The organism is Vibrio sp. R10-SG-ISO4, assembly GCF_059834135.1.
On record NZ_JCBDHJ010000008.1, the window covers coordinates 346,030 to 429,364 of the forward strand.

Here is an 83,335-nt window from a genome sequence, read left to right on the forward strand (position 1 = left end):
ATACCTTCCCATCCAGCCTTAACGTAATCCTCGCGTAAGCCGGCTAAACCTAAAGCCATAGGTTTTGACGATTGAATATATAGGCGAAATAACCTCGTGAAATAGACAAATCTTTTCTATGCTTCCTGTGTCAATTCAAGCAATTCCTACACAACGTCAGGCTGTGTTTTTGATTTAGATCAAATAGGGTTTTCAGTGCCCCTGCCAACATAGATGTGGTTTAGGAACAAATACACAAGAGCAAGAAAGGGATAAGCAATGAAAGATCAAAGCACTCAAGGGGCTGGTCAATGCCCGGTAATGCACGGTAGCCATACCGATGCCAGTTCATCCAATGTCGCGTGGTGGCCAAAGGCGTTGAACCTAGACATCTTGCATCAACATGACAGCAAAACGAATCCTCTCGGCGCGGATTTCAACTATCGAGAAGAGCTCAAAAAACTCGACGTAGAAGCGCTTAAACAAGATTTAAAAGCGTTGATGACCAACAGCCAAGAGTGGTGGCCTGCAGACTGGGGACACTATGGTGGCTTGATGATTCGTATGGCGTGGCACTCAGCAGGTAGCTACCGTACCGAGGACGGTCGCGGGGGCGGTTCGACCGGTAACCAGCGCTTTGCACCACTCAACTCTTGGCCAGATAACGCCAACCTAGACAAAGCACGTCGGTTACTTTGGCCAATCAAACGCAAATACGGCAACAAAATCAGCTGGGCGGATTTAATGATTCTTGCCGGTAATATGGCGTATGAATCAATGGGCTTTAAGACCTTTGGTTTTGCCTTTGGTCGTGAAGACATTTGGCACCCAGAAAAAGACATCTATTGGGGTAGCGAGCAAGAGTGGCTAGCGCCATCTGGCTCAGAGAATAGCCGTTACTCCGGTGAGCGTGATCTTGAAAACCCATTGGCTGCGGTAATGATGGGCCTTATTTACGTTAACCCAGAAGGGGTCGACGGTAACCCAGATCCACTCAAAACCGCTCAAGATATGCGCGTGACGTTTGCGCGTATGGCGATGAACGATGAAGAGACAGTGGCACTGACGGCAGGTGGACACACCGTCGGTAAGGCGCACGGTAACGGTGACGCGGGCGAGCTTGGTCCAGATCCAGAAGCCGCAGGTCTTGAAGAGCAAGGCATGGGCTGGATGAACCATAAGTCGCGTGGCATTGGTCGCAACACAGTGACCAGTGGTATCGAAGGTGCCTGGACAACTAACCCAACCCAATGGGACGACGGCTACTTTGATTTGCTGTTTAAGTATGAGTGGCAGCTCACCAAGAGCCCAGCTGGTGCGTGGCAATGGGAGCCGGTGGATATCGCAGAAGAAGATAAGCCGGTTGATGTGGAAGACTCATCAAAACGTTACAATCCAATGATGACAGACGCTGACATGGCGCTGAAAGTGGATCCTGAGTACCGTAAGATTTCTGAACGTTTCCACAAAGATCCTGCCTATTTCGATGAAGTATTTGCTAGAGCATGGTTCAAGTTAACCCACCGCGATCTTGGTCCGAAAGCACGTTACTTTGGCCCTGATGTTCCAGCGGAAGATTTAATTTGGCAAGACCCAATCCCAGCAGGGAAATCCGACTACGATGTTGCGGGTTTGAAAGCGGCGATCGAAGCAAGCAACCTGAGCGTCAGTGAATTGGTGACAACGGCTTGGGATAGCGCTCGTACCTTCCGTGGTTCGGATAACCGTGGCGGTGCAAACGGTGCGCGTATCCGTCTTGCTCCACAAAATAACTGGGAAGGCAACGAGCCTGAGCGTTTAGCCAAGGTACTGGCTGTGCTAGAACCGCTTGCTGCGCAGTTTGGCGCTAGTGTTGCGGATACCATCGTACTTGCCGGTAATGTCGGTGTTGAAAAAGCGATTAAAGCGGCTGGGTTCAATGTACCTGTTCCATTTGCACCGGGTCGAGGTGATGCGACCGATGCGATGACAGATGTAGAGTCTTTCGACGTGCTGGAGCCTTTAGCGGATGGTTTCCGTAACTGGCAGAAGAAACATTATGTGGTGAACCCAGAAGAAATGCTGCTCGACCGTGCTCAGCTGATGGGCCTAACGGCGCCAGAAATGACAGTACTGCTTGGCGGTCTGCGCGTTATTGGCACTAATCACGCTGGTACTGAGCATGGTGTGTTTACTGACCGTGTCGGAGCACTGACCAACGACTTCTTCGTTAATCTAACGGATATGGCCTACAGTTGGGAACCGAAAGGTCGTAACCTGTACCACATCAATGACCGTAAGACAGGCGAAACTAAGTGGACAGCTACACGCGTTGACTTAGTCTTTGGTTCTAACTCTATCCTGCGCGCTTACGCTGAGGTGTACGCACAAGACGATAACCAAGAGAAATTGGTTAAGGATTTCGTCGCGGCGTGGACCAAAGTTATGAACGCGGATCGTTTTGATTTAGCGTAACTCTTGTTACCTAGTCTAGGTTTCACAAACCGCTCTTCGGAGCGGTTTTTTGTGGCGGATTTTTTGTGAGAGGTTGAGGGGGTAGTGAATAGTGTGATCAAAGAGGTTTCCAATCATGAGCAAAATGGGTCACAGTGGTGCCATGTGAGTGACTCGAACCGATAAGGAACAGGCATGACTAACCAACCCCCGCTGATGTTAAACAAGGCGACCACGGGATTGCTGATCATCGATGTGCAAGGTGAGTTGGCGCGTCTTGTACAAGAGAGTGATGCGCTGTTAGCGCATTGTCTCGCGTTAGTCGAAGCAGCGAAAACGCTGGCGCTGCCTATTGTCTGGGTTGAGCAAAACCCAGATAAATTGGGCAAGACGACGCCTGAGCTTCAAGCAGCCTTAACCCCGCATCAACCATTGGCAAAATGGACATTTGACGCCAGTGCTGAGCCGGCGGTGGTGGAGGCTCTCAATCAAAGCGCTCGAACCCAGTGGTTAGTGTGTGGTATAGAGGCGCATATTTGCGTCTATCAAACTGTGTTTGGGCTTAAACGCTTGGGATGGGAGCCTCATCTTGTGGTGGACGCAACATCATCGCGAACGATGAGCAACAAGCAGTTGGCGTTAGAGAGAATAGCGCGAAGCGGTATAGCGCTGACGAGCGTGGAAATGGCGCTCTATGAACTGGTGAAAGATTGCCGAGACCCTGACTTTAAAGCGCTATTAAATCTGGTGAAATCACTCTCCACCCGGCAATCTCCAACATAACAAAACGGCCTCGTAATAAGGCCGTTGGACAATGAATAGCGAGTGGCTTGCGATTAAGCTTCTTGCTTTTGCAGCTCTTGCTGTTTCTCTTCTTCAACCAATGCATCAACGATAACCGCACACGCTGCGTCACCTGTGATGTTAAGCGCAGTACGAATCATGTCAAAAATACGGTCTAGAGCGAACAGCAGTGGTAGACCTTCGATTGGAATACCCGCCGCAAGCAGGACAGCAACCACAAGGAATGATGGACCCGGTACGCCCGCTTGGCCCACTGCACCCAAAGTCGACGTGACGATGATCGCAATGTATGCACCCATCGATAGGTCAATATTGAACAGTTGTGCGAAGAAGATGGCTACCAAGCCGTAGTAAATGGCGTTACCAGACATGTTGATGGTCGCACCTAGCGGCAGTACGAATGATGCCGTTGAGTTTTTCACACCCAGCTCGTGCTCCACGGTGTCCATGGTGACGGGTAGTGTCGCCATTGAAGAGGCAGTCGACAGTGCTACCGCTTGTGGCTTCTTCATTGCAACTAGGAACTTCTTCGCAGATGTCTTCGTGAAGATGTGAACCATCAGCGGGTAGGCAATGAAACCGAAGATAAGAATCGCGGCAACGTAGACAACGAATAGTTTGAATACCACCATGAGTGCGCCAAATCCAAACGTACCGACTGCTTCAGCCATCAGGCCAAATACACCGATAGGAGCGATGATCATCACTTTGTTGATCATCCAAACCATCGCGTCAACAATGCAGTTTACGCCGTTGATGATAGGTTCGCGGCGTTCTTTCGCTTGCTTCGAAATCGCAATACCAAAGAACAGACAGAACACAAGGATCTGAAGGATGTTCGCATCATTGAGTGATTGGAAAACGTTGGTTGGGATCATACCAGTGACGGTTGCCCAGAAAGTTGGAAGTTCACCCTTTGAAGCATACTCAGCTGAGAACATGCCTTCAACACCAGAGACATCAACGCCTAGACCCGGTTTGAAGACTTCACCCATTACCAAAGCGAGGGCAACGGCAGCGGCAGAGGTCAGGCCGAAGTAGGCCAGTGTAGTGATGCCCACTTTACCCGCATTTGAGCTGTTGCCCAGACCCGCAGCCCCTGAGATCAATGCCACAGCGACCAATGGGATCACGAGCATCTTGATTAGGTTGATAAAGATGGCACCAAGAGGCGCAAATACTGTCGCACCATCACCCATCATGGCACCAACGGCAGTACCAACGATCATTGCAATCACGACTTGCACGCCGATGTTGCTTAGCAAACTCTTTTCTTTTAACACTTCCATAACCTCTGTGCTAATAAATTATAAAATCCTAGAATTACCCTCTAAGTGAAAACTTATCTTTGGATAATAATATCGTGAGGTTTTTTACACGTAATTTTTACAATTGGCAATAGTAGGAGGGAGTGATCGGAGGAATAAAATACAAATTTATTGATAAACGACAAGTTTTTACAACAAAGCAAACGTTTGCTTGTTTCGGTTTAATGGTAAATATAATGACTTGGCGAATAACTTGGGCTGGAATGATTGATTGGAGGGGTTGTTTGTTTTGTTAATGAAATGTTCGGTTTCTCACAAAAGTGAGAAACCGACTTCATAGAAAGTAAAACGGAAAGGGGTTAGCGCTGTGTGGCCGCTTTCATCTCGCGAGTGAAAGTGGCGAGTTCCGTTAACATTTTTTCACAATCTTCGCGGTTTGTTTCGATGATTTTTACCACGGCCGACCCTGAGATCGCGCCTGCTGCACCGGCATCGAGCGCTTGTTTGACCTGACTAGGCTGCGAAATACCGAAACCGAGTAACGCCGGTGGCGCATCGAACTGGCGCAGTTTATCCAGCATATGATCAACGGGCATATTCGCTTTGGTTTCTGCACCGGTGACCCCAGCACGTGAGAGCAAATAGGTATAACCACCACCCAGTCTAGCCACCTGCTTCAACGTTTCGTCACTGGCGGTCGGCGGGGCGATGAAAATCGGGTGTACACCAAATTTCTCCGCGGCGGCGACAAACTCGGCACTTTCATTGGTGGGAACGTCGGCGATCAATACCGAATCAATGCCTACTTGGGCACAGCGTTGGTAAAAATGCTCAATACCGCGTGCGTAGACGAGGTTGGCATACATCAACAGACCGATCGGTAGCTCAGGGTATTGCGCGCGAATTTTGCCGATTTGCTCAAAACAGATATCGGGTGTCGCACCGGCATCAAGGGCACGAATGTTGGCCCCTTGAATGGTCGGGCCATCGGCCAGCGGATCTGAAAACGGAAAGCCAAGCTCTAGCGCATCCGCACCTGATTCGACAAGGGTCTGCATTATGCGCAGGGATTGGTCTGGGTTTGGATCACAGACTGTGACGAAGGGGACAAATGCGCCTTGGTTACGTTCAGCGAGTCGCGCAAACATGTTTTGATAACGGCTCATTAGATCACTCCTTTTTCTTCTAATAGGGCGTGCACAGTGAAAATGTCTTTATCCCCACGACCGGATAGGTTGACGACCAACAACTGTTCTTTTTCTGGATTTTCTCGCGCCATTCGCAGCGCATGAGCGAGGGCATGCGAGGACTCGAGCGCAGGAATGATACCTTCATGGCGAGCGAGTTCTTGGAAAGCTTCGAGGGCTTCGTCGTCAGTGACGTTGTCGTACTCCGCTCGGCCAATCGCATTGAGGTGCGCGTGCTGAGGACCAACCGATGGGAAATCCAAGCCAGCCGATACTGAGTAGGACTCTTCGACTTGTCCGTGCTCGTCTTGCATCAGAGGCGCTTTCATACCAAAGAAAATACCGGTTTTACCGTGTTTGAGCGGTGCGCCGTGTTGGTCGGTATCGATGCCTTTGCCTGCGGGTTCCACACCGATGAGGCGAACGCTCTCTTCTTCAATAAAATCTGCAAACATGCCGATGGCGTTTGAACCGCCGCCTACACAGGCAATCACGGCATCAGGCAAGCGCCCTTCGCGGGCAAGAACCTGGTTCTTGGTCTCTTCGCCAATAATGCGCTGGAATTCACGTACAATGGTCGGGAAGGGGTGCGGGCCTGCCGCCGTACCCAAGAGGTAATGCGCGGTCTCGTAAGAGCCCGACCAGTCACGCAGCGCTTCATTACACGCATCTTTCAATGTCGATGAACCAGAATGGACGGGAATCACCTCTGCGCCCATCAATTTCATGCGAAACACGTTTGGGCTTTGACGTTCGACATCTTTTGCCCCCATGTAGACGCGACATTTAAGGCCAAGCAGTGCGCAGGCCAACGCGGTGGCGACCCCATGTTGACCCGCGCCTGTTTCGGCGATGATCTCGTCTTTACCCATGCGTTTAGCGAGCAGAGCTTGACCTAACACTTGGTTGGTTTTATGCGCGCCGCCGTGAAGTAAATCTTCACGTTTCAGGTACAGCTTTGTCTTGGTGCCTTTGGTGAGGTTGCGCGTTAAGGTGAGTGCGGTTGGGCGTCCTGCATACTCTTGCAGCAGAGACATAAACTCGCTGCGAAAGTCATCATCCTGCTGCGCGTCAATAAAGGCTTGCTCAAGTTGTTCAAGTGCAGGGACTAGGATTTGAGGGACATATTGACCGCCATATTCACCAAAGTAGGCGTCGAGTTTTGCCATGATGTAATTCCTATCTATGTTGTCGCGATTGCTCGCGCAATCAGTAATGTCTAATGGCTGCAAACGCTTGTTGCAGCTTCTCTTGATCTTTTTTACCCGGCTCGCTTTCTACCCCTGAATTGAGATCCAATCCGAGGCAGCCCTGTGAAGCCGCTTTTTGGGCATTAAATGGGGTGATTCCACCTGCGAGCATGATGCGCTCGGGGTTGTCAATCAGTGACCAGTTGAACACCAGACCGGTGCCGCCTGTCTGGCTGCCCACTTTGGTGTCCAACAGATGACGATCCACTCCCTGTGCGATAAGCGTCGGGAGCGAATCTTTAATGCCGTACGCTTTCCAAATCTCAACCCCTTCAGGTAGTGCGGCTTTCAGCTCGCGCACGTAGTTCTCATCTTCATCGCCGTGTAGCTGCACCGCGCTTAAACCGAGGGATTGTACGCGCTCAGTGACGCTATCAAGCGGCTGGTTTTGAAACACGCCGACATAGCGCAAAGGCGCGCCGCTCATGGTTAAGCGCGCGGTTTCAAGGTCGACATAACGTGGAGACGCGTCGACAAAAATCAGCCCGCCAAACACGGCGCCAGCGTGGTACGCTTTTGCGGCATCATCAGGGTGAGTGAGACCACACACCTTGTTTTCACCTAGGGTGACTTTGCGCACCGCTAGCTCAAGATCTTCTTCAGCCATTAAGGAGCTGCCAATCAAAAAGCCATCGGCGTAGTGGGCTAGATCTCGGACTTGCTGGTGGGTATAAATGCCTGATTCCGAGATGATAATGGCGTCTGGCGCAAGTTCGCGCAGCGTCGGCGCCAGTGCTTTCGTGCGACTAAGATCGGTGCTCAGGTCGCGCAAGTTACGGTTATTGATGCCAATGACACGGGCGCCCAAGTGAACGGCGCGGTGCAACTCTTCTTCGTTGCTCACCTCGGTCAAAACGCCCATATTGAGGCTATGAGCCGCCGACTCCAAGGTTTTGTATTGCTCATCATTAAGTACCGAGAGCATCAGCAGAACCGCATCCGCGCTGTAATGGCGAGCTAAGTAGACTTGGTAGCTGTCGACCATAAAGTCTTTACACAACACGGGTTGTCTCACTTGGCGGCGCACTTGAGGCAGAAAATCGAAGCTGCCTTGGAAGTATTTCTCATCGGTCAGTACCGAGATAGCATTGGCATGCTTGTCGTAGACAGAGGCGATGTAGTCCAGATTGAAATCATCGCGGATCAGCCCTTTCGATGGTGAGGCCTTTTTGCATTCGGTAATGAACACCGTTTGTTCACTGCTTAACGCGCCATAAAAGCTACGGTCAGAAGGCTCGAGTGCTGACTGAAATGTGCTCAGAGGCTCGGCGACTTTGCGCTCTGCGACCCACTGGTACTTATCACGTACGATCTTAGCCAGCACTTCCGCCATTTGTGCTTCTTGCTGTGAGACGTGTTCGGAGAGTTGCTCCGTTGAAGGTGTGTTGACGTCAGTCATGGTCTCTATTCCTTAAGCATGGGCGGCAAGACGTTGAACAAGCTCAAACGCTTTACCGGAATTCATTGCCTCGATGGCTTGTTGAGTGTTGGCTTTGAGATCGTCGTGGCCAAATAAGCGCATCAACAACGCAACGTTTGCCGCGACCGCCCCGAGTTGCGCCTCTGTGCCTTTCCCGGTGAGCATGTCGGTAATGATGGCTTGGTTGTCTTGTGGTGAGCCACCTTTGATCGCCTCTAGCGGGTGTTCACCTAAGCCAAAATCCGAAGGAGTGAGGGTGTATTCGATGATTTGCCCCTCTTTGATCTCAGCCACCGTTGTCGGGCCATGAATGGCTACTTCATCCAAGCCACTACCGTGCACCACGGCCGCGCGCTTCATTCCCATTTGTAACATGGTTTCAGCGATAGGACGAACCAGTTCTTCACTGTATACCCCCATCAATTCGATGTTAGGGCGGGCAGGGTTAATCAGTGGGCCTAAAATGTTAAAGATGGTGCGAGTTTTCATCGTTTGGCGCACCGGCATCGCATGACGAACGCCGCCGTGATATTGCGGCGCGAACAGAAAGGCGACGCCAAGTTCATCCACCGCTTTACGGGTCTCTTCTGCGCTCATCGCGAGATTTATTCCAAACGAGTCGAGTAAATCTGATGAGCCAGATTTGCTCGATACGCTGCGGTTGCCGTGTTTGGCCACTTTTAGCCCACACGCGGCGGCGACGAATGCTGCGGTGGTCGATATATTGATGGTGTCGTGACCGTCGCCACCGGTGCCGACAATGTCGGCAAAATCGTAATCTGGACGTGGGAACGGATTGGCGTTCGCCAACAGAGCTTTGGCCGCACCAGCAATCTCATCGGGTGTTTCCCCTTTGATTTTCAGTGCCGTTAGCGCTGCGGCCATTAAGATCGGATCCAGTTCGCCACGGATAATGACATCGAACAGCTGTTGGCTTTCAGCTTGCGTCAGTGAGATTTGGTCATACAGTTTGTTGATGATGGCTTCCATTGTGCTTCTCCAATTCTTATCCGTGTTGTTTCTCAAGTGCCCAGTCAATCGCGTTGGCAAGCAGTGTGGCGCCATAAGTCGTCATAATCGACTCTGGGTGGAACTGGAATCCACACACTTTATCCTCTTCTTGAACCACTGACATCACTAAGCCATCCACTTCTGCCGTGACCGTTAACGTCTCAGGCACCTTAGTGGCCACTAAAGAGTGGTAACGAGCGATGGCGAGCGGTGACGGTAAGTTTGCGTAGGTCGCGTGCTTTTGATGTGACATCATGGAGACCTTGCCATGAACGATGTCTCCCGCACCTTCCACCACGCCACCATAGGCTTCAACTATCGCTTGGTGGCCAAGGCAGATGCCGATCATCGGTACTTGGCCTTTTAGGCGTGTAATCAGTTCTGGCATTGAGCCAGCTTCGGACGGCGCCCCCGGACCCGGTGACAGCAACACCACTGGGTTGTCGAGTTGATGAACGGCTTGCTCAATCACCTCGGCCGCAATGTGGTTGCGATAAATTTTGACGGAGTGACCTAGTGAGCGAAATTGGTCGACCAAGTTGTAGGTAAAGGAGTCGAAGTTATCAATAAATACGATGTTCGCCATGAGATTACTCCTTATGAGCCGCTTGAATAGCGGCAATCACCGCCTGTGCTTTGCCACGGGTTTCGTCGGCTTCGGCTTGTGGGTCAGAATCAAACACCACACCAGCCCCCGCTTGGACTTGTGCAATACCATTCTCAACGTAGGCCGAGCGAATAACGATACAGGTATCGAGCGTCCCTTCGCCAGTTAGGTAGCCGACGGCACCGCCATAGCTGCCGCGCCTGGCGCCTTCGACATCGCGAATCAATTGCATAGCGCGAATTTTAGGCGCGCCAGTGAGGGTGCCCATGTTCATGCACGCTTGGTAGGCATGCAGCGCATCAAGGTCGCTGCGCAGTTGGCCCACCACGCGTGACACGAGGTGCATCACGTGGCTGTAACGGTCCACTTTGAGGAGATCGGCGACGTGGCGTGTCCCCGCTGCACTGATGCGAGCGACATCGTTGCGCGCCAGATCCACCAACATCATGTGCTCGGCGTTCTCCTTTTTGTCTGTGCGCAGCTCCAGTTCAATTCGGCTATCGAGGTCAAAATCAATCTCGCCGTTTGCACGCTTACCGCGACGGCGGGTGCCGGCAATAGGGTAAATCTCGACCTGGTTGGTGTGGGTTTCGTATTTCAATGCACTTTCAGGTGAGGCGCCAAACAAAGTGAAGAGTTCATCTTGCATGTAGAACATGTAAGGGCTTGGGTTGCTCTCTTTGAGTGCTTTGTACGCCGCCAGTGGAGAAGGGCAGGGTAAGGTAAATCGTCGCGACGGCACCACTTGAAACACATCACCCTTAACGACGTACTCTTTAAGATCGCGTACCGTCTGACAGAAATCATCATCGCTGACGCTTGGTACAGCATCGACTTGAGCCAATTTTTTTGCCTCAGGCAAAGGTTTTAGTGCTTGGCACTGGCTTTTGATCGCCTCAAGACGAGCGCGCAGTGTCGGCGCTTCACTCTCATTGGCAAATAGGGTCGCTTGAAGTTCGCAGCTTTCGCGTTGGTGGTCGACAACCAACAGAGTTTCAGCCACATAGAAGACGTAGTCAGGACATTGGTTGGCTTGGGTTGCATCACCGAGTGGCTCAAAATTGGCGACCAAGTCATAGGCAAATAAACCGCCAAGAAACAGCGCGTGCTGATCGTGCGCTTTGAGATCGAAGCTATGTTGGATCAAACGTAACGCATCGAACGACGATGCTTCGCGCAGACGAGAGTCCTCATCGAGTGTGTCGCACGGCGCCTCAAAATGCAGCGTCAGCGTGGTTGGGGTCGCTTGGTGTTGAATCGTGTCACGAATATTGTGGCGAAGATGGTTAAGTAGGTGCTCGCCGTTGGCTGTGAGAGCAGTGAAGGTAACACTGTGGCCCATACAGACGATGCGCACTGCCGAGTCAACAATCAGCAAGCTTTTCAGGTTTTGCTTCGAGTCGATTTCTGCCGATTCAAGCAGCAGGCTATCTGTTTTGTTCTCACACAAGGTGTGGAAAAGCTGCGTCGGGTCTTTGGCATACGGCGCACTGTCTTGAATGATATCAAGTTGACCTAGCTTTTTAATTTCAATGGCCTTGTTCACAAGACCTCCTTATTCATTCTTATATCCTGGTGCCATAGTGGCATAAAGCATCGGTTTACCCAATCGAGATTTGGCGAAAAATGCCTACTCTTTAAACACTTAAACCAGAATTGTAAACAACAAAAAGCCCGCGTTGGAGCGGGCTATGACACGATGAAGAATCGATTACTTACGTGCAACTGCCCACTTAGCCTGTAGCCAAGTGCGCCACCACACCATAAGGTGTGTTGCAAACGTGGTTGGCAAACAAAAAATCGTATCCACCAGAACGCGAATCGCATCGGTAGCGATCACTTTCACATTCTGATTTAGGTTAATTTCTTGTAACATAGTGTGCCTTGACTAAAAAATAGTGCGCCTTAACGTTTTGCCGGTTAGTGAGCTAACTCAACGACTCTGAATTTATGTACTAGTTAACTAGTGCAAAGATAAAAAGTCAACCAAAAAAATGAAAATATGAGAATTGATTTACACAGCCATACCACTGCCTCAGACGGTCGACTCAGCGTCACTGAACTGATCGACCGAGCGCTAGGCTTTAACATTAACGTATTGGCGGTCACTGACCACGATACGGTTGAAGCGCTCGCACCTGCCCGCGCCTACATCAAAGAGCAAGCGCTACCCATTACCTTAATCAATGGAATCGAGATCTCTACCGTATGGCAGAACAAAGACATTCATATTGTCGGGTTGAATATTGATCCTGATGCCTCGTCACTAACCCAGTTGATTGAGCAGCAACAGCAGCACCGTGTCGGTCGAGCGCAGCTCATTGCGCAGCGTTTAGAAAAAGCGACCCGCGAAGGCATATTTGAAGACGTGAGTGCCATCGCGGGCGACGCGCCCATCACTCGCGCGCATTTTGCCAAGTGGTTAGTGGATAATGGTTTTGCGAAGACGATGCAACAGGTGTTTAAAAAATATCTAACACGCGGTAATCCCGGCTACGTGCCGCCCAGTTGGTGCTCAATGTCTGAGGCGGTAGAGGCCATTCACGCCGCGGGTGGTCAAGCGGTACTCGCTCACCCCGGTCGCTATGACTTAACCGCCAAATGGCTAAAACGTTTGTTGGCGGCATTTGTGGAAGCCAACGGTGATGCGATGGAAGTGGCTCAGCCACAACAAAGCCAACAAGAAAGACGCAATTTGGCCGATTATGCTATACAATACAAACTATTAGCTTCCCAAGGCAGCGACTTCCATTATCCTTCTCCTTGGATGGAACTGGGGCGCAATCTATGGCTGCCTTCTGGCGTCGAACCAGTATGGAAAGAGTGGGGCTTATCGCTCACTGATGACCTTACTGGCCAAGACTAAACATGATGTGTTATAGAGTCGCGAGGCTCGATATTGAGGATTATTATGAGCCAGTTTTTTTATGTTCACCCAGAAAACCCGCAAGCACGCTTGATTACCCAAGCGGTCGCCATCATTCGTAACGGCGGGGTTGTGGTTTACCCTACCGATTCTGGTTATGCGCTTGGCTGCCAACTTGAAAACAAACAGGCACTTGAGCGTATATGTCAAATTCGTCGTTTGGACGAGAAGCACAACTTTACACTACTGTGTCGAGATCTCTCTGAGTTGTCACTCTATGCTCGAGTGGATAACACCGCCTTTCGCTTGTTGAAAAACAATACGCCAGGTCCGTACACCTTTATCTTCAAAGGCACGAAAGAAGTCCCACGCCGTTTGATGAACGCAAAGCGAAAAACCATCGGTATCCGTGTCCCTGATAACCGCATTGCTCTGGATTTACTCGAAGCGTTAGGCGAGCCTTTGATGTCGACCTCGCTTATCTTGCCGGGCAACCAGCACACTGAGTCAGACCCGGAAGACATTCGTGATAAGTTAGAGCATGCAGTGGATGTGATCCTCAACGGTGGATACCTAGGCGAACAGCCCACCACAGTGGTCGATTTTAGTGATGGTGACCCAGTCATCGCGCGCATTGGCACAGGAGATCCGCAGCCGTTTGAGTGATCAAAAAAACGTGATCTTTGGCAAGGATTTTGAGATAATATGCGGCCGCGATTTTTGGGTCGCACTTTTTTATTTCGACGTCTGTGAAGACGACACATAGGTAAATCAATGAACGAAAAATTACAGAAAGTTTTAGCACGAGCTGGTCACGGATCGCGACGCGAGTTAGAAGCTTTAATCAAAGCTGGCCGCGTGAGCGTCAATGGCGTTGTCGCTAAACTTGGTGAGCGACTAGAAGATGAGAACGCCATCGTTCGTATCGACGGCCACACTGTCAACGCTAAAGCGCAAGAAGAAGTGATTTGTCGCGTACTAGCGTACTACAAGCCGGAAGGCGAATTGTGTACTCGTCATGACCCTGAAGGTCGTCGCACTGTATTTGACCGTTTGCCTAAGATCCGTGGTTCTCGTTGGATCTCAGTAGGGCGTCTGGATGCCAACACCTCGGGTCTGCTGTTGTTTACCACCGATGGTGAGCTCGCCAACCGTCTGATGCACCCAAGCCGTCAAGTGGAACGTGAGTACCTTGTACGAGTCTTCGGTGAAGTGAACGAAGACAAAGTGAAAAACTTGGTTCGTGGTGTTCAACTCGAAGACGGTTTAGCCCGTTTTGAGGATGTGGTTTACGCGGGTGGTGAAGGTATGAACCACACCTTCTATGTGGTGATCAACGAAGGTCGAAACCGCGAAGTTCGTCGTTTGTGGGAGTCTCAGGACTGTACCGTTAGCCGCCTGAAACGTGTGCGCTATGGTGATATCTTCCTCGACAAAAAACTGCCTCGTGGCGGTTGGATGGAACTGGATCTCAAAGAAGTGAACTACCTGCGTGAATTGGTGGAGCTTCGTCCTGAAAAAGAAACCATGTTGGATGAGAACAAAGCCAACACCTCACGTAAACGTGAGCGCTCACGCAGCCAGAAGATTCGTCGTGCCGTGAAACGTCATGAAGAGCGCGTCAACAGTGGCGGTGGTCGTAGCAACAACCCTGCACGCCGTAAGCCACGCAAAGGCGCAACCGAGCAGTCACCTCGTAAAAATACCCGTCAGCGTTGATACCACAGGTGTTAATGTGTAGGTATCACTGATACATCTATTGATTGATGCCATTGTTCAATTTGTGAAAGCAGCCGAGTTAGGCTGCTTTTTTTTCATCAATTTATGACTAACCTTAACTTTAGAGTGAAAACTGATACTTATCTCAATTGTGATGGGTGAAGAGAGACAAAGAATCGTATAGTGTGTTCGATCTATTTTAGGTCGGTGAGCTATGACGCTTTACACTATCCTTAAACAGAACGGAAATAGAGCCGCGGCTTGTCAGGGATCTTAGACGTATGGCATTGATTAAAAAAAATATTTGGTTAGCGTTTTATTTTATTCTGGCTCTATGGTCAGTGATAAGCGCGATCGCTGCCTATATGTCGTACCAAGACTCCTATGAAGATATTACTCAATCGCAAGTTAATCTCACTCGTTTGACCGCGCACGCATTCAAGTCATCCCTCACCCAGTACCAAACCATCATAGATATTGTCGGCAGTGAATTATCACGATTGGATTTTGAGCACGATCTCGACCATATCAATGCTGTGCTCTATGATACCACCAGGATTGAAAAAACCATTTTAGCGCTGGCGCTGTTTGATGTAGAGGGCTATCCGCTGACGAGTTCGCCGCGGATGGTGGATGGGCACACCAACTATCTGCGCGATAATCCTGAAACCAAATTGACCTTCGAGAAAACCCTTGCAAGTGACGAAGCGGTGATCGGGCGTACCTATTTTCATAAAGACATTAGCGAGCTTATTATCCCTTTTCGCAAAGCCATTCGTGACGAAAAAGGTGTGCCTAAGTTTGTCTTGTCCATCTCTATCTCACTTAAAGGTGGTTTTGAGTACTTCTTGACCAATAAAACTGAGATGGAAAGCCACAGCTTTGATACCTTCTTATTTCGTGAAAATGATCGTTACTTCCAGATTGCGCCAATGGAGCGCATTTACGATCCGCAAGTGTATCTATATCAAGTACCACAAGAGGAGATGGATCGCAGCATACAACGTTTAGAAGTTATGACGGGGATGACTTTTGAAGAGATAAAACAAAGCAACAACGTTCATATTAACGAATTGACCGCTCCATCAAGGCAATCATACGCTGCCAGCACTTATATCAACAAATACGATCTTTGGATAACTACTGAAGTGAAAAAGAGCGTAATAATGGCGCGATTTGTTGAGAAATTGCCTAATCTTATCGCTCTCTATATGGTGGCAGTGAGTGTGATGTTTTTCCTATTTCGTAATATCGCGCTCAGTGAACAGCGCAAGCAACAAGAGCTTGCTCACCAAGCGAACCATGACTATTTAACCGGTATTGCCAATCGGTACAGTCTCGAGCGTTATTTATCGGGGTTGGATAAGCACGCTCGCTACAGCCTGCTGTGTATCAATGTCGACAGTTTTAAATTGGTCAATGACAACTTTGGTAACCCGGCAGGGGATGCGGTGCTGAAAAACATCGCCAATCGTTTAGTGGCCAGTGTCGGTGAAAAGCACGCGGTGTTTCGCTCTGGTAGTGACGAATTTGTTGTAGTGGCGCATACGTTAGACAGAGAAGCGCTCGATGCCACCATTGATCTTTGCCGAAGCTGTTTTACCCAGGCGTTCCTCTATCGTGACTACGAGATTGTGTTAAGTTGCAGCATCAGCGTCGCCTCATCCGGTCAAGACGATGTCGATGCAGAAGCGGTCAAGCGCAACGCTGAACTGGCGATGTCACACGCTAAACAGACACGCAACGGGATTGTGTTTTACCAGCCGCGCTTTCTCACAGAGCACCTGGATAAGAGTAAAATCGAACTCGAACTCAAACGAGCGATTGAGCGCGATGAGATTTATATGATGTATCAGCCGCAATTTACCTCAAGTAAAACGCTTAAAGGGGTCGAGGCGTTAGTGCGTTGGGAGCACCCTGAACTGGGTTTTGTGCCACCGGATAAATTCATCCCTGTGGCTGAAAACTGTGGCTATATGAACGAGCTCGGTGAGTTTATCGTGCGCCGCACGTTAGCCGAGCTCTCTGAGCTGTTTGAGGCTTTGCAGGTGGAGCTTGATGTCGCGATCAATGTTTCCGTTAAGCAGTTTCAAAGCATGCAATTTATTCCAATGTTGGAACAGGCGATTGAGGAGCGACGCTTTAACAAACACCGGTTGATTGTTGAGATCACGGAGAGCGTCTTAGCCGACGATTTTGAGCGCATTTGTGCCTTGCTCAATGCCCTAAAAGCCGAGCAGATTCGTGTCTCATTGGATGATTTTGGTACCGGTTACTCTTCGCTGAGTGTTCTTAAACACTTCCCCATTGACGAAGTCAAAATCGATAAGAGTTTTGTCTCAGATATGTTGGTGAGCGAGTCCTCTTATTCTATGCTGGCTGGCGTGTTAGGCATGGTGCAAAAATTGGGGATGGAAACGGTCGCTGAAGGGATTGAATCAGAAGAGGAAGCGGGGGTGTTGAGGCGTCTCGGTTGTGATGTCTTCCAAGGGTATCACTTTGCCCGCCCGATGAAATTAGAGGCACTTCGCCGCTTTATCCTCGACAACCGATAAGCTACTTCGCAGCACATCTAAAACACAACGGCAGCTTGTGCTGCCGTTGTGACTGATGGTTTAGAGCGTTTGAGTCAACTGATAATAACGACCTTGTTGTTCGAGCAATGAGGCGTGGCTGCCATATTCGACCACTTGACCTTGCTCGACCAGACAAATGGCGTCCATCTTATCCAAATGAACCAGTCTGTGGGTGATAAACAGGACGGTTTTGCCGACAAAGTGCTGCTCAAACAACGTCATGATCTGTTGTTCAGTTTGTTTGTCTAGCCCTTCCGTTGGTTCATCAAGCAGCAGAATCGGCGCATCATGCAGCAGCGCGCGGGCAATTCCGATGCGACGCTTTTCGCCGCCGGAGAGTTGTCTTCCGCCGTCCCCAAGCCAAATATCTAATCCTTGAATGTCGAGCAGTGCAGCAAGGCCAACTTTATCCAGTGTCGCGCTGAGCTCGGCATCATCGGCCTCTGGCTTAGCCATCAATAAGTTATCACGCAGAGAGCCGTTCAGTATGTCGACCCGTTGGCTCACCACACTAATAGCAGCTCGCAGCTGTGATTCACTCCACGCCGCTATTGGGCGCCCAGCGAGGCGTATCTCACCTTGATTGACATCCCAGTAGCGGTTGAGTAACTGAATCAAGGTCGATTTACCACTGCCGGTTTGGCCGACAATAGCGACACGATGTTGAGAAGGTATGGCAAGGGTAACGTCTTTAAGCACCGTTTGATGGCTATCAGGATAAGAGAAGGAGACCTGCTCATACTCGATGGAAAATTCGTTTTCATGTGCCACATCTTGGTCAGGAAAGACCACATCCGGCGTAGACAAAATAATGTCATTGAGACGTCTTGCGGAAGTGAGCGTTTGGCCTAAATGCTGGAAAGCCGCCGCAATCGGCATTAGGAGCTCAACGCTGGCCATGGTGGCAAAGACCACCAACGCAATTTTAGGATCAGGCGACAAGCCGCCCACGCCGTCCGCCGCCAACCACAGCATTAAGACTAACGTCCAGCCATTGACCAGCAGTAACAGCGCTTGCGCTAACCCGGAAACATGAGCGTTGAGGCGCTGATTGGTAAGCAGTTTGTATTGGGCGTTGAGGATCGCGTCTCGGTAGCGCCGATTGGCGCCAAATAACGTCAGTTCGCTGTAGCCTTGCAGCCAGTCGAGCGTAGTAACGCGCAGATCCGCTTTATGTTGTGTCAAATCACGGCCATTGCGTTTGCCTAACTTATAGAACAAAACAGGCCAGGTGAACAAGACCACCAATAGAATGGCGCCTAGCGTTAACCCTAACTGCTGATCAAACCAAGCGACCAGCGCAGTGAGACCAAGGATACCGAGGGTACCAACGATCATTGGGCTGACTAAACGTAGGTAAACGTGATCCATCGCATCAATATCAGACACTAGGCGGTTGAGCAGATCGGCATCGCGCAAGTTTGACACTCGGCCCGGAATGAGCGGTGCGAGCTTGCTGAAGAAGAAAATACGCAGATCGGTGAGCAGTTTAAATGTGGCGTTGTGGCTGACCACGCGCTCACCCCAGCGTCCTGCGGTGCGTCCCATGGCAAATCCACGCACAAACGCCCCGGGTAACATGTAGTTGAAGGTTTCCCGTGCAATAGTCAATCCGGCCACGGCGGCGGCAGACAAAAACCAACCGGACAGTGTTAATAGGCCGATGGAGGCAAACAGAGTAAGCAGCGCCAGTAGCATACCGAGCGACAAGCCAAACCAATGCTTTTTATACAATTTGAGGTAGGGGGCTAATTCACGCATCCAGGTTCCCCTTATCGGTGTTTGTCATAGACATACTGGCGTCCAACATCTGCGCAAAGCGTCCTGGTTGATGGGCTAAGCTGGCGAAGTCCCCACATTGAATCAACTGACCTTTGTCCATCACTAAAATCTGATCCACATTCTTTAAGGGCGTGAGTTGGTGAGTGACCATCAAACAGGTTTTGTCTTTGATTTTTGCATCCAGACCTTGCATAACAAGACGCTCGCTACGTGCATCTAAGCTGGCGGTTGGCTCATCGAGGAGCCAAAATGCGCCGTCTTGAATCATAGCTCGCGCCAGGGCTAAGCGCTGCGCTTGACCGACGGACAAGCCACCGCTTCGGTCTGTCACGACATACTCTAACCCGTGATGTTCGACAAATTCTCGGCTGAAGGATTCATCAAGCGCGCTATCCAGCGCTTGTTGGCTCGGCTTGTTGACCCCAAGCGTGAGGTTGTCATAAATGCTGCCGTGCAGCAGCAGTGGGTTTTGTCCTACCCAACTAATCTGCTCGCGCCAGTGCGCCAAATCCAACTCACAGCGCTCAACGCCATTAATGGTTAAGCTGCCTTGGTAAGGGAGGAAGCCGAGTAGGGCGTTAATCAGGCTTGTTTTCCCCGCACCGCTAGGGCCGACGAGTGCGCAGGTTTCCCCTGCTTTTACTTCGAAACTGACAGGGCCGAGTAGCGCTGTACCTTGTGGAGAATAAACGCTTAACTCTGTGGCCTTAATGGTTATCTTGGCCGGTTCAGTCAACTTGCGATCGCCCGATTTTACCGAAGTGACATCGGTATTCAGAAACGCCACGATGCTTTCTGCAGCGCCAACGGCTTGTTGCTTGCCATGATAAAAAGTCCCTAAGTCACGCAGCGGTTGGTAAAACTCCGGGGCGAGAATTAACACAAATAGGCCAGAAAATAGGGTGACGCCCGCGCCGTAGTCACCGAAATTGAGCTCACCAATAAACGCGAAGCCGAAATACACCGCAGTGAGGGCGATAGAGATAGAGGTGAAAAACTCCAATACAGCCGAGGATAGAAACGCAATTTTCAACACGTCCATCGTGCGGGTACGAAACACTTCAGATGCGCCGCGCAGCGTGTCGGTTTCTGCGCGCGTGCGATCAAACAGTCGAATGGTGGTCATCGATTGTAAGCGGTCATAAAAATGGCCAGACAGACGTTGCAGCGCCTTGAAGTTTTTGCGGCTGGCATCCGCCGCTTTGATGCCCACTAAGGCCATAAACAGAGGCACAAGGGGGGCGGTGATCAGAAATATCAGCCCGGCTGCCCAGTTGACAGGGAAGACCACTACTAAGATAACAAGCGGTATCAACACGGAAAGGGCCATTTGCGGTAAGTAGCGAGCGAAAAAGTCGTGCATATCTTCGACTTGTTCCAGTAACAGCGTTGCCCACGCCCCAGCAGGCTTCCCTTTGATATACGCTGGGCCGAGTTCGTCGAGCTTGTCGAGAATCAATTGACGAATATAAACGCGAATCTGTTCGCCGCAGCGAAAGCCGGCGATCTCTCGTCCCCAAGCGCACAGCGCACGCACAACGACAGTGGCGGCGAGCCCTGCGAAATGGGGCATAAGTTCGGTTTTATCGACGTGTTCGATAATAAGAGCATGCAATATGTGAGCGAGGAGTGATGCACCAATCAGCAAAAATACGCTTGAGAGCACACCAAGGCCAACGGCAATCATCAACCAGCGCTTGGCTTGGCGACTTTGCTGCTTTAGCCATTGATTCAAGCTACGCTGTTTCTTTTTATCCATGGTAAAGGCTTAATGAGAATTATTATTTTGATTTAAGCCGCGCATTATACAAAAGAAAACCTCGCGGGAATACCGCGAGGTTTTAGGGATTTGAGATAAGCGCCAAAAAGCGCCACAAGCGATTGGCCGTTAGGCTGATTGCGTATCCGCGAGTCCATCCAGGTATCGCTCTGCATCTAACGCTGCCATACAGCCCGTTCCCGCAGAGGTGATCGCTTGACGGTAATTGTGATCCATAACATCACCTGCTGCAAAAATGCCAGGGATGCTGGTTTGGGTCGCGTTCCCCTCTAGACCCGATTTCACCACGATGTAGCCATCTTTCATTTCAAGCTGATCAGCGAAAATGGCGGTATTGGGTTGGTGACCGATGGCGATAAATGCCCCCATTACGTCGATTTGCTCAACCGCATCGGATTGGGTGTCCTTGATGCGTACGCCTGTTACGCCCATGTCATCGCCAACGACTTCTTCAAGAGTACGGTCGGTGTGCAGCACAATATGGCCGCTTGCCACTTTATCCATCAAGCGTTTGATGAGGATCTTTTCCGCTCGGAACGTATCGCGGCGGTGAATCAAATGCACTTCAGAGGCGATGTTGGATAGGTACAGCGCTTCTTCAACCGCGGTGTTACCACCGCCCACGACCGCGACTTTCTGGTTACGATAGAAGAAACCGTCACAGGTCGCACAGGCGGAAACACCGCGCCCTTTAAACGCTTCTTCTGACTCCAGACCAAGGTATTTTGCCGACGCGCCAGTAGAGATAATAAGAGCATCACAGGTGTAGTGACGGCTGTCGCCTTTGAGCGTAAATGGACGCTGACTGAAATCCACTTCATTGATGTGATCAAACACAATCTCGGTTTCAAAGCGTTCTGCATGCTCTTTCATTCGCTCCATTAAACCGGGTCCGGTGAGACCTTCAGGATCGCCAGGCCAGTTTTCCACTTCCGTTGTGGTGGTCAACTGACCGCCTTGCTGCATGCCGGTAACCAGTACTGGGTTAAGGTTGGCTCGTGCGGCGTAAACCGCTGCCGTGTAGCCAGCAGGGCCAGAACCGAGAATGAGTAATTTACAGTGTTTTACGTCGCTCATTTGTGCTCCATCGCGGTGACGCTTATTGATTTTTAACTTCTCGATTATATGGGGCTAAGCACGGCGTTAACAAGGTCTGTCACTGGAATAAATGGTTATAGATTAGATCAACAAGGGTGGAGTGTGGGCGCAAAAACAGTCACTAACTCTTTGATTACAAGCATCCTCTCCAATTTGACTAGTGAACCGTGCTGGTTTTCTCATCTTCCTTTGTTATCAAATGGTTTACTTCACTAACTATTAATCATTAATTGGATAAACATGTTGTATTGTCAATATTGTTGGATGTAAATGCCAAATAAATTTGATTTAACGGGATATGTGCGCAAATAATAAATGTAAAATATATGTTATAAAAATTGCAGTGTATCTTCATTTAGGAGTCGATGATGCTACATAACCATGAAACAACCCTACAATTAACTCAGCTTAGTGAGAAGGCGATTCAACAACTAGCGCCTTCCTTTTCCCATCTTCCGCACACTGAGCACGCCGATGGTCAGTATCGTCTGCGTCGCTACTCCGTGGTAGCTTTTCGTGATGGACAAGTGGTTGATCTGGATAAGCATGAGTTTATGCAAACCAACGATATCAACCGTTTTCAAGGGGATGTAGTGCGTCAATTCGAACCCATTGAAGCCTCGACCTTGCAAAGTGATGGCATGAGAGAGATCTGTGAGGTGTTTGTCGAATCGAACGGTTTGGCCAATGGTCAGGAGATCGAAATTCATCAAATCCGTATTTCTGCGGTTTACGACGAAACCCAAGTGGCGCCAGAGGGCGTCCACCAAGATGGCTTTGACCATATTGCGATGGTCGGGATGGGCCGCCACAATATCGAAGGGGGTGACATCATGCTCTACAACAGCTTCAATGAAGCGCCGTTTTTTAGAAAAACCTTACAAAGCGGTGAAGTGGCGATGCTGGCTGACAACAAACTTTGGCACAATGCGACGCCGATTCGCACCGTGATAGAAGGAGAAGAAGGGCATATGGATGTGTTTGTGTTGACGGCAAAGGATGCGGTAAATGAACTTCACTCCTAATTTAGTCCGCTCACAATTTGGTGCCTTAAATCAGATCCACAACCAATTGCCAGTCATCTTTCTCGATGGTCCGGGCGGCTCACAAGTGCCATTTTCGGTTCTGGAAGCGATGCAGGGTTACCTTGGTCAATACAACGCCAATTTGGGTGGACACTATTTCTCCAGTCAGCACACGACCTCGTTGATGGCCAAAGCGAGGGAGGCCGCCGCTGCGCTACTCAACGCGCCTTCGGCTGACAATATTGTCTTTGGGCCTAACATGACCTCGCTCACTTTTCAGCTTAGCCGGGCCATCAGCCGTGACTGGCAAATCGGTGATGAAGTGATTGTGTCAGCGCTGGATCACTATTCGAACGTCTCTAGTTGGCAGCAAGCGGCGCAAGATAAAGGCGCGGTGGTTCATCAAGCACGCGTCAATCAAGACGATTGCAGCTTAGATATTGACCACCTGCTCACGTTACTTTCACCGCAAACTAAACTGGTGGCGCTGACTTTGGCGTCGAACACCACCGGTTCTATTGTGGATGTCAAACGTGTCGTTGAGGCAGCGCAACAAGTAGGCGCTATGGTGTACGTTGACGCAGTGCATTACACGCCGCATCACTTGGTGGATGTGATGGCACTCGGTTGTGACTTTCTTGCCTGTTCCTCCTATAAGTTTTTTGGTCCTCATGTCGGCATAGCGTATGTGGCGCCAAAATGGTTGCAGGCACTCACGCCTTACAAGGTGGAGCCCGCAACAGACTTAGGCCCTGGTCGCTTTGAGACGGGTACGCAAAACTTTGAAGGCTTGGCTGGGCTGATTGCCGCGGTACACTATCTTGCTCAGTGGGGCGAACAAGGCGATTCGTTACGTGACAAATTGGTGGTTTCATTTCGTCAATACAATCAGCATGAAACGGCGCTCAACGAGCGTTTTCTCTCTCGTTTGGATGAGCTACAAGGTGTCACCTTGTGGGGGCGGACTCATGCGAGCAGTGAGCTGCGCACGCCGACCTTTGCCTTAACCTTTGATGAGTTTACGCCAGAAGAGGTCGCGAAACGTTTGGGTGAGCGCAACATTTGTGTTTGGAGCGGCCATTTTTATGCACTGGGTCTGGTGAAGCAATTAGGGCTTGAAGCCAGTGGTGGTGTATTGCGTGTCGGTTTTATGCACTACAACACGCTACAAGAAGTGGATCTGTTTTTTGACGAGCTAAAACGCATTCTCAATCCATAGCACATCGCCACACTATCCTAACGTACAAAAAGCGCCAAATGGCGCTTTTTGTACGTTAGGAAAAAGACTATGCGATCCACTCATCATTAAGTCTGCTAATGCGGTTGGGGCAGTGATTATGCACTCACTTCCACTTCGTAAGAGGTGAATTTACGAATATTGATCACACCTGTGTCAAAAATCATGTATTGACCTTTGATGCCTTGTAGAACGCCACTCACGACAGGTTCTTTGTCAAAGTTGTGCGAGGTGATCTTAGTCGGGTGCTCTGTCACGGGGTAGTGAATCGGAGTTATCTGGCTCGGTAGCACCTCAATCGCGTCGTCACCAAATTGTTGTTTGATCTCGGCGATCTTCTCTTCAACCAGCGGCAGTAGCTCGGCAAACTTCTCTTCCAGCGCTATTGGGGCACCGTCTTCTTTAAGCAGGGTTCGCCAGTTGGTTTTATCAGCAATGTGTTTGGCCAATTCCACTTCAATCAGACCAGAAATATGGCGAGTTTTCACTTTAAATATGGGAAGACCTTGCGTGGCCCCTTGGTCAATCCAGCGGGTTGGGAGCTGGGTGTGTCTGGTAATACCCACCTTGAGACTAGAGGTATTGGACAGATACACATAGTGATCGACCATGCAGTTCTCTTCGCCCCACTGCGGCTCACGGCAGGTGCCTTGATCATAATGGCAGGTTTCTGGCTTCATGATGCACATATCACAACTGGCCAGTTTTTTCATACAGACAAAGCAGTGACCTTGTGAGTAACTTTTTTTGGTTTTCTTGCCACACGAACAGCAAAAGATGTTTCCAGTGTGCGTTAGGGTCAGCGTTTGACCGATGAGTGGGTTGAGTGCGACAGATGACTCACCGACAGGCAGTGAGTATTGGACTTGCTCTCCCAGCGATGCCGTCATTTTGCTGAGGGTGCCTTTTACGATTAGTGACATGACATTACTCTGTTTTATTTTTTATCCGCATGGCTTACGCCAAATACGTGTTCGGCCTGAGTGTAACAGAAAACAGGATGGGATTCTTGCTACCATTTTTCGCGACATTGGCCGAGATTCTCGGGCGAATGTGTGACATTGAGTCAAGGATAATGTCGCATTGTGGTAGAGTCTGTCTCATACTTTATTGACTCTTTTCGTTATAGCTATGGGTGTAGATTGAAAGCGATCCATAAAACGGTATTTGGCCTTGTGGTGCTGACCTTAGTGGTGGTGTTGCTGTATGGGATATATGGTGACCGACGAGTGTTAGCCGTGACGCCCGATGCGTATTCGTTTTATCCGACCAGTGATCAAGGCCAAGGCGGACGGTCTCAAGCATCGTTGGCGACAGAGTATCAGCGCAGCGTACTCCAATGCAAAATTCGCTCATCGGAGAAATACCGTTGGCCCTATTGTGGCGTCGCTATTCATATTGATAGCCAGCCTGATGTCGGGCTTGACCTGACCCATTATCACACCATCAAACTTGCTGTTTCACTCACAAATCAAGAGGGTGAAAGTGTGCCAATGCGCTTTTATTTGCGCAATTTTAATCCAGCCTATTCAACCATCGAAGATGAGTATACTCACAAATACAACGGGCTTGAGTTTCTGCCACCTGCTTCTGCGCAAGAGATGACATTACCCAAAGCCAATTTACAAGTGATGACGTGGTGGCTGGCGGATTTGGATATTCCTATTGAACATGCCGCGCCTGAGTTTACCAATGTGAATCGAATTGAGTTTGCCACCGGGTCAGGCATGGACGAGGGCGACTACACTCTGGTGATTGAGCGCATTGAATTCATCGGGGAGTATGTCTCTGGCGAAACCTTGATGGCGCTATTGTTGGCCTGTTGGGTGGGCTTAGCACTGTCTTACAGCATGTACGAAATTAAGCGAAGTCGCCTTGCCATTCAACGAGTCAAAGCGCGCCAACATCACTTACACGCGATGAACCAATCGTTGCGCGCTAAGAACATCGAGTTTGCCGAGCTTGCGCATCGCGATCCCCTTACCGGCGCGATGAATCGCCACGCGATCCGAGATTGGCTCAACAAGCATTATGATGATCTGCCGATAGGCGGCAAAGTGTTGTCGATTCTCTATTTGGATATTGACCATTTTAAACAGGTCAATGATGAGCATGGCCATGCCATTGGCGATGACATTTTAAAAGAGTTTACTATGGTGCTGCTGACGTCGCTCCAAGCAGAGCAGCGTTTGGTTCGTTGGGGCGGCGAAGAGTTTGTGGTGTTCTGTCCGGGGATGAATGTGCTCGACACCTACGAACTTGGCGAGCGGCTACGACGTAAAGTTGAGGCGCACATTTGGGTGCACGGTGATCCGCTCACCACCAGTATTGGTGTGGCAACACTGGGCGAAGAGCGCACCAATGAGATGTTGATTCGTGCGGATGAAGCGCTCTATAAAGCCAAGCGCAGTGGGCGGAATCGTGTTGAACTGAGTGAGTAGTGGCGTTATTGCGCTGATTCTGCGTCGCTGCCCGCTGCATCTAGATACTCGAACAGCGGTTCGTCTAAGTCGTCACTCTCTACCTGTTGTTCGACGGGCTCGGCGCTGGCCATAATTGGCTCTTTGGGGCCAAGAAATTTAGGCTTGGCGTTAGTGATGTAAAGGTCCAACACCGCTTTTGCCCGCGCAAACACTTCTCTTAAACGCACCTTAGATCCCGATTGATCCGATGGGCCTGCGACGGCATAACAGCGGGCGTTGATTTGGTGATAGTTGGCAATGAACAGCGCGCGTTCACAGTGAAATTTCTGGGTGATGATTAAGAAGTTATCGGTATCGAAAATCTCTTTGGCTCGCACCACAGAGTCAAGGGTTCGAAAACCGGCGTAATCGAGAAAAATGTGGTTTTCTGGAACGTTGGCGCGCAAAAGATCGCGTTTCATCGTCCAGGGCTCGTTATATGAACGGTGGGCATTGTCACCGCTGAGCAAAAAGTTTGACACCTTACCTTGATCATAAAGGGCGATCGCGGCGTCAATACGGTTGATGTAGTATGTGTTGAGTATTTTACCGAGGTATTTGCTCGTCCCGAGGACCACGGCCACATCAAATTGGTCAATTTGCTCCGCGCTGGTAAACAACTGCTGGCGAGTTTGCATCGACACCCAACGATCAATCGCGACTAATGTGATGGCGAGCGCAAGCGTGGCCAATAGCAGCCATTTCACCAGTGATTTGATAATCCCCAGTGTGTGTTCGGTGGTTGAGCGGCGGTGAAACAGTTTACGCACTAAATTTGTCGATTCCTTTGAGCCCATAATCCTATGATGATGAAACAGAGTATCACGATGGAAAACATCATCCCAGGTTGGAGGTTTCTCAGTGTCATATTGAGGTAAGGCGTTGCTTTTACGATGATTAAGCCGTAACCAAACGCATTAATCAAGATAAACACTCCGGTGCGGATTAAGAAATGGTAAGGGCGTAACCAACGTCTCAAAAGCGCGTTAATATCACCCCCGCCCATGACGAGCAAACAGGCGATGAGTGCAGTGGATATTTCACTGATGTAGGGCAAAAGCCCGCGACCCAATGGGTCAAGATAGTTAAATACAATCATCATAAATAAAAGCGCCCCTGCTGAGCAGAGGCGTTGAGACGGGTTAGAATGCAGTACGTTTGTAGCGGCGGTACACCGGCTGCCAGAAACTGTTATCAATCGCTTCTTCTAGCGCTTCGTCAGTAATCTCAAGGGCGACCCCTTGTTCAATGGCTTTTTTGCCCACGGCGAAGGCAATCTTCTTCGATACAGAATGAATCGCTTCGAGCGGCGGCAGCAGCGCCCCTTGACCATTAATCGCCAGCGGAGAGCAAGTCGCCAATGCGCGGCTTGATTCCATCAGCATTTCGTCTGTCACTCGCTTAGCTTGTACGGCAAGGACACCCAAGCCGATGCCTGGGAAGATATAGCTGTTGTTGCACTGTGCGATCGGGTAGGTTTTGCCGTCCAACACCACCGGCGCAAACGGGCTACCTGTTGCAACCAGTGCTTCACCATTTGTCCAGCGAAGGATGTCGTTTGGCGTTGCTTCCACGCGGCTTGTTGGGTTCGACAGTGGGAACACAATCGGGCGAGGGCAGTGCGCGTGCATCTCTTTGATCACTTCTTCACTGAACAGCCCTGGCGCGCCTGAAACGCCGACCAGCACAGTTGGTTTGGCGTTGCGGATCACATCAAGCAGCGAGAAGCCAGTCCCTTCAGATTGCCACGCTTTGGTGTTGCTGTGTTTTTGTACCAAACGCTGTTGGAAATCGAGTAGATTTGGCATGCCTTCTTGAAGTAGGCCCCAACGGTCGACCATGTAGACTTGAGAGCGCGCTTGCTCATCAGAAATCCCTTCAGAGACCATTTGCGCGATGATCGCTTCAGCAATGCCGCAGCCAGCCGAACCTGCGCCCAAGAAGGTGACGCGTTGCTCAGAGAGTTTGCTGCCAGCTGCCTGACACGCGGCCAACAACGAGCCCACAGTGACGGCAGCAGTGCCTTGAATGTCATCGTTAAAGCAACACACACGGTTTTTGTATCGCTCAAGCAGTGGCATTGCGTTCTTCTGCGCGAAATCTTCAAACTGAATCAACGCGTCAGGCCAGCGGCGGGCAACGGCTTGCATGAATTCTTCAACAAATGCGTCATACTCAGCACCAGTAATGCGCGGATGACGCCAGCCCATATACATAGGGTCAGCGAGGCGTTGCGGGTTGTTTGTACCCACATCCAATACGATCGGAAGTGTGTAGGCAGGGCTGATACCGCCACACGCAGTGTAGAGCGCCAATTTACCAATTGGAATGCCCATGCCGCCAATGCCTTGGTCGCCCAAGCCGAGGATACGTTCGCCATCGGTCACCACGATCACTTTGACGTTGTGGTTCGATGCATTGTTGAGGATATCATCAATGCGATCTCGATTGGCGTAAGAGACGAACAAGCCTCGTCCGCGACGGTAAATATTGGAAAAATTCTCACATGCTGCCCCAACGGTTGGGGTGTAGATGATCGGCATCATCTCTGAGACATGATTTTGCACCAAGCGGTAGAAGAGCGTTTCATTAGTGTCTTGAATGTTGCGCAAGTAAATGTGCTTATCCATGTCACTTTCGAAGCTTTTGTACTGTTGGTAAGCGCGTTCAACCTGTTCTTGAATGGTTTCCGTGGTTTCGGGAAGTAAACCTTCTAAGTTAAAAGAACTGCGTTCTTCTGCGGTGAACGCACTGCCTTTGTTGAGCAGAGGAGTGCTAAGAAGTGCTGGCCCTGCAAAAGGGATATAGAGTGGGCGTTTATCGTTATTCATCACATGCCTATAAGTAGGGTGTTGGCCAATGGACCTTTGGAACTAGGAACCTGAAAATGATAGGGATTCGCAAACCTAAAGTAAACCGAATATTAAACGCACGCACAGAGGGTGTGAGGTTGGGCTTTACCTCGATGCTCGTTATACTCACCCCTTTTATTATCAGCGCTCATCAACTATGTCATCGATACCCATTGATCACTTAAAAACCGAGTTTCTCAAACGCATCCAGCACACGGATTTGGTGGTGGAAGCGCAAACTGGATCGGGAAAATCGACCCGTTTGCCTCTGTGGCTCAGTGAACTAGGTCGAGTGCTAGTTGTCGAGCCAAGGCGCATTGCCTGTACCTCGTTAGCGCAGTTTCTTTCAACCACTACCGAGAGTGAGCTTGGTAAAGAGATAGGCTATGCCATTAAGCTAGACAACCGCTACGACGACAAGACAAAAGTGGTGTTTGTCACTCCGGGCGTCGCACTGCGTTGGTACAGTGAGAACCAACTGGCCGATTTCGATTACATTGTGGTGGATGAATACCATGAGCGTCGCTGGGATACCGATTTACTGGTTGCCTTGCTTCGCCGCCCAAGAACGCAAAAACTGGTGGTGACGTCAGCCACGCTGGATGGTGAAAAGCTTGCGCGTTACCTCAGCGCCGAACGTTTATCGGCAGAGGGTCGAGTGTATGAGGTCTCCCTTTGTCATCGTGCTACTCACTCGCAACAGTTGCCAGATGGACGTCGGTTGGACGAGCGAGTGTTCGAGGAGGTAGCTGCGATGCGCGATCTCGATGGTGACATTCTGGTGTTTCTACCCGGGCGTAAAGAGATCGCACAATGTGCCAGCCGACTTGCGCAATTAGAGCAGATTATCGTTGCGCCCTTGCATGCGTCTGTTACTGATCATCAACGAGATGTCGCCTTGACGGTACAAGCCAAGAAAAAGATCGTGCTGGCGACCAATGTGGCGGAAACGTCGTTGACCATTGATAACATCGGGCTCGTCATCGACAGCGGACTTGAGCGCAGAACCGAGCAACGCAATGGTAAAACGACCTTGAGTTTAAAAGCGATCTCAAAAGCGAGTGCCAAGCAGCGAGCGGGGCGAGCAGGGCGCGTGATGGAGGGCGTCTGTGTGCGTTTGTATGGTGAGCATGCAGCGCTGATTGAGCACACACCACCAGAAATGCAGCGTGAAGCCCTGACCGAAGCCATGTTAGCGGCGGCGGTGTGCGGCAAGCCTCTGTCACAGTTGGATTTTTTAGAGCCACTACCAGAACGTTCGTTGAATCAAGCGGCGTCACTTCTTCGTGCGATGCAAGCGTTGGATGAGAATGGCGTGGCGACGGAGCACGGTAAGCGACTCTATCCTTTGCCCATTGACGCGCTCTATGCCGACCTTGTCTCACGTATGCCTAAAAAAGCACTCAAAGAGGCGATGATTGATATGACCGCAGTGCTCGCCACGCCGGCTTCACTGTACAAACTGACTGCGGATGAGGAGCGTCTGAGCAAGTTGGATCAGCAAGAGCCGCTAGGCTGTGATGGCGCCTTGGCCATTGGGTTAGTGCGTGGCAAGCGATATACCGGAGTAGAAGTCGACGCCGCTGCTCTTGATGAAGCTCAGCGGTTATCCATGCAAATGCGTGAGCTGTTTGAATTACCTCAACTTGAGGTGGCTTCTCGCTATCAACACAGCGAGCTGATTGCGGAAATCGCACGCTTGCACCCAGAGCTCGCGTTTGTGCGTCGTTTAAAACGGCCAGACGCATTCGCTAATGGTGAATTGGAGGTACAACTGCCTCGCCAGCACCGCCTGAAAGCGCAGACGCAGGCAGCACTGGTCTTAGATACGCACAGCTTACCGGGGCGAGGCGTCAAACAAACGCTGAATCTGGCAACGTTTATTCTGCCGTTGCCGTTAGACACCTTTGCGACTTTAAATCTTGGTGAGTGGCGAGAGGGTGAAGTAGTGGAGGGTGATCAAACCCAAGTCACCCTTGAGCTGGTGTATGCGGGAAGAGTCGTGGCTGCTCGACTTGAAGAAGCGACAGGGGCACTGGCGATGACGCCGCTCATGGACGCGGTGTATGCACAGCGAGTGTTGCCAGGGTTTGCTCACAAGATGACCAAAGCGATCAAGCATTACGTACTCTACCAACAGTTGGCGGGTGAGGTGGCGCCAGCGGTGACATTTGACTCTTGGTTCCGAGAACAGCTGGCGTTACTTGAACTGTCGAGTGTCGAAGAGCTCGCCCTATTTAGTGAAGACGACTTCGCGTTCGAAGGTATTCCGTATTGGGAGTATGAAGAGTTTGCTCAGGCGTATCCGTTTGAATGTTACCTCGGTGATTTAAACCTGCGTGTCGAATACTACCCGACAAGAAAATGTGTTGAGGTGATTTATGACTCGGGATTGAGGAAAGGCGACCCAAAACGTTGGGAGTTGCCAAAGTGGCAAGGGTGGCGCGTTCAATATCGCAAAGCAAGTCGAGTCGTCGACATTCGCTAGGATAAATTTCGCTGCTGAAAATATTTCTAGCCAATATCCAGCTTGTCTCGCTCTTGTACAGCAATTGTTACCGTATTGCTTTTTATATAGCCGTTTTAAACGAAATAGAGCTATAAAAGACCAATCTTCTATATCCTATTGCTATATGCAACCGAATCATTGATATTGAGTGGAACGTGTTGCCATGTGTACGGGGGATGATATGGAACATCAAAATAGCGCAAGAGTAGAATTTGACTACACGTCGTTCTTAAGTGCCTCATGCAGTAAAAAGTGGACATTTCTCGAAGCGATGAGCACTTTTGCCCCGATCTTTAGCCTTGCATGGAAAGACACCATCAAAGAGACGGTATCGGTTGAGGATAGGCTGTGGGACAACGCGCTAAAATCACTCTCGGCAAATCGCAGTGATGAATCCAATATTGTTATCCTGTTGGAACTCGCAAAGCTCGAAGGGATATCTGAACTCAAGTTGGTGATGCCCTACGAATTGGAGCCGTCTCAGATCGAGCGAGTGTGTCGCCAGTCGCATGCTAAAATCGAATCTAATCAACAAGATGAGCTGATTATTACTTTGTAGATCAGGCGCACGCAGCCATGATGAAATTTGCGCTATAGTGAAAACACTGAGTGAATACTTTCATGGAGCGTAAGTAGTAACAATGAAACGCCATCTCACATCTTCTCTTCTCGCTAGCCTTGTCGCTTTGCCGATGAGTGTATGGGCGGAATCTTCACCGTCAGCGCCTTCTTCAAACTGGCACAAGCACTATGATTACTTGGGTGCCTACCTCAGTGCTGGCTCAATGGATCAATCTGACGCCGATAGCAAAGTGACCGATGTCACCGTCGCTGGCCGCTGGGCTGTCGGGGAACACTGGTTTACTCAGCTCGATTACTCCGCGCGTTTTTTGCACCCAGACGACATCACCACCAACCTTTATACCCTTCTGCCAGGCGTCGGCTATCGTATTGCGGCCAGTGACAAACTTGATCTGTTTGCAATGGGTAAGTTTGGCTACCTCTGGGCTTCGCAAACCGATGATGCGACGGATGATAAATTTTACAGCGATCATACAGGCGTATGGGGCGCAAGTGTTGGTGCTCAATATGCGCTATCGACACATTGGAAATTGGAAGGGCAGGCGCAGTTGACGCGCAGCAACATAGTTGACGAGCAGAGCTATTCCATTAGTGCGCATTATCGCATCAGTCAACGTTTCGTTCTGGGCGGCTTTTACACTTATCGCGATAGTGATTATGATACTGCAAGCCAAGCCGGTAGCGCGCAAACTAACGAAGCGGGCGTGTCACTGCGATTTCTGCTCTAGCTTAGGCGAGTATCCCGCAAAATAAATCGCTTATCGAGACGCGAGCATTTGGCAAACTAGCTGACCGATAAACCCCACAAACAAAAATAGCCAGCGTATCCGCTGGCTATTGTCTATCAACTTATGAATACCGAATTAAAGTACGGCAGCGATTCCCTGACAAAGTGGCAGCATGTTTGAACGTGTCATGCCTGCAACGCTGATGCGGCCAGAGCCGACGATGTAGATAGCAAACTCATCTTTTAGGCGCGCGACTTGCTCTTTACTTAGGCCAGAGAAAGAGAACATGCCGTTTTGACGTTCAATGAAGCTGAAGTCAGCATCGACGCCTTGCTCTTTCAACGTCGCAACAAACAGTTCACGCATCGCTTGAATACGGTCGCGCATCTCTTTCACTTCCGCTTCCCACTCGGCACGAAGCTCGGCGTTGCCAAGAATGTGCGTGACGACAGCACTGCCGTGTGCAGGTGGGTTCGAATAGATCGAACGGATGATGGCTTTGACTTGAGAAAACGCAGTTTCAGCGATTTGCTCGGTTTGTGCAACTAAGGTGAAAGCACCCACACGCTCGTTGTACAGACCAAAGTTTTTAGAGAACGAGCTCGCGACCAAAATTTCTTTGTTGTATTGAGCGAAAATACGTAGACCTTCCGCATCTTCTTCCACGCCTTTAGCAAAACCTTGGTAGGCAAAGTCAAACAGAGGGAGAAGTTGTTTTTCAGCAACCAGCTTTGCAAGAGTTTCCCACTCTTCCAATGTTGGATCGATGCCGGTTGGGTTGTGGCAGCAGCCGTGCAGCAGGACAACATCACCCGCAGATGCTTTTTCAAGATCGGCGAGCATTGCTGCGAAATCTTTGTCTTTAGTTTCGGCGTTGTAGTAGCTGTATTGCGCGGTTTCGATGCCTGCGGCGGTAAATACGCCGTTGTGGTTTGCCCAAGTAGGGTTACTGATCCAGATCTTCACATCGCCCAATTGACGCTTAATGAATTCGCCAGCTACACGTAGCGCGCCTGTACCACCAGGGGCTTGCGCTGTTTTAGCCAGTTTGTTCACGACAATGTCCGACTGCTCGCCAAACAGCAGCTTTTGTACGGCAAGACCGTACTCTGCTGTGCCTTCAATCGTTAGGTATGACTTGGTTTTTTCAGTTTCGACCAGTGCAGCTTCCGCTTTTTTTACCGTGGCAAGAACAGGGGTTTCGCCTTGTTCATTTTTGTAGATACCGACGCCAAGGTTAATTTTTTCAGCGCGTGGATCTTTTTTAAACTCTTCAGTGAGTCCAAGAATAGGATCTGCCGGAGCAGCTACAACTTTTTCAAACATAATCGTCATCCATGTTAGTCGAAGGGAGGCGTTAATAAACTTGGTTATTTATACCTTTCTCCTAACAGCCATACAACCGACAATTCAGGGAAAAATGAAGAAAAGTTATATTTGGTCAATTTTTAACATCAACGCGCCTTTTTCTTGGGTTAAGTCCTCCCCTGAAGGGGAAAAGCGGGGCGCAATTTTTATGAGAAAGCGAAAAAAACCTCCGCGTGAGACGGAGGTTTTTGGTACTAAATCGAGAGGCCGAACGTTTAGAAGTTCGCCGAGCGTGGTGTACGTGGGAATGGGATTACGTCACGAACGTTGCCCATACCTGTTACGTAAGAGACGAGACGCTCGAAGCCTAGACCAAAGCCTGCATGTGGCACGGTGCCGTAACGACGTAGATCGCGGTACCAGCTCATGTGCTCAGGATCGATGCCGACTTCGCGCATACGTGCATCTAGGATGTCTAGACGCTCTTCACGCTGAGAACCACCGATGATTTCGCCGATGCCAGGTGCCAGTACGTCCATTGCTGCAACGGTTTTACCGTCATCGTTCGCGCGCATGTAGAACGCTTTGATGTCTTTCGGGTAGTTCTTCACGATAACCGGTGCTTTGAAGTGTTCTTCAGCAAGGAAGCGCTCGTGCTCAGAAGACATGTCGATGCCCCATTCAACTGGGAACTCGAACTCACGACCAGAATCAAGCAGGATCTGGATCGCGTCTGTGTAGTCCACTTGTGCGAAGTCAGAAGAGACAAACTGCTCTAGACGAGTGATGGCCTCTTTGTCGATGCGCTGTGCGAAGAACTCAAGGTCATCACGACACTCTGCAAGAACGGCGTTAAAGACGTACTTCAGCATGTCTTCCGCCAGTTTAGCAACGTCGTCTAGCTCGGCAAACGCCACTTCAGGCTCAACCATCCAGAACTCCGCTAGGTGGCGGCTGGTGTTTGAGTTTTCCGCGCGGAAAGTCGGACCAAAGGTGTACACCTTGCTTAGTGCACAGGCGTATGCTTCCGCGTTAAGCTGGCCAGATACGGTTAGGAAGGTCTCTTTACCAAAGAAGTCTTCGTTGTAGTCCACTTTACCTTCGTCAGTGCGCGGCAGGTTTTCCATGTCTAGCGTAGAAACACGGAACATCTCACCAGCACCTTCTGCATCAGAAGCGGTGATGAGTGGCGCCGATACCCAGAAGTAGCCTTGCTCGTGGTAGAAGCGGTGAATCGCTTGAGATAGACAGTTACGTACACGTGCCACTGCCCCCATCACGTTGGTACGCGGACGTAGGTGCGCCACTTCACGTAAGTACTCGATAGAGTGGCGAGTTTTCGCCATAGGGTAGGTTTCTGCGTCTTCGACCCAGCCGACCACTTTTACGTTTGTAGCGGCAAGCTCAAAGTCTTGGCCTTTCGCAGGAGACTCAACAATCTTACCCGTTACTTCAACAGAGCAGCCCGTGGTGAGCTTAAGTACTTCGTCGTCGTAATTATTAAGATTATTAGGGACCACGGCCTGAATCGGGTCGAAACAAGAGCCGTCATAAATGGCAAGGAAAGAGATTCCAGCTTTGGAATCACGACGTGAACGGATCCAGCCTCGTACAGTGACTTCACTGTCTACCGCTAGCTGACCTTTCAAAACGTCTGATACAGGCGCGTAAGTCATGTTTTCAATATTCTCCATTGAGTAAAAATTCAACCCAATGTTTGCAAAACCGTCATTGGACAATGCGTGAGCAAAACATTGGGTTGGGTAGAATTCTAACTATTCAATGGGACATATTACCTTTCAATTAATATGCTTCAACCATTAATGTCGATAAGTTGGCGAAAAACCGTTCATATCCACTCATTTCGGTTGAGAAAGAGAAAACTGATTAAGAAGATCCTCTAGTTGTTCGGATAACTGTTCAAGATTCATACTAATGTCTCGTGTTTGTGCCGCCGAATCCGAGGTTGCCCGGGCGTGTTGAGTGATGACGTCGACTTTCTGCTGAACTTCTTGCGTCAAGTGCGAGGTATTGCTGCTCTGACTTTGAATGCTGGTGGCGTGGGAGAGGGCTTGCTGCATCTCTGACACCACTTCGGACATGGCGACGGATAACTGCTCCACCTCACTTGATCGTTGATGGGCGGTGTCGCACACCGTATCGACGGATGCGAGCGACGTTTGGCTATCGCTTTGAAAATCCGCAATGATCTTTTCGATACTGCCGGTCGCCTCTGCGGTGCGACTGGCCAACTGCCTGACTTCATCCGCAACTACCGCAAAGCCACGTCCTTGTTCGCCAGCACGGGCCGCTTCAATGGCCGCATTCAGCGCCAATAAGTTGGTTTGCTCTGCGATGCCTTTGATAACTTCTAAAATCGATGAGACTTCGACGGTTTGCTGATTCAAATCGACCAAATTACCTTTGACTTGCTCAATGTCGGCAACAAGATGTTTGATTTCGTCACTGGCGTTGTGCGCCCTTGTGGCACTGTGCTCGGCAATCGTGGTGGTGTGCTTGATCAGTTCAGAGGCGTTCACTGTCGCTTGTTCGACATCGAGTTGCTGCGCTTGCATCTGCTCAATATTGGCTTGAACTTCGTCGGTCTCTTGCTGCTGGTTACCAGCGGCATCGTCGGTAATTTGCGCCACGTGCGTTAACTGATTGGCTGAGTGCGCCACCTGATGGGAAGTCGCTTGCACTTGACTCAGGCTGCTGGTCACTGTGTCCATAAATGAGTTGATGGCTTTGGCCAGTTGGCCAATTTCATCACCTTGCTTGGAGACGACGCGCTGAGTAAGGTTTTTGGAATCACTGACGCTTTGCATAAAGCGCGAGGTCTTTTGGATGGGCTGAACAATGGTTTTGCGGATGATACCCATAGTGACGAGAAAACCGACGAACCCAAAGCCGGACATGATCGCTAAGGCGATCAGTGTACGCTGGCTGACCATCTGATTAACGTGTGACAGATTGTACTCAAGGCGGATAGCACCGAGCACTTCGCCTTCTGGTGCCATATGACAGGCCACGCAGTTCGTGCCTCGATAGTTCTCACTCGATTTCATTGGCATGGCGACCACAATCCCTGAGCCCCATTCTGCTTGAATGGGCTCAATCACCAATTCGCCGCTGAGCGCTCGTTGGTCAATGTCATCGACGGGGCTTTGATTGTCGTTGCCTGGGCCGTAGAGCTTGCTGACGAGATCTGAGCGCAACACACGTACTTGTTCAATGCCATCTTGAGCTAACGCCTTCTGACGCAAGGTTTCTTTTTGCGCCATTGTGCCTGTCAACATCATCATATTGAGGCTATCGAAGTAGTTGCTGGCTTTATCATGGAGCTGCTCACTGAGTACCGAATTTAATAGCTCACGTTGCTGAAGATATTGGTAGCTTGTCGAGGCAAGCAACACCAAACCAAAAACGGAGAGTAGGGTAATCAAGAGTTTTGTTGTTATGGTTAGACGCATGATCGTTTCTTGGTATGAGTTGGAACTGACATCACTATGATCTTGGATAGATACCTCTATAGAAAGTAGGTTTATTTGAGACTGTGATGTAACACATGTTAGTAGTGTGTAAATGTGATGTGTAACTGTTGTAATCAAAAACTTGACGATGTGACGTTTTTCCGCCGTTCTACAGATAAGAGGTGTGGAAGGGAAAGCGTTTGCTTGGTCATTCAACGGATTTCGCGCTTGTCTCGACTATACTAATTCCTTAGTATTGCCACTCTTTAAAAACCCGAGAGTCAAAATGAAAACTGAACTATACAAAGAATTCATGTTCGAAGCCGCGCATCACTTGCCCCATGTGCCAGAAGGACACAAATGTGGTCGCCTTCATGGTCATTCTTTCTTAGTTCGCCTGTATGTCGAGGGTGAGGTGGATCCTCACACTGGTTGGGTTGTCGACTTTGCGGCAATCAAAGCGGCGTTTAAACCGATTTATGACCGCCTTGACCACTACTACCTTAATGACATCAAGGGATTGGAAAACCCAACCAGTGAAGTATTGGCGAAATGGATCTGGAACGAGCTCAAACCGTCACTGCCATTATTAAGCAAGGTTGAAATTAAAGAGACCTGCACGGCCGGTTGTATTTACAAAGGCGAGTAATCGACACAGCGTAGTGGCCGGTAAAGAATTCTGTGTAAAAAGCGAAGGATAGATGACTTCGCTTTTTTTGTGTGCTCGTCCATCGACGTTGGGTTCATCGCGTTGCGCAACTGCGCTGGCCAATAATTCATCACTCAACGTAGCAGGCGTTGCAATCACGAGAATGATGTTTAAGATGGGCTGGGCCCAAACTGGGCGCGGCAGCAGAGGATAGGCTGTTTTTCTGGCACGGATTGCTGCATCGCCTTGGATAGTTCAATGATTGTTAAAATTACTACGCCTATTATCGAGCCGACGGAAGGGTCGCCACACTGTGCTGTCACGCCTGTTCACTCGCTCTATTCTCATTCTGCTTCTTTATCGTCACTTTTCTCCCTATATCACGACGTCAAACACCATTATTCCTATTGTTTCTGACCGTTAGCCACCGCGCTAGGTAGCGCACATTTACTCCACACGCACTAACACAGAAAACAACGTTATGAATACAAAACTCTTGGGAAGCTCCCTTATTATCTCGGGTACGGCACTGGGTGCCGGCATGCTTGCTATACCTATGGTATTGGCGCAATTTGGTCTTTGGTCTGGCACCTTACTGATGATCGTGATCTGCGCGGGTACCACTTACGCCGCATTGTTATTGCTTGAAGCAACGTTAAAATCCGGTGGCGGGCTTGGCCTAAACTCCATCGCGCGCAACACGTTAGGAAAAAGTGGTCAATGGATCACCAACGCGCTTTTATACGCGCTACTCATCTGTTTGTTGATGGCCTACATCTTAGGCGCGGCGGATTTGGTCAGTCAGTTGATGGCGGCAATGGGCTTGGCTATCACCCCCACTCAAGGCCAGATTGGCTTTACTGTCATCGCTGGTGGAGTGATCGCCGCCGGAACCGGCATTATTGATAAACTTAACCGCGGCTTATTCTTGGTCATGATCGCGTGTCTTGCGACCACACTGGCGTTTTTGCTGCCAGATTTTCATTTTGATCACTTAAGTCGAGTGCTCAATGACAACCATTGGCAACTGTTCAAAACCAGCGCCGTACTCTTTACCAGTTTTGGTTTTATGGTCGTGATCCCTTCTTTGGTTGCTTACAATTCGCAGGCGACGGACCGCGAACTGAGAAACATGGTCATCATCGGTTCGGTGATACCGCTTTTCTGCTATTTGTGTTGGCTGTTTGCCGTGGTCGGGAACCTGAACCCTACTCAGTTGGGTGAGTTGAAAGGGGTGGGCGATTTGATCGCGGCTTTCGAACATCATTCCCGCTGGATTGGCACCTTGCTGTCACTCTTTACCGGGTTGGCATTGCTGACATCGTTTTTTGGTGTTGCTATGGCGCTGTATAACCAGAATCGCGATATGTTCCACCAAAACCGCGTCGTGACCTATGTGTTGACGTTCATCTTGCCACTTCTGGGATCGCTGTTTGCGGCGGATAAATTCTTAGCGGTGTTGGGCTATGCCGGAATTATCTTGGTGTTTTTAGCGGTGTTTGTACCGCTTGCCATGGTGTATGCACTGCGACTGGCCGATACTCAACCACAGCGTTACACCGTAGGAGGTGGGCCGTTGATGCTGGTGCTGTCATTGCTGTTTGGTAGTGCACTGCTCGCTTCACAAGTGCTGCTGTGATACTGGTTTTCGAGCTGAATTAACCCAACGAAAAAGGGAGCGCTGATATTCAGCGCTCCCTTTTTATTCAAACCTGAACCAGTGTAACCGACTCAAAGGTAAGCGATGGCATCACCGGATTAGCAGATCACTTTAACGGCCAAACCACCTTGCGAGGTTTCACGATATTTGGCGTTCATGTCTTTCCCCGTCTCCAGCATGGTTTCGATCACTTTATCCAGTGATACTGTTGGTGCTGACGAGCGGCGAAGTGCCATGCGAGTCGAGTTAATCGACTTGACTGCGGCAATGCCATTGCGCTCGATACAAGGTACTTGAACTTGACCTGCAACAGGGTCACAGGTGAGGCCAAGGTTGTGTTCCATCGCAATTTCTGCTGCCATACAGACTTGCTCTGGGCTACCGCCCATAAGCTCAGCAAGACCGGCCGCCGCCATCGAACAAGCGACACCCACCTCGCCCTGACAACCCACTTCAGCACCAGAAATCGAGGCGTTACGTTTGTACAGGCCACCAATGGCGCCAGAGGCTGCAAAGTAGCGGATGTAATCTTTTTCCGTCACGGTTTGAATGAACTTGTCGTAGTAGGCGAGTACCGCAGGGATGATGCCACATGCACCATTGGTTGGCGCTGTTACGACACGGCCACCCGCCGCGTTCTCTTCATTCACTGCAAAGGCGAACATGTTCACCCAATCGACCACAGACATGGGGTCATTGGTCGTCTTTTCAGAGGTCAACAGTTGCTGACGCAACGCCGCAGCACGGCGCGGTACACGCAGTGGCCCCGGCAGAATACCTTCGGTGTTCATACCGCGATCCATACACTCGCGCATGGTTTTCCAAATATTGGCAAAGTAAGTACGAGACTCTTCATCAGAGTGCATCGCTGCTTGGTTTTTCATCACCAAAGTGCTGATGGATAGCCCGCTCTCTTTACATTGATTGACGAGCTCTTCCGCTGATGTGAACGGGTAAGGCACCTTGATTGGGTTGGCTTCTTCTTTACCAAAGTTTTCTTCGTCAACGATAAAACCGCCGCCGATAGAGTAATAGGTTTTAGAGTAGGCTTTCTCTTCACCAATCCAAGCATGAATCTGCATACCGTTTTCATGCAAAGAGAGGTTACTACGGTGGAAGTTCATTCCTCCGTCTCTAGGAAATGAGACGGTATGACAGTGCATGCCAACAGGAAGGCGTTCTGTTTCTTCAACGCGAGCGATAAAGCCCGGAATCGCGTCGATATCGACTTTCTCTGGGGTGTTGCCAGCAAGACCCATGATGATGGCGATATCCGTGTGGTGACCTTTCCCTGTCAGTGAAAGTGATCCATAGACGTCAACGGTGATTTTAGTGATGTCGCGCAATTTTCCCATTGCACGTAAATCATCAATAAACTCTTTACCCGCCTTCATTGGGCCGACTGTGTGAGAACTAGAAGGACCAACGCCGATCTTATAGATATCAAAAACACTAATCATATTGATTACCTCAAAGTAAGCCTCCGGAGCAAGAGGGAGGCTTAGTATTATTCTATTTGTTTGCTATCCGTTCTGATGAATCAGAGCCCGGTTTATAGCGCGCCGTAGATTACAGAACTAATGGCAGCAAGACCACAGATAGTTGTGAAAATCTGTACAGGTGCAGAAGTTTTGTACTTCGCCATCGCTGGGACTTTTTGCATAGCAAAAACAGGCATCAAGAATAGGATGGCAGCGATCATTGGCGCGCCCATGGTTTCAATCATGCCAAGGATGCTTGGGTTAACAATCGCTACAACCCAAGTGGTTAGAACGATGAATACCATTGAGCCTTTTTCGATTTTGCTCACTGGCGTTTGTGAACGTGATTTGACAAGTCCAACTAAACCTTCATGTGCACCCAAGAAGTGACCGAAGTAGCTTGAGGTAATCGCAGCAAATGCCACCAAAGGACCCATGTAAGAGATCAGTGGAGACTCATGCACATTCGCAAGGTAAGAGAGCACAGAGATATTTTGCTCTTTAGCCATCGCAAGTTGCTCAGGAGATAGAGAGAGCACCACAGAGAACACAAAGAACATCACGAAGCCCATCAGCATCATCGCTGCGCCGCCGGTAATGGCGTCTGTCTTCTTCACTGCGTTGTCACCGTGAACGCGACGTTGCTCTTTAGAGAACTGAGAGATCACCGGGCTGTGGTTGAAAGAAAACACGATGATAGGAATTGCAAGCCAAACGATAGATGGCATTGATGACCAGTCTGGAGCGACCGACATCATAGAGCCGTTCCAGTCAGGGATAAGATAGAAAGAGAGCGCAAGCAAGATGAACACGAGAGGGTAAACCAGTGCGGACGTCGCTTTAAGCATCAGCTCTTTGCCGAACAAGACGCCCGCTGTCATCGCCGCGATCAACGCACCAGAGAGCAACCAGCGCGGAATCGACTCCATACCCATTTGGTTGACAAGGAAAGAGTCAACGGTATTGGTGATACCGACACCGTAAATAAGAACGATAGGGTAAATGGCGAAAAAGTAGGCAAAAGTGATGATGTTTGCGCCAGTCTTACCGAAGTGTTCTTCTACTGTATCTGTGATATCTGCGTCAGGGTTATTCGCCGAAAGTACAAAGCGAGCCAGTGATTTGTGTGCAAACCATGTCATCGGCGCTGCGATTAGCGCTAAGATAACTAATGGCCAAAAGCCACCCGCACCGGCTTTGATCGGTAGAAATAGAACGCCAGCACCGACGGCGGTACCGAATAAAGAGAGACACCAAGTGAAGTCGGTGTAAGTAAACTTACTAGAGGATTGTGCGGTATTAGCCGCAGTTGTTGTTGAATTCATGTTGTGATACTCATTTTTGGGAACAGGAAATAAGCCGGATGCAATAATGCCTTATTTTGTTTCACGAAAAATAGATCTAAATCATGCTTTGTCTCTGGTCGCACCAGCCGGTTTTCAAAACAGGTTTTTCATCACGAAAATGACGTGCCACTGGTGATTTATGCTAATTTCAATCATTACAAAAACTAATGCTGACTAAAAGGTGGCTAATTTGAGGTTGGCGCAAACGATTGGTTGTGTTGGATGAATAAAGTTGATGTGAATGGATGAAATAAGATCACTTATCTGCGAGGGAGCGATAAATGTTGTTGCAGCGCTTGAATGATCTGCGCCGTCATCCCCCAGATAAAATGGTGCTGGTAAGAGAGACCGAACACTCGATGTCGATTCTGGTTGATGAGAAAGTGCTGACTGACCAATTTGGATCGATCCAACACTAAGTTCAGGGGGACTTCAAACACTTCTGCCACTTCATTGGTGTCAATGCGTGGGGTGTAGTCCGGCTCGATAAAGGCGAGAAAGGGCGTGACCGTAAATCGGCTGACGGTGACAAGTTCAGGCATCTGGCCAAAAATGGCGATGCGCTTAGGGTCGATACCAATTTCTTCTTGAGTCTCTCGCAGCGCTGTTTGGATCAGTGTGCCATCACTCGTTTCATACTTTCCGCCCGGAAAGCTCACCTGACCCGGGTGATGCTTTAAGTGCGCGGCCCGTTTAGTAAACAGCACGTGCAGGCCATTATCACGCTCAACAAAGCCTATCAGCACTGACGCTGGGCGCAGCGATTCCGCTTTGAAGTGTGAGACGCGTTTCAGTGCTTCCTGATGATAATCCACGGTTTGAAGAAACTGAAAACGTTGTATTAAGTGATTTTTATTTAGCACAGACAATATCTTAGCCCTTGGTCGTTATTTGAAAAACCGCCGCTTATGGATCATGCTTTATTGGGTAATGGTTATTGCAAGGATAGCGTATTTTATGAAGGGCATTATATTCACTGAGTTTCTCGCCTTGGTCGAGGAGAAATTTGGTCTTGAGCAGTTAGACGCCATCTTAGACGAAGCGCAAGACAGCGGGATCTACACGTCGGTTGGCAGCTACGATCACAAAAATTTGGTCAAGTTGATTGTTATCTTGAGCAAACAAACCGGCATTTCGCCTGAAGATTTGCAGCGCGTCTTTGGCCAAAGCGTGTTTGATAATCTGTTCGCGACCTTGCCTGACGCCAACAGTTTGGGCGGCTGTAAAAACTCACTGCAATTTATCAAATTGGTAGAAGACTACATTCATATTGAGGTGAAAAAGCTTTACGCCGAAGCCAATCCACCGAAGTTTGTGTTTATCTCAGAAAGTGAATCTGAAGTGGTGTTTGATTATCAAAGTGCCCGATGTATGTCGCATGTTTGCCTTGGCCTGCTTGAGGGTTGCGCGCGCCATTTTGGTGAAACATTGGCGATTGAAATGAAAGACAAGACCGGCGCGGGGGATGACGTGCGTTTCCATGTGGTACTCGAAGGCTAGCCTATGGATAGTCCATCGCCGCTAGAGCGCAAGTTGGCGAGAGAGATCGCTGCGCGTAAGCAAGCAGAAAAGCTGCTCGAAAATAAAAGTTTGGAGCTGTATGAGGCGAATCAGCAGCTTCAGTTGGTCTTAGCGCAACTCAAAAAACAAACCCACAAAGATTTACGCAAGCTCGATTTTGAGCAGCAGATCAACGAAGCGTTGATCCATTTTGGCCGGGCGTTCTTAAGTCGCACACTTGATGATGGCTTAATTGCCAATTTCCTAGAGCGGATTCAATCCTCTTCCGTCGTCCTACGTGCAGGGGTGTTTATCTCACCCAACTTATTGCCTACGGTGATCGCCGACCAATTTGGTCAAGGTAGCCAAACCACGCTCGAGAGTATCAAGCCTTATGCGGTTTGGGATGAGACGACACTCAGGCTGCCACTTGAAGTGGATTACGCGGTGATAGGTGAACTCTGTGTAGAGGTAGAACCGAGCGTGATAGAGGCCGATTTTATCGAGAGCCAAATCGCGCTGGTAGGCGAGCTGCTCTGCAATGCCATCAGTCGCCAGCTTATTATGACCAGTAACCAAGAAGCGCGCGCACGTGCCGAGGAGTCAGAGAAAGCGACCAAGGAATTTGTCGCGATGATCAACCATGAGTTACGCACACCTCTTAACGGATTGCTCGGCAGTGCAGAGCTGCTGTCTGAAACGGAGCTAAACGAAGAGCAGCGAACCTTACTCACTAACTTAGCCCATTCGGGTGGCCTGCTGCGCCATATCATCAATGACATTCTTGATTTCAGTAAGATGAGCGCTGGGATGATGGAATTGATTCCCAAAACCTTCCTCTGGGCGGACATCCTAGCCATGTTACTCGGTGTGTTTGAACCAAGAGCGAGAGAAAAAGGCATTGGTTTTATTATCGACGAGTGCACGGAATTGCCAGAAGCCTTCACTGGTGACTTTGAACGCATCAGTCAAATCTTAGTCAATTTAGTCGGCAATGCGGTTAAGTTTACCGAACAAGGTCAAGTGAGTGTCTCTGCGAAGTGGCAAGAGGGGCAGTTACACATCAAGGTGGTCGATACGGGGATAGGGATTGATTTTGATTCGTTAGAGCAGCTGTTTACGCCATTTGTCCAAGCTGACCGAACGGCAAAACGTAACTATGAGGGCACTGGACTTGGGCTCGCCATCTCGAAAAATCTTGTGGAGCTGATGGGCGGTGAGATCGCAGCAGATAGCGAGAAGGGCAAAGGCAGTTGTTTCTCTTTTCATATTCCCTTGACCTTGGCTTCAATAGAAGAGTGGTCGTCGGGTCAGGTCGAAGCGAAAAAACACCAAAAACCTTTAGACGATCTCACCATTTTAGTAGTGGATGATATCCGCATGAACCAAGTGATCATCAACCAGATGTTGAAAAAACTCGCTATTGTGCCTGATATTGCTAACAACGGGCTGGAAGCTGTCGAGGCGGTCACACAGCGTCACTACGATTTGATTTTCATGGATTGTCGCATGCCCGAAATGGACGGGTTTGAGGCGACGCAATATTTACGCGATCAAAACTACACTTTACCCATTATCGCGTTGACTGCCGGCACCACGCTCGAAGAGCGCGAGCGCTGCATCGAGAGTGGGATGAACGACATTCTGACCAAACCCTACACTGCCAAAGATCTACATCTGATGCTTGAAAAGTGGGGTTAAGCACTCAACACGGGTAAAATGCGGCTGAGCTTATCGAGCGTCTCTTGATATTCGGCATCATTTTGACTGTCAGCCACCAAACCGCCTCCTGCCCAAACGTACATCTGGCCGCCTTCTGCCACTAGGGTGCGAATAGTGATGCTGGTGTCCATTCGGCCGTGGCGACTGATGTAGCCAATGCTGCCACAATAAGCATTGCGACGATGCGGTTCCAACTCTTCGATGATCTCCATCGCGCGCACTTTGGGTGCGCCGGTAATGGATCCCCCCGGAAAACACGCACGTAGCAAATCACTGGCACGGTATGACGAGTCCAACTTGGCGGTAATCGTGCTTACCAAATGGTGCACCGCTGGGAAGCTCTCAATATCAAACAATTTCGGAACGGCAACACTGCCTGGTTCTGCGACGCGGCCAACATCATTTCGCAGCAAATCGACAATCATCAAGTTTTCCGCTTGATCTTTCTCCGCGTTCAATAAATCGTCAGCGGCGAGCTTGTCGCGTTCAGGGTTGGTGTAGCGTGGTCGGGTGCCTTTAATCGGTTTGGTCTCGATCTGGCCGCCATTGAGCTGCAGAAAACGCTCGGGAGAAACACTCAAAATCGCGCCTTGCTCGGTGCGAATAAAGGCAGAAAAAGGGCTTTGATTGACCGCTTCGAGTTTTTGATACGCTTGCCACTCATCACCTAGATAAGGGGCTTGAAAACGCTGCGCCAAGTTGATTTGGTAACAGTCGCCCGAGCGCAGATATTGCTGCACTTGGTCAAACTTGCGCGCGTAATCCGCTGGCGTCATATTCGATTGCCACGGCGCTTGCAGCGCAAACGTCGGCGAGGATACCTCTGATTGAGCAAACAACCATTGGTGCGCAGCCTCGATGTCTTCACCAACCAAAACCGCACTCTGTTGCGAGTGATCGACCACCAGTGCCCAGCGATACAGGCCGACGGCCATATCTGGCGCGGTGAGATCGTGTATCGCATGCACAGGTAACTGTTCCACGCGGCGGCCCAAATCGTAAGCAAAATAACCCAATGCACCGCCAACAAAGGGCAGTTCCCCGTCGTAGTCTGTGTCACTTAGCCAGCGCTGTTGCGTGTCGTCGAGCAGCTGAAAAGGGTCTAACTTACTGTCCTTTTCCCCCTCAGGCGTGACCACCGTACTGGTATCGCCACGCGTTGTGACGGTGGCAATCGGCTGGGCAACCAGAATATCGAAACGGCTGTCGACATGATCTCGTGACGGTGAGCGTAACAACATCGCCCACGGCATCGACGAAATCGGGGCAAATAGCGTCGTCGCTAAGTGCGGATCATAAGAAAGAGGTTTGATTTGTAAGCCATTTGGCGCGTTGTTATTCATTTGTTTAATTTGTGACAAAGAGATCGTTCGTTGCATGGTATCAGAGGGAAAGCAAGAGTATCATAATGGCAACTCAGGTCGCTACATCGGCGTTTGACCCTATTACGGCGTTGGTCATACGACTCCTCTTAAGCAAACGCGTATCTATCGGCCTTATAATAAGGAAGCATAACGATAAAAGAGGCATGCAATGACGGTAATTCGCAAGCAGGATGTGATCAGCAGTGTGGCTGACGCACTTCAGTACATCTCTTACTACCACCCATTGGACTTTGTTCAAGCCCTAGAAAAAGCCTACCACAAGGAAGAGAGCCAAGCCGCGAAAGACGCGATTGCTCAAATTCTAATTAACTCGCGCATGTCCGCAGAAGGGCACCGACCTATCTGCCAAGACACCGGCATTGTGACCTGTTTTGTCAATATCGGCATGGCCGTGCAATGGGACTCCACCGACATGACGGTGCAGGAAATGGTCGATGAGGGTGTGCGCCAAGCCTATACCAACCCTGACAACCCACTGCGCGCCTCAGTACTGATGGACCCTGCCGGTAAACGCATTAATACCAAAGACAACACGCCAGCGGTGGTACACATCAATATGGTGCCGGGTGACAAAGTTGAAATTCAAATTGCGGCCAAAGGCGGCGGCAGTGAAAATAAAACCAAAATGGTGATGCTCAACCCATCCGATGATATTGCAGAGTGGGTAGAGAAAACCTTGCCAACTATGGGCGCAGGTTGGTGTCCACCGGGTATGCTGGGCATTGGTATCGGTGGCACTGCTGAAAAAGCGGCGGTATTGGCGAAAGAATCATTAATGGAGCACATTGATATTCAAGAGCTCATCGAACGCGGCCCGCAGAACGCAGAAGAGGAGCTTCGTTTAGACATCTTCAACCGTGTGAACCGTCTAGGTATCGGCGCGCAAGGTTTAGGCGGCTTAACGACGGTTGTTGACGTTAAAATCAAAACCGCGCCTACTCATGCAGCCTCCAAACCTGTTTGTCTAATCCCGAACTGCGCTGCGACGCGCCACGTGCACTTTACGCTTGATGGCAGCGGCCCTGCGGATCTGACGCCGCCGAAACTCGAAGAGTGGCCAGACATTACCTGGGAAGCGGGCGAAAATACTCGCAGAGTGAATCTAGATACCGTGACGCAAGCAGACATTGAGCAATGGAAAACCGGTGAAACGGTGCTGTTGTCAGGTAAAATTCTGACCGGCCGAGATGCGGCGCACAAACGCATTCAAGGGATGCTAGAGAGCGGTGAAGGCTTGCCTGAAGGCGTGGACTTAAAAGGCAAGTTTATCTACTACGTGGGCCCCGTTGATGCGGTGGGCGATGAAGTCGTTGGGCCTGCTGGGCCAACCACCTCAACCCGTATGGACAAATTCACCGATATGATGCTCGAACAAACCGGCATCATGGGCATGATAGGCAAAGCCGAACGCGGCCCGGCAACGGTGGAATCGATCAAAAAACACAAAGCGGTCTATTTGATGGCCGTAGGCGGCGCGGCTTACCTAGTGGCGAAAGCGATCAAAAAAGCGCGTGTCGTCGCCTTTGAAGATTTGGGTATGGAAGCGATCTACGAATTCGAAGTGGAAGATATGCCCGTTTCTGTCGCCGTCGACTCCAATGGTGTGAACGCTCACCAGATTGGCCCAGACACTTGGAAAGTGAAAATCCAAGAGATGGGAAGCCAAGCTTAAGTGTGAGAAATCGCTGATTTCATTAGGAATCAGTTGACAAAGGTGCGAATGAGTCGCACCTTTTGTTGAACGTCTACTGGTATTAGGAGTGCACATGCCTCGTTTTGTACAAATCTTACAGCTGATCATCGCTGCGGTTGTTGGCGCCTTCATCGGCTACGACTTAATTCTGCACGGTATCAGTATCTTCAATGAGAAATACGTCACCATTACCTGTGTGCTGTTTGTATTGGTTGAGATTAGCTTGTTTGTTATCTACAAATTGATTGAAGACGATTAAGCGACGCTCAAGCGCAATCTCGATTTGCTAAGCCTCTGATTTTAATCAGGGGCTTTTTTGTTCATCTTTGATTAAGATTGAAGTCGGTACCTTTAGTACAAATGATCAAAAGAGGCCATTCATGTCCATTCCCACGCCGATAAAACAGCTCTCACAAGAGATGCAAGATTTGCTCAGTCGCAGTATGGATTCTCACGTGCGAATCGCGGTCACGGGGTTATCTCGTGCAGGGAAAACCGCGTTTATCAGCTCGCTCGTCAATCAACTGCTGCATGCCTCGACCCATGAGGCGCTTCCCTTGCTGGAAGCCTCGCGTGAAAAGCGAATTATTGGTGCGCGACGTGAACCACAAACCAATCTCATGGTGCCGCGCTTTGCCTATGATGAGGCGATGCGGGTCTTGTATGCAGAGCAGCCCGATTGGCCGTTACCCACTCGTGACGTGAGTGAAATTCGCTTAGCGCTTAAATACAAACCGAAGAAGCGAAGCAAAAAGTTGCTTGGCAGCAGTGCAACGCTCAATATTGATATTATTGATTATCCAGGCGAGTGGCTGCTGGATTTGCCGTTGTTGGAGATGGATTTTGATCAATGGTCTGAGCAGCAATTTGCTGCGTTGAAAGGCGAAAGAGCTCAACTGGCCGAGCCTTGGCTTAGTCAGTTAGCGCAATTTTCGCCCCAAGCGGACGCCGATGAAGACCAACTGGCCGCACTGTCAGCCGCCTACGCCGACTATTTGCATGCCTGTAAAGCCGCGGGGCTACACTGGGTACAGCCGGGGAGATTTGTTTTGCCGGGCGATTTGACCGGGGCACCTGTATTGCAATTTTTCCCTTATGTGGAGAAAGAACAAGGGAAACAAGTAAACAAAGACAGCCAGTTAGCGATGCTCAGAGCGCGCTATCACGAATACCAAACTAAGGTTGTCAAAGCATTTTATAAGCACCATTTCGCAACGTTTGATCGCCAAATTGTGCTGGTGGATTGTTTGCAGCCGCTCAACGCGGGCGCTGATGCTTTTCATGATATGCGCGGCGCGTTAGAGCAACTGATGGGCAGTTTTCGCTATGGGAAAAGCCACTTGTTGCGACGTCTGTTCTCACCTACTATCGACAAGATTTTGTTTGCCGCTACCAAAGCCGATCATGTGACGCCCGATCAGCACCCACACTTGGTATCACTGCTGGGCCAGATGGTTTACCCAGCATGGCAAGCCACCACGTTTGAGAATATCGAGATGCAGTGCCTCTCCATTGCTTCCGTACAGGCAACCCAACCGGGCTTTGTGACCAAAGCGGGGACGTCTTACCCTGCACTAAGAGGTGTCGACCTTGGCGGTGAGCCGCAAACCATTTATCCCGGCGAAGTGCCGAGAAAACTGCCCGGTGCCAGCTATTGGCAGCAGCACGGTTTTGAGTTCACGGAATTTAGACCGCAAAAAGCACAGCTCGATGCGCCACTACCTCATATCCGAATGGATAAAGTTCTGCAGTTTTTGCTGGGAGATAAATTGAAATGAATCAGCATGAAGAGCACCACAGTGAACCTCGCTTGAAGAAAAAGCAGGTCTTTGAGTCCACGCCCAATGAGGACACGCAGTGCCAAGGGGAGGCAGAGTCACAGGCGGACGACTTGACTCTCAAGCAGGCTTTCTCGTCCCAAGAGTCCTTCGCGCCCGTTAGCATTGATGATGAGGTGGAAGCGGATGAGGCCATTGAGAAGCTAGAAAACTTGCGACCGAAAAAACGCACCAGTCGTTGGGTGACAGTGTTGCTTAGCGCCTTTGCTGGATTGGTGGGCTGGCAAGCGGTCGATTCACTCTACAGTGCAATTCAAGCAGGGGATTGGCTGACATTAGGGTGGACTGGATTTGTCGCGGCGTTGGCCGGCCTTGGTGTAACAGTGCTGGTGAAAGAGTTATGGAAACTGCGCCGCTTGCGTCACCATTTTAGCGTACAAGAACAAAGCCAAGCGCTGTTGGAGGCCAACAGTGTTGGCCAAGCGAAGGCATTTTGTGAGCAGTTGGCCAAGCAAAGTGGTCTTGATGACAAGAGCCCTGATTTTCAGCGTTGGCAAGAGGCGGTGACCCAGTCTCACAGCGACGCTGAGATTCTAGAACTGTTTGATGCGTTGGTCATCGCAGAGCAAGACCGACGCGCCAAAGCGATTGTCACTCAACATGCCACGGAGTCCGCGGCTTTAGTGGCGATCAGCCCATTGGCGATCGCAGATATGGCCTTGGTCGCGTGGCGAAATTTCAAGATGGTGGACAAGCTAGCGGCGGTCTACGGTGTGGAGCTGGGCTATTGGTCTCGGCTGACGCTGTTTAAAGCCACCTTAGTCAATATGGCCGCGGCGGGAGCGAGTGAATTAGCGGTCGATGCCAGTATCGACTTGATGTCAATGGACTTAGCAGGTCGCTTGTCTGCGCGTGCGGGGCAAGGACTTGGGGTTGGCATTCTCACAGCAAGACTCGGCATTAAAGCCATGGGACTATTGAGGCCGCTTCCTTGGCTGGCGGGGAAACAGGTCCGATTGGGTGAGATTCGCAAGCAAATTGTAGAAAAAGTCGTCGCTTTATCGGTCAAATAGCGCGAATGTGAGGCAGGCAAGCGCATGCGGCTTGACGAAAATCGGGGCTTAGGCGACACTTCTGTCAACTTTTCGTGACACCCAAATTAGGAACGGATCTGTGCGCTTAGAAGTACTATGTGAAGACAGGGTTGGTCTCACCCGCGAGCTACTCGATATCCTTGCCTCTAAGGATATCGACTTACGCGGCATCGAAATTGACATCTCGGGCATCATTTATCTCAACTGCCCAGACATCGACTTTGACACCTTCAGTGAACTGATGGCAGAAATACGCCGCATTTCAGGTGTCGACGACGTACGTAAAATTCAGTTCATGCCGATGGAGCGCCACAATACAGAGCTGATTTCGCTGCTGAACAATCTACCTGAGCCTGTATTGGCCATTGATCTCAAAGGCAATGTCGACATGGCTAACCATGCCGCGACGAGCTTGTTCAATCTTGAACCACAAGAGATGCTGGGTCACCCTGTGGCTTCGCTGCTGCCCAACTTTAACTTTTCAAAGTGGATAGATGGCAAGATCAATCGCCAAAGGGAAAATATCGTGATTGGTGGGCTGGATTACTTAATGGAAGTCATGCCGGTTTACATTACCGATGAAACCAATGTTTCTGTACTCGCCAGTGCGATGGTGATGATTCGCTCAGCTCAAGAGAAGAGCTTGCTTGATGACTCGCTCCCACTGCACAACAACCTCGGCTTTGAGCATTTTGTCGGTATTTCCAATCGCCATAAAGCGCTGATCAGCCAAGCGAAGAAACTCTCTATGCTTGATCAACCCCTGCTGATTCAAGGCGAAACCGGCACCGGCAAAGAGATGCTCGCGCGTGCATGCCACAATCGCTCTCATCGTGCGGATCACCCATTTTTGGTATTGAGCTGTGCCTCGATGCCTGATGATGTGGCGGAAACCGAGCTGTTTGGTCACGCGCCGGGCTCATTCAACCATCAACAAGGCCACAAAGGGATCTTTGAACAAGCCAATGGTGGGACAGTGTTCCTCGACGAAATCGGTGAAATGAGTCCACATTTGCAGATCAAACTTCTGCGATTGCTTCAAGATGGCACCTTCCGCCGAGTGGGTGAAGAGCACGAAGTGCATGTCGATGTGCGTGTGATTGCCTCTACGCGCCACAACTTAGCCGATCTAGCGGAGTCAAAAGCGTTTCGTGAAGATCTTTTTTATCGCCTTAATGTCCTCACCCTCAATATTCCGCCTCTGCGTGAGCGCACTAACGATATCGCAGTATTGCTCGACCTATTTGTCGCTAAATACATGAAGCAGCTGGGTGTGGACAAACCCACTCTCCAAGAAGGCTTGGTGGATCAACTGGTCAATTACCATTGGCCGGGGAATATGCGCCAGCTAGAAAACATGGTCCTTAGAGCGCTGACGGAACTGGAAAGCGATACGTTAACGGTCGATCTTTTCCATCTTCCGCAACTAGAAAACAGCCACGGCAGCAGCGCCAAGATCAATCTAGACGGTTCATTAGATGACATTATGAAAGACTATGAATCACAGGTGTTAGAGCGTTTGTATCAGTCGTTCCCATCGAGTCGTAAGTTGGCCAAACGCCTCAACGTCTCGCACACCTCTATTGCCAATAAACTGCGCGAGTATGGGATCAGAAAAAACTAGATGAAGCGAATCAGTACCCCCACCAGCGTATTTGAGGTCGATGGTGATGTCACACTGCGCACGGCAGAGCCGACCGATGGTCAGATGATCAGTGATTACTTTGTGGCGAACCGCGAACACCTAAAGCCTTGGGAGCCCGAGCGAGAAGCGCCGTTTTATACCTGCTCAGGCTGGACTCAACGCCTGATCAAGTTGCATGAACTGCACAAGATGGGCCTTGGCTATTATCTGCTTATTCTCGACACGGATTCCGGCGAGATGCTTGGCACGATTTCGTTTAGCAATATCTCGCGTTTTCCTGCTCACACGTGCACGGTGGGCTACTCCCTTGGTCAAAGCGCGCTAGGACGAGGTGTGATGACCCGAGCACTGCGTTTAGCGGTGAACTACATGTTTGAGATTCAAAACCTCCACCGAATCAACGCCAGCTATATGCCAAGAAACACAAGGAGCGAAGCGGTGTTGCAGAGAGTGGGGTTTGAAGCAGAAGGCTTCGCAAAAGCGTACTTATTGATCAATGGTCAGTGGGAAGATCACAAACTGACGTCGTTAATTAATCCACATTGGAAGGCGAATTGAATGACACGCTTAGAACAGCAGCTTAATCTTCTGATTGAGCTCGACCAATTGAAAAGCGTCTTGCGCCGCACACGAGTCAAGAGCGCGCAGGGCCGATTAGAAAACAGCGCAGAGCACAGTTGGCATGTCGCTTTGATGGCAGTGTTGCTGCAAGAGCACGCCAATCAGCCCGTCGACATCGCACGAGTAGTGAAAATGCTGCTGCTGCACGATATTGTCGAAATTGATGCCGGTGACACCTTTGTTTATGATGCCAAAGCGAGCGCTGAACAAGAAGAAAAGGAACTGAAAGCCGCGCAGCGCCTGTTCGCAATGCTTCCTAGCGATCAGGGGGAGGCGCTGTTTCAGCTATGGTGTGAGTTTGAACAAGGCCAAAGTGACGATGCTAAGTTCGCCAAGGCGCTCGATAGGCTCATCCCTATGTTGCTCAACTACCACAATGAGGGGCAAAGTTGGCAGGAGCATGGCGTACGCCGAGAGCAAGCGCTAACGGTGAATCGTAAAATTGAGTTGGGCTCCACCGCGTTGTGGGACAAAGCCAAACACCTGATTGAAGACGCGACCAAAAAAGGTTGGCTGAAAGCTGACTAACACGTAGAGGACTATTGATGTCGTACATACCTTTGGATGAATACCAAAGAAAATGGATTTTTACTCACCAGTCAATGCCATTGCCTGAAGAAGACTTGGTGCAACTGCAACCCATGACACAAGCGAGAGCTGCGCAGCTCTGGAAAGAGAACATCAGTGCACAAAGCCCCGATTCAGAGCGCTTTAGCTCATCTGACTGGCCGATGAAAGCCAGCAATTGGTCTGAGAGTGTTGACTGGATGGCAAACTGGGAAAGTGATGACGAGAGTTTACCACAAGCGGTCCTTGAGCATCTTGATTGGCAAGATGATGTCACCGTCTATTTTTGTTACGAGAAATATAACATCATTGAAACCAAGTGGGCCATTTTCAAAAAACACTGGAAGAACTTTTTGTTTTACGATGATGGCCCGATGTTGATTGCCCGCCGCCGTGATCAAGCCTTGTGGTTCAGTGATGACGGCCAAGTAAAACTGGGGCGTCGTAAATAATCAATACGCGGCGCCCAGCCGCTTTTGTCGGGGGTGATTGCTTTATTTCCATAAGCGGGAAATGATTATTTTGAACCGCGAATAAAAGTGATTTCGCTCCCATTTACCTGACCTCATAATGCAAGATATGCGCAATTTGTTATCATGTTTGAGACTTATAGTGTGAATATGACGCTACCGTGCATTATCATCCACAGGTAAATATCATCGATAGGTAAGGTTAAGGAAAAGCAGTGGACGCGATCATCCGAGAACTGAAAAAAGACTTTCACTCTAAGCTCAATGCGCTGCAACCCCCTGCGGCGAATAAAGAGTCCTCATTGGCGGTTCTCACCCAAGAGGAATTAAAAGAGTTGGAAGCTCGATGGATTGAGCTCAATATCTGGAAGAGCCAACAAAGCTAAGTCCACACGCTCTGCATTTAAACAACCAAAGACTGACAACCTCAATCTGAGTGAATCGATTGGGGTTTTTTATTGCCTAGCGTAATTGCTTAACAGCAAAAATGTTATATTATAACAAAAATGATCTTATCGTTGAATTTTACAGTAAGAGTCCCCATAGTTAACGGCAAAGGCGCTATCAATGAACGCGTATAATGATAATAGAAAGTTGCAAGTGAGAACCCATATGGCGGAAGTAAGAGCCAGAGTGGATTTTAAAGTCGGAGCCCAAAGCAACATCGACGCAGAAATCCTTTCTTTTCATGGTCTTAAAACAGACAAAGAACACGTCGCGATCATCTTTAAGCAAGCAGACAAAACGCAGCAAGCGCCTCTGGTTCGCATGCATTCAGAATGCCTGACCGGTGACGTTTTTCATTCCTCTCGTTGCGATTGCGGCGAACAGTTGGACGAAACCATCAACCGCATGGGTGAGCTCGGCGGTATCATTTTGTATTTGCGTCAAGAGGGGCGGGGCATCGGTCTTTACAACAAAATCGACGCCTATCGTTTACAAAGTGAAGGGATGAACACCTACGAAGCCAACAACCATCTCGGATTTGGCGATGACTTGCGTGACTTTACTGAAGCGGCTCAAATGCTCAAAGCGCTGGGTGTAGAGACCATCCGATTGGTCACCAACAACCCTAAGAAAATTCGAGAGTTGAAAGAGCACGGCATAGAGATTCAAGAAGTCGTCAATACCTCTGCTCACCTCAAAGAGGGAAATCAGGGCTACTTACAGGCGAAAGTGTCGCACGGTAAGCATAAGCTCAATCTGTAACACACTCATTTCCCACCAATTATTAAAACCTCACTTTGTGAGGTTTTTTTATATCCGCACTGAATCCTTGCTTGCAAAAAAATTGTAAATTTGTATTATTGGAATTAATAGTGCAAATGATAATAATTAGCACTATTAATATAAATAATAGTTAAGCTCAACAAGGATGCCCCTTTCATGAACGTAAAGTCTCTATTCGCTCAATCTGTTACTGCATCACTCGTATTGGCGAGTGGATCGTTGTACGCAGCCAACGTGACCCAAGCGCAAGTGGTCGAACACTATGCGGATGTTGCACACGCTGTCTTTGCCGACGCGCTGATCACGGCAAAAACACTCGACAACGCTATCGAGTCGTTTCTGGCTGATCCATCGGCGGCGAAACTGGAAGCCGTGAAACAAGCCTGGCTCGCGTCACGCGTTCCTTACCAACAATCGGAAGTGTTCCGTTTTGGTAACACCGTTGTTGATGATTGGGAAGGGCAACTCAACGCCTGGCCTCTGGATGAAGGTTTGATTGACTACGTATCGAGCGACTATCAATACGAACTTGGTAATGAAGGCGCGGCGGCCAACATCGTTGCCAACACAGAGCTGAAGATCGGTGCGACGACCTTAGATGTGTCGACCATCACGCCTGAGTTGATTGCGGACTTGAATGAAGTGGGCGGATCAGAAGCGAACGTGGCATCGGGCTACCATGCGATTGAATTCTTGCTTTGGGGCCAAGATCTAAACGGTACCAATGCGGGCGCGGGTGCACGTGCTTACACAGATTTTGTCGTGGGGGAAGGTTGTACCAATGGTCACTGTGACCGCCGTGGTCAATACTTGCAAGCGGCGGCAGACTTGTTGGTCCAAGATCTTGAGTGGATGGAAAAGCAGTGGTCTGCCGATGAAAAAGGCAACTACCGTGAAGCCCTGCTGGCGGATTCTGCTGAGAACGGTTTGCGTAAAATGCTGTTTGGAATGGGGTCACTCTCTCTTGGTGAACTGGCGGGTGAGCGAATGAAAGTCGCGCTAGAAGCCAACTCAACAGAAGATGAGCACGATTGTTTCTCTGACAACACGCACAACTCTCACTACTACAACGAGCAAGGTATCTACAACGTTTATACCGGGCTTTACAAGCGTCAAGATGGCACACTATTGTCAGGCCCAAGTCTGCATGATCTAGTGACGCAGAAAGATGCGCAAGCGGCAGCAGAGATCCAAAAGCAGTTTGATGTGACACGCGCCCAAGTGGGTGAGTTGGTCACATCGGCTGAACAAGGTCAGTATTTCGACCAATTGATCGCATCAGGGAATGCGCAAGGTAATGCCTTGGTCAATGAAGCGATCATGTCTCTGGTTGCACAGACCGCTTCTATCGAGCGCGCGGCGAAAATTGTGGGTATCACCAACCTAAATCCTGACACCGCTGACCACGAATTTTAATCGTGGTATCAAAATCAAGGGCTCTTTTTAGAGCCCTTTTGCTGTTTTTATTCCCTAGTAGTTTTTGATAGTAGTTCTTGTTTAGATTTAAGGAAAAGTCCCTTTCATCATGTTGTACTCAGCTCTTTCGTTATCCCGCAAACGACCCTCGCGCTCATTGGCTCTATACATACTGGCTTTTGCCTTTCAGCCGATGGCGAATGCGTATGAAGTTAAGTCAGGCGGCGCCACCTCTGTAAACAAAGAGGGACCGAATGCGTATTCGCTCCCAGCGGCGAATTTACCCTTGAGTAAGCGTTTGGATTTCAGTGTCGGTAATAGCTTCTTTCGCAACCCTTGGGTACAAGCGCCTGCATCAACCGATGCCAGAGACGGGCTAGGGCCGCTGTTTAATACCAACGGTTGTCAAAACTGTCACATCAAAGATGGTCGTGGTCATCCACCAGAAGAGAACGACCAGCATGCCGTGTCAATGCTGATAAGACTCAGCATCCCAGCGATGACGGCGGAGCAAAAAGCGGCGTACATTCGTGATGGCGTGATCCCTGAACCGACTTACGGCGCACAGTTGCAAGATTTCGCTATTCAAGATCAGCAAGCGGAAGGGCAAATCAAGATCACCTACACCAACCATGTAGAAACCTTCAGTGATGGCACCACCATCACGTTGCGTAAACCTCATGTCCAGCTGACGGATCTTGGCTATGGGCCACTTCACCCGGACACTCAGCTCTCAGCGCGTATTGCGCCACCGATGATAGGGCTAGGGTTACTGGAAAGTATCGCCGATGACACACTTGCGCAGTGGGCCGATGAACACGATGAGAATCAAGATGGCATCTCAGGCAAACTTAACCGCGTGTGGGATATTGAAAAACAGGCCCATGTCATTGGTCGTTTTGGCTGGAAAGCGGGGCAACCGACCTTGATGCAGCAAAACGCCGCCGCATTTAACGGCGATGTTGGCCTCACCAGCCGCTTATTCCCAGAAGAGAATTGCACGCAAGCGCAAAGCCTATGCCGTGACTTGCCCAACGGCGGTTCACCTGAAGTCAGTGACAATATTTTGGACTTTGTCGAATTCTACTCTCAGCACTTAGCGGTGCCCATTCGCCGCAATATGAATGACCCCAAGGTGAAGCAGGGACAGGCTTTGTTTGCGCAAGCAGGCTGCGACAGTTGCCATAAAACGGACGTTGTGACGGCCGAGCGAGAGGGCTTGCCTGCACTTTCTGGGCAACGCATTCACCCTTATACGGATTTGCTGCTGCATGATATGGGCGAAGGCCTTGCAGACCATCGGCCTGAATACTTGGCGACGGGCCGAGAGTGGCGTACCGCGCCGCTTTGGAGTATAGGCTATACCCAAGAAGTGAATGGGCATACCTACTTCCTCCACGATGGGAGAGCTCGAAACTTACTCGAAGCCGTATTGTGGCACGGGGGAGAAGCCCTCCCTGCCAAGCAGCATGTACTGACATTTAATCAACAAGAGCGTGAGGCGTTGGTCGCCTTTCTCAACTCATTATAAGGAACGTTATGAAGCCCTTTACTCTATCGACCGTTGTTTTAGCGGCGAGCTTGTCTGGCTGCCAAAGCGTCTCTTACTCGACGTCAGAGAGCGGCTATGAAGTCACGTCTCACGTTAGCCAAGGTGTCTATCAAGTGGAATACCTTGCTGCTGCGCGTTTGGCTGACTCAACCCAAGCCTTGCACCTTGAGATGGTGAACTATTGCCAAAATGGTCACCACGACCCAGAACTCAAAACCCAGTGGCAAGCCACGATGCAAGATTGGATGGCTCTCCAAGGTCAGGAGCGCGGGCCGGTACAGGCCCTTGAACAGAGCTGGAACCTACAGTTCTGGCCAGATAAAAAGAACACCACGGGTCGCAAGATGAGCGCATTAACGACATCGACATGGACCGCAGCAGAGATCGCGCAGCAAAGTGTTACGGTGCAAGGATTGGGGGCAGTGGAATGGTTACTTTATGACGCCAGTTCGTCACTGGAGCGCTCACAGACCACTTGTCAAACGGCGCAAGCGATCACCGAAACACTCGCCAACAATGCCAATACCATTCACCAAGCGTGGAAAACCAATCCTTGGCAAGCGCTGAACGATGAGCAATGGCTGGCGGAGTACATAGCGTTGCTGTCCAATCAACTCGAATTCAGTATGAAAAAGATGACCTTGCCGCTGGCGGATTTTGGTCAGCCGCGTCGCTACTTTGCTGAATCTTGGCGCTCGCAAGTATCGATGGCCAATCTGTATGCGAACGTCGAGGCGATGCAGGCTCTTTATCTGGCAGGCGGTAATGGCTTAGATGCACGTTTACGCCGCGAGGGACACAGTGAGCTTGCCGATCGCGTGCTCAACCAATTTGAGCTGATCAGTACCACATGGCCTAAAGACGATAGCTTGTTTACTTTGCTTGAGAGTAAAGAGGGTTACCGAGAGGCGTATGCTCAGTACAATAAGTTGGAGCAGCTGAAGTACCTCATTCACGATGAAGTGGCTGTCGAGTTAGGTGTGGTGATAGGATTTAATGCAACCGATGGTGACTGATTCAACACGCCGACAGCTATTGAAAGCCGCATTGCTCGGCGCCGCAGTGCCTTGGATGCCTATGGGGTGCGCCTCGGCGAAAAAGAATACCGGGCAGCCCGATTTGATTGGTTGTGCGATGACGGGTCCGAATCGCTTTAGCGCTGTGGTGGCCGATTCCACTGGCATGCCGATACGTCAAGTCGCGCTCCCGTCTCGTGGGCATGGTGTCGCGACATCCGCAAGGCTTCACCACGCGGTCGCGTTTGCGCGTCGTCCGGGGCACTACTTTTTAGTGTTTGATTACGATACCGGTGACGTTGTCACTCTAAGCGCTGCAGCAGGTGATCGTCATTTCTACGGTCATGGCGTCTACTCCAATGATGGGCAGTGGCTTTATGCCACCGAAGGGGAACGCGGATCTAGCCGCGGGATCATCGGTGTCTACGACGTGCTGGCGGGTTATAAGAAAGTGGCAGAGTTTACCGGGTTTGGTCTTGGGCCGCATGAAGTGATCGTGATGCCTGATGACCGCTTGGTGATTGGTGTCGGAGGGGTACACACTGATGGGCGGACACCTTTGAATCTCACCACTATGCAGCCGAGCCTAAGTTATCTTGACGCAAACGGCCAGGTGGTGGAACAAGTCTCACTACCTGATAGGCATTTGAGCATCCGACATCTCGCCCATGATGGCGATCAAACCGTGTTGTGCGGTCAGCAATACAGAGGCCAACCGGAGGCGACCCCGTCACTGCTGGCTATGCATAGCGCAGGTGAAGAGATGGTGTCGTTACGAGCAGCGCCGGAAGAGTGGGCGCGCTTTGACCACTACATTGCCAGTATTGCCGCTACACAAGAGTGGATTCTTGCTACCTCGCCAAGAGGAAACTGCTATGGCATTTGGAGTAAAGCGACCGGTCAGCTGGTGGAACTGTCGGCACTGGCCGATGCCTCTGGTGTGGTTGTTCATCAACAACGTTTTATGGTCAGCTCTGGTTCAGGGCAAGTGGTCTCGCAAGAGCAACCCAAGGTGAAAACTCGGCAACAGTCGGGTGTTCAATGGGACAACCATTGGTCGAGGATCACATAGTTCAATTAAATAGCGATAGAGTGTCATACACTTTTAATGGGCGTTCTCATAAACTGTGCACACGCGCCCATTATTTTTTGCCATACTGATCACATGGACGCTGAAAAGCAAACGGCGGAGAGAGCGTATGAAGAGATGGATGATCGGTGTTTGGGTAACCCTAGTAATGGCGTTCCCACTCAAAGCCATGGAGCATTTTCAGCAAATCGGTTGGATTGACAGTAGCAGTCCAGTGCATGAGATTGTTCAATATCCGCAACTGGTGGAGCAGGCTTATCGTCAGAACAGTGACCAGATGATTTGGTTCGATATGCAACAAAGCACCAAACTTGAGTTCCAACTTGAGGTTATCCAGCAAGCGCAATTCAGCCCTCTGTTTTCACGTCAACTCAGTTATTTGGCCTTCTTTCGTAAGAGCAATCGCTGGCATGAGTATGACATCCTCGCCACTGACACACTGCTGCTCTATCTCAGTTACGCCGAGCACGCACGCTCACAAGGCGAAGGTTGGTTTTTTGGCGCTTCACTCAATTCAGCGCTACCTCAGCTGAGCAGTGATGCTTGGCTCGCCTTTCAATCTGCAGCTCACAATCAGCAGCTCGCTGAGTTGATTGAAGCCTACACACCCGACAGCGAAGGCTATCAAAAGCTGGTCGATAGCTATCTGGATCTCCTTAAGTATCAAAAGATTGATGTGCCCAAATACACCCAACAAGGTCTAAAGCGGGTGGGGGATACGCTGACCGATCGTGACGTGTTGCTTGAACGTATGGCGATGGTCGGCGTTAACTTAGATGAGGTCAGGCGCGATGTGAGTTGGTACGACGTGACACTGGAGCCGGCGATTAAACGCTTTCAAGCGCTACATGGTCTTACCCAAGATGGCATTATTGGCAGTGAGACCATCGGCTGGCTAAACCGACCGATCGAATTACGGATGACAACTCTCGCACTCAATGCAGAGCGGATGCGAATGTGGCCCGCTCAGCGCGACACGCTCATTTTGGTCAATGTGCCGAGCTTTGATATGCACTATTGGCATGCCGGTCAGACGGTTTTCGAATCCAAAGTGATTGTGGGCAAAACCAAACGACCTACGCCAGTAATGCAAACCCGTCTCGACTCTTTGATATTCAATCCCACTTGGAATATCCCATGGAAAATCATGGTCGAGGACATCATTCCTCAGGTGAAACGCGATCCTGAGTATCTGGCTAAACACAGTATCCAGATCATTCCTAAATGGGGATCAAGTGAGACAATTCCGGCCAGCGAGATAGACTGGCAGAACTTGAGACCTAAGTCTTTCCCTTATCGGATGCGGCAGATGTCGGGCAGCTACAATGCCTTAGGTCTGTATAAGTTTAATACCCCCAACGCGCGTGCGATTTATCTGCACGACACGCCAAGCAAAGGTCTCTTTAGTCAAACGTCGCGAGCGTTCAGCTCCGGATGTATTCGCGTTGAACATGCGGACACCTTCGCCAACTTGCTTCTTGCTCAGCAAGGCATGAGTATCAATGATGTCGATCGCAGTGAGTGGGTATCGAACAAAGCCGTAGCGCTGCGCACGCGTATTCCGGTTTACATCATTTATCAAACGGCATGGTATGAGGAAGGGATTGTCCACTACCGCGACGATATTTACCGCCTCGATAAATCCAGTTACACAAAAAGTTAAGCTGACCAAAAATTTACAATTCTATCAACGTACAAAAATAGCCTGACAGCTCAATTACTAAGCAAACGTGCCGCTCAAATTTTTGAGATTGTGCACGTTTTATGCATTTGCACTTATTATTAGACTCGGGTAGTGTCCTGACATCTTGATAACTACCCCATTTGATGAAGGTGCAAAGTTTTGGATTTATCACGCAGACATTTCATTCAGTTGGCAGGCAGTGGCATTGTTGTAGCAAGTTGTCTACCCGGGGTGGCATTCGCATCACGAGCCCAGCAGCCACGTGTCCTCGCTATGAGTAATCTCCATACTGGAGAAGCATTAGAAACCTGTTACTTTGACGGTGCTAAGTACGTTAAAAATGAGCTAAAACGTTTAAACCATTTATGTCGTGACTTTCGACGTAATGAGGTTCACCCAATGGATAAACGTTTGTTTGACCAAATTTCAAAAATACAAACTATGCTCGGTGTCGAAGCCGAAGTGCAGATTGTCTCCGGCTACCGCTCTCCAGCCACCAATGAAGCGCTGCGCGCGCAGTCAAGTGGTGTGGCGAAGAAGAGCTACCACATGCTTGGTCAAGCGATCGATTTTCGCCTCGATGGTGTGGACTTGAAGAAAGTGCGCGATGCCGCTAGAGAGCTCAAAGCGGGCGGCGTTGGGTTTTACCCAAGTAGCGACTTTGTTCACATCGACACTGGGCCGGTACGCTACTGGGCGTAACGGTTGTCAAATCGAACCGGTGGTGTCATAGTTCAGCCAGTTTAACTGTTACTCAAGGCTGAATTATGGCACTCAAATACCAAGTCGTCCCTGTCACCTCCTTCTCTCAAAACTGCTCCATCGTCTGGTGTGATGAAACCATGAAAGGCATCGTCATTGACCCAGGCGGTGACGTGAAGTCATTGGCGACGCTTATCCAAGAGTTGGGTGTCGACGTCGTCAAACTGGTGTTGACTCATGGCCATCTCGATCATGTCGGCGGCACAGAGCCTCTTTCTGATGCCTTGGGCGGTGTTGAGATTGTTGGCCCACACAAAGACGATAACTTCTGGTTACAAGGACTAGAAGGGCAGAGCCAAATGTTTGGTTTCCCGCTTACCAGTGCATTTGAACCTCATGAGTGGCTAGAGGATGGCGATACGGTCACGTTTGGTCATCAGCAGTTGGATGTCCTTCACACTCCGGGCCACACTCCCGGTCATGTGGTGTTGTTCAGTCCATCGGCGCAACTGGCGTTTGTTGGTGATGTGTTGTTTAACGGCTCCATCGGTCGAACCGACTTCCCGAAAGGTGACTTCAATACCTTGATTCATTCGATAAAATCAAAACTGTGGCCGTTAGGTAATGAGGTCCGCTTTGTTCCCGGTCACGGACCGGAATCTACTTTCGGCCATGAACGCCGCACTAACCCGTTTGTGGCGGATGAAATGCCGCTTTACTGATGAATCTTGCCCTAAAGGTCGCGAATGCGGCCTTTTTTGTGGTCGTTATTCGGGTTCTGCGGCGGCTAGGTAACGTCGCATTAGACCGACAAACTCATCGGCAGGGCGATCAAGGTCTTGGGTAGAGATGAAGATATCATAGTCATAGTAGGCGCGTTGATAGCGCATGCGGTTGGCGAGCATCGCTTGCAAACCAGTAAAGGCATGCCCGTCTTCGTCGTGGTAATCGGCCGAGTCCAACACAATCTCCTCAAAACGCGTTCCTTGTTTGTGCTGTTTTGCGCCAAGGTAAAGTAGTGCACGTTGGCTGAGCAAAATTTCTGTCGCTATCCGAGGGCACACGCCAGTGAGGTAGGGCGAGTAGTGTTTGAGTTTGATGCCTATCCAAGGCAGTGGCTGCTGCCAACCGTCGCTATCGTAGTAACACAGACTAACGCGGCTGATGTTGTTCCATTTCACTACCCAGCCTCCTTTGAACAGATGTTGCTGAAAATGGGTCGACGTTAGGGTGTATTTGACGGTACTTTTTAAAATCAACCAATAGGCGACGAAGAGCGAAAAACCGAGCAAGAACAGCGCCAATAAGAAGGGTTTAAAACCGGGGGCCCAGAACATTAACGCTGCAAACACCACCAACAACAGAGAAGCCAGTGACACTCGCAACAAGGGGGAAGCAAGGTTGATAGGCTGATTCACAAGGTGTTGCGTTTCCATGTCGCTCTCCGGTCACAATCTGATGACTTCTAATACTACGATGAGCAGGACCGATAAGTTTATACGTTGTTTAAATTGTAGTCTGATCTTGGTAGATAGCGCATTTTTGGCGCACAAAGCCGCCCTAACTCTGTAAATAGTGTGGAAATTTTGGTATAAAACGCGCTTCAAATTTCAACCGCTGCTCGATTCCTCGTGAATCTGCAGTGATACGGAGACAGATTCAATGAGATTAGCTCATAAGCGTAAAGTGCAGATGAAACTGCAAAAACGCATTAAAGCGACGGTAGCAAACATTCAAGCGGTAGCGAAAGCTGCGCCTGCGCCTGCACCTAAAGTAGCCGCTGAAAAACCGGCTGAGAAAGTCGTCGCAGCGAAATCAGTGGACGTGGCATTGACACCGAAACAGCAACAAGTGCTAGACATCGTGCTGGCCAACTGTGAAGGCATCAACCCGAAAGGTATCGGCATCGCAGCTGGTCAAGAAGAGGCGAAAGCGGCTTCATGGGCGACGGGTGCGCTTAAGAAACTGTTGGACGAAAATCTCGTCGTTAAAGAGCAGCTAGCAGGCAACAAGGTCATCTACAAAGCCATATAATCTGCCCGCTCAGTATTGCCGTGCTCTGTGAGTGAGCACAAACACAAGAGCCTCGATGAATGTCGAGGCTCTTGTGTTTTTATCGGGCACGACAACCAGTTTTTAACATTTGTCACAATTATCACATCTTTCTACTGATTCATTTTACTCATCAATTACTACGTATAAATTGATCTTCTACTTATCTGTCTGGTTAATAACTAGCTGATAAATAGTTATTTATCTATTGTCGTATAAATTATCCTACGTATTACTACGTAATTCTTTGGTCTAAGGCTTGCGGGGGTTGTTAATTTTTCTCCGTGTTCACGCTGATTTAATAATCAATAGCTTTCTACCAAGCTGTAAACGAAACAAAAGTAACTGGATAGTTGCTACAGCTAACAAAGGACGTGAACATGAGTCTAATTAAACAAACGTTGAAACGAGTACTGAAAGGGACCGCGATGGCTGCGGCGCTTGCGGTTGCGGCAACCTCCGCAAACGCAGCGGAAAAAGTCTATCGTCTGAAACTGGCCGAAACTTGGGGACCAAACTTCCCGATTTTTGGTGACGCGACGAAGAACATGGCGAAAATGGCGGAAGAAATGTCTAACGGCCGCCTGCAAATCCGTATTGATTCTGCCAACAAACACAAAGCGCCGCTTGGCGTGTTTGATATGGTGAAATCGGGCCAATACGACATGGGCCACTCCGCATCGTATTACTGGAAAGGCAAAGTGCCAAACACCTTGTACTTCACCTCAATGCCATTCGGCATGCTGCCCACAGAGCAATACGCTTGGTTCTACTACGGCGGTGGTATGGAGCTGATGGAAAAAGTGTATTCGCCACACAATTTAATGTCGTTCCCTGGCGGTAACACAGACGTTCAGATGGGCGGTTGGTTTCAAAAAGAGATCAACTCAGTGGAAGACTTGCAAGGTCTTAAAATGCGTATCCCGGGCTTTGCAGGCGAAATCCTTGCGGAGCTAGGTGCGAAACCAACCAATATCGCACCGGGTGAACTCTATACCTCGCTAGAGCGCCGCACCATTGATGCGCTTGAGTGGGTAGGTCCATCTCTTGACCTACGTATGGGCTTCCACAAAATCGCGCCATACTACTACACAGGTTGGCACGAGCCAGCAACTGAGCTGCAGTTCCTTGTCAACAAGCGTACTTGGGAAAAATTGCCAGATGATCTGAAAGCGATCTTGCAAGTCGCGATGAAGACTGCTGCGTATGATATGTACACCCAATCTAAGCATGAAAGTGGCAAAAACTGGGTATCCATCAAAACTGAATACCCAAATGTTCAAGTTAAAGATTTCCCAGCGGAAGTGATGACGGCGCTACGCGAAGCGAACGATCGACTTCTTAAGCAACACGCGGATGAAGATGCGCTTGCGAAGGAAATTCAAGAGTCACAAGCGGCTTATATGCAGCAAGTGCGTTCTTGGACAGACATTTCTACCCGTGCCTACCTCAACAGTTCGGCACAATAACAGCAATAACCTAAGCGCCGAGTTTGTCTCGGCGCAAGCCCAAGAAGCCTCACTCACTAGATTCTGAGTCTAAAACAGAGCGTATATCGAGTGTAATCAAAGTGTTGTAAGCCTAACTTGCAACACGCTTTCAAAATTCCATGGAGTAGGGAATGAGAAGTCTTATCTATGTCGAGCGTATTTTTAATCGCTTTGGTGACTTTCTAGGCTGGCTATCCAGTATTCTTTTTATCTTATTGCTTGCCAACGTTGTCTATGACGTGGTGATGCGTTACGCATTTAATGATGTCTCCATCGCGTTCCAAGAAATGGAGTGGCATCTCTTTTCAGCCGTCTTTTTATTGGGTGTCCCTTATGCGCTGAAAGCGGGCGGGCATGTTCGAGTGGATCTTTTCTACGAGCGACTATCGATGCGCGCCCAAGCGATCATTGATCTACTTGGTACGGTGGTCTTTCTTTTCCCATTTTGTTTGTTGGTGGCGTGGTTTGGTATCGATTTCGCCAAAGAGAGCTATGCGTTAGGTGAGACATCGGGCGACCCCGGTGGTTTGCCTTACCGCTGGATCATCAAAGCCATGATTCCGGTTTCCTTCTTCTTTATGGCTATCAGTGGCATTGGATTATTGATCCACTCCCTCAATAAGATTTTTAACCCACAGCTGCTGTACGTTAACAGCAAAGATCAACACTAGGAGACAAGAAGATGGTCGGTATTGTAATGTTTTTTGTCGCCTTGTTTGCACTGCTGCTAGGCTTTCCCGTCGCCTTTACCTTTGGCGGTATCGCATTGATTTTTGGTGTGTGGGCCGAAGGCATGGATATGTTTGCCTTTATGCCTTATCGCATCCAATCCATTATGGAAAACACGGTGCTCATGGCTGTGCCGTTATTTGTTTTTATGGGCTTGGTGCTGCAAAAGACGCGTCTGGCGGAGCAGTTGCTTGAGTCTATGGGGCGCTTATTTGGTGGCGTTCGCGGAGGTATCGCGATTTCCACCGTGCTGGTGGGAGCGTTGCTTGCGGCCTCTACTGGTGTCGTGGGGGCCTCGGTGGTGGCGATGGGGCTGATTTCACTGCCTGTGATGCTGAAATATAATTACGACAAGGGATTGGCCTGCGGCACCATCTGTGCGTCTGGCACACTAGGCCAGATCATTCCGCCCTCTATCGTGTTAATTTTGCTCGGTGATGTGTTGGGCGTACCTGTCGGCGATCTGTTTCAAGCGGCAGTATGGCCGGGGCTAGTCTTGGTTGGTGCGTACGTCATTTATATTTTGATTTACGCGAAACTCAACCCAGAGGCGGCGCAACCGATTCCAAGTGATGGCAGCATCAGCCGTAAGCAAGAAGTGATCACGGCGCTTAAAGCGGTGATCCCACCGTTGGCCTTAATTGTGGTCGTTCTTGGGTCTATTTTTGCTGGCGTGGCGACACCGACGGAGTCGGCAGCGCTTGGTGGCGCGGGTGCTATCGTTCTTGCTCTGCTTTATAAGCAATTTAGCTGGGGCATGGTGTATGACGCGGCAAAAGAGACGGTTAAAGTGACCGCGATGGTTTTTGCTATCTTGTTGGGTGCCACCGCTTTTTCGATGGCGTTCACCTATACCGGTGGTGACTACTTGGTCGAAGAGTGGATGCTACAAATTCCTGGCGAGAAATGGGGCTTTTTGATCATCACCATGCTGGTCATCTTGGTGTTGGGCTTTTTCATCGACTTCGTTGAAATCTGTTTCATCATCGTACCCATCATCGCGCCCGTGGCGGAGCTGTTAGGCATCAATATGACTTGGTTTGCTATCTTGATTGCGATGAACTTGCAGACCTCATTCTTAACACCGCCTTTTGGTTTCAGTCTCTTCTATCTCAAGGGCGTTGCGCCGAAAGGGGTCACCACCACGGATATCTACCGAGGCGTGGTGCCGTTTATTGCGATTCAAATCCTGGTACTGGCGTCGCTGTTGGTCTTCCCTCAATTTTACGGAATGTGATCACTCGATTACAGTTGATTAACAACTCCTGCTAAAGTGGAGGCCACCCAAATCGGGTGGCCTTTGTGTTAAATGGGGAGAAGGAATGCCGTTACAAGCCAAGCTGATTTTGCTTAGCCTTGTGCCTTTGCTTCTGGTGACGGCCATCACCAGTTGGATTTCAATTCATCAGGCGAAAACCCTAGGTGAGCAAGAAATTGAGATTTTTGAGAGTGGCTTAATCAAGTCAAAAGAGTCGGCGCTGAAAGACAGCGTGGATCTCGCGTTTGATGCGATCGCCTACATCTATAATGACCCTCATTTGCCGGAAGAGGTGGCCAAACAAGAGGTCAAATCTATCCTCAATAAGCTCCGCTATGGCAAAGACAAAGATGGCTATTTTTTTGCCTATGATGGCGAAGGGACCAACTTAGTCCACCCTGTGATGCCCCATCTTGTAGGCGAAAACCTTTACGATCTGCAAGATGAAAACGGCGACCACTTGATTGCTTCTTTATTGATGCAAGCGCGCAGCGGCGGCGGTTACCACCGCTATTTGTGGCAAAAACCGTCAACGGGGGAAAATGTCCCCAAGCTTAGCTACGCGGCTTGGCTGGATCGCTGGCAATGGATGATCGGCACTGGGGTGTACATCGAAGACATTACCCAAGAAGTGGCCAATTTGCGCTCTGAAGTGAACAAAAACATCGAAACGACCTTTTTTTCTGTGATTGTGATTGTGGTGGTCACGGTCGCGGTGATTGTTGTCATCACCTTGGCAGTCAATCTTCACGAGCACCGTTTGGCGGATAAAAGCTTGAAGGAGCTGGCACATAAAACGGTGATGTTTCAAGAGGATGAGAAGAAGCATCTTGCCCGAGAACTGCACGATGGCATCAACCAACTGTTGGTCTCTAGCAAGTGCCATCTTGAGCTGCTCGGAAATAAACTTGATGACGCCGTCCTTCAGCAATACGTCACTCAGTCGCAAAATTCGCTGCTGACGGCGATCAACGAGGTCAGACACATTTCTCACCAATTGCGCCCGAGCGCATTAGATGACATCGGCCTTGAGGCTGCTCTGAAAACCCTGCTGCACGATTTCAAACTGCACTCGGGGATTGATGTTGAAGCGTCGATCCACACTGAGAAAGGCAAGCTAAAATCAGAAGTGGCAACGACCTTGTATCGTATTGCTCAGGAGTCTTTGACCAACATCGAGAAACATGCACAGGCGAAAAACGTCACCCTAATATTGCAGCAGATGGGCAGCATGCTGCAGTTGATCATTAGAGATGACGGCGTCGGGTTTGATGTGACGTCCGCGTTGAGAAAAAACGGTATTGGACTGAGGAATATGCGCGAGCGCGTAGAATTTATTGGCGGAGAGATTGAAATCGAGAGTGACGCCGGGCTGGGTACTGAAATCACTGTCTTACTCGAACTGGAAGGATTAGTGTATGGATAAACCAATTGAAGTGGTGATCGTGGACGATCACCAAGTGGTGCTGGATGGATTCATCGCACGGTTAAAACAAGAGCCAGAGATTCGAGTAGTAGGCTGTGCCAGTAATGGTTTAGAAGCGATTGATGTGGTCAAGGCACTGAATCCAGATGTGGTTTTAATGGATGTCAGTATGCCGCTGATGAACGGCATTGATGCGACCCGCCTTATCAAAGAAGAAATGCCCGAGGTCAAAGTGCTGATGTTAACCATGCACGATAACCGCGAATACATCATGAAGGTGATGCAGGCTGGGGCGGTCGGCTACATGCTCAAAGAAATTTGTGCCACACGTATGGTGCAGGCTATCAAAACCGTCTATCAAGGCTCAACCTACTTCTGTGAATCAGTAACGCAAACCCTCTTTTCCCAAGAGGTGATTCCCGCCGCGCAAAAACCCAATCCATTGAGTCGCCGGGAAGAAGCGGTGCTTAAGTTGGTGGCACAAGGCAACAGCAGCAAAAAGATCGCGGCGCTGCTCAATATCAGTTTTCGAACCGTTGAGACCCACCGTCAAAACATCAAACATAAGCTCGATTTGCACAGTACCGCAGAATTGGCCAAGTATGCCGTTGAACACGGATTAGACGTTTAACGACCCTAATTAATCGTTACGACAAAAAGTCGCAATTGCCGATTGCATTACCACTTCGGTATAAGGCGTTTTCCTATTAATTCATGGAGCGCCAACGGCTGATGAACGCGCTAATCGATGCACTTTTTACACACGGTTACTATATTTGGGATGATTTTCTTTCAGAACACGAAGTGGCGGAGCTTCGTGATTGCCTACCGGACACCTGGAAAAAAGCACGCATTGGCCGCAATGAAGAGACGGTTCGCGCTGCCTCGATTCGAAGCGACAAAATTCACTGGTTGTCTCCTGCGATGGGCGAACCTGTTCAGGCTTACCTAGACAAGATGGAGCGTATTCGTCTGGCGGCCAACCAGCACTTTTTCCTCGGCCTCTTTGAATATGAAGCGCACTTTGCTAAGTATGAGCGCGGTGACTTTTATCAAAAGCATCTCGACAGCTTTAAAGGCAATGAAAACCGCCGCTTAACGACGGTGTTTTACATGAATGAAGAGTGGCATGAAGCCGACCAAGGCGAGTTAGTGATTTACGATCTCAACGATCAAATGATTGAGAAGGTCGCGCCGAAAGCGGGTCGCTTGCTGGTGTTTTTCTCTGAGCAATTTCCTCATGAGGTACTGCCCACCCAAGCGGAACGATACAGTATCGCTGGGTGGTTTCGAGTCAACGGCGTGCAGGGCAACCAGCTCGATATTGCGCGCTAACGCTACGGCCTCCGCGAGCGCCCTCAAAGGCAAAAGTGACAGTTTTCTCGGGTTAGACCGTACATGCCGGCACGACTCGCCAGGTGCTTATTGCCTTCTCTTAGCCCCATTTTATAGCCATCTAACAATCGGTCTTGACGCATGGTGAGGCGATTCACTTGAAACGTCTCATCAGGTGCGATGACTCTAATCTGCGTGCCTTTCGGTGGATTGCGGATAAAGTCGAGCGAGCGGTTGTAGTTCTCTGCTCTCACGGCCATCGCGTTGGCGATGGCGGGATATTTGGCCAGCAATCGCCTCATTAGCCAAGGATGTTTTGCTTTTGGCATTCGATAGCTCAGCGGGTGTGACAGAATCACAGTGATCTCTCTGGCGCCGCGTCGGTGCGCCTCTGCGACAGGGATCGAATCGGACACGCCGCCGTCTGTGTAGCAATTGCCAGAAAAGCAGGGCGTATGTTTGTACGCAATAGGCAGAGCGCAGGTCGCCTCAATCACTTGCTCTAAGTTATGCGGTTTGACCTGATAATAGTCCGCTTCTCCGGTATCAATATTGGTCGCGGCTGCAATCAGCGGCATGTTACCAAACATCATGGTTTCATTGATCGGATAACGACGGTTTGATTCGCGGATAAGCCAGCCGACATCGACCAAATTTCCCCCCTTTAAAAAGCGTCTCGGATCGTAAAAGCGACGGTCGGTGGCGAGTTGGGTGATGACATTAAAGCTGCGCTCGGGCTGTTTAGACAAGTAACCGATGAGATTGGTGGAGCCAGCCGACACACCAAGCGTAAAGTCGTAAGGGTAGTAGTCTTGGTGGATAAACGTATCCAATACGCCTGCGGCGAAGATTCCGCGCATCGCGCCGCCTTCCACAACCAGTGCTTTCATGCTTTCTCTCAACTCATTTCATTAAACAGGTCTTACCAGATTACGTAAATGGGTCGGTGTTGGTAAATCGTTTATGCAAATTGCTGGGATAGGTCAAATCGAACAACTGGATCAATTGTTTTAAACTATTAAATCAATAGATTTAAGCGGATTTACCGATTTACTCTGTGGCGATACATTAAACCTATCACGACAACGCACCGTAAGAAAAAGGGCGTAAGTCATTCTCAAACACTTCAGTTTTTTAATTACTTAAGTGGTTAGACACGTTGTTTTAGAGGGCAAAACTATGACATCACAAATTAATCTTATTGGTCTAGATAAAGACAAAGCACAGCAACTCGCCGTTGAGCTCAATGATCTTCTTGCACACTATCAAGTGCTTTACATGAATACCCGTGGTTACCACTGGAACATCAAAGGCCAGCAATTTTTTGAGCTGCATGTGAAATTCGAAGAGATCTACACTGATCTGCAAACCAAAATCGATGAATTGGCAGAGCGAATCTTGACGTTAGGTTTCACGCCAGACCACAGCTTCACCCAATACCTTGAAGGCAGTACGATTCAAGAGCACAAAAACGCGACACAAGGGAGCGAGTGTATCAAAGGTTTGGTTGACGGCTTCAGTGTGCTCCTGAGTAAACAACGCACGATCCTAGAGCAATCGGGTGACGCTGCGGATGAGGGCACGGCGGCACTGATGGGAGATTACATCCGTGAACAAGAGAAACTGCTATGGATGCTAAACGCGTATTTGCAATAATGGCACGGCTTTTACCCACCTATTTATGGGGCGCCGAGAAAAAACACTGAGGATATAACCAGTAAAATTTGACGGTTGATGATCATCGACTATACTGTATGTATAAACAGTCAAGGAGGTGGAATATGATATGGGAAACCATTGAACGCGTTAACCGCCTACGTCAAAAGGCGTTGTCAGACCCGGAGTTCATTCAATCAGCGAAGGAGCATGAGCAAGCCATTCGTCATCAAGATGAAAGCTATGAAGCTCGCGCCAAACGGAGCAAAAAATTGAAAGATAGAACTCTGGCCGATATTTACAAGCAAGTCGACTTTGCACCGGATCCCGAAGGTCGGCAACATTAAAGCCTTGCTCCAATCGTCATTTTTCTGTTTAACCTAACTCTAAGCAGCCCACTCGGGCTGCTTTTTCGTTCAGGCTTTTTCGTTGAGGTAAGATGGGTGGCAAAAAAAGAAGGTCGCATCACGCGACCCGATCACAGGAAGTCAACAATGTCAGTCGACAAAGCATATCAACATGGAGTTTTCTCATCCCTAGACAACTTACATCTAAAGTTTAGTTGAAGATGTGGGAATGAACAGAGTGTGAATTGAATTAATGCTAAGTGGAAAACGAGAGCAGCGTCGCGGCTCAGCGTAAACAGAGCGGGTGGTTATGGGTGCGGCAAGGTCTCATAAATCAAGGGTAAAGGTTCCTATTTATCTGCCGATAACTATACTAGTTAGAGTGGGTTAAGGCCGAAATAGGAGCCAGCCATGAACGACATGGAACAAAAAAGACAATACTATCGCTTAAAATATCCTCGCCGAGCGAGACCAAGTGTGCGCTTTTCTGATGAGCGTTTTCACGTCACTGAGGTCTCGGAAGGGGGGATTCGTGTCGTGATGAATAATTTTACCTCGGTATATAAGGGACTATCGCTTGCCGGTATTCTGGATCTACACTGCGACAACCAAGTAGCCATTGAGGGAGCCGTGCTGCGTATTGATGGTGGAGAGGTCGTCCTTAAACTGAAAAAAGGGCCGACATTTAAACATATGGTGCAAGAGCAGCGTCACATCAAAAATACCTATCCTACCTATTTTGAGCGTTTAAAAACCATCGAAGCGGCGTGATGGTTTCACGCCTTACTCAGCGTGTCGCCACCCTGTTAAAGCGTCGTTATTTCGTTAGGTGATGGCTATACACCCCACGCGTTCGCTGCTAATGTCTAGCCACGAGAACGCAAAACCTTTGGAGTGCGACATTGCACGGATTGCCTCAAGATCCCCATTCTCTTTTTGATGTGCCTCACGAGCGCCGAACGCGCACCTCTGATGTCATCCTCGCGTTAGCAGAACAAGCCAGTCAATCGACCATTACCTTGCGTAGCTTGACGCAACGCTTTGGCGATCGCACCTTCGGCTTGTTTTTGGTGCTGATGGCCATTTTTAGCATCGTGCCGTTTGTCTCTCTGTTTGCAGGGCTCACCATCATCGTTTTGGGCTTACAGATGGTGGCAGGGCGACGTCGTGCTTGGCTTCCAGATTGGATTCTTGATCGTGCGATGCCCGCCGCTGCGGTCAAAAAAGCACTGTTAACCTTTGAGCCTAAAGTGCGAGCGATAGAGCGCTACATCCGCCCACGATGGCGATTTACCGAAGCGCCCATTGTCGATCGATTGAACGGCAGTATTGTGGCTGTATTAGGAGTGATTATTGCGATCCCGGTACCCTTGGCGAATTTGGCGCCTGCCCTGGTGGTGATCTTTATGGGGCTGGGTTTGCTTGAGCGTGATGGCTTAGTGCAAATGGTTGCCTTACTTCTCGGGCTACTGGCGATGACGACCATGGGGTATTGGCTATTTATTCATTAACGCCAGAATGAGAGAAACGCATCACACGAATCTATTGACACTGTTTGATAATCAAACTAAATTAACAGTCAAATAGTTTGAAGGTCAAAGTAATATGCGGTCATCATCTTGCCAATCTCACGGTTTTTCCAGCCACAATCATCAAGGGGAAACCCGCACTTTCTATGTCTTACTGCTGACGGTCGTCACCATGGTGGTGGAAATCGTTGCAGGGACAGTCTATGGCTCGATGGCTTTGCTGGCGGACGGATGGCACATGGGTACTCATGCCGCCGCATTTTGCATCACGCTATTTGCCTATCGCTATGCGAAAAGGCATGCCAATAGTGGTCGTTTCTCGTTTGGTACCGGTAAGGTCGGCGTGCTCGGTGGTTACACTAGCGCCATTGCTCTGGGCATTGTTGCGCTACTGATGGTAGTGGAATCGGTTCATCGTTTGATCAATCCTCAACCGATTCAGTTTAATGAGGCAATCTTGGTCGCGGTAATAGGTTTAGTGGTCAATCTTGCCAGTATGGTGTTGTTGGGCGATCATCATCACGACCATCACGACCATCACGACCATCACGACCATCACGACCATCACGACCATCACGACCATCATCATGACCACAATTTGCGCGCCGCCTACTTACACGTGTTGACCGACGCCTTGACCTCTATTCTTGCCATTGTGGCGCTGCTGTTTGGTAAATTCTATGGTTGGCATTGGCTTGATGCCTTGATGGGTATCGTCGGAGCCTTGGTGATCACCAAATGGACGCTCTCCTTGATTCATCAAACCAGCCCAATCTTACTTGATGAAAGCATCGATGATCACTACCTGGATGAGGTTGAGTCAGAGCTGGTGCGTCACGGTGAAGTGGTGGACTTACATGTTTGGAAAATCAGTGGCCATCATCACAGTGCCGCGATCACACTCAGGGTCTCTAACGGGCAGACGGCTGAAGAGATCAAGCAGCATTTAGAGAAGTTTGATAAGATTCATCACCTAACGTTAGAAGTACAGTATGAGCCGCAATGAACACGTTATCGCAACTCAATCACGCACTGACTGAATTTTATGACAAACTGTCATCTTGGGAGCAGTCGGTCGTCAAAGAGACGGGGTATAGCTTAGCCCAAGTGCATACCATTGAAACCTTGGGGGTTAATGGGCCCTTGCGCATGAAAGAACTGGCGCAAAAACTTGGAATCACAACGGGGACGCTAACCGTGCAAATCGATAAGTTGGTCAACGCAGATCTGATTGAGCGATGCCCGCACCCTGACGACCGCCGAGCGATTGTGGTTCGTTTGACCGAGCAAGGGCAAGAGATTCATCAGCGCCACAATCAGCTTCATCTTGAATTGGTGAACGAATTGACTCAAGGACTCGAGGCCCAACAAATTGAGACGTTGCTTCAGTGCGTTAATGCGATGAATGATCAGTTTTGAACGCTGAGCGACGGTGAAGATTGCGCCATAAGCTTCATCCTACAGAAGTTTTCCACGCCACTTCGGGAATCGGCTTGGGTGCCTCTTCGAGGTCGGTTTCATCGCTGCACACAGTGCCCTATCGGAATCCGGGTTTGCTGGCAGCCGTTAATTTCGGTGATGGTTTGCACTGGAACCGCATCCCATTGGGTTTTGCTATCAAGAGGCTCGGAGGCTAGGGCCATATTCCCATCCAAACAGCGGATAAAGACCGTCGGCGCGAACGGCGTTGTCAAATAAGCCGTTTTTGATCATCAAGAGAAAAATCAGTTCAATATTGGTGGAACCGCGTTTAAGCAGGTTGAGTGATTTAGGCAGCAAACGCTCAAGCATGAACTTAACCTGTTTATAGCCGCCGATTTGACCATTGTGAAGGAACATCCAATGATCGACGATAAAAGGATGACAATTGGGTCAAAAAATGAGCCCAAAGTATCGTGACTCTGGACTCATTTTTAAGTCTACGGTTGTGTAACCAGACTAAACTTTGAAGTTGCCCACGAGATCGTGAACGTGCTCTCCGGAAACAGCCAATGAAGAACTTATTTGCTCAGCACGTTGTAAATCAGCACTTAGCTCTTCAACGATGTGCTGAATCGCGACGAGGTTTTGATTAATATCTTCCGCAACGGCGCTTTGCTCCTCAGCGGCGGCGGCGGTTTGTATCCCCATATCATGAATCGTGCGGACTGACGTTTCAATGCCACCCAAGCGTTGCTGGATTACAGAAGAATCTTGTACCGTTTTTTCTCCACGTTGCTGGCTGGCCGACATTGTTGAGACCGCTTTTTTAACGCCATTTTGTAGCGCTCTGAGCATCTCATTAATCTCTTCTGTACTTGATTGCGTTCGACTCGCCAATGAACGGACTTCGTCTGCCACGACAGCAAAACCACGACCTTGTTCGCCTGCTCGCGCCGCTTCGATAGCTGCGTTCAGTGCCAACAAGTTGGTTTGTTCTGCGATGCCGCCAATCACTTCTATCACACTGGTGATTTGATGGGTTTGATCGCTCAAAGACTCGATGGCATCAGAGGCAATATTCACCTCTGCAACTAATTCGTTGATGCTCCTCATCGCTTCAGCCACCTCTTGCTGGGCATCTTGAATTTGTTGATTTGCTTCGTTTATCGAGTCAGAGGTAAGGTTAGTGTTGTTCGCGACTTCACGAGAGGTCGCGGCCATTTCCGTTACTGCCGTGACGACTTTTTCCGTTTCTTGACTGTGATGTTGCATTGTTTGGCTCGACTTTGAGGTATGAGCATCTAAATCGTGGGCTGCTTGCATCACGGAAACAGAACTGTTTTGAATATCTTTAATTAGTGGCTGCATTTTATCCATAAAGGTGTTGAACGCTTGACCTAGCTGAGCAACCTCATCGTGTCCTTTCGTTTCCAAACGGCGGGTTAAATCACCACCCCCCTGTGCTACGTCATGAAGTCGTTGAGCCATATTGGTCAGTGGTAACAAGCTTTTGCTCACAACCAAACTGATAATAATAATAGTGATAATAAGACCTAACACTGAAACCATAACGGCAAAGCCGATATCTGACATTATGTTCGCTTCACGTTCGACACGATATTGAGCCACGAGCTGATCGACGTCGTCGATATAAATCCCTGTACCCAATACCCAGTCCCATTTGGGTAGGTGCTCCGCGTAACCTAATTTTGGTGCTTGTGCATCAATGGATGGCTTATGCCAAGAGAAGTAAAGAAAGCCGTCACCTTTTTGAGATGCGTCGATAAGTCCAGCAATGACGGGGACGCCATTATCATCTTTTAAATCATAGAGATTCTTGCCTTCTAACGATGGCTTGATGGCGTGCATCGTGTTAACGCCTTGGGAGTTGTAGGCGAAGAAGTAACCATCATCCGCAAAACGCATACTTTCAAGAATGTGTTTTGCTTGCGGAATATTTTCACCATTTTTATCACTCTCATAGAGAGATTGAATTGCCGTGCGCCCCATCAATAGATACGCTTTTAGCTCATCTTGACGAGACTCAATGAGTTCCTGACGATACAGTTTGGATTGCTCCTCAAGATCTCGGACGCCATTCCAATAGAAGATCCCAGTCACTAAAACAGTAATCAGTACGAGGGGAATAATAGTAATTGACAGCAATTTCCCGCGACTTTTTAAATGCATAACCATGCTCCACATTATTTTTTTGATGCTGGCTTGAGATGTAGGGGGAACCAGCGTTATTGTTGTAATTCGTTTGTTAATGTAGCGATTATTTTTCTGATGGTATATGAGAGAGTAAGCAAAGCTTTGCAGGGCTCACAAACCGCTACCCGGATCGGGCAATTGCAACGTATTGAGTATCACCTCATAGCGTCCGGAGCGATGCAGTTGCTCAAGCCCTTGATTGAACTTTTCAACTATGAGCCTGCTTTGGGGATGCCGTTTTGAAATCATCAGGTGGTAACGACGCTCTTCAGTCGGAAAACGAGATTTGGCAATTCGAGTCATTTCTTCACCATCGAGCAGGGCCTGCATGAAGTAGCGACCCACGTGCTCTTCTAAAGAGATCACTTCGATGCGTCTATACAGTAGCCGTCTGAATAAATCTTCGTAGGTGCCCACTCGCACGATGGTTAGACGCTGCTCTGCCTCCATTTTCTCTAATAACGGATAGCTAACATGCATCGGTGCCCCAAGGATCGTACCTTCCAACGCTTCCATATTGGGATAGCTTTCTTGGTAACCGTCGAGAAAATAGAGGTAGTCATGGCTCTCAATGATTGGGTCACTGAAGACAAAGTCATCATCACGCTGAAGTGTCCAAACCCAAGGAAATGTGCCTATCCATATGTTGTTCATTACTTGAGTTTGTTTGTAGGCTCTCGGCCACGGGAAAAAGGCGAACGTCACCTCTATATCTACTTGCGCAAAGGCTTCTGTGACGATTTGACTGGCGATACCGTGATGTTGAAGAGACTCTGAGGTATAAGGCGGAAACTCACCAATGGCGAGGGCAACTTCTCGTATCGAGTCGTGCGCGTAGACAGAAGGAGTGAGCAGCAACCCACATAGCCAAACCCATTGCCAACCTCTCAACATGGTTTCCCTCCGTGACGTGTTGTCCTCTGCCCACAGAGCGGAATATAAGTGGGACTAGGTTCATATCAATAAGCGTAGAGCAATACTACGCTTTGCATATGATACGTCAATAATGAGGAGCGAAAAGTGGTAATGAGAGTTGACCGTAAAGCGGGAAAATAAAACGAGCTAGCCAAAAGAGGGCTAGCTCGTTGACCTGTGGATAGTACAACGCACAGTATCGTCAAATGGCTAGTTGTCTTTGGTTGTCTACCAAGACGATGCAACCATAGCATAAAAGATATAATAATACATGTGACATTTTTTCTCTGAATGTGACAAGTCAGGAGCGACGAAGTGTTTGATCGGCTTCAATATCCTGAATGAACCCTAAACGAAGCCGCCTTTTCACGCTGTCATCAAACTGGGTGTGGATCCAAGTCGTAACGAGTTCCGCTGCTTTGACTCTGTCGGTCGTTAATGCACCAAGAGCGAGTATGTTGGTATCGTTATGCTCACGGGACTGCTTGACCGTGTAGCCATCACTGCCCAAGACTGCGCGAATACCATTGACCTTGTTCGCGCAAATAGACATGCCCACTCCCGTACCACAGATGAGAATGCCAAAACGAGCGTCACCTTGCTTTACATACTGGCATGCTTCAACGGCATAAAAAGCCGAATGGGTGATTTCCTTAGTATCGCTGCCAAGATCAATGACTTCATGACCTAATTGAGAGAGATGCGCGACGAGATGACGTTTTAAATCGACCCCATTGTGATCGTTGGCGATGACCAGTTTCATGCTTGCTCCTGCGTTAATACGTTGTCGAGACAGTGCTTGGCGAAGCGCGGCAGTATACTCGTCGCTAGCGGTGTTTGACAGGTCTTGGTTTGCAGGTCACTGCAGAGTTTATCGCCCAGTTGTGTGTTTAAGTCTGCGATCATGTCGTTCATGATAGCGGCAGAAAACTCAGGATGAAATTGTACGCCCCAGGTGTTGTCGCCCACGCGAAAAGCATGGTGAGGATCCATTTTGCTGGCGGCAAGTCGGTGAGCACCAACAGGCAGTGTGAGCACCGATTGGTAGTGGATGGCTTGAGCAGGAAAGGTATCCGGTAGGGAAGAAAAGATTGGATCGTGCTCTGGGTGTTTAGATATTTCCACCGTGCCTAGCTCCAATCCTTGGGGATTAACATCCACCTTGCCACCCAGAGCATGGGCGATCAGCTGATGGCCAAAACAGATACCGAGCATCGGTATGTGCTGCTGATGCAGCGCTCGAATATGCTGACTCAGTGATGTCATCCATGCCGTCTGCTCGGTCACCATCGACAACGATCCCATAATGATCATACCCGCTAATTCATCATAAGGTGGAAAGAGGCCGTGGATACCATCATGAAAGCGAATGGGCAGGGGTGTGGTTCCAATCGCCTCTTGAGCCCAAAGTTCAAAATCACCATATTTTTCGAGCTGATTTTGGGGCGCAGAACCGACGTTGACGATAAGCAGTGATTTCATAGTGGTGGACTCTCTTCCTTGGTCATGGATGTAATCTAGAGAATTTACTGGTTAGACGCAATGTCTTGCTGGTGACTACTGAAACCACTGGCGCAGCTTACCAACCCGTTGAATGATCAAAGCGTCTATGGCCAACACAACCAAGATGGTCATCCCGCCGAGCGGAAAGAGTAGCCCAATGATGAACAGTGTCACTAGCCCAACCTTCCAAACTCGATCACTTTGAAAGGTTGGTGGTACACCTAATCGAGCGCGTTGAGGGCGGCGTATCCACCACATCATCGTGCCTGAAACACAGAGAAACAGCGTAATAAGGCAAAACAAAACATTGAATACCTTGTTCCACAACCCGACATCGCCTTGATGAAGTGACACACTAGCTGCCATCCATTTGGCAAATATGGTGTAGTCTTGCCACGTTACATCGAGAACGGGCGTCCCGGAGTATTGATCGAGATGGAGTGTCCGGTCTTGGCGAGGGTCAAAATTGTCGCCATTCATCGAATTGGCAGCAATCGTGTAAACGCCTTTTTCACTAAGTGGCAGATAAACATGGTAGCGAGTAAAGCCGAGTTGATGTGCCTGCTCGACCACCTCGTCGAGCGTAATACTACCAAGATGAGAGTGTGTCGCCGCTGGCATCTGGGTGGTCATATTGGTGTGATCGTGGGTTGGACCCTCCTCAGATTGAGGAAGTGGGGTTTGTTCAAGATTCCACGGCATCTGTTTGTGGCCAGTTGGGTTTAAGTCTTGATGCGTAAGCTGAGAATTCGGCTTTTCTCCCCATGTGTAGTAGGTGGGAAAGGTGTTCCAAGCTTGCGTTAATTTGGCGCCCCAAATCCCAGTCCAGGCGAGACCTGAAATTAAGAAAAACAGCAACACAAGTGACAACACACCGCCCAAGTTGGCATGTAAGTCACGTAACAAGACTCGACGGCCTTGACCCAAGCGAAGCGTTAGAAAACCGGCTCGTCTTGCATGATCATTTGGCCACCACAAGGCCACGCCCGTCACAACCAATAAGATGCCTAAGCTAGCAGCGATCTCTAGCAGTCGATCGCCGACGTCACCGATCAGCAGGTTTGCATGTATGCGGTTTGCCCATTGGTACACGCTCCGGTTGCGTTCAATCGTACCTTGCAGTGTGCCTGAGTATGGATTCACTGCGACTATTAATGAGCGACCATCTTGTGTTTCAAGCGAATAACGATTGACGGTATCGT

76 protein-coding genes are annotated in these 83,335 nt (G+C 49.6%); 46 read left to right on the forward strand and 30 right to left on the reverse strand.

The annotated features are described in order from the left end of the window. Nucleotides 1-258: 258 nt before the first annotated feature. A complete protein-coding gene (katG, locus tag AC6R03_RS05360) occupies nt 259-2,433 on the forward strand; it encodes a catalase/peroxidase HPI (RefSeq protein ID WP_500630395.1) in 2,175 nt (724 codons plus the stop codon). A gap of 195 nt (nt 2,434-2,628) precedes the next feature. Beyond that, nucleotides 2,629-3,195 carry an isochorismatase family protein gene (locus tag AC6R03_RS05365; protein WP_500630457.1) on the forward strand — a complete coding sequence of 189 codons (567 nt, stop codon included), beginning with the start codon at nt 2,629-2,631 and terminating at the stop codon, nt 3,193-3,195. Between the two features lie 53 nt (nt 3,196-3,248). Here the strand turns inward: AC6R03_RS05365 and AC6R03_RS05370 are convergent, their stop codons facing one another. The 8 genes from AC6R03_RS05370 to AC6R03_RS05405 form a co-directional block, all read right to left on the reverse strand. After that, nucleotides 3,249-4,505 (reverse strand): dicarboxylate/amino acid:cation symporter, encoded by a 1,257-nt coding sequence (locus AC6R03_RS05370; protein ID WP_487901184.1) that lies wholly within the window; start codon nt 4,503-4,505, stop codon nt 3,249-3,251. A gap of 338 nt (nt 4,506-4,843) precedes the next feature. Continuing rightward, nucleotides 4,844-5,650 carry a tryptophan synthase subunit alpha gene (gene trpA / locus AC6R03_RS05375; protein ID WP_500630396.1) on the reverse strand — a complete coding sequence of 269 codons (807 nt, stop codon included), beginning with the start codon at nt 5,648-5,650 and terminating at the stop codon, nt 4,844-4,846. Further along, a complete protein-coding gene (trpB, locus tag AC6R03_RS05380; RefSeq protein WP_500630397.1) occupies nt 5,650-6,840 on the reverse strand; it encodes a tryptophan synthase subunit beta in 1,191 nt (396 codons plus the stop codon). Before trpB ends, trpA begins: the two co-directional genes overlap by 1 nt. Before the next feature lie 40 nt (nt 6,841-6,880). Continuing rightward, nucleotides 6,881-8,320: a bifunctional indole-3-glycerol-phosphate synthase TrpC/phosphoribosylanthranilate isomerase TrpF gene (trpCF, locus tag AC6R03_RS05385; protein ID WP_500630398.1), complete on the reverse strand. Its 1,440-nt coding sequence runs from the start codon at nt 8,318-8,320 to the stop codon at nt 6,881-6,883. Nucleotides 8,321-8,332: 12 nt separating this feature from the next. Beyond that, a complete protein-coding gene (gene trpD / locus AC6R03_RS05390; protein WP_500630399.1) occupies nt 8,333-9,331 on the reverse strand; it encodes an anthranilate phosphoribosyltransferase in 999 nt (332 codons plus the stop codon). A gap of 16 nt (nt 9,332-9,347) precedes the next feature. Next, complete coding sequence (locus AC6R03_RS05395) at nt 9,348-9,938, reverse strand: aminodeoxychorismate/anthranilate synthase component II (protein ID WP_500627563.1); 591 nt, start codon at nt 9,936-9,938, stop codon at nt 9,348-9,350. A gap of 4 nt (nt 9,939-9,942) precedes the next feature. Beyond that, complete coding sequence (locus AC6R03_RS05400) at nt 9,943-11,505, reverse strand: anthranilate synthase component 1 (protein ID WP_500630400.1); 1,563 nt, start codon at nt 11,503-11,505, stop codon at nt 9,943-9,945. Nucleotides 11,506-11,670: 165 nt separating this feature from the next. After that, entirely contained in the window at nt 11,671-11,835 is a 165-nt protein-coding gene (locus tag AC6R03_RS05405) for a hypothetical protein (RefSeq protein ID WP_500630401.1), read from the reverse strand. Nucleotides 11,836-11,961: 126 nt separating this feature from the next. Here AC6R03_RS05405 and rnm point away from each other — a divergent pair, with 126 nt between their 5' ends. The 4 genes from rnm (at nt 11,962) to AC6R03_RS05425 (ending at nt 17,099) form a co-directional block, all read left to right on the forward strand. Beyond that, nucleotides 11,962-12,825, forward strand: a complete 864-nt coding sequence (gene rnm / locus AC6R03_RS05410) for an RNase RNM (RefSeq protein ID WP_500630402.1) — start codon at nt 11,962-11,964, stop codon at nt 12,823-12,825. Between the two features lie 45 nt (nt 12,826-12,870). Beyond that, nucleotides 12,871-13,491 (forward strand): L-threonylcarbamoyladenylate synthase, encoded by a 621-nt coding sequence (locus AC6R03_RS05415; protein WP_500630403.1) that lies wholly within the window; start codon nt 12,871-12,873, stop codon nt 13,489-13,491. A 108-nt stretch (nt 13,492-13,599) separates the two neighbouring features. Further along, nucleotides 13,600-14,544 carry a 23S rRNA pseudouridine(2605) synthase RluB gene (gene rluB / locus AC6R03_RS05420; RefSeq protein WP_500627567.1) on the forward strand — a complete coding sequence of 315 codons (945 nt, stop codon included), beginning with the start codon at nt 13,600-13,602 and terminating at the stop codon, nt 14,542-14,544. 281 nt (nt 14,545-14,825) lie between these two features. Then, nucleotides 14,826-17,099, forward strand: a complete 2,274-nt coding sequence (locus AC6R03_RS05425) for a bifunctional diguanylate cyclase/phosphodiesterase (protein WP_500630404.1) — start codon at nt 14,826-14,828, stop codon at nt 17,097-17,099. A 60-nt stretch (nt 17,100-17,159) separates the two neighbouring features. Here AC6R03_RS05425 and cydC read toward each other — a convergent pair whose 3' ends face one another. From cydC to trxB, 3 genes are all read right to left on the reverse strand, one after another. Next, nucleotides 17,160-18,881, reverse strand: coding sequence for a heme ABC transporter ATP-binding protein/permease CydC (gene cydC / locus AC6R03_RS05430; RefSeq protein WP_500630405.1), 1,722 nt, complete (start codon nt 18,879-18,881; stop codon nt 17,160-17,162). Continuing rightward, nucleotides 18,874-20,661, reverse strand: coding sequence for a heme ABC transporter permease/ATP-binding protein CydD (gene cydD / locus AC6R03_RS05435; RefSeq protein ID WP_500630406.1), 1,788 nt, complete (start codon nt 20,659-20,661; stop codon nt 18,874-18,876). Before cydD ends, cydC begins: the two co-directional genes overlap by 8 nt. A gap of 129 nt (nt 20,662-20,790) precedes the next feature. Further along, nucleotides 20,791-21,759 carry a thioredoxin-disulfide reductase gene (gene trxB / locus AC6R03_RS05440; RefSeq protein WP_334552431.1) on the reverse strand — a complete coding sequence of 323 codons (969 nt, stop codon included), beginning with the start codon at nt 21,757-21,759 and terminating at the stop codon, nt 20,791-20,793. Nucleotides 21,760-22,145: 386 nt separating this feature from the next. On the opposite strand from trxB, the gene AC6R03_RS05445 reads away from it, so the two are divergent. Then, complete coding sequence (locus tag AC6R03_RS05445) at nt 22,146-22,805, forward strand: 2OG-Fe dioxygenase family protein (protein ID WP_500630407.1); 660 nt, start codon at nt 22,146-22,148, stop codon at nt 22,803-22,805. Further along, the gene (locus AC6R03_RS05450) at nt 22,789-24,024 is read left to right on the forward strand and encodes a cysteine desulfurase-like protein (RefSeq protein WP_500630408.1); all 1,236 of its coding nucleotides are present in this window, start codon (nt 22,789-22,791) and stop codon (nt 24,022-24,024) included. The genes AC6R03_RS05445 and AC6R03_RS05450 overlap by 17 nt, the downstream gene beginning before the upstream one ends. Nucleotides 24,025-24,140: 116 nt before the next feature. Here AC6R03_RS05450 and AC6R03_RS05455 read toward each other — a convergent pair whose 3' ends face one another. Continuing rightward, nucleotides 24,141-24,965 (reverse strand): DUF2797 domain-containing protein, encoded by an 825-nt coding sequence (locus AC6R03_RS05455; protein ID WP_500630409.1) that lies wholly within the window; start codon nt 24,963-24,965, stop codon nt 24,141-24,143. 219 nt (nt 24,966-25,184) lie between these two features. On the opposite strand from AC6R03_RS05455, the gene AC6R03_RS05460 reads away from it, so the two are divergent. Next, a complete protein-coding gene (locus tag AC6R03_RS05460) occupies nt 25,185-26,483 on the forward strand; it encodes a GGDEF domain-containing protein (RefSeq protein WP_500630410.1) in 1,299 nt (432 codons plus the stop codon). Nucleotides 26,484-26,488: 5 nt separating this feature from the next. Here the strand turns inward: AC6R03_RS05460 and AC6R03_RS05465 are convergent, their stop codons facing one another. Genes AC6R03_RS05465 through AC6R03_RS05475 form a run of 3 tightly spaced genes read right to left on the reverse strand, consistent with a single transcriptional unit; the run spans nt 26,489 to nt 29,335 of the window. Further along, on the reverse strand, nt 26,489-27,301 hold the full coding sequence (locus tag AC6R03_RS05465; protein WP_500630411.1) for a SanA/YdcF family protein: 813 nt from the start codon (nt 27,299-27,301) through the stop codon (nt 26,489-26,491). After that, entirely contained in the window at nt 27,274-27,603 is a 330-nt protein-coding gene (locus tag AC6R03_RS05470; protein WP_500630458.1) for a DUF3392 domain-containing protein, read from the reverse strand. The genes AC6R03_RS05465 and AC6R03_RS05470 overlap by 28 nt, the downstream gene beginning before the upstream one ends. Nucleotides 27,604-27,646: 43 nt before the next feature. Further along, complete coding sequence (locus AC6R03_RS05475; RefSeq protein ID WP_500627577.1) at nt 27,647-29,335, reverse strand: NAD-dependent malic enzyme; 1,689 nt, start codon at nt 29,333-29,335, stop codon at nt 27,647-27,649. Between the two features lie 178 nt (nt 29,336-29,513). Here AC6R03_RS05475 and AC6R03_RS05480 point away from each other — a divergent pair, with 178 nt between their 5' ends. The 3 genes from AC6R03_RS05480 (at nt 29,514) to AC6R03_RS05490 (ending at nt 33,175) form a co-directional block, all read left to right on the forward strand. After that, nucleotides 29,514-31,844 (forward strand): DEAD/DEAH box helicase, encoded by a 2,331-nt coding sequence (locus AC6R03_RS05480; protein WP_500630412.1) that lies wholly within the window; start codon nt 29,514-29,516, stop codon nt 31,842-31,844. Between the two features lie 202 nt (nt 31,845-32,046). Then, nucleotides 32,047-32,424: a transporter gene (locus AC6R03_RS05485; RefSeq protein ID WP_334552424.1), complete on the forward strand. Its 378-nt coding sequence runs from the start codon at nt 32,047-32,049 to the stop codon at nt 32,422-32,424. An 82-nt stretch (nt 32,425-32,506) separates the two neighbouring features. Beyond that, nucleotides 32,507-33,175 carry an outer membrane beta-barrel protein gene (locus AC6R03_RS05490; protein WP_500630413.1) on the forward strand — a complete coding sequence of 223 codons (669 nt, stop codon included), beginning with the start codon at nt 32,507-32,509 and terminating at the stop codon, nt 33,173-33,175. A gap of 135 nt (nt 33,176-33,310) precedes the next feature. On the opposite strand, the gene AC6R03_RS05495 is transcribed toward AC6R03_RS05490, so the two are convergent. The 3 genes from AC6R03_RS05495 to AC6R03_RS05505 form a co-directional block, all read right to left on the reverse strand. Continuing rightward, nucleotides 33,311-34,501 (reverse strand): amino acid aminotransferase, encoded by a 1,191-nt coding sequence (locus AC6R03_RS05495; protein ID WP_500630414.1) that lies wholly within the window; start codon nt 34,499-34,501, stop codon nt 33,311-33,313. A gap of 257 nt (nt 34,502-34,758) precedes the next feature. After that, nucleotides 34,759-36,159 carry an asparagine--tRNA ligase gene (gene asnS / locus AC6R03_RS05500; RefSeq protein WP_500630415.1) on the reverse strand — a complete coding sequence of 467 codons (1,401 nt, stop codon included), beginning with the start codon at nt 36,157-36,159 and terminating at the stop codon, nt 34,759-34,761. Between the two features lie 183 nt (nt 36,160-36,342). Next, nucleotides 36,343-37,956: a methyl-accepting chemotaxis protein gene (locus tag AC6R03_RS05505; protein WP_500630416.1), complete on the reverse strand. Its 1,614-nt coding sequence runs from the start codon at nt 37,954-37,956 to the stop codon at nt 36,343-36,345. Between the two features lie 286 nt (nt 37,957-38,242). On the opposite strand from AC6R03_RS05505, the gene queD reads away from it, so the two are divergent. Continuing rightward, a complete protein-coding gene (gene queD, locus AC6R03_RS05510) occupies nt 38,243-38,605 on the forward strand; it encodes a 6-carboxytetrahydropterin synthase QueD (protein WP_500630417.1) in 363 nt (120 codons plus the stop codon). A gap of 481 nt (nt 38,606-39,086) precedes the next feature. After that, the gene (locus AC6R03_RS05515) at nt 39,087-40,244 is read left to right on the forward strand and encodes an amino acid permease (protein ID WP_500630418.1); all 1,158 of its coding nucleotides are present in this window, start codon (nt 39,087-39,089) and stop codon (nt 40,242-40,244) included. A 119-nt stretch (nt 40,245-40,363) separates the two neighbouring features. Here the strand turns inward: AC6R03_RS05515 and AC6R03_RS05520 are convergent, their stop codons facing one another. The 3 genes from AC6R03_RS05520 to AC6R03_RS05530 all read right to left on the reverse strand — a co-directional run bounded on the left by AC6R03_RS05520 (nt 40,364) and on the right by AC6R03_RS05530 (nt 43,964). Then, entirely contained in the window at nt 40,364-41,725 is a 1,362-nt protein-coding gene (locus AC6R03_RS05520; RefSeq protein WP_334552417.1) for an L-serine ammonia-lyase, read from the reverse strand. 92 nt (nt 41,726-41,817) lie between these two features. Beyond that, nucleotides 41,818-43,071 carry an aromatic amino acid transport family protein gene (locus tag AC6R03_RS05525; RefSeq protein WP_500630419.1) on the reverse strand — a complete coding sequence of 418 codons (1,254 nt, stop codon included), beginning with the start codon at nt 43,069-43,071 and terminating at the stop codon, nt 41,818-41,820. A gap of 281 nt (nt 43,072-43,352) precedes the next feature. Beyond that, entirely contained in the window at nt 43,353-43,964 is a 612-nt protein-coding gene (locus tag AC6R03_RS05530) for a CoA pyrophosphatase (RefSeq protein ID WP_500630459.1), read from the reverse strand. Between the two features lie 85 nt (nt 43,965-44,049). Between AC6R03_RS05530 and AC6R03_RS05535 the strand changes: the two genes are divergently transcribed. Together AC6R03_RS05535 and AC6R03_RS05540 are read left to right on the forward strand one after the other, a co-directional pair. Then, nucleotides 44,050-44,592: a heme NO-binding domain-containing protein gene (locus AC6R03_RS05535; RefSeq protein ID WP_500630420.1), complete on the forward strand. Its 543-nt coding sequence runs from the start codon at nt 44,050-44,052 to the stop codon at nt 44,590-44,592. Between the two features lie 3 nt (nt 44,593-44,595). Further along, nucleotides 44,596-46,293, forward strand: coding sequence for an ATP-binding protein (locus AC6R03_RS05540; RefSeq protein WP_500630421.1), 1,698 nt, complete (start codon nt 44,596-44,598; stop codon nt 46,291-46,293). Here AC6R03_RS05540 and pabB read toward each other — a convergent pair. Next, the gene (gene pabB, locus AC6R03_RS05545; RefSeq protein WP_500630460.1) at nt 46,290-47,657 is read right to left on the reverse strand and encodes an aminodeoxychorismate synthase component 1; all 1,368 of its coding nucleotides are present in this window, start codon (nt 47,655-47,657) and stop codon (nt 46,290-46,292) included. The genes AC6R03_RS05540 and pabB overlap by 4 nt on opposite strands. Nucleotides 47,658-47,847: 190 nt before the next feature. Here pabB and AC6R03_RS05550 point away from each other — a divergent pair, with 190 nt between their 5' ends. The 17 genes from AC6R03_RS05550 to AC6R03_RS05630 all read left to right on the forward strand — a co-directional run bounded on the left by AC6R03_RS05550 (nt 47,848) and on the right by AC6R03_RS05630 (nt 64,979). Further along, nucleotides 47,848-49,371 carry a fumarate hydratase gene (locus AC6R03_RS05550; RefSeq protein WP_500630422.1) on the forward strand — a complete coding sequence of 508 codons (1,524 nt, stop codon included), beginning with the start codon at nt 47,848-47,850 and terminating at the stop codon, nt 49,369-49,371. Between the two features lie 94 nt (nt 49,372-49,465). Then, entirely contained in the window at nt 49,466-49,651 is a 186-nt protein-coding gene (locus tag AC6R03_RS05555; RefSeq protein ID WP_334552412.1) for a hypothetical protein, read from the forward strand. A 139-nt stretch (nt 49,652-49,790) separates the two neighbouring features. Next, a complete protein-coding gene (locus AC6R03_RS05560; protein WP_500630461.1) occupies nt 49,791-51,170 on the forward strand; it encodes a YcjX family GTP-binding protein in 1,380 nt (459 codons plus the stop codon). Then, entirely contained in the window at nt 51,167-52,243 is a 1,077-nt protein-coding gene (locus AC6R03_RS05565) for a YcjF family protein (RefSeq protein ID WP_500630423.1), read from the forward strand. The genes AC6R03_RS05560 and AC6R03_RS05565 overlap by 4 nt, the downstream gene beginning before the upstream one ends. A 100-nt stretch (nt 52,244-52,343) precedes the next feature. Further along, nucleotides 52,344-53,888 carry a transcriptional regulator TyrR gene (gene tyrR, locus AC6R03_RS05570; RefSeq protein WP_500630424.1) on the forward strand — a complete coding sequence of 515 codons (1,545 nt, stop codon included), beginning with the start codon at nt 52,344-52,346 and terminating at the stop codon, nt 53,886-53,888. After that, a complete protein-coding gene (gene rimJ / locus AC6R03_RS05575; RefSeq protein WP_500629765.1) occupies nt 53,889-54,467 on the forward strand; it encodes a ribosomal protein S5-alanine N-acetyltransferase in 579 nt (192 codons plus the stop codon). After that, nucleotides 54,468-55,058 carry an HD domain-containing protein gene (locus tag AC6R03_RS05580; protein WP_500627588.1) on the forward strand — a complete coding sequence of 197 codons (591 nt, stop codon included), beginning with the start codon at nt 54,468-54,470 and terminating at the stop codon, nt 55,056-55,058. Between the two features lie 17 nt (nt 55,059-55,075). Continuing rightward, on the forward strand, nt 55,076-55,549 hold the full coding sequence (locus AC6R03_RS05585) for a DUF2947 domain-containing protein (protein ID WP_487901217.1): 474 nt from the start codon (nt 55,076-55,078) through the stop codon (nt 55,547-55,549). Nucleotides 55,550-55,782: 233 nt separating this feature from the next. Continuing rightward, entirely contained in the window at nt 55,783-55,953 is a 171-nt protein-coding gene (locus AC6R03_RS05590; protein WP_500629764.1) for a hypothetical protein, read from the forward strand. 181 nt (nt 55,954-56,134) lie between these two features. Continuing rightward, nucleotides 56,135-56,776, forward strand: a complete 642-nt coding sequence (locus AC6R03_RS05595) for a GTP cyclohydrolase II (RefSeq protein ID WP_420378209.1) — start codon at nt 56,135-56,137, stop codon at nt 56,774-56,776. Nucleotides 56,777-56,953: 177 nt separating this feature from the next. Then, nucleotides 56,954-58,213 carry an imelysin family protein gene (locus tag AC6R03_RS05600; protein WP_500630425.1) on the forward strand — a complete coding sequence of 420 codons (1,260 nt, stop codon included), beginning with the start codon at nt 56,954-56,956 and terminating at the stop codon, nt 58,211-58,213. 193 nt (nt 58,214-58,406) lie between these two features. After that, on the forward strand, nt 58,407-59,744 hold the full coding sequence (locus tag AC6R03_RS05605; protein ID WP_500630462.1) for a di-heme oxidoreductase family protein: 1,338 nt from the start codon (nt 58,407-58,409) through the stop codon (nt 59,742-59,744). A gap of 8 nt (nt 59,745-59,752) precedes the next feature. Continuing rightward, nucleotides 59,753-60,781, forward strand: a complete 1,029-nt coding sequence (locus tag AC6R03_RS05610) for an imelysin family protein (RefSeq protein ID WP_500630427.1) — start codon at nt 59,753-59,755, stop codon at nt 60,779-60,781. Next, nucleotides 60,771-61,853, forward strand: a complete 1,083-nt coding sequence (locus AC6R03_RS05615) for a DUF1513 domain-containing protein (protein ID WP_500630428.1) — start codon at nt 60,771-60,773, stop codon at nt 61,851-61,853. Before AC6R03_RS05610 ends, AC6R03_RS05615 begins: the two co-directional genes overlap by 11 nt. A gap of 127 nt (nt 61,854-61,980) precedes the next feature. Beyond that, nucleotides 61,981-63,534 (forward strand): L,D-transpeptidase family protein, encoded by a 1,554-nt coding sequence (locus AC6R03_RS05620; protein ID WP_500630429.1) that lies wholly within the window; start codon nt 61,981-61,983, stop codon nt 63,532-63,534. Nucleotides 63,535-63,714: 180 nt separating this feature from the next. Continuing rightward, a complete protein-coding gene (gene mepK / locus AC6R03_RS05625; RefSeq protein ID WP_334552401.1) occupies nt 63,715-64,257 on the forward strand; it encodes a peptidoglycan L,D-endopeptidase MepK in 543 nt (180 codons plus the stop codon). A gap of 65 nt (nt 64,258-64,322) precedes the next feature. Beyond that, nucleotides 64,323-64,979, forward strand: a complete 657-nt coding sequence (locus tag AC6R03_RS05630) for an MBL fold metallo-hydrolase (RefSeq protein ID WP_334552400.1) — start codon at nt 64,323-64,325, stop codon at nt 64,977-64,979. Nucleotides 64,980-65,024: 45 nt separating this feature from the next. Here the strand turns inward: AC6R03_RS05630 and AC6R03_RS05635 are convergent, their stop codons facing one another. Then, nucleotides 65,025-65,693, reverse strand: coding sequence for a DUF2982 domain-containing protein (locus AC6R03_RS05635; RefSeq protein ID WP_500630430.1), 669 nt, complete (start codon nt 65,691-65,693; stop codon nt 65,025-65,027). Between the two features lie 226 nt (nt 65,694-65,919). On the opposite strand from AC6R03_RS05635, the gene AC6R03_RS05640 reads away from it, so the two are divergent. From AC6R03_RS05640 to AC6R03_RS05670, 7 genes are all read left to right on the forward strand, one after another. Further along, nucleotides 65,920-66,291 (forward strand): MarR family transcriptional regulator, encoded by a 372-nt coding sequence (locus AC6R03_RS05640; RefSeq protein WP_500629758.1) that lies wholly within the window; start codon nt 65,920-65,922, stop codon nt 66,289-66,291. 398 nt (nt 66,292-66,689) lie between these two features. After that, nucleotides 66,690-67,778 carry a TRAP transporter substrate-binding protein gene (locus AC6R03_RS05645; protein WP_487901226.1) on the forward strand — a complete coding sequence of 363 codons (1,089 nt, stop codon included), beginning with the start codon at nt 66,690-66,692 and terminating at the stop codon, nt 67,776-67,778. A 152-nt stretch (nt 67,779-67,930) separates the two neighbouring features. Next, complete coding sequence (locus AC6R03_RS05650) at nt 67,931-68,470, forward strand: TRAP transporter small permease subunit (protein ID WP_334552396.1); 540 nt, start codon at nt 67,931-67,933, stop codon at nt 68,468-68,470. 11 nt (nt 68,471-68,481) lie between these two features. Then, complete coding sequence (locus tag AC6R03_RS05655) at nt 68,482-69,765, forward strand: TRAP transporter large permease (protein WP_334552395.1); 1,284 nt, start codon at nt 68,482-68,484, stop codon at nt 69,763-69,765. 85 nt (nt 69,766-69,850) lie between these two features. Further along, complete coding sequence (locus AC6R03_RS05660) at nt 69,851-71,212, forward strand: cache domain-containing protein (RefSeq protein WP_334552394.1); 1,362 nt, start codon at nt 69,851-69,853, stop codon at nt 71,210-71,212. Beyond that, complete coding sequence (locus tag AC6R03_RS05665; RefSeq protein ID WP_334552393.1) at nt 71,205-71,843, forward strand: response regulator; 639 nt, start codon at nt 71,205-71,207, stop codon at nt 71,841-71,843. The genes AC6R03_RS05660 and AC6R03_RS05665 overlap by 8 nt, the downstream gene beginning before the upstream one ends. A 101-nt stretch (nt 71,844-71,944) precedes the next feature. Beyond that, entirely contained in the window at nt 71,945-72,547 is a 603-nt protein-coding gene (locus AC6R03_RS05670) for a 2OG-Fe(II) oxygenase (RefSeq protein ID WP_500630431.1), read from the forward strand. A 23-nt stretch (nt 72,548-72,570) separates the two neighbouring features. Here AC6R03_RS05670 and AC6R03_RS05675 read toward each other — a convergent pair whose 3' ends face one another. Continuing rightward, nucleotides 72,571-73,437, reverse strand: a complete 867-nt coding sequence (locus tag AC6R03_RS05675; RefSeq protein WP_500630432.1) for a patatin-like phospholipase family protein — start codon at nt 73,435-73,437, stop codon at nt 72,571-72,573. A 289-nt stretch (nt 73,438-73,726) separates the two neighbouring features. Between AC6R03_RS05675 and AC6R03_RS05680 the strand changes: the two genes are divergently transcribed. From AC6R03_RS05680 to AC6R03_RS05705, 6 genes are all read left to right on the forward strand, one after another. Beyond that, nucleotides 73,727-74,203, forward strand: coding sequence for a Dps family protein (locus AC6R03_RS05680; RefSeq protein ID WP_500630433.1), 477 nt, complete (start codon nt 73,727-73,729; stop codon nt 74,201-74,203). A gap of 125 nt (nt 74,204-74,328) precedes the next feature. Continuing rightward, complete coding sequence (locus AC6R03_RS05685; protein WP_334552389.1) at nt 74,329-74,550, forward strand: hypothetical protein; 222 nt, start codon at nt 74,329-74,331, stop codon at nt 74,548-74,550. A gap of 411 nt (nt 74,551-74,961) precedes the next feature. Then, nucleotides 74,962-75,321 carry a PilZ domain-containing protein gene (locus tag AC6R03_RS05690; protein WP_487901231.1) on the forward strand — a complete coding sequence of 120 codons (360 nt, stop codon included), beginning with the start codon at nt 74,962-74,964 and terminating at the stop codon, nt 75,319-75,321. Nucleotides 75,322-75,452: 131 nt separating this feature from the next. Beyond that, a complete protein-coding gene (locus AC6R03_RS05695; protein ID WP_500630434.1) occupies nt 75,453-76,061 on the forward strand; it encodes an exopolysaccharide biosynthesis protein in 609 nt (202 codons plus the stop codon). A 94-nt stretch (nt 76,062-76,155) separates the two neighbouring features. Next, the gene (gene dmeF / locus AC6R03_RS05700; protein WP_500630435.1) at nt 76,156-77,085 is read left to right on the forward strand and encodes a CDF family Co(II)/Ni(II) efflux transporter DmeF; all 930 of its coding nucleotides are present in this window, start codon (nt 76,156-76,158) and stop codon (nt 77,083-77,085) included. Then, entirely contained in the window at nt 77,082-77,498 is a 417-nt protein-coding gene (locus AC6R03_RS05705; RefSeq protein ID WP_500629752.1) for a MarR family winged helix-turn-helix transcriptional regulator, read from the forward strand. The genes dmeF and AC6R03_RS05705 overlap by 4 nt, the downstream gene beginning before the upstream one ends. Before the next feature lie 198 nt (nt 77,499-77,696). On the opposite strand, the gene AC6R03_RS05710 is transcribed toward AC6R03_RS05705, so the two are convergent. The 6 genes from AC6R03_RS05710 to AC6R03_RS05735 form a co-directional block, all read right to left on the reverse strand. Next, nucleotides 77,697-77,918: a hypothetical protein gene (locus AC6R03_RS05710; RefSeq protein ID WP_500630436.1), complete on the reverse strand. Its 222-nt coding sequence runs from the start codon at nt 77,916-77,918 to the stop codon at nt 77,697-77,699. A gap of 99 nt (nt 77,919-78,017) precedes the next feature. After that, the gene (locus tag AC6R03_RS05715) at nt 78,018-79,691 is read right to left on the reverse strand and encodes a methyl-accepting chemotaxis protein (protein WP_500630437.1); all 1,674 of its coding nucleotides are present in this window, start codon (nt 79,689-79,691) and stop codon (nt 78,018-78,020) included. Between the two features lie 135 nt (nt 79,692-79,826). Further along, a complete protein-coding gene (locus tag AC6R03_RS05720; protein ID WP_500630438.1) occupies nt 79,827-80,609 on the reverse strand; it encodes a substrate-binding periplasmic protein in 783 nt (260 codons plus the stop codon). Between the two features lie 322 nt (nt 80,610-80,931). Continuing rightward, nucleotides 80,932-81,393: an RpiB/LacA/LacB family sugar-phosphate isomerase gene (locus tag AC6R03_RS05725; RefSeq protein WP_500629748.1), complete on the reverse strand. Its 462-nt coding sequence runs from the start codon at nt 81,391-81,393 to the stop codon at nt 80,932-80,934. Continuing rightward, on the reverse strand, nt 81,390-82,112 hold the full coding sequence (locus tag AC6R03_RS05730) for a glutamine amidotransferase (protein ID WP_500629747.1): 723 nt from the start codon (nt 82,110-82,112) through the stop codon (nt 81,390-81,392). The genes AC6R03_RS05725 and AC6R03_RS05730 overlap by 4 nt, the downstream gene beginning before the upstream one ends. Nucleotides 82,113-82,187: 75 nt before the next feature. Continuing rightward, nucleotides 82,188-83,335 (reverse strand): PepSY-associated TM helix domain-containing protein (locus AC6R03_RS05735; RefSeq protein ID WP_500653643.1); only part of this gene is annotated, 1,148 nt, incomplete at its 5' end.

Excerpts from the sequence above, each read along its gene's own strand:
- AC6R03_RS05650 (WP_334552396.1), top strand. The coding sequence starts at position 67,931 with ATGAGAAGTCTTATCTATGTCGAGCGTATTTTTAATCGCTTTGGTGAC.
- AC6R03_RS05395 (WP_500627563.1), bottom strand. The coding sequence starts at position 9,938 with ATGGCGAACATCGTATTTATTGATAACTTCGACTCCTTTACCTACAAC.
- AC6R03_RS05555 (WP_334552412.1), top strand. The coding sequence starts at position 49,466 with ATGCCTCGTTTTGTACAAATCTTACAGCTGATCATCGCTGCGGTTGTT.
- AC6R03_RS05640 (WP_500629758.1), top strand. The coding sequence starts at position 65,920 with ATGAGATTAGCTCATAAGCGTAAAGTGCAGATGAAACTGCAAAAACGC.
- AC6R03_RS05520 (WP_334552417.1), bottom strand. The coding sequence starts at position 41,725 with ATGATTAGTGTTTTTGATATCTATAAGATCGGCGTTGGTCCTTCTAGT.
- AC6R03_RS05675 (WP_500630432.1), bottom strand. The coding sequence starts at position 73,437 with ATGAAAGCACTGGTTGTGGAAGGCGGCGCGATGCGCGGAATCTTCGCC.
- trpCF (WP_500630398.1), bottom strand. The coding sequence starts at position 8,320 with ATGACTGACGTCAACACACCTTCAACGGAGCAACTCTCCGAACACGTC.
- AC6R03_RS05720 (WP_500630438.1), bottom strand. The coding sequence starts at position 80,609 with ATGTTGAGAGGTTGGCAATGGGTTTGGCTATGTGGGTTGCTGCTCACT.
- AC6R03_RS05465 (WP_500630411.1), bottom strand. The coding sequence starts at position 27,301 with ATGGGCTCAAAGGAATCGACAAATTTAGTGCGTAAACTGTTTCACCGC.
- AC6R03_RS05630 (WP_334552400.1), top strand. The coding sequence starts at position 64,323 with ATGGCACTCAAATACCAAGTCGTCCCTGTCACCTCCTTCTCTCAAAAC.
- AC6R03_RS05635 (WP_500630430.1), bottom strand. The coding sequence starts at position 65,693 with ATGGAAACGCAACACCTTGTGAATCAGCCTATCAACCTTGCTTCCCCC.
- AC6R03_RS05725 (WP_500629748.1), bottom strand. The coding sequence starts at position 81,393 with ATGAAACTGGTCATCGCCAACGATCACAATGGGGTCGATTTAAAACGT.
- AC6R03_RS05620 (WP_500630429.1), top strand. The coding sequence starts at position 61,981 with ATGAAGAGATGGATGATCGGTGTTTGGGTAACCCTAGTAATGGCGTTC.
- AC6R03_RS05670 (WP_500630431.1), top strand. The coding sequence starts at position 71,945 with ATGAACGCGCTAATCGATGCACTTTTTACACACGGTTACTATATTTGG.
- AC6R03_RS05415 (WP_500630403.1), top strand. The coding sequence starts at position 12,871 with ATGAGCCAGTTTTTTTATGTTCACCCAGAAAACCCGCAAGCACGCTTG.
- AC6R03_RS05490 (WP_500630413.1), top strand. The coding sequence starts at position 32,507 with ATGAAACGCCATCTCACATCTTCTCTTCTCGCTAGCCTTGTCGCTTTG.
- AC6R03_RS05480 (WP_500630412.1), top strand. The coding sequence starts at position 29,514 with ATGTCATCGATACCCATTGATCACTTAAAAACCGAGTTTCTCAAACGC.
- AC6R03_RS05580 (WP_500627588.1), top strand. The coding sequence starts at position 54,468 with ATGACACGCTTAGAACAGCAGCTTAATCTTCTGATTGAGCTCGACCAA.
- AC6R03_RS05365 (WP_500630457.1), top strand. The coding sequence starts at position 2,629 with ATGTTAAACAAGGCGACCACGGGATTGCTGATCATCGATGTGCAAGGT.
- AC6R03_RS05615 (WP_500630428.1), top strand. The coding sequence starts at position 60,771 with ATGGTGACTGATTCAACACGCCGACAGCTATTGAAAGCCGCATTGCTC.
- AC6R03_RS05445 (WP_500630407.1), top strand. The coding sequence starts at position 22,146 with ATGATGCTACATAACCATGAAACAACCCTACAATTAACTCAGCTTAGT.
- AC6R03_RS05730 (WP_500629747.1), bottom strand. The coding sequence starts at position 82,112 with ATGAAATCACTGCTTATCGTCAACGTCGGTTCTGCGCCCCAAAATCAG.
- AC6R03_RS05540 (WP_500630421.1), top strand. The coding sequence starts at position 44,596 with ATGGATAGTCCATCGCCGCTAGAGCGCAAGTTGGCGAGAGAGATCGCT.
- AC6R03_RS05705 (WP_500629752.1), top strand. The coding sequence starts at position 77,082 with ATGAACACGTTATCGCAACTCAATCACGCACTGACTGAATTTTATGAC.
- AC6R03_RS05550 (WP_500630422.1), top strand. The coding sequence starts at position 47,848 with ATGACGGTAATTCGCAAGCAGGATGTGATCAGCAGTGTGGCTGACGCA.
- AC6R03_RS05485 (WP_334552424.1), top strand. The coding sequence starts at position 32,047 with ATGGAACATCAAAATAGCGCAAGAGTAGAATTTGACTACACGTCGTTC.
- AC6R03_RS05680 (WP_500630433.1), top strand. The coding sequence starts at position 73,727 with ATGACATCACAAATTAATCTTATTGGTCTAGATAAAGACAAAGCACAG.
- AC6R03_RS05405 (WP_500630401.1), bottom strand. The coding sequence starts at position 11,835 with ATGTTACAAGAAATTAACCTAAATCAGAATGTGAAAGTGATCGCTACC.
- trpA (WP_500630396.1), bottom strand. The coding sequence starts at position 5,650 with ATGAGCCGTTATCAAAACATGTTTGCGCGACTCGCTGAACGTAACCAA.
- cydD (WP_500630406.1), bottom strand. The coding sequence starts at position 20,661 with ATGGATAAAAAGAAACAGCGTAGCTTGAATCAATGGCTAAAGCAGCAA.
- AC6R03_RS05585 (WP_487901217.1), top strand. The coding sequence starts at position 55,076 with ATGTCGTACATACCTTTGGATGAATACCAAAGAAAATGGATTTTTACT.
- trpD (WP_500630399.1), bottom strand. The coding sequence starts at position 9,331 with ATGGAAGCCATCATCAACAAACTGTATGACCAAATCTCACTGACGCAA.
- katG (WP_500630395.1), top strand. The coding sequence starts at position 259 with ATGAAAGATCAAAGCACTCAAGGGGCTGGTCAATGCCCGGTAATGCAC.
- cydC (WP_500630405.1), bottom strand. The coding sequence starts at position 18,881 with ATGCGTGAATTAGCCCCCTACCTCAAATTGTATAAAAAGCATTGGTTT.
- rnm (WP_500630402.1), top strand. The coding sequence starts at position 11,962 with ATGAGAATTGATTTACACAGCCATACCACTGCCTCAGACGGTCGACTC.
- AC6R03_RS05515 (WP_500630418.1), top strand. The coding sequence starts at position 39,087 with ATGAATACAAAACTCTTGGGAAGCTCCCTTATTATCTCGGGTACGGCA.
- AC6R03_RS05665 (WP_334552393.1), top strand. The coding sequence starts at position 71,205 with ATGGATAAACCAATTGAAGTGGTGATCGTGGACGATCACCAAGTGGTG.
- AC6R03_RS05660 (WP_334552394.1), top strand. The coding sequence starts at position 69,851 with ATGCCGTTACAAGCCAAGCTGATTTTGCTTAGCCTTGTGCCTTTGCTT.
- AC6R03_RS05610 (WP_500630427.1), top strand. The coding sequence starts at position 59,753 with ATGAAGCCCTTTACTCTATCGACCGTTGTTTTAGCGGCGAGCTTGTCT.
- AC6R03_RS05505 (WP_500630416.1), bottom strand. The coding sequence starts at position 37,956 with ATGCGTCTAACCATAACAACAAAACTCTTGATTACCCTACTCTCCGTT.
- AC6R03_RS05475 (WP_500627577.1), bottom strand. The coding sequence starts at position 29,335 with ATGAATAACGATAAACGCCCACTCTATATCCCTTTTGCAGGGCCAGCA.
- asnS (WP_500630415.1), bottom strand. The coding sequence starts at position 36,159 with ATGACTTACGCGCCTGTATCAGACGTTTTGAAAGGTCAGCTAGCGGTA.
- AC6R03_RS05450 (WP_500630408.1), top strand. The coding sequence starts at position 22,789 with ATGAACTTCACTCCTAATTTAGTCCGCTCACAATTTGGTGCCTTAAAT.
- trpB (WP_500630397.1), bottom strand. The coding sequence starts at position 6,840 with ATGGCAAAACTCGACGCCTACTTTGGTGAATATGGCGGTCAATATGTC.
- AC6R03_RS05525 (WP_500630419.1), bottom strand. The coding sequence starts at position 43,071 with ATGAATTCAACAACAACTGCGGCTAATACCGCACAATCCTCTAGTAAG.
- AC6R03_RS05645 (WP_487901226.1), top strand. The coding sequence starts at position 66,690 with ATGAGTCTAATTAAACAAACGTTGAAACGAGTACTGAAAGGGACCGCG.
- AC6R03_RS05425 (WP_500630404.1), top strand. The coding sequence starts at position 14,826 with ATGGCATTGATTAAAAAAAATATTTGGTTAGCGTTTTATTTTATTCTG.
- AC6R03_RS05455 (WP_500630409.1), bottom strand. The coding sequence starts at position 24,965 with ATGTCACTAATCGTAAAAGGCACCCTCAGCAAAATGACGGCATCGCTG.
- AC6R03_RS05690 (WP_487901231.1), top strand. The coding sequence starts at position 74,962 with ATGAACGACATGGAACAAAAAAGACAATACTATCGCTTAAAATATCCT.
- AC6R03_RS05715 (WP_500630437.1), bottom strand. The coding sequence starts at position 79,691 with ATGCATTTAAAAAGTCGCGGGAAATTGCTGTCAATTACTATTATTCCC.
- AC6R03_RS05685 (WP_334552389.1), top strand. The coding sequence starts at position 74,329 with ATGATATGGGAAACCATTGAACGCGTTAACCGCCTACGTCAAAAGGCG.
- trxB (WP_334552431.1), bottom strand. The coding sequence starts at position 21,759 with ATGAGCGACGTAAAACACTGTAAATTACTCATTCTCGGTTCTGGCCCT.
- AC6R03_RS05595 (WP_420378209.1), top strand. The coding sequence starts at position 56,135 with ATGAACGCGTATAATGATAATAGAAAGTTGCAAGTGAGAACCCATATG.
- AC6R03_RS05535 (WP_500630420.1), top strand. The coding sequence starts at position 44,050 with ATGAAGGGCATTATATTCACTGAGTTTCTCGCCTTGGTCGAGGAGAAA.
- AC6R03_RS05600 (WP_500630425.1), top strand. The coding sequence starts at position 56,954 with ATGAACGTAAAGTCTCTATTCGCTCAATCTGTTACTGCATCACTCGTA.
- rluB (WP_500627567.1), top strand. The coding sequence starts at position 13,600 with ATGAACGAAAAATTACAGAAAGTTTTAGCACGAGCTGGTCACGGATCG.
- AC6R03_RS05370 (WP_487901184.1), bottom strand. The coding sequence starts at position 4,505 with ATGGAAGTGTTAAAAGAAAAGAGTTTGCTAAGCAACATCGGCGTGCAA.
- AC6R03_RS05655 (WP_334552395.1), top strand. The coding sequence starts at position 68,482 with ATGGTCGGTATTGTAATGTTTTTTGTCGCCTTGTTTGCACTGCTGCTA.
- AC6R03_RS05605 (WP_500630462.1), top strand. The coding sequence starts at position 58,407 with ATGGCGAATGCGTATGAAGTTAAGTCAGGCGGCGCCACCTCTGTAAAC.
- dmeF (WP_500630435.1), top strand. The coding sequence starts at position 76,156 with ATGCGGTCATCATCTTGCCAATCTCACGGTTTTTCCAGCCACAATCAT.
- AC6R03_RS05565 (WP_500630423.1), top strand. The coding sequence starts at position 51,167 with ATGAATCAGCATGAAGAGCACCACAGTGAACCTCGCTTGAAGAAAAAG.
- rimJ (WP_500629765.1), top strand. The coding sequence starts at position 53,889 with ATGAAGCGAATCAGTACCCCCACCAGCGTATTTGAGGTCGATGGTGAT.
- AC6R03_RS05710 (WP_500630436.1), bottom strand. The coding sequence starts at position 77,918 with ATGTTCCTTCACAATGGTCAAATCGGCGGCTATAAACAGGTTAAGTTC.
- queD (WP_500630417.1), top strand. The coding sequence starts at position 38,243 with ATGAAAACTGAACTATACAAAGAATTCATGTTCGAAGCCGCGCATCAC.
- AC6R03_RS05495 (WP_500630414.1), bottom strand. The coding sequence starts at position 34,501 with ATGTTTGAAAAAGTTGTAGCTGCTCCGGCAGATCCTATTCTTGGACTC.
- AC6R03_RS05470 (WP_500630458.1), bottom strand. The coding sequence starts at position 27,603 with ATGATTGTATTTAACTATCTTGACCCATTGGGTCGCGGGCTTTTGCCC.
- pabB (WP_500630460.1), bottom strand. The coding sequence starts at position 47,657 with ATGAATAACAACGCGCCAAATGGCTTACAAATCAAACCTCTTTCTTAT.